Annotated in this window: 107 protein-coding genes and 2 pseudogenes (1 of these 109 running past the window's edge); 57 read left to right on the top strand and 52 right to left on the bottom strand. The window is 66.0% G+C overall.

The features are described 5' to 3' along the window. From ABZW16_RS01845 to ABZW16_RS01825, 5 genes are all read right to left on the bottom strand, one after another. Positions 1-358, bottom strand: the 5' end (the start) of a protein-coding gene (locus ABZW16_RS01845; protein WP_354951124.1) for an NTF2-like N-terminal transpeptidase domain-containing protein. The gene continues 1,313 nt to the left of window position 1, outside the view; 358 of the gene's 1,671 nt are visible here — the first part of the coding sequence; it begins with the start codon at positions 356-358; the stop codon falls past the left edge of the window. Between the two features lie 242 nt (positions 359-600). Then, the gene (locus ABZW16_RS01840) at positions 601-978 is read right to left on the bottom strand and encodes a VOC family protein (RefSeq protein ID WP_354951122.1); all 378 of its coding nucleotides are present in this window, start codon (positions 976-978) and stop codon (positions 601-603) included. A 92-nt stretch (positions 979-1,070) separates the two neighbouring features. After that, positions 1,071-1,775 (bottom strand): WYL domain-containing protein, encoded by a 705-nt coding sequence (locus ABZW16_RS01835; protein ID WP_354951121.1) that lies wholly within the window; start codon positions 1,773-1,775, stop codon positions 1,071-1,073. 247 nt (positions 1,776-2,022) lie between these two features. Further along, positions 2,023-2,628 carry a hypothetical protein gene (locus tag ABZW16_RS01830; protein WP_354951120.1) on the bottom strand — a complete coding sequence of 202 codons (606 nt, stop codon included), beginning with the start codon at positions 2,626-2,628 and terminating at the stop codon, positions 2,023-2,025. Between the two features lie 177 nt (positions 2,629-2,805). Next, a complete protein-coding gene (locus ABZW16_RS01825) occupies positions 2,806-4,311 on the bottom strand; it encodes a PucR family transcriptional regulator ligand-binding domain-containing protein (RefSeq protein ID WP_354951118.1) in 1,506 nt (501 codons plus the stop codon). A 169-nt stretch (positions 4,312-4,480) separates the two neighbouring features. Between ABZW16_RS01825 and uraD the strand changes: the two genes are divergently transcribed. The 19 genes from uraD (at position 4,481) to ABZW16_RS01730 (ending at position 25,390) form a co-directional block, all read left to right on the top strand. Beyond that, positions 4,481-4,993: a 2-oxo-4-hydroxy-4-carboxy-5-ureidoimidazoline decarboxylase gene (gene uraD, locus ABZW16_RS01820; RefSeq protein WP_354951116.1), complete on the top strand. Its 513-nt coding sequence runs from the start codon at positions 4,481-4,483 to the stop codon at positions 4,991-4,993. Beyond that, the gene (uraH, locus tag ABZW16_RS01815) at positions 4,990-5,289 is read left to right on the top strand and encodes a hydroxyisourate hydrolase (RefSeq protein WP_354951114.1); all 300 of its coding nucleotides are present in this window, start codon (positions 4,990-4,992) and stop codon (positions 5,287-5,289) included. The genes uraD and uraH overlap by 4 nt, the downstream gene beginning before the upstream one ends. A 3-nt stretch (positions 5,290-5,292) precedes the next feature. Continuing rightward, positions 5,293-6,168, top strand: coding sequence for a factor-independent urate hydroxylase (pucL, locus tag ABZW16_RS01810; RefSeq protein ID WP_354951112.1), 876 nt, complete (start codon positions 5,293-5,295; stop codon positions 6,166-6,168). 2 nt (positions 6,169-6,170) lie between these two features. Then, a complete protein-coding gene (locus ABZW16_RS01805; protein ID WP_354951110.1) occupies positions 6,171-7,046 on the top strand; it encodes an FAD binding domain-containing protein in 876 nt (291 codons plus the stop codon). Beyond that, positions 7,046-7,516 carry a (2Fe-2S)-binding protein gene (locus ABZW16_RS01800; RefSeq protein WP_354951108.1) on the top strand — a complete coding sequence of 157 codons (471 nt, stop codon included), beginning with the start codon at positions 7,046-7,048 and terminating at the stop codon, positions 7,514-7,516. The genes ABZW16_RS01805 and ABZW16_RS01800 overlap by 1 nt, the downstream gene beginning before the upstream one ends. Then, positions 7,513-8,856 (top strand): 8-oxoguanine deaminase, encoded by a 1,344-nt coding sequence (locus ABZW16_RS01795; RefSeq protein ID WP_354951106.1) that lies wholly within the window; start codon positions 7,513-7,515, stop codon positions 8,854-8,856. Before ABZW16_RS01800 ends, ABZW16_RS01795 begins: the two co-directional genes overlap by 4 nt. Next, positions 8,856-11,189 carry a molybdopterin cofactor-binding domain-containing protein gene (locus tag ABZW16_RS01790; protein WP_354951104.1) on the top strand — a complete coding sequence of 778 codons (2,334 nt, stop codon included), beginning with the start codon at positions 8,856-8,858 and terminating at the stop codon, positions 11,187-11,189. The genes ABZW16_RS01795 and ABZW16_RS01790 overlap by 1 nt, the downstream gene beginning before the upstream one ends. A gap of 128 nt (positions 11,190-11,317) precedes the next feature. Further along, positions 11,318-12,760: an NCS2 family permease gene (locus ABZW16_RS01785; RefSeq protein ID WP_354951102.1), complete on the top strand. Its 1,443-nt coding sequence runs from the start codon at positions 11,318-11,320 to the stop codon at positions 12,758-12,760. 4 nt (positions 12,761-12,764) lie between these two features. After that, entirely contained in the window at positions 12,765-13,832 is a 1,068-nt protein-coding gene (locus ABZW16_RS01780) for an XdhC family protein (RefSeq protein ID WP_354951100.1), read from the top strand. Between the two features lie 188 nt (positions 13,833-14,020). Next, positions 14,021-14,401, top strand: a complete 381-nt coding sequence (locus tag ABZW16_RS01775) for a gamma-glutamylcyclotransferase (RefSeq protein ID WP_354951098.1) — start codon at positions 14,021-14,023, stop codon at positions 14,399-14,401. After that, entirely contained in the window at positions 14,398-15,201 is an 804-nt protein-coding gene (locus ABZW16_RS01770) for a TIM barrel protein (RefSeq protein ID WP_354951096.1), read from the top strand. The genes ABZW16_RS01775 and ABZW16_RS01770 overlap by 4 nt, the downstream gene beginning before the upstream one ends. Then, positions 15,198-16,121, top strand: a complete 924-nt coding sequence (locus ABZW16_RS01765) for an NAD(P)-binding domain-containing protein (RefSeq protein ID WP_354951095.1) — start codon at positions 15,198-15,200, stop codon at positions 16,119-16,121. The genes ABZW16_RS01770 and ABZW16_RS01765 overlap by 4 nt, the downstream gene beginning before the upstream one ends. Before the next feature lie 2 nt (positions 16,122-16,123). Continuing rightward, positions 16,124-17,899 carry a glyoxylate carboligase gene (gene gcl / locus ABZW16_RS01760; RefSeq protein WP_354951093.1) on the top strand — a complete coding sequence of 592 codons (1,776 nt, stop codon included), beginning with the start codon at positions 16,124-16,126 and terminating at the stop codon, positions 17,897-17,899. Positions 17,900-17,904: 5 nt separating this feature from the next. Beyond that, positions 17,905-19,203, top strand: coding sequence for a glycerate kinase (locus tag ABZW16_RS01755; RefSeq protein ID WP_354951091.1), 1,299 nt, complete (start codon positions 17,905-17,907; stop codon positions 19,201-19,203). Between the two features lie 19 nt (positions 19,204-19,222). Continuing rightward, positions 19,223-20,602, top strand: coding sequence for an allantoinase AllB (allB, locus tag ABZW16_RS01750; RefSeq protein WP_354951089.1), 1,380 nt, complete (start codon positions 19,223-19,225; stop codon positions 20,600-20,602). After that, positions 20,599-21,771: an allantoicase gene (gene alc / locus ABZW16_RS01745; RefSeq protein WP_354951087.1), complete on the top strand. Its 1,173-nt coding sequence runs from the start codon at positions 20,599-20,601 to the stop codon at positions 21,769-21,771. The genes allB and alc overlap by 4 nt, the downstream gene beginning before the upstream one ends. Before the next feature lie 189 nt (positions 21,772-21,960). After that, the gene (locus tag ABZW16_RS01740; protein WP_354951085.1) at positions 21,961-22,884 is read left to right on the top strand and encodes a DMT family transporter; all 924 of its coding nucleotides are present in this window, start codon (positions 21,961-21,963) and stop codon (positions 22,882-22,884) included. Positions 22,885-22,974: 90 nt separating this feature from the next. After that, complete coding sequence (locus ABZW16_RS01735) at positions 22,975-23,577, top strand: TIGR03086 family metal-binding protein (protein ID WP_354951083.1); 603 nt, start codon at positions 22,975-22,977, stop codon at positions 23,575-23,577. Positions 23,578-23,854: 277 nt separating this feature from the next. After that, entirely contained in the window at positions 23,855-25,390 is a 1,536-nt protein-coding gene (locus ABZW16_RS01730; RefSeq protein WP_354951081.1) for a DHA2 family efflux MFS transporter permease subunit, read from the top strand. A 42-nt stretch (positions 25,391-25,432) separates the two neighbouring features. Here ABZW16_RS01730 and ABZW16_RS01725 read toward each other — a convergent pair whose 3' ends face one another. Further along, positions 25,433-26,218 carry an alpha/beta fold hydrolase gene (locus tag ABZW16_RS01725; protein ID WP_354951079.1) on the bottom strand — a complete coding sequence of 262 codons (786 nt, stop codon included), beginning with the start codon at positions 26,216-26,218 and terminating at the stop codon, positions 25,433-25,435. A 14-nt stretch (positions 26,219-26,232) separates the two neighbouring features. After that, a complete protein-coding gene (locus ABZW16_RS01720) occupies positions 26,233-26,664 on the bottom strand; it encodes an SRPBCC family protein (protein WP_354951077.1) in 432 nt (143 codons plus the stop codon). 465 nt (positions 26,665-27,129) lie between these two features. Here ABZW16_RS01720 and ABZW16_RS01715 point away from each other — a divergent pair, with 465 nt between their 5' ends. From ABZW16_RS01715 to ABZW16_RS01690, 6 genes are all read left to right on the top strand, one after another. Next, entirely contained in the window at positions 27,130-28,557 is a 1,428-nt protein-coding gene (locus ABZW16_RS01715; protein ID WP_354951075.1) for a sensor histidine kinase, read from the top strand. Next, positions 28,557-28,985, top strand: coding sequence for a roadblock/LC7 domain-containing protein (locus ABZW16_RS01710; protein ID WP_354951073.1), 429 nt, complete (start codon positions 28,557-28,559; stop codon positions 28,983-28,985). The genes ABZW16_RS01715 and ABZW16_RS01710 overlap by 1 nt, the downstream gene beginning before the upstream one ends. Next, complete coding sequence (locus ABZW16_RS01705; RefSeq protein WP_354951071.1) at positions 28,982-29,332, top strand: DUF742 domain-containing protein; 351 nt, start codon at positions 28,982-28,984, stop codon at positions 29,330-29,332. Before ABZW16_RS01710 ends, ABZW16_RS01705 begins: the two co-directional genes overlap by 4 nt. Beyond that, positions 29,307-29,912: an ATP/GTP-binding protein gene (locus ABZW16_RS01700; RefSeq protein WP_354951069.1), complete on the top strand. Its 606-nt coding sequence runs from the start codon at positions 29,307-29,309 to the stop codon at positions 29,910-29,912. Before ABZW16_RS01705 ends, ABZW16_RS01700 begins: the two co-directional genes overlap by 26 nt. A gap of 77 nt (positions 29,913-29,989) precedes the next feature. After that, a complete protein-coding gene (locus ABZW16_RS01695) occupies positions 29,990-31,165 on the top strand; it encodes a cytochrome P450 (RefSeq protein WP_354951067.1) in 1,176 nt (391 codons plus the stop codon). Between the two features lie 11 nt (positions 31,166-31,176). Continuing rightward, positions 31,177-32,397, top strand: coding sequence for a cytochrome P450 (locus tag ABZW16_RS01690; RefSeq protein ID WP_354951065.1), 1,221 nt, complete (start codon positions 31,177-31,179; stop codon positions 32,395-32,397). A 13-nt stretch (positions 32,398-32,410) separates the two neighbouring features. On the opposite strand, the gene ABZW16_RS01685 is transcribed toward ABZW16_RS01690, so the two are convergent. From ABZW16_RS01685 to ABZW16_RS01675, 3 genes are all read right to left on the bottom strand, one after another. Continuing rightward, positions 32,411-33,355, bottom strand: a complete 945-nt coding sequence (locus ABZW16_RS01685; RefSeq protein WP_354951063.1) for a hypothetical protein — start codon at positions 33,353-33,355, stop codon at positions 32,411-32,413. Positions 33,356-33,410: 55 nt separating this feature from the next. Further along, positions 33,411-34,037, bottom strand: coding sequence for a LysE family translocator (locus ABZW16_RS01680; protein WP_354951062.1), 627 nt, complete (start codon positions 34,035-34,037; stop codon positions 33,411-33,413). Positions 34,038-34,124: 87 nt separating this feature from the next. Next, complete coding sequence (locus ABZW16_RS01675) at positions 34,125-34,868, bottom strand: TetR family transcriptional regulator (protein ID WP_354951060.1); 744 nt, start codon at positions 34,866-34,868, stop codon at positions 34,125-34,127. A 90-nt stretch (positions 34,869-34,958) separates the two neighbouring features. Between ABZW16_RS01675 and ABZW16_RS01670 the strand changes: the two genes are divergently transcribed. Then, positions 34,959-36,185: an FAD-dependent monooxygenase gene (locus ABZW16_RS01670; protein ID WP_354951058.1), complete on the top strand. Its 1,227-nt coding sequence runs from the start codon at positions 34,959-34,961 to the stop codon at positions 36,183-36,185. Positions 36,186-36,208: 23 nt separating this feature from the next. Next, positions 36,209-36,619 (top strand): VOC family protein, encoded by a 411-nt coding sequence (locus ABZW16_RS01665; protein WP_354951056.1) that lies wholly within the window; start codon positions 36,209-36,211, stop codon positions 36,617-36,619. A 9-nt stretch (positions 36,620-36,628) separates the two neighbouring features. Here ABZW16_RS01665 and ABZW16_RS01660 read toward each other — a convergent pair whose 3' ends face one another. Further along, on the bottom strand, positions 36,629-37,480 hold the full coding sequence (locus ABZW16_RS01660) for an alpha/beta hydrolase (RefSeq protein ID WP_354951054.1): 852 nt from the start codon (positions 37,478-37,480) through the stop codon (positions 36,629-36,631). 216 nt (positions 37,481-37,696) lie between these two features. On the opposite strand from ABZW16_RS01660, the gene ABZW16_RS01655 reads away from it, so the two are divergent. After that, complete coding sequence (locus ABZW16_RS01655; RefSeq protein WP_354951052.1) at positions 37,697-38,089, top strand: hypothetical protein; 393 nt, start codon at positions 37,697-37,699, stop codon at positions 38,087-38,089. Positions 38,090-38,091: 2 nt separating this feature from the next. On the opposite strand, the gene ABZW16_RS01650 is transcribed toward ABZW16_RS01655, so the two are convergent. From ABZW16_RS01650 to ABZW16_RS01640, 3 genes are read right to left on the bottom strand one after another with little or no spacing between them, the layout of a single operon-like run. Further along, entirely contained in the window at positions 38,092-39,291 is a 1,200-nt protein-coding gene (locus ABZW16_RS01650; RefSeq protein WP_354951051.1) for a sugar ABC transporter permease, read from the bottom strand. A 14-nt stretch (positions 39,292-39,305) separates the two neighbouring features. Further along, positions 39,306-40,040 carry an ATP-binding cassette domain-containing protein gene (locus ABZW16_RS01645; RefSeq protein WP_354951049.1) on the bottom strand — a complete coding sequence of 245 codons (735 nt, stop codon included), beginning with the start codon at positions 40,038-40,040 and terminating at the stop codon, positions 39,306-39,308. Beyond that, positions 40,037-41,113 (bottom strand): sugar ABC transporter substrate-binding protein, encoded by a 1,077-nt coding sequence (locus ABZW16_RS01640; protein WP_354951047.1) that lies wholly within the window; start codon positions 41,111-41,113, stop codon positions 40,037-40,039. The genes ABZW16_RS01645 and ABZW16_RS01640 overlap by 4 nt, the downstream gene beginning before the upstream one ends. A 108-nt stretch (positions 41,114-41,221) precedes the next feature. On the opposite strand from ABZW16_RS01640, the gene ABZW16_RS01635 reads away from it, so the two are divergent. Then, on the top strand, positions 41,222-42,397 hold the full coding sequence (locus ABZW16_RS01635; RefSeq protein ID WP_354951045.1) for an ROK family transcriptional regulator: 1,176 nt from the start codon (positions 41,222-41,224) through the stop codon (positions 42,395-42,397). Between the two features lie 24 nt (positions 42,398-42,421). On the opposite strand, the gene ABZW16_RS01630 is transcribed toward ABZW16_RS01635, so the two are convergent. Together ABZW16_RS01630 and ABZW16_RS01625 are read right to left on the bottom strand one after the other, a co-directional pair. Continuing rightward, the gene (locus ABZW16_RS01630; protein WP_354951043.1) at positions 42,422-42,613 is read right to left on the bottom strand and encodes a hypothetical protein; all 192 of its coding nucleotides are present in this window, start codon (positions 42,611-42,613) and stop codon (positions 42,422-42,424) included. An 80-nt stretch (positions 42,614-42,693) separates the two neighbouring features. After that, positions 42,694-43,518 (bottom strand): class I SAM-dependent methyltransferase, encoded by an 825-nt coding sequence (locus ABZW16_RS01625; protein WP_354951041.1) that lies wholly within the window; start codon positions 43,516-43,518, stop codon positions 42,694-42,696. A gap of 209 nt (positions 43,519-43,727) precedes the next feature. On the opposite strand from ABZW16_RS01625, the gene ABZW16_RS01620 reads away from it, so the two are divergent. Next, positions 43,728-44,396, top strand: coding sequence for a protein phosphatase 2C domain-containing protein (locus ABZW16_RS01620; protein WP_354951039.1), 669 nt, complete (start codon positions 43,728-43,730; stop codon positions 44,394-44,396). Positions 44,397-44,449: 53 nt separating this feature from the next. After that, positions 44,450-45,427 carry a zinc-binding dehydrogenase gene (locus ABZW16_RS01615; protein WP_354951037.1) on the top strand — a complete coding sequence of 326 codons (978 nt, stop codon included), beginning with the start codon at positions 44,450-44,452 and terminating at the stop codon, positions 45,425-45,427. Between the two features lie 277 nt (positions 45,428-45,704). On the opposite strand, the gene ABZW16_RS01610 is transcribed toward ABZW16_RS01615, so the two are convergent. Together ABZW16_RS01610 and ABZW16_RS01605 are read right to left on the bottom strand one after the other, a co-directional pair. Beyond that, entirely contained in the window at positions 45,705-46,670 is a 966-nt protein-coding gene (locus ABZW16_RS01610) for an alpha/beta hydrolase (RefSeq protein WP_354951296.1), read from the bottom strand. Positions 46,671-46,771: 101 nt separating this feature from the next. Then, a complete protein-coding gene (locus tag ABZW16_RS01605; protein ID WP_354951035.1) occupies positions 46,772-47,782 on the bottom strand; it encodes a GlxA family transcriptional regulator in 1,011 nt (336 codons plus the stop codon). A 79-nt stretch (positions 47,783-47,861) separates the two neighbouring features. Here ABZW16_RS01605 and ABZW16_RS01600 point away from each other — a divergent pair, with 79 nt between their 5' ends. Then, positions 47,862-48,512, top strand: a complete 651-nt coding sequence (locus ABZW16_RS01600) for a TetR/AcrR family transcriptional regulator (protein WP_354951033.1) — start codon at positions 47,862-47,864, stop codon at positions 48,510-48,512. Here ABZW16_RS01600 and ABZW16_RS01595 read toward each other — a convergent pair. Then, positions 48,459-49,760 carry a carotenoid oxygenase family protein gene (locus tag ABZW16_RS01595; protein ID WP_354951031.1) on the bottom strand — a complete coding sequence of 434 codons (1,302 nt, stop codon included), beginning with the start codon at positions 49,758-49,760 and terminating at the stop codon, positions 48,459-48,461. The genes ABZW16_RS01600 and ABZW16_RS01595 overlap by 54 nt on opposite strands. A 26-nt stretch (positions 49,761-49,786) precedes the next feature. Continuing rightward, positions 49,787-50,347 (bottom strand): hypothetical protein, encoded by a 561-nt coding sequence (locus tag ABZW16_RS01590; protein ID WP_354951029.1) that lies wholly within the window; start codon positions 50,345-50,347, stop codon positions 49,787-49,789. A 97-nt stretch (positions 50,348-50,444) separates the two neighbouring features. On the opposite strand from ABZW16_RS01590, the gene ABZW16_RS01585 reads away from it, so the two are divergent. After that, positions 50,445-50,963 carry a PadR family transcriptional regulator gene (locus tag ABZW16_RS01585; protein ID WP_354951027.1) on the top strand — a complete coding sequence of 173 codons (519 nt, stop codon included), beginning with the start codon at positions 50,445-50,447 and terminating at the stop codon, positions 50,961-50,963. Between the two features lie 114 nt (positions 50,964-51,077). On the opposite strand, the gene ABZW16_RS01580 is transcribed toward ABZW16_RS01585, so the two are convergent. Then, positions 51,078-51,674: a TetR/AcrR family transcriptional regulator gene (locus tag ABZW16_RS01580; RefSeq protein ID WP_354951025.1), complete on the bottom strand. Its 597-nt coding sequence runs from the start codon at positions 51,672-51,674 to the stop codon at positions 51,078-51,080. A gap of 91 nt (positions 51,675-51,765) precedes the next feature. Between ABZW16_RS01580 and ABZW16_RS01575 the strand changes: the two genes are divergently transcribed. Together ABZW16_RS01575 and ald are read left to right on the top strand one after the other, a co-directional pair. After that, complete coding sequence (locus ABZW16_RS01575) at positions 51,766-52,782, top strand: hypothetical protein (RefSeq protein WP_354951023.1); 1,017 nt, start codon at positions 51,766-51,768, stop codon at positions 52,780-52,782. A 306-nt stretch (positions 52,783-53,088) separates the two neighbouring features. Then, complete coding sequence (gene ald, locus ABZW16_RS01570; protein ID WP_354951021.1) at positions 53,089-54,195, top strand: alanine dehydrogenase; 1,107 nt, start codon at positions 53,089-53,091, stop codon at positions 54,193-54,195. On the opposite strand, the gene ABZW16_RS01565 is transcribed toward ald, so the two are convergent. Further along, positions 54,192-54,704: an Lrp/AsnC family transcriptional regulator gene (locus ABZW16_RS01565; RefSeq protein ID WP_354951294.1), complete on the bottom strand. Its 513-nt coding sequence runs from the start codon at positions 54,702-54,704 to the stop codon at positions 54,192-54,194. The genes ald and ABZW16_RS01565 overlap by 4 nt on opposite strands. A 356-nt stretch (positions 54,705-55,060) precedes the next feature. On the opposite strand from ABZW16_RS01565, the gene ABZW16_RS01560 reads away from it, so the two are divergent. Continuing rightward, positions 55,061-55,918 (top strand): EamA family transporter, encoded by an 858-nt coding sequence (locus ABZW16_RS01560; RefSeq protein ID WP_354951019.1) that lies wholly within the window; start codon positions 55,061-55,063, stop codon positions 55,916-55,918. A 240-nt stretch (positions 55,919-56,158) separates the two neighbouring features. Here the strand turns inward: ABZW16_RS01560 and ABZW16_RS01555 are convergent, their stop codons facing one another. From ABZW16_RS01555 to ABZW16_RS01525, 7 genes are all read right to left on the bottom strand, one after another. Next, on the bottom strand, positions 56,159-56,728 hold the full coding sequence (locus ABZW16_RS01555) for a DJ-1/PfpI family protein (protein ID WP_354951017.1): 570 nt from the start codon (positions 56,726-56,728) through the stop codon (positions 56,159-56,161). Between the two features lie 61 nt (positions 56,729-56,789). After that, the gene (locus tag ABZW16_RS01550; RefSeq protein ID WP_354951015.1) at positions 56,790-58,184 is read right to left on the bottom strand and encodes an amidase; all 1,395 of its coding nucleotides are present in this window, start codon (positions 58,182-58,184) and stop codon (positions 56,790-56,792) included. A gap of 207 nt (positions 58,185-58,391) precedes the next feature. Beyond that, positions 58,392-58,781, bottom strand: a complete 390-nt coding sequence (rbsD, locus tag ABZW16_RS01545; RefSeq protein WP_354951014.1) for a D-ribose pyranase — start codon at positions 58,779-58,781, stop codon at positions 58,392-58,394. A 32-nt stretch (positions 58,782-58,813) separates the two neighbouring features. Continuing rightward, the gene (locus tag ABZW16_RS01540; RefSeq protein ID WP_354951012.1) at positions 58,814-59,758 is read right to left on the bottom strand and encodes a ribokinase; all 945 of its coding nucleotides are present in this window, start codon (positions 59,756-59,758) and stop codon (positions 58,814-58,816) included. Continuing rightward, complete coding sequence (locus ABZW16_RS01535) at positions 59,755-60,525, bottom strand: ATP-binding cassette domain-containing protein (protein ID WP_354951010.1); 771 nt, start codon at positions 60,523-60,525, stop codon at positions 59,755-59,757. The genes ABZW16_RS01540 and ABZW16_RS01535 overlap by 4 nt, the downstream gene beginning before the upstream one ends. Before the next feature lie 9 nt (positions 60,526-60,534). Continuing rightward, on the bottom strand, positions 60,535-61,503 hold the full coding sequence (locus tag ABZW16_RS01530) for an ABC transporter permease (protein WP_354951008.1): 969 nt from the start codon (positions 61,501-61,503) through the stop codon (positions 60,535-60,537). Then, positions 61,500-62,495, bottom strand: a complete 996-nt coding sequence (locus ABZW16_RS01525; protein WP_354951006.1) for a substrate-binding domain-containing protein — start codon at positions 62,493-62,495, stop codon at positions 61,500-61,502. The genes ABZW16_RS01530 and ABZW16_RS01525 overlap by 4 nt, the downstream gene beginning before the upstream one ends. Positions 62,496-62,660: 165 nt before the next feature. Between ABZW16_RS01525 and ABZW16_RS01520 the strand changes: the two genes are divergently transcribed. Then, entirely contained in the window at positions 62,661-63,665 is a 1,005-nt protein-coding gene (locus tag ABZW16_RS01520; protein WP_354951004.1) for a LacI family DNA-binding transcriptional regulator, read from the top strand. A 709-nt stretch (positions 63,666-64,374) separates the two neighbouring features. On the opposite strand, the pseudogene ABZW16_RS01515 reads toward ABZW16_RS01520, so the two are convergent. The 11 genes and pseudogenes from ABZW16_RS01515 to pruA all read right to left on the bottom strand — a co-directional run. Continuing rightward, positions 64,375-64,482, bottom strand: a pseudogene (locus tag ABZW16_RS01515) (dienelactone hydrolase); the annotation flags it as partial. 110 nt (positions 64,483-64,592) lie between these two features. Then, positions 64,593-65,870, bottom strand: a complete 1,278-nt coding sequence (locus ABZW16_RS01510; RefSeq protein ID WP_354951002.1) for an enolase C-terminal domain-like protein — start codon at positions 65,868-65,870, stop codon at positions 64,593-64,595. Between the two features lies 1 nt (position 65,871). Beyond that, a complete protein-coding gene (locus ABZW16_RS01505) occupies positions 65,872-67,314 on the bottom strand; it encodes an aldehyde dehydrogenase (NADP(+)) (RefSeq protein ID WP_354951001.1) in 1,443 nt (480 codons plus the stop codon). A 137-nt stretch (positions 67,315-67,451) separates the two neighbouring features. Beyond that, a complete protein-coding gene (gene kdgD / locus ABZW16_RS01500) occupies positions 67,452-68,366 on the bottom strand; it encodes a 5-dehydro-4-deoxyglucarate dehydratase (RefSeq protein ID WP_354950999.1) in 915 nt (304 codons plus the stop codon). A gap of 10 nt (positions 68,367-68,376) precedes the next feature. After that, the gene (locus ABZW16_RS01495) at positions 68,377-69,267 is read right to left on the bottom strand and encodes a LysR family transcriptional regulator (protein WP_354950997.1); all 891 of its coding nucleotides are present in this window, start codon (positions 69,265-69,267) and stop codon (positions 68,377-68,379) included. A 124-nt stretch (positions 69,268-69,391) separates the two neighbouring features. Further along, entirely contained in the window at positions 69,392-70,396 is a 1,005-nt protein-coding gene (locus ABZW16_RS01490; RefSeq protein WP_354950995.1) for a beta-propeller fold lactonase family protein, read from the bottom strand. A gap of 2 nt (positions 70,397-70,398) precedes the next feature. Next, entirely contained in the window at positions 70,399-71,799 is a 1,401-nt protein-coding gene (locus tag ABZW16_RS01485; protein ID WP_354950993.1) for a sugar porter family MFS transporter, read from the bottom strand. 117 nt (positions 71,800-71,916) lie between these two features. After that, entirely contained in the window at positions 71,917-72,717 is an 801-nt protein-coding gene (locus ABZW16_RS01480; protein WP_354950991.1) for an NAD(P)-dependent oxidoreductase, read from the bottom strand. A gap of 256 nt (positions 72,718-72,973) precedes the next feature. Beyond that, positions 72,974-74,407, bottom strand: coding sequence for an amino acid permease (locus ABZW16_RS01475; protein WP_354950989.1), 1,434 nt, complete (start codon positions 74,405-74,407; stop codon positions 72,974-72,976). Positions 74,408-74,572: 165 nt separating this feature from the next. Further along, a complete protein-coding gene (locus ABZW16_RS01470; protein ID WP_354950987.1) occupies positions 74,573-75,529 on the bottom strand; it encodes a proline dehydrogenase family protein in 957 nt (318 codons plus the stop codon). Then, positions 75,529-77,175, bottom strand: a complete 1,647-nt coding sequence (gene pruA / locus ABZW16_RS01465; RefSeq protein WP_354950985.1) for an L-glutamate gamma-semialdehyde dehydrogenase — start codon at positions 77,173-77,175, stop codon at positions 75,529-75,531. Before pruA ends, ABZW16_RS01470 begins: the two co-directional genes overlap by 1 nt. A 140-nt stretch (positions 77,176-77,315) precedes the next feature. Here pruA and ABZW16_RS01460 point away from each other — a divergent pair. Both ABZW16_RS01460 and ABZW16_RS01455 read left to right on the top strand, forming a co-directional pair. Then, positions 77,316-78,551: pseudogene (locus ABZW16_RS01460) on the top strand (helix-turn-helix domain-containing protein); the annotation flags it as partial. Between the two features lie 60 nt (positions 78,552-78,611). Then, complete coding sequence (locus tag ABZW16_RS01455) at positions 78,612-79,235, top strand: dihydrofolate reductase family protein (protein ID WP_354950983.1); 624 nt, start codon at positions 78,612-78,614, stop codon at positions 79,233-79,235. Between the two features lie 182 nt (positions 79,236-79,417). Here ABZW16_RS01455 and ABZW16_RS01450 read toward each other — a convergent pair whose 3' ends face one another. Continuing rightward, positions 79,418-81,463 carry an alkyl sulfatase dimerization domain-containing protein gene (locus tag ABZW16_RS01450; protein WP_354950981.1) on the bottom strand — a complete coding sequence of 682 codons (2,046 nt, stop codon included), beginning with the start codon at positions 81,461-81,463 and terminating at the stop codon, positions 79,418-79,420. Between the two features lie 124 nt (positions 81,464-81,587). On the opposite strand from ABZW16_RS01450, the gene ABZW16_RS01445 reads away from it, so the two are divergent. Further along, positions 81,588-82,175 (top strand): TetR/AcrR family transcriptional regulator, encoded by a 588-nt coding sequence (locus ABZW16_RS01445; RefSeq protein ID WP_354950979.1) that lies wholly within the window; start codon positions 81,588-81,590, stop codon positions 82,173-82,175. Here the strand turns inward: ABZW16_RS01445 and ABZW16_RS01440 are convergent. Further along, positions 82,172-83,728 carry an amino acid permease gene (locus tag ABZW16_RS01440; RefSeq protein WP_354950977.1) on the bottom strand — a complete coding sequence of 519 codons (1,557 nt, stop codon included), beginning with the start codon at positions 83,726-83,728 and terminating at the stop codon, positions 82,172-82,174. The two genes, ABZW16_RS01445 and ABZW16_RS01440, sit on opposite strands and share 4 nt — an antisense overlap. Positions 83,729-83,890: 162 nt before the next feature. On the opposite strand from ABZW16_RS01440, the gene ABZW16_RS01435 reads away from it, so the two are divergent. From ABZW16_RS01435 to ABZW16_RS01410, 6 genes are all read left to right on the top strand, one after another. Further along, the gene (locus ABZW16_RS01435; protein WP_354950975.1) at positions 83,891-85,429 is read left to right on the top strand and encodes an NAD(P)/FAD-dependent oxidoreductase; all 1,539 of its coding nucleotides are present in this window, start codon (positions 83,891-83,893) and stop codon (positions 85,427-85,429) included. Between the two features lie 360 nt (positions 85,430-85,789). After that, positions 85,790-86,491: a hypothetical protein gene (locus ABZW16_RS01430; protein WP_354950973.1), complete on the top strand. Its 702-nt coding sequence runs from the start codon at positions 85,790-85,792 to the stop codon at positions 86,489-86,491. Positions 86,492-86,733: 242 nt separating this feature from the next. Then, the gene (locus ABZW16_RS01425) at positions 86,734-87,120 is read left to right on the top strand and encodes a hypothetical protein (protein ID WP_354950971.1); all 387 of its coding nucleotides are present in this window, start codon (positions 86,734-86,736) and stop codon (positions 87,118-87,120) included. A gap of 175 nt (positions 87,121-87,295) precedes the next feature. Continuing rightward, positions 87,296-88,201 (top strand): LysR substrate-binding domain-containing protein, encoded by a 906-nt coding sequence (locus ABZW16_RS01420; RefSeq protein ID WP_354950969.1) that lies wholly within the window; start codon positions 87,296-87,298, stop codon positions 88,199-88,201. Positions 88,202-88,351: 150 nt separating this feature from the next. Next, the gene (gene dmpI, locus ABZW16_RS01415) at positions 88,352-88,537 is read left to right on the top strand and encodes a 4-oxalocrotonate tautomerase DmpI (protein ID WP_354950967.1); all 186 of its coding nucleotides are present in this window, start codon (positions 88,352-88,354) and stop codon (positions 88,535-88,537) included. A gap of 42 nt (positions 88,538-88,579) precedes the next feature. After that, on the top strand, positions 88,580-89,281 hold the full coding sequence (locus ABZW16_RS01410; protein ID WP_354950965.1) for a YoaK family protein: 702 nt from the start codon (positions 88,580-88,582) through the stop codon (positions 89,279-89,281). Between the two features lie 42 nt (positions 89,282-89,323). Here the strand turns inward: ABZW16_RS01410 and ABZW16_RS01405 are convergent, their stop codons facing one another. From ABZW16_RS01405 to ABZW16_RS01395, 3 genes are all read right to left on the bottom strand, one after another. Next, the gene (locus tag ABZW16_RS01405) at positions 89,324-90,055 is read right to left on the bottom strand and encodes a tetratricopeptide repeat protein (protein ID WP_354950964.1); all 732 of its coding nucleotides are present in this window, start codon (positions 90,053-90,055) and stop codon (positions 89,324-89,326) included. A 47-nt stretch (positions 90,056-90,102) separates the two neighbouring features. After that, positions 90,103-91,425, bottom strand: coding sequence for a family 1 glycosylhydrolase (locus tag ABZW16_RS01400; RefSeq protein ID WP_354950962.1), 1,323 nt, complete (start codon positions 91,423-91,425; stop codon positions 90,103-90,105). Between the two features lie 210 nt (positions 91,426-91,635). Next, a complete protein-coding gene (locus ABZW16_RS01395; RefSeq protein ID WP_354950960.1) occupies positions 91,636-92,418 on the bottom strand; it encodes an IclR family transcriptional regulator in 783 nt (260 codons plus the stop codon). An 86-nt stretch (positions 92,419-92,504) separates the two neighbouring features. Between ABZW16_RS01395 and hutH the strand changes: the two genes are divergently transcribed. The 5 genes from hutH to hutI all read left to right on the top strand — a co-directional run bounded on the left by hutH (position 92,505) and on the right by hutI (position 99,529). Then, positions 92,505-94,052, top strand: a complete 1,548-nt coding sequence (gene hutH, locus ABZW16_RS01390; protein ID WP_354950958.1) for a histidine ammonia-lyase — start codon at positions 92,505-92,507, stop codon at positions 94,050-94,052. A 30-nt stretch (positions 94,053-94,082) separates the two neighbouring features. Continuing rightward, positions 94,083-95,735, top strand: a complete 1,653-nt coding sequence (hutU, locus tag ABZW16_RS01385; protein ID WP_354950956.1) for a urocanate hydratase — start codon at positions 94,083-94,085, stop codon at positions 95,733-95,735. Beyond that, positions 95,732-96,946: an allantoate amidohydrolase gene (locus ABZW16_RS01380; RefSeq protein WP_354950954.1), complete on the top strand. Its 1,215-nt coding sequence runs from the start codon at positions 95,732-95,734 to the stop codon at positions 96,944-96,946. Before hutU ends, ABZW16_RS01380 begins: the two co-directional genes overlap by 4 nt. Positions 96,947-97,019: 73 nt before the next feature. Continuing rightward, positions 97,020-98,324 carry a formimidoylglutamate deiminase gene (locus tag ABZW16_RS01375; protein ID WP_354950953.1) on the top strand — a complete coding sequence of 435 codons (1,305 nt, stop codon included), beginning with the start codon at positions 97,020-97,022 and terminating at the stop codon, positions 98,322-98,324. 29 nt (positions 98,325-98,353) lie between these two features. Next, complete coding sequence (gene hutI, locus ABZW16_RS01370) at positions 98,354-99,529, top strand: imidazolonepropionase (protein WP_354950951.1); 1,176 nt, start codon at positions 98,354-98,356, stop codon at positions 99,527-99,529. A gap of 25 nt (positions 99,530-99,554) precedes the next feature. Here hutI and ABZW16_RS01365 read toward each other — a convergent pair whose 3' ends face one another. Continuing rightward, a complete protein-coding gene (locus tag ABZW16_RS01365) occupies positions 99,555-100,271 on the bottom strand; it encodes a TetR/AcrR family transcriptional regulator (RefSeq protein WP_354950949.1) in 717 nt (238 codons plus the stop codon). A 205-nt stretch (positions 100,272-100,476) separates the two neighbouring features. Here ABZW16_RS01365 and ABZW16_RS01360 point away from each other — a divergent pair, with 205 nt between their 5' ends. After that, entirely contained in the window at positions 100,477-101,166 is a 690-nt protein-coding gene (locus tag ABZW16_RS01360; RefSeq protein ID WP_354950947.1) for a hemerythrin domain-containing protein, read from the top strand. A 6-nt stretch (positions 101,167-101,172) separates the two neighbouring features. On the opposite strand, the gene ABZW16_RS01355 is transcribed toward ABZW16_RS01360, so the two are convergent. After that, positions 101,173-102,285 (bottom strand): PQQ-dependent sugar dehydrogenase, encoded by a 1,113-nt coding sequence (locus ABZW16_RS01355; RefSeq protein ID WP_354950945.1) that lies wholly within the window; start codon positions 102,283-102,285, stop codon positions 101,173-101,175. A gap of 150 nt (positions 102,286-102,435) precedes the next feature. On the opposite strand from ABZW16_RS01355, the gene ABZW16_RS01350 reads away from it, so the two are divergent. Beyond that, positions 102,436-103,191, top strand: coding sequence for a DJ-1/PfpI family protein (locus ABZW16_RS01350; protein WP_354950943.1), 756 nt, complete (start codon positions 102,436-102,438; stop codon positions 103,189-103,191). Here ABZW16_RS01350 and ABZW16_RS01345 read toward each other — a convergent pair. From ABZW16_RS01345 to ABZW16_RS01330, 4 genes are all read right to left on the bottom strand, one after another. Further along, positions 103,188-103,556 carry a DUF1304 domain-containing protein gene (locus tag ABZW16_RS01345; protein ID WP_354950941.1) on the bottom strand — a complete coding sequence of 123 codons (369 nt, stop codon included), beginning with the start codon at positions 103,554-103,556 and terminating at the stop codon, positions 103,188-103,190. The two genes, ABZW16_RS01350 and ABZW16_RS01345, sit on opposite strands and share 4 nt — an antisense overlap. A gap of 90 nt (positions 103,557-103,646) precedes the next feature. After that, positions 103,647-105,407 carry a protein kinase gene (locus ABZW16_RS01340; RefSeq protein WP_354950939.1) on the bottom strand — a complete coding sequence of 587 codons (1,761 nt, stop codon included), beginning with the start codon at positions 105,405-105,407 and terminating at the stop codon, positions 103,647-103,649. Between the two features lie 131 nt (positions 105,408-105,538). Continuing rightward, the gene (locus tag ABZW16_RS01335) at positions 105,539-106,429 is read right to left on the bottom strand and encodes a bile acid:sodium symporter family protein (RefSeq protein WP_354950937.1); all 891 of its coding nucleotides are present in this window, start codon (positions 106,427-106,429) and stop codon (positions 105,539-105,541) included. Between the two features lie 177 nt (positions 106,430-106,606). Next, positions 106,607-106,855, bottom strand: coding sequence for a hypothetical protein (locus tag ABZW16_RS01330; RefSeq protein WP_354950935.1), 249 nt, complete (start codon positions 106,853-106,855; stop codon positions 106,607-106,609). 28 nt (positions 106,856-106,883) lie between these two features. Here ABZW16_RS01330 and ABZW16_RS01325 point away from each other — a divergent pair, with 28 nt between their 5' ends. Further along, positions 106,884-107,144, top strand: coding sequence for an LppP/LprE family lipoprotein (locus tag ABZW16_RS01325; RefSeq protein ID WP_354950933.1), 261 nt, complete (start codon positions 106,884-106,886; stop codon positions 107,142-107,144). A gap of 16 nt (positions 107,145-107,160) precedes the next feature. Here ABZW16_RS01325 and ABZW16_RS01320 read toward each other — a convergent pair whose 3' ends face one another. Beyond that, on the bottom strand, positions 107,161-108,681 hold the full coding sequence (locus tag ABZW16_RS01320) for an FAD-dependent monooxygenase (RefSeq protein ID WP_354950931.1): 1,521 nt from the start codon (positions 108,679-108,681) through the stop codon (positions 107,161-107,163). Positions 108,682-108,727: 46 nt separating this feature from the next. Between ABZW16_RS01320 and ABZW16_RS01315 the strand changes: the two genes are divergently transcribed. The 3 genes from ABZW16_RS01315 to ABZW16_RS01305 all read left to right on the top strand — a co-directional run. Continuing rightward, positions 108,728-109,486, top strand: coding sequence for a TetR/AcrR family transcriptional regulator (locus ABZW16_RS01315; RefSeq protein ID WP_354950929.1), 759 nt, complete (start codon positions 108,728-108,730; stop codon positions 109,484-109,486). 158 nt (positions 109,487-109,644) lie between these two features. Beyond that, a complete protein-coding gene (locus ABZW16_RS01310; RefSeq protein WP_354950927.1) occupies positions 109,645-111,684 on the top strand; it encodes a CocE/NonD family hydrolase in 2,040 nt (679 codons plus the stop codon). A gap of 427 nt (positions 111,685-112,111) precedes the next feature. Continuing rightward, positions 112,112-115,343: DNA-directed RNA polymerase subunit beta (locus ABZW16_RS01305; protein ID WP_354950925.1), on the top strand; the 3,232-nt coding region annotated here is incomplete at its 3' end.

Below are 115,343 nucleotides of genomic sequence, written 5' to 3'. Positions count from 1 at the left end.
GAGTGAAGATCGCCTCCGTGCTGTCCAAGACGATGAATTGGACCACCCGGAACTCCGGCGTCCCGGGGCCCAGTCCGTCGAATATCTGCCGTAAGGACACGATGGCATTGTTGGGCTGGGAGGTCAGGTTCGCGGCATTGTCCGCTTTCCGTTTATTGAGCAGTTCGGTGAACTCGTCGACCGTAACCCTGGCGTCGTCGGGGTACTTGGCGAACGAATATGCGCACCCGCCGATCCCCACCGCGAGCACCACCGCGGCCAGCGCACTGAGCAGACGACCGCACCTCATCGGCGGCGGTCCGGTGTTGTGCCTGCCATCGGCCAACTCTCCATCGCGAACCTCGATTCTCGAGATCAAGCGTGCGATTTCAACGGCCAGATGATGGCCACCCGGATCCGGTAACTCCCTGGAAGTCAAGTGATTCGAGGATAACGGGGGGCCGTGGACGTTTCAGCGCCTCGATCCGATAGCTGCCAAAAAGCTATGGAGTCGAAACGCATCGCCATGGCGATGCGACGGACCGTGTCGCGGACGCGGGTGATATGGGTGTGCGCCGAAGGGGCGGAGGATGACAGCTCCGCCCCCTGTCTAGCGCCGGATCACGGCTGCGGCGCCGGGCTGAAAATGCCGAAGTCGTTTCCGGAGGTGTCCTGGATGTGGGCGAAGATCAGCCCGTCCTTGCCGGTAACCGGTGGTACCGACACCTTTCCGCCGAGTCGTTCGGCGGCGGCGACGGTGGCCGCCACATCCTGCACGAGCACAAAGAAGGTGGCGTGATTGCCCGTGGCGTCGGGGGTGTGCGCGATGCCGCCGCTCGGTCCCTCGCCGGCGGGGTAGCTGACGAGGTCGTAGGCATCGGCATTGGGGTCTGCGTCGAAGGTCCACCCGAACAGGTCGCCGTAGAACTTCTTCACCTCGTCGGGCTTATCGCTGCCGACCTGGAACCAGGCCACCGTGTTGAAGGGGGGAGTGCTCACTTATCGTCTCCTCGGGATCGGTGATCGTTGTCTTGCCCGACCACGATCACCCGGCTGCGCGACAACCCCCTGTCGGTGTTTCCCGCGATATTTCACAGCGCGACGGTGCGCAGCTGGAGATCGTCAGGGATATCGGATCCGGTGCCATCGAGGGGGCGCTGCGCTATCGGCAGATCGGTCATTGTCACCGCGCCGATGCGGTCCAGCCGGAAACAGCGGGACTCCTCGCGCAGCCGACACCAGGCAACGAGGTACCAGCCATTGGAGCCGCTGAGGAATGCGGTCGGCTCGACCTCGCGTTCACTGTCGGCGCCGAAGCGATCCGAATAACTGATCCGCAGCACCCGTCCGGCTTCGATCGATTGCGCGATGACCGACGGGATCGCTTGGGCGGGTGGCGCGTCCACCGGTTCCATCAGCCGAATCCGCGCGGCCAGCGCGCGAGCGGCGGCGGCATTCTGATCCGACATCACCGCGAGAATCTTGCGCAGCGCGCTCTGCCCGGCCTGGTCGAACGGCGTCGCCGCACTGCGCGCCAATGCGACGGCGAGTGCGACGGCCTCGGCCGGGGTGAAGTTGAGCGGCGGCAGCGACATGCTCTTCTCCAATGCGTACCCGCCGCGTCTGCCGACATCCGCGTAGATCGGAATGCTCGCCTGCTGCAGGGCCGCGATATCACGTTCGATCGTGCGAACGCTCACCTCGTACCGTTGCGCCAATTCACGTGCGGTCCGCACGCGCGGCGCCACCGCCCGCAACTCCTCGACGATCGCATAGAGCCGATCCGTACGGTTCACGCCGCCACCGTAGCGCCTGCCACCGACAGCAAGATGTCCCGTTGGTGCGCGATCGGTCGTCTATCGGGTGGTGGCCGGGTAGCAGCTGCTGAACTGTTGTCCCCACGACTCGAGTTTGTGCCCGGGGCAACACATTTGGGTATCGGTCAGGGTGATCACGGCGGCTGTCGCATATCCGGTGGCAGCCTCGAACAGTGCGGCGTCTGCGAGGGTGCCACCAGATATGCGACAGCGGCTGATGGATCGGCTATCGCCGGGAGACGAGCATGGGCTCGTGTAGGTCGAAGAATTCGACCTCGCCCATGAGTTCGCTCTCCTCTTCGAACAGCGACCGCAGATCGTCGGGGATCTCCAGCTTTTCGTGCTCGCGGGCTTCGGCTTCGGAGGTGAAGTACACGGCCTCGACATATCCGTCGTCGCCGTAGGTCGCCAGGGTGCCGCCGATGATCTCCGGGCGCAATTGCTGGATGCGATCGGTGCCCTGCGAGAGCAGTTCGCGCATGCGGCGCTGATCGGAGGTATGGCCCTCCATGATCTGTACGAAACCGGCCTGGTCGGAGCCGCCGCCCAGCCACTGTGTCACTTCGGGGCAGTCCATGAAGGTAACCGGACCGTCGAAGCACTGTTCGGTTTCGGCCCACCACGCACCCTGCTCCGGACGGTCGCTATTGCGCCGCGCCGCTTCCTCGGATTCGAATCGTGCCATCGCGATGAACGTCCCGTCGTTGCACAACCCGCTGGTCGTGCCGAGGTAGCCGGTGGCGCCCGGTTGCAATTGCTCGTTCCACCGATCCATACATAGGCGCAGTCGATCGGCATCCGCGACCTTGCCTTGAATGACTTGGATGAACATCGAGTCCTCCTCGTGCGGAGGGATCACTCCGCTGTATCGCGGGGGCGATGCGTCGTGGTCCACCGAGGGCATGGGGACCGCACGGCCCGCGAACGCGGCCACCGCACAGCTAATGCTTCGCCGCCGCGTAGCCGAACGCAAGAGCGGAGCCGCGGCGGCAAGCGGACCGGTGGCGGGTCAGCGCAGGGCGAGGGCCAGGAAGAAGTCGACGCGATCTTCGAGGCGGGATAGGTCTCGGCCGGTCAGCTCCTCGATGCGCTGGATCCGATAGCGCAGGGTGTTCACGTGGACGTGCAGTAGCTCAGCGCATTTGGTCCAGGAGCCGGAGACCTGGAGGAAGGTTTCCAGGGTGTGCACCAGGTCGGCGCGGTTCTCCTGGTCGTAGCTGCTGAGGGGGTCCAGCAAACGCAGGCGGAACATGCGGCGGACCTCGTCGGGGACGCTGGCCAGCAGCAGCATATGGGTGGCCAGTTCATCATGGCCGACGACGCTGGTGGGTTGGTGACGGCCCTCGGCGAGGCGGCGGGCATAGCGGGCTTCTTCGACCGCGCCCCGCAGGCCTTCGCCGTCGACGATGCCGCTGACGCCGATCGATAGGCGGGCGCCGCGTAGGCCGGGTTCCAAAGCGGTTACCGCACGGTGGATTTCGGCGATGATGCCGCCATTGGGATCGGCGGGGATCAGGGCAATGGCTTCGCCGTCCACGACACCCGCGGCTGGCCTTTTGCCGTAGAGGATTTCGCGGAGCAGGACGCGTAATTCGCCGGGGCGCAAGGCTTCTGCTTCGGCGCCGGCGGCCACGGCGATATAGGTCTCGGCGGGGCCGAGGCCGGTCAGCTCGAGGCGGGAAATGATTTCGGCCGGTTTGGCATCGGAGACGATGAGTTCGATGAGTTCCTGGGCCAGGCGGCCTTCGGCGCTCTGCCGGTCGTCGATGCGCGCGCGTTCGAGCGAGACGACCGCGGCGAGTTCGCCGGTCAGCGTGCGGCGTTCTTCCGGCCAGTCCCTGCAGTCGCCCTCGAAGACCATGAACCAGTCGGCCGCGCGGGAGGTGCTGTGCTCGTCGACCGCGAACAGTGAGTAGCGGGCCTTATCGTGAACCAGCACGTGGGGCAGGCGGCGCGCATTCAAGAAAGCGGCCGTGACCTCGACCGGCGGCGGTGACACCGGCCCGGCCACCACGCGTCCGGTCGAGGAGACCACCCAGCATCGCATTCCCAGATCGCGTTCGATCAGCTCCAGCACCGATCCGAGGCCGGTACCCGAGACGAGTTGGCGGTGGCGGTCGAGGATGGCGGTCAGATCGGCGGCCCGGCCGGTGGACAGATTGCGCGTCAGCGTCTCGGTGACCTGGGCGAACGCGACGTCTTCGCGCACACGGAACAGCGGGATCCGGTGCCGCTGACAGGCCTCGACGACATCAGGCGGCGCACCGCCGTAGCGGGCGTCGCCCGCGGCGAGTCCGGCGACTCCGGCCCGGGCCAGCGCGCGCACGAAGATCTCGCTGTCCTCGGGCTCGAGCCGCCATTGCAGGCCGGTCAGCACCAGTTCACCACCGGAGAGATAGCGGCTCGGATCGAGCATGTCGGTGGTCACGACCCAGCGCACGAAGCGGTCGAGCTCGTCCTCGCCGGTGACGAGCTCGAGACCGAGATCCATGGTGAGAAGTGATCTAAGTCGCACAGCGCCGAGGCTAACAGCCGATTCTGAGCCCGCCCGAAGACGCTTTGGATATTCGCACAAAACGGCCCGTGTGAACTGGCGCACACTTCAGATTTCTGGGTCCTAGCAGCGCTGATGAACGGCGGGTGTACTTACTCCCATCGCAAAACAACCTCGAAATGGAGATCGGATGTCAGGTGAGATCGGATGGCTCAACTCGCTGCCACCGGATCAGGCCGAGGCGGAATTGCTGACCTGCTGTGCCTCGCATGTCTGGGCACAGAAGGTGGCGGCGCACCGGCCCTACGTGGACAGCACGAGCCTGATGGCCGCCGCCGTCGCCGGGGTGCAGGAGCTGAGTTGGCCGGATATCGAGCAGGCGCTGTCCGCGCATCCGCGCATCGGCGACCGCGCGAAGGCGGGCACGCACGAGCGCGAGGCGAAGTGGTCCGCCGGTGAGCAGTCGGGGACCGCGAATGCCGACCGGCAGGTCCTCGCCGATATCGCCGCGGGCAACCTGGCCTATGAGCAGCGGTTCGGACATGTCTTCCTGATCCGCGCCGCCGGCCGCTCGGCCGAGCAGATCCGCGCCGAACTGCGCAGGCGCCTGGCGAATACCGCCGAGGGTGAACGCATCGCAACCCAACGCGAACTCGCCGATATCACCCGGCTGCGGATCCGAAAGCTGTTGGAGGACAAGTGAGTCTGTCCACCCATGTGCTGGACGCGGGGTCCGGCCGCCCGGCCGCGGGGCTGGCGGTGCGGCTGGAAAGGGCCGACGGCACCGTGCTCGCCGAGCGTCGCACCGACGACGACGGGCGCGTCAAGGATCTGCCCGCTCCCGAAATCGGTGCGCACCGGCTGATTTTCGACACCGGTGACCTCAGCCCGTTCTACCCGTCGGTGACCATCGACTTCCGCGTCGCCGACCCAGCCGAGCACTACCACGTGCCGCTGCTGCTCAGTCCCTACTCCTACTCGACCTACCGAGGTAGCTGAACAATGTCGATCAAGCTCGGGCCGAATAGATACGGCAAAGCGGAAAACCGGGTCGTCCGGGTGACGAAAACCGGTGGCATCCACGAGATCCGGGATCTGAACGTCGGTGTGGCGTTATCCGGTGACATGGACGAGGTCCACCTGACCGGTGACAATGCGACGGTCCTGCCGACCGACACCCAGAAGAACACCGTCTTCGCCTTCGCCAAGGAGCACGGCATCACCTCGCCGGAGGCGTTCGGTCTGCTGCTGGCACGGCATTTCGTCGACTCGCAGCCGCCCATCCACCACGCGCGGGTCTCCCTGGAGGAGTACGCGTGGGAACGCATTGTGGTGGGCCCCAGCGACAAGCAGCATTCGTTCGTGCGCTCCGGCCAGGAGACCCGCACCGCACGCGTGCACTACGACGGCGAAAACGCCTGGGTGGTATCGGGTTTGACGGGTTTGGTGGTGCTCAATTCCACCGGCTCGGAATTCCACGGCTACCTCAAGGACAAGTACACCACCCTGCAGGAGGCCTACGACCGGGTGCTGGCCACCGAGGTCAACGCGGAGTGGCGTTTCGCGAGCGAACCGGGTGATTGGGACGAGGCCTACCGCGAGGTCCGCGGCGCGCTGTTGGAGGCATTCGCCGACACCTACAGCTACTCGCTGCAGCAGACCCTCTACGCCATGGGCGACCGGGTGATCAGCGCGGTCCCCGAGGTCTGTGAGGTGCGGCTGTCGCTGCCCAATAGGCACCACTTCGTGGTGGACCTGTCGGGCTTCGGACTGGCGAACGACAACGAGGTGTTCTTCGCCGCCGATCGGCCCTATGGCCTGATCGAAGGCACCGTGCTCAGCGAGGAGGCCCCCGCGCCCGGACCGGCCTGGGAGTGACGATGGATTTCCTACGACCCGATACCTGGGCCGAGGCGCTTGCGCTGAAGGCCGCGAATCCGGAGGCCAAGCCCATCCAGGGCGGCACCGACGTCATGGTCGAACTCAACTTCGACCACGGCCGCCCGGCGGCACTGCTCGACCTGAACCGCTGTCGCGATCTGTTCGACTATTCGACTGAGGCCAACGGTCGAATCCGGATCGGCGCTGGCGTCCCGTACGTGCGCATCATCAACCGGCTGGGCCAGCAGCTGCCCGGCCTGGCACAGGCCTCGCGCACGGTCGGTTCGCCGCAGATCCGCAACCGCGGCACGGTCGGCGGCAATCTCGGCGGCGCGTCTCCGGCCGGGGACGCCCATCCCGCGCTACTGGCGGCCAATGCGGTGATCGAAGTGGAGTCCGCCGCGCGTGGTACCCGCCTGATCCCGATCGACGACTTCTACGTGTGGGTGAAGAAGAACGCACTGGAGCCCGACGAGCTGATCCGCGCCATCTGGATAGAGCCCGCCACGGGACCGCAGTACTTCTCCAAGGTCGGCACCCGCAATGCCATGGTGATCGCGGTCTGCGCGTTCTCGATCGCGCTGCACCCCGATACCCGCACGGTCGGCACCGGCATCGGTTCCGCCGGACCGACCCCGCTGCGGGCGGGCCCGGCCGAGGAGTTCCTGGCCACCACCCTCGACTGGGATGACCCGTCCCCGTTGCCTTTCGAGGTCATCCGCGACTTCGGCGAACTGGCCTCCGCCGCCGCCAAGCCGATCGATGACGTGCGCGGCACCGCGGAATACCGCAAACATGCCCTGACGGTGCTGGCCCGCCGCACCCTGTCCTGGGCGTGGACGGACTACCTGGCAGAAAGAAGGAGGGCAGCCTGATGCGTGTGACCTTCGACGTCAACGGCTCGCAAGAGACCGTCGACAATGTGTGGGAGGGCGAGAGCCTCCTCTATATGCTCCGCGAGCGGATGGGCCTGCCCGGCTCCAAGAACGCCTGCGAGCAAGGCGAATGTGGTTCGTGCACAGTCTATTTGGACGGCACCCCCGTGTGTTCCTGTCTGGTGGCCGCGGGGCAGGTGCAGGATCGCTCGGTGCGTACGGTCGAGGGGCTGGCCAAGGGGGCGAAGCTCGATCCGATGCAGGAGGCGTTCGTCGAGGCCGGTGCGGTCCAGTGTGGTTTCTGCACACCGGGTCTCATCGTGCAGGCGCACGACCTCATCCAACGCAATCCGAATCCCTCCGATGTGGAGATCCGCGAGGCGCTCGCCGGAAACCTCTGCCGTTGTACGGGATACGAGAAGATCCTCGACGCGGTGCGACTGGCCGCGGCACGTAAGGCGGGCAAATGAACGTTGTCATTGAGAACGCGTATATTGCGCCGGTCGTCGGTGACGAGATTGCGTCCGGATATGTCGTAATCGCCAATGGCCGTATCGAATCCCTCGGGGCTGGGCCCGCGCCGATCGTGACCGATGCCGAAAGGATCGACGGCACAGGCTGTTTGGTCACGCCCGGCCTGGTCAACACCCACCACCATCTCTACCAGTGGGCGAGCCAGGGTCTGTTCCAAGATTCGACCCTGTTCGAATGGCTGACCGGCCTCTACCGCACCTGGGCGCGCATGGACGCGGACGTCGTCTACGGCGCGGCCTCCGCTGGCCTGGGCTGGCTGGCGCTGACCGGCTGCACCACCAGCAGCGATCATCACTACATCTTCCCGAAGGGCCGCGGCGATCTGTTCGAGGCCGAGGTGCGCGCGGCCGGCGAGATCGGCCTGCGCTTCCACCCGTGCCGCGGTTCCATGGACCGCGGGCAGAAGGACGGCGGTCTGCCGCCGGACGAGGTGGTCGAGAGCCGCGACGAAATCCTCACCCACACCGCCGAAGTCATCGATAAGTATCACGATCCGTCGTTCGACTCGATGCTGCGGGTCGCGGTGGCACCCTGCTCGCCATTCTCGGTCAGCGAGGGCCTGATGGTCGATTCCGCCACCCTCGCACGCGCCAAAGGCGTTCGGCTGCATACCCATCTCGCCGAGACACTAGACGAGGAAGAACACTGCATCGAGCAGATGGGCTGCACCCCGGTCGAATATATGGAAAAGCTCGGCTGGCTCGGTGAGGACGTCTGGTTCGCCCACGCCGTCCATCTGCACGACGCCGATATCCGTCGCTTCGCCGAAACCGGCAGCGGTTCCGCACACTGCCCGAGCTCGAATGCCCGGCTCGGTGCCGGTATCGCCCGGGTCAGTGATCTGGTGGCCGCCGGTGCGCCGGTGGGCCTCGGAGTCGACGGCGCGGCCTCGAGCGAACTCACCTCGCTGGCCGGAGAAATGCGTCAGGCCATGCTGTTCCAGCGCGCGGTCAATGGGCCGACCGCCTTCACCGCGCGCCAGGCACTCGAGATCGGCACGCTCGGCGGCGCCCGTAATCTCGGCCGCCACCACGAGATCGGCAGTATCGAACCCGGCAAACTCGCCGATCTGGCCATCTGGCGGGTCGACGGCTTCCGCTCGGCGATCGAAGATCCGGTCTGCTCCTTGGTTTTCGGACCGACACCGCCGCTGGCCCGACTGCTGGTGGGCGGACGCACCGTCGTGGAGAACGACGAATTGCGCACCGTCGCACAGGATGTCGTCGGTCGAGCCGGTGTCGCGGCCCGGAAACGGCTGATGCGACAGGAGGCATGATGACCATCCCACGGACCACCCGCTTCCCGGGTGAGGTCGCCGCGCCGGGCAAAGGCGGCATCGGCGAGAGTCCGCTGCGTCCCGATGGCACCTTGAAGGTCAAGGGCGAGTTCGCCTATTCCTCCGACCTGTGGATCGACGGCATGCTGTGGGGCGCGACCCTGCGCAGCCCGCATCCGCGGGCGATTATCCGCAATATCGACATCGCGCCCGCACTGGCCATGACCGGTGTGCACGCCGTGCTCACCCATGAGGATGTGCCCGGTCGCAAGGTATACGGTCTCGACCACACCTGGGATCAGCCGGTCCTGGCCGTCGGTGAGGTGCGCCACCACGGTGAACCCATCGCCCTGGTCGCCGCCGACCACCCCGAGATCGCCCGGCGCGCCCTGGCCGCCATCGACATCGATTGGGAGGTACTGGAACCCATTACCGATCCGATGGCGGTGATCTCGGCTCCGAATCGGCTGAAGGTGCAGGAACGCGGCGGTATCGCCCGCCACCAGCCGGTGCGCGTCGGCGATATCACCGTGGGCCGGGCACTGGCGACCGTGGTGGTCGCCGAGGAATTCGAGGTCGGCATTCAGGACCAGGCATTCCTCGGCCCCGAATCCGGCTTGGTGATTCCGGCCGAGGACGGCGGGCTCGACTTCTACGTCGCCACCCAGTGGATGCACAATGATCTGTCCCAGATCGGCCCGTGCCTCGGCTTGGCCGACGACCAGATCCGCATGACCATGGCCGGTGTCGGCGGAGCCTTCGGCGGCCGTGAGGACCTGTCCATGCAGATCCACGCGGGCATGCTGGCCATGCACACCGGCAAGCCCGTCAAGATGGTGTACAACCGCGAGGAGTCGTTCTTCGGGCACGTGCACCGACACCCGGCGAAGATGCTCTACGAATATGGTGCCAATGCCATCGGAAAGCTCACCTACGCAAAGGTTGTCATCGTCCTCGACGGTGGCGCGTACACCTCGGCGACGCTGAATGTCACCGGTAACGCGTCCTCGCTGGCGGTCGGCCCGTACGAGATCCCGCATATCGAGATCGACGCCTACGGTGTCTACACCAACAACCCGCCGTGTGGCGCGATGCGTGGATTCGGTGCTGTCCAAGCATGTTTCGCACACGAGTCGATGATGGACAAGGTCGCCGAGGCACTGGATCTCGATCCGGTGCACGTGCGCCAGATCAACGCGGTATCACAGGGTTCCAAGCTGGCGACCGGTCAGGTGCTGCACGCGCCGACGCCGATGGCCGAGATGCTGGGGCAGTTGCGCGATATGCCGATGCCCCCCGAGTTGGACGCCTCGGATATCCGCAATCTGCCCGGTGGCGCATCGCAGACCACGCACGGCGAGGGGGTGGTGCGTGGTGTCGGCTACGGCGTCGGCATCAAGAACATCTGCTTCTCCGAGGCCTTCGACGACTACTCGACCGCGCGGGTGCGGCTGGAAGTCATCGCGGGAGAACCGGTTGCGCTGGTGCACACCGCGGCCGCCGAGGTCGGCCAGGGGCTGGTGACGGTCGAGGCGCAGATCGCACGCACCGAACTCGGCATCGAACGGGTCACCATTGCCCCGGCCGATAACCAGATCGGCGACTCCGGTTCGTCATCCGCCTCCCGGCAGACCTATATGACCGGTGGCGCGGTGAAGGCGGCGTGTGAAGCCGTCCGGCAACGCGTACTCGCGCTGGCGCAGGCCAAGTTCGGGCCGTCGCTGGGGCTGCGTCTGGTCGGCGGCAAAGTGGTCTCGAGCCGGGGGGAGGTGCTCGCGGCGATCGTCGATGTCCTGGATGAGGGGGTGATCGAAGAGACCCGCGAGTACCACCACCGGCCGACCACCGGTATGGATCCCGTTACGGGACAGGGAAATAGCCACACCCAACTGGCTCTCTGCGTACACCGCGCCGTGGTGGACGTGGACACAGACCTCGGCCTGGTCAAGGTCGTCTCCCTGGACGCGGTCCAGGACGTGGGCAAGATCATGAACCGCCTGTCCCTGGAGGGCCAGATCCACGGCGGCTCCGTTCAGGGGCTCGGCCTGGCGGTCATGGAGGAAATTCAGGTCAAAGACGGCAAGGTGCGCAACCCGTCCTTCACCGACTACCTGATCCCGACGATTCTCGATACGCCGTCACAGCGGCTGGAGATTCTCGAAAATGCCGATCCGCACGCCCCCTACGGGCTGCGTGGCGCCGGAGAGCCGCCCACGCTCTCCTCCACCCCCGCGATTGCCGCCGCGATCCGTGACGCGTGCCGATCACGGGGTGGAAACGTGCACATCAACCGAGTGCCGGTGCGACCGGAAGACATCATCCGGAGCAGTTGATCAACAGGGGCAACCAGGACTGACCAACTGTTGGACTGGACAGACCCCACAACAGCAGTACCCGAACCGAGCGGTCTGGATGAGAAGTCCCGACCGTAGGTCGGCTACGCCCCGAGGAGGGCACGCCAATGACCCAGATACAGACCAAGCCCAGCACGCCAGAGCCGGTAGCAGGAAGGTCTGCGCTCGACCGGTTCTTCCGGCTGAGCGAACGCAGAACCACCGTTTCCCGCGAAATCCGTGGCGGCATCACCACTTTCGTCGCCATGGCCTATGTCATCCTACTGGTGCCGCTGATTCTCGGCGGCGTCGCGGATGTCAACGGTGACAAGCTGAGCATTGCTCAACTCACCACGGCCACCGCATTTTCCGCGGGACTCAGCACCATCCTGATGGGCGTTGCGGGCAATGTGCCCCTGGCGCTCGCCGCGGGTCTCGGTGTGGTTCCGGTGGTCGCCTTCCAGGCCGCACCACATATGACCTGGCCGCAGACCATGGGTTTGGTCGTACTGATGGGCGTGATCATCGTGATCCTGGCCGCGACCGGGTTGCGGACGATGATCATCAACGCCATTCCGCTCGGTCTCAAGAATGCCATCGGCGTCGGGATCGGCATGTTCATCGCCATGATCGGGCTGGTCTCGGCCGGGGTGGTGGGACACGGCGCGCAGACCGGTCCGCCGGTCACCCTCGGGGCCGGTGGTCATCTATCCGGTTGGCCCGTGGTGGTTTTCGCGGTCGGCCTGCTGGTCATGCTGGCGCTGTTCATCCGCAAGGTGCCCGGTGCGATTCTGATCAGCATCGCCATCGCGACGGTGCTCGCCATCATTGTCAACGCAGCGGCCACGATCGATCCACAGACCTGGGGGCCGGTGGTGCCGGAGAAGCCGAAGGGTTTCTTCGCCGCACCCGATTTCGGACTGGCACTGCATATCGACCTGTTCGGCGGATTCGCCGAGGCGGGCGGGCTGGTCGCGGGGGTCGTGCTGTTCACCCTGGTGCTGACCGGGTTCTTCGACGCCATGGGAACGGTTTTCGGCGTCTGTGACGAGGCCGGTCTGCTCGATGAGAAGGGCACCATGCCCAGCCTCGGCAAGGTCCTGACCATCGACGGTGTCGCGCAGATCATCGGCGGTGTCAGCGGCGGTGCGGGCAATACCGTGTACGTCGAGTCCGCGACGGGTGTCGGTGAGGGCGCCCGTACCGGTCTGACCAGCCTGGTCACCGGTGGACTGTTCTGCCTCGCAGTATTCTTCACCCCGCTCGCCGCGGTGGTGCCGATCCAGGCCGCCGCTCCGGCGCTGGTGATCGTCGGTGCGCTGATGATGACCCAGGCCCGCAAGATCGACTGGAACGATCTGGAGGTGGCGGTACCCGCCTTCCTGACGATCGTGCTCATGCCGTTCACCTACTCGATCACCAACGGTGTCGGCGCTGGCCTCATCGCCTTTGTGGTGATCAAGGTGGCGCGCGGCAAATTCCGTGAAATCCATTGGCTGATCGGGGTGGTGAGCCTCGTCTTCGCCGGTTACTTCGGCATCTCGGTCATCGAACTACTCCTGGGCGGATAGCACCATGCGCGACCTCACGGCAGAACTTCGGAAATGGCATGCGGCGGACAAGGATTACGCCGTCGCCACCGTCATCGGCGTCACCGGCAGTGCCCCGCGGCCGCCGGGTGCGGCGCTGGCGGTCGACGCCGACGGCATTGTCATCGGAAGTATCTCCGGTGGCTGTGTCGAGGGCGCGGTATACGAACTCTGCCGTGAGGTCCTGCGCACCGGGCAGCCGATGCGCGAAACCTTCGGATACAGCGATGATGACGCCTTCGCGGTCGGATTGACCTGCGGCGGCGAACTCGAGGTCTTCGTCCAGCCGATCACCGCGGTCGAACGGGTCGCCATCGAGGCGATCCTGCGCACCGATGAGCCGGTCGCGCTGGTACGGGATCTGAAAACCGGTGCGGCCATGGCGATCGGCTCCTGGTGGACCGTCGGCGCGGCGTTCGACGGGCCGGTCGTGGTCGAGGCCAGGGCAATGCTCGAGATGGGCGCCACCGGTATGCGCGAGATCGGCTGTGGTGCGGGCGAAGTCACGGTTTTCGTGGAATCCTACGTACCTCCGCCGCGCATGATCGTCTTCGGCGCCATAGATTTCGCGGCCGCCGTCACTCGGATCGGGCGCTTCCTCGGATATCACGTCACGGTATGCGACGCTCGCCCGGTCTTCGCCACCCGTGCGCGCTTCCCGGATGCCGACGAGATCGTCGTGCAGTGGCCGGACCGCTATCTGGCACGCACACAGGTCGACTCGCGCACCGTGCTGTGTGTGCTCACCCATGATGCCAAATTCGATATTCCACTGCTCGAGGTGGCGCTGCGACTGCCGGTGGCCTATGTGGGCGCGATGGGTTCCCGTCGCACCCACGAGGACCGCATGGCCCGCCTGCGTGCCGCAGGTGTGACGGAATCCGAACTGGCCCAATTGCATTCACCCATAGGCCTGGATCTGGGCGCGCGCACCGCGGAGGAGACCGCGGTATCCATCGCTGCCGAGATCGTCGCGATCCGCCGTGGCGGTTCGGCCCAACCGCTCACCACCACCGGCGGACCGATCCACCGGGACCTGCTCCCGGTCCGGTGAGCCGCGCACCCCGCCGTGCATCTGTACACCCGGTACGCGGGGTGCGTGGCTTCGGCGTCGAGTCCGGGGCTGGAGCATCCTACGAAATCGACTTCGGGATATTCGATCGGCTTCGTGCTCATTACCGCTGTTCCGACAGTGCGGTCGGCCAACATAATTGATGAAATTGCGAACAAAGGAACCGCTGAATGCCGCTGATATTTCTGAATGGTTCCGCCATGCGCGGCGGACCGCTCAATCATCTGCTGGACGGTGCGCCTTTCGCGGGGGAAGCGAAAACCGCACCGCGTTATCGTTTCTATTCGGTCGGCAACCGGTTCCCGGGTCTGGATCCCGCCGCGGACGGCGGCGACTCGATCTCCGGCGAACTCTTCGACGTGCCGATGGAGGTGCTGCGGCAGCGGCTGCTACCAGCCGAACCGCCCGAACTCGAACTCGGCGCAATCGAACTCGATGACGGCCGTTCGGTCCTGTCGATGCTGCTGCGCCGACCGCCCACCTCATATCCGGAGCTGATCGACATCACCGCCATCGGCAGCTGGCGGAAATACCGTGAAGGAGCTGAATGACCAAGCAGGCCGAGGGCGTCGCATTCCCGAAATTCGACGTCAATTGCTCGATTCTGTTCACCGATCTCCCGCTGCTCGAACGGCCCGCCGCAGCAAAGCGAGCCGGATTCGACGCGGTCGAACTCTGGTGGCCGTTCGGGGAGGATCCGACGCCGGGCGATAAGGAGATCGACGGATTCGTCCGCGCGATCCGTGATGCCGGTGTGGAATTGGTCGGGCTGAACTTCATCGATCTGATTCCGGCGGGCGGCCGCGGGCTGGTCTCGATTCCGAGCGAGGTCACCCGGTTGCGCGACAATATCGATGTCGCCGTCGGCATCGCCGAGGAGACCGGCTGCCGCGCGCTGAACGCCCTGTACGGCAACCGGGTCGAGGGCGAGAGTCCGGAGAAGCAGGACGAACTCGCGCTGGAGAACCTGCGCCTGGCCGCACAGGCGGCAGGCGTCATCGGTGCCACGGTCCTGCTGGAAGCGCTGAATTCCTTTGAGTCGCCGAACTATCCGATCGTGAGCGCGGCGCACGCAGTACAGATCATTGAGCAGACCGGCGCGCCCAATGTGCGCTTCCTCTGCGACCTCTACCACCTTGCGCGGATGGGCGAGGAGCTGCACTCGGTAATCCGCACGCACGCACCGCATATCGGCCATGTACAGATCGCCGACAATCCGGGGCGCGGCCGTCCCGGCACCGGTGAACTCGACTTCGCCGCGCTGTTCCAAACCCTCGCCGAGAGCGGCTACGACGGCTGGATCGGCCTCGAATACAAAGACCCCGAGCTGAATTGGAAGTGGATCAAATGAGTACAGTATCGCGAAGCGATTCCGCGGGGGGCGCGACGGGTGGGCGCAAGATCGGCTTTATCGGCCTGGGGATCATGGGCAGCCCGATGGCGGGCCACTTGGTCAAGGCCGGACATGAGGTGACCGGCTACGATATCGGCCCAACCGGTCTGGAGAAGCTGAAGGCCGCGGGTGGCTCGACCGCCTCCGGTGTCGCGGAAGCGGTGCGGGACAAGGACATCGTCATCACGATGCTGCCCCAGGACGAGCACGTCGAGGCGGTCTTCGCCGATATCCTGGTACACACCGCCCCCGGCACGCTCTACATCGACTTCTCCACCATTACGCCGAAGACCGCACGCTGGACCGCTGAGCAGGGCGCCAAGAAGAGCCTGCGCGTGCTCGATGCCCCGGTCTCCGGCGGTGAGCCCGGCGCAATCAATGCCGCACTGTCGATCATGGTCGGCGGTGCCGAGGCCGACTTCGCCGCGGCCACCCCAATTTTCGAGGCGGTCGGCAAAACCTTCGCACTGGTCGGCCCGAACGGCGCCGGTCAGGTGGTCAAGGCCGCCAACCAACTCGTCGTCGGCGGCACCTACGCGCTGGTGGCCGAGGCGATTCTGCTGATGGAGAACCTGGGCGCCGATGCCGAGAAGGGCCTGGATGTGCTGGCGGGCGGACTCGCGGGCAGCAAGATCCTCGAACTCAAGCGCGCGTCCATGCTGAAGCGCGACTTCAAGCCCGGCTTCCGTATCGACCTGCACCACAAGGATATGGGCATCATCCTGCAGGCCGCCCGCGACGCCGAGGTGTCGATCCCGATGGGCGCGCTCACCGCGCAGCTGATCGCCGCCGCCCGCGCCATGGGACACGGTTCGCTGGACCACTCCGGTCTGCTGAAGGTCGCCGAGGCGCTGTCGGGTCGGGGCGGGGCGAACTGACCATGGCACGCATGCGCACCGTGGACGCCGCGGTTCTGATTCTCGAAAAGGAAGGTGCGACACAGGCATTCGGTTTGCCCGGTGCCGCGATCAACCCCTTCTACAGCGCCATGCGCGCGCACGGCGGCATCAGGCATGTGCTGGCCCGCCACGTCGAAGCGGCCTCGCATATGGCCGAGGGCTACACCCGTGCCACGCCCGGCAATATCGGTGTCTGCATCGGGACCTCGGGTCCGGCGGGCACCGATATGATCACCGGTCTGTATTCGGCCAGTGCGGATTCCATTCCGATTCTGTGCATCACCGGTCAGGCGCCGGTGGCCAAATTGCACAAGGAGGACTTCCAGGCCGTCGATATCGCCTCGATCGCCGCGCCGGTCAGCAAGTGGGCCGTCACGGTGCTCGAGCCCGCGCAGGTGCCGGGCACCTTCCAGAAGGCGTTCCGGTTGATGCGGGAAGGGCGTCCCGGTCCGGTGCTGATCGATCTGCCGGTCGATGTGCAGCTCGCCGAAATCGAATTCGATATCGAGACGTACGAGCCGCTAGAGGTGCTTCGTCCGTCCGCGACGCGGGCGCAGGCGGTCAAGGCCATCGAGATGTTGAGCGCGGCGCAACGCCCGCTCATTGTCGCGGGCGGCGGCATCGTGAATGCCGATTCCGCGGCATTGCTGGTCGAATTCGCCGAACTGACCGGCGTTCCGGTGGTGCCGACCCTGATGGGCTGGGGCACGATTCCCGATGACCACGCACTGCACGCCGGCATGGTCGGTCTGCAGACCTCGCACCGGTACGGCAATGCCACCCTGCTGGAGTCCGATTTCGTCCTCGGCATCGGAAACCGTTGGGCCAATCGGCATACCGGCGGTGTGGACACCTACACCAAGGACCGCACCTTCGTACACGTCGATATCGAGCCGACCCAGATCGGCCGCGTCTTCGCACCGGATTTCGGTATCACCTCCGATGCGGGTGCCGCGCTTCGGATCTTTATCGAGGTCGCGCGGGAACGCGCCGCTGCTGGGCGGCTGTCGGATCGCAGCGTGTGGGCCGAGCAGTGCCGCAACCGGAAACAGGTGGGGCTGCGCAAGACGCACTTCGACGATATGCCGATCAAACCGCAGCGGGTCTACGAGGAGATGAACAAGGCGTTCGGACCCGATGTGCGCTACGTCAGCACCATCGGCCTCTCACAGATCCAGGCGGCGCAGCTGCTGCACGTCTACCGGCCGCGGCACTGGATCAACGCGGGTCAGGCCGGACCGCTGGGCTGGACCGTGCCAGCGGCCATCGGTGTCGCCACCGCCGATCCCGAATCCACCGTGGTGGCGCTGTCGGGTGACTACGACTTCCAGTTCCTGATCGAAGAATTGGCGGTCGGCGCGCAGTTCAATATCCCATACATCCATGTCGTGGTGAACAACTCGTATCTGGGCCTGATCCGTCAGGCACAGCGGGCCTTCGATATGGACTACTACGTGCAGTTGGCCTTCGACAATATCAACAGCCCGGAGCTGGCCGGCTACGGTGTCGATCATGTCAAGGTCGCGGAAGGCCTGGGCTGCAAGGCGATTCGGGTATTCGATCCGGCCTGGATCGGTCCCGCACTGGATGAGGCGAAGAAGCTCGTCGCCGAATTCCGGGTGCCGGTGGTCGTCGAGGTCATTCTCGAACGCGTCACGAATGTGTCGATGGGACTCGAGATCGACAATATCGTCGAATTCGAGGAACTGGCTCAGTCCGCCGCCGACGTGCCCACCGCGACCGCACAGCTGGACTGAGCGTCATGCCTCGAGTCCTGATCGCGTCCGACAAGTTCAAGGGGTCATTGACCGCCGCTCAGGTCGGTGCCGCGGTCCGCACCGGTATCCACCGCATTCGGCCCGATGCCGAGGTGTCGGTGGTGCCGATCGCGGACGGTGGGGACGGCACCGTCGCCGCCGCCTTGGCCGCCGGGTACGAGGCGGTGCTGCTGACCGCGCCCGGACCCACCGGCGAACCGGTGTGCACGGCGTATGCCCGCCGCGAGGATATCGCCGTGGTGGAGTTGGCGGATGTATCCGGACTCGTGCGACTGCCGGGCGGTGAGTTCGCGCCGATGACCGCGACCAGCCGGGGCACCGGCGAGGTCATCGCCGCGGCGATCGAGGCCGGATGCCGCCGGGTGCTGCTCGGCATCGGCGGTAGCGCTGGCACCGATGGCGGCGCCGGACTGCTGCGAGCGCTCGGTGCACGGCTGATCGATGCCGACGGGGCCGAAATCGGTGACGGCGGTGCGGCCTTGGCGCGGCTGCACACGATCGACCTTGCGAAGGTGCGGGAACGGCTGGCCGGGGTCGAAATCACCGTCGCCTGCGATGTCGACAATCCGCTCACCGGTCCGCGCGGTGCGGCGGCTGTCTACGGTCCGCAAAAGGGCGCCGATGGTGACCAAGTGGCGACGCTGGATGCGGCGCTCACGCATTGGGCCGACTGTGTCGCGGCCGCAACCGGCACCGATCTGCGTGATCGTGCGGGTGCCGGTGCGGCGGGCGGGGTCGGATTCGCCGCCGTCACGGTGCTCGGTGCTCGGCTGCGTCCCGGGATCGAATTGGTGCAGGAGCTGGTCGGTTTCGGCGAGCGGGTGGCCGGTGCGGATCTGGTGGTGACCGGGGAGGGCATGCTCGACGAGCAGACCCTGTACGGCAAGGCACCGGCTGGTGTCGCCACCGCCGCGCGGTTTTCCGGTGTGCCGGTAGTCGCCGTCTGTGGCCGGAATGTGTTGCCCACCGAGCGATTGCGTGCAGCGGGGTTCGCCGCCGCATACGCCCTTGCCGATATCGAACCGGATATCGCGCGCTGCTTCGCGGAGGGTGAACTGCTGCTCGAGCGGCTGGGTATGCGGATTGCCGCCGAACATCTGGCGCCGGATCCGACGACCGAGCGGCCATCTGCCGGGCGCTGGTCGCCGGACCAAGTGTCGACAGACCATGCCGCCGAGCCGTCCACTCCGCAGCGCAGGATAGCGGACCCGGCCGATGACATTATCGCGACCGCCTCCCACAACGGCGATGGCGCGAGGACCTTCGACGGGAGATTTCGATGAACAACGACAGAGTCGCGTGATGCGGAAAAACTCTGAGATCAAGACGATTTCACCGGTCCCCGCCCACCTGGACCTGGTGATCCGTGCGCAGCGGATCATCGGGACGGCGGGGGAGACCAGCGGCTCGGTCGGCGTGCGCGACGGTCGGATCGTGGCGGTCGAGCCGCTGGACTCCGCCTTGGCCGCCAAATCGGTTGTCGAACTGGCCGCGGACGAGGTGCTGCTGCCCGGTGTCGTGGATGCGCATGTGCACGTCAACGATCCGGGGCGCACCGCATGGGAGGGCTTCCCGAGTGCGACCAAGGCGGCCGCCGCCGGTGGTGTCACCACGATTATCGATATGCCGCTCAACAGCATTCCGCCGACCTGCGATCTCGCGGCACTCGAGGTGAAGCGCAAGACCGCGCGGGATCGGGTGTACGTCGATGTCGGGTTCTGGGGCGGGGCGATCCCGGGGAATGTGGCAGATCTGCGCCCGCTGCAGGATGCCGGTGTATTCGGCTTCAAATGCTTTCTGCTGCACTCCGGCGTCGACGAATTCCCGGCACTGGACGCCACCGGGCTGGAGCTGGCGATGCGCGAGATCCGATCGTTCGACGGACTGCTCATCGTGCACGCCGAAGACGCGCATGCGATCGAGCGCGCACCGATTCCACAGGGGGACAAGTACTCCGGATTCCTGCGTTCGCGTCCGCGCGGTGCGGAGAATCTGGCCGTCGCCCAGGTGATCGAACTGGCTCGCTGGACCGGCTGCCGCGTACACATTCTGCACGTATCGAGTTCGGATGTGCTGCCGATGATCGCCTCGGCCCGCCGCGATGGCGTCCGGATCACCGCCGAAACCTGTCCGCACTACCTGTCGTTCGCGGCCGAGGAAATTCCGGACGGGGCAACACAATTCAAATGCTGCCCGCCGATCCGCGAGAGCGGCAATCGCGAGCTGCTCTGGGCCGGGTTGCGCGATGGCACCATCGACATGGTGGTCTCGGACCACTCGCCATCGACCGCGGACCTGAAGTGTTTCGACACCGGTGACTTCGCCCGCGCGTGGGGCGGGATCTCCTCACTGCAGCTCGGCCTTTCGGCCGTATGGACCGAGGCGCGCCTGCGCGGGTTCACCCTGGTCGACCTCGCCCGCTGGATGAGCCGAGCACCGGCCCGATACGCCGGTCTGCGCCACAAGGGTGCCATCGAGGTCGGCTACGACGCGGATTTCTGCGTCTTCGCACCCGATGACGCCTTCGTTGTCGACGCACACCGCCTGCACCACAAGAACGCCGTCACGCCGTACGCGGCCCGCCCGCTGGCGGGTGCGGTGCGCGGTACCTGGTTGCGCGGCAACCGAATCGATATCGACGACGAGCCGCAGGGGCGGCTCCTGGCCCGAGGAGAAGTATGACCGATCGAACCGCCCCCGCCTTCACCCGACTGCCCGATCTCGCCTCCCGCGCGCTCGCGGGCAGTGTGGTCTACGCCAATGACGAACTGTTCGCCGAACGGGAGAACCTGATCCGGCCCGGCCGTGCGGTATTCAGCACCGAGGACTTCGGCCACAAGGGCAAGACCTACGACGGCTGGGAGACCCGCCGTCGTCGCGAGACCGGCAACGACTATGCGCTGATCCGGCTCGGTGTGCCCGGTCGGGTGCACGGTGTCGTCATCGATACCGCCTGGTTCATCGGCAACTATCCGCCCTTCGCCTCGGTCGAGGCGACCAGTGTGGAGGGGCAGCCGTCCCCGGCCGAACTGCAGCAGGCCGATTGGGTGACCTTGGTCGCGAAGTCCGAAATCGAGGGCAATACCGATAACTTCTTCGAGGTCACCGACGCGCGTCGCTTCACCCACGTGCGGCTCTCGATCTACCCGGACGGCGGCGTCGCCCGCTTCCGGGTGCACGGCACCGCACTACCGGATCCCCGTTTCCTCAGTGGCACAGTCGATCTCGCCGCAGTGGAGCACGGCGGCCGGGTCGTCGACTGCTCGAATATGTTCTTCTCCGCGCCGACCAATATCCTGTTGCCGGGCCGGTCACGGCAGATGGACGAGGGCTGGGAGGGCGCGCGCCGCCGCGACTCCGGCAACGATTACGTCACCGTGCGGCTCGGCGCGCGCGGTGCGGTGCGGCGCGTGGAGATCGACACTTCGAATTACGTTGGCAATGCGCCGGGTTGGGCGGTGCTGCGCGGTGCGGACGCCGCGTCCGGCGCGGATCTCGATCTCGACGATCCGTCGAGCTGGACCGAATTGCTGCCGCGGACCCGGTTGCAGCCCGACGCCCGCCACTTCTTCCGGATCGGTGCGGGCGAGCCGGTCACCCATGTGCGACTCGATGTCTACCCCGACGGCGGCGTGGCCCGACTCCGGGTCCACGGTGAGATCGATCCGGCCACCTTGGTCGCCGATGCCGTCGCCTGGCTCGACGCCCTCCCGGAACCGCACGCACTTCAGGTGCTCGCCACCGATGGCGGGTTGGCGCACGACGATGCGAGGAAGCTGCTCGCGCAACGCCCCTTTGCGAGTCCCGATGCAGTTCCGTCGGCCGTGATCGACGCGCTCCTCGCACGGTAGTCGCGGCGGGGAATGGCCGCAGCGCCCATTTCCGAGTCGAATCGACAGGGTGACATCGGCACGGGAATGGGCGCTGAGCCCGAAGCGCTCCGGACCGGCCCGACCATCTGGACAACCCCGAGCAGCCGGACCAGGGCGTGGTCCGAAATCCGCTGGCGATCGGGGCCGAGTTGATCTAGCGTTCGCCGCATGGTGCGCGATGATGGGTCGGCTGATCGGCAAGCCATTGTCGCGGCGGCCGTGGCGGTGGTGTTGTGGGCTTCGGCCTTCGTCTTCATTCGCGCAGCGGGACACGATTTTTCGCCGGGCGCGCTGGCGTTGGGGCGATTGCTCGCGGCCTCGGTCACGCTCGTCGCGGTGCTGGTCATCAGGGGGGAGGGCCTGCCGGTTCGAGCCGCATGGCCGGGCATCATCGTCTCCGGGGTGCTGTGGTTCGGCGTCTATATGGTGGCGTTGAACTGGGGGGAGCGCAATGTCGACGCCGGAACCGCGGCGATGGTCGTCGGCATCGGACCGGTATTGATCGCGGTACTGGGCGGTTTGGTGCTGCGGGAGGGCTTTCCGGCCCGGCTGATGGCAGGTATGGCGGTCTCGTTCGCGGGCACGATCGTGGTCGGATTCTCGACCACCGACGGCGGTGGCGCCGCGGTGCTCGGTGTCGTGCTGTGTCTGATCGCCGCGATCGTCTGGGCCGCATCGACCATCGCGCAGAAGCCCGCGCTCGCGAGTGCATCCGCCTTGCAGGTGACCACCTTCGGTTCCGTCATCGGAACGATCGCCTGTCTGCCGTTCTTCTGGCAACTGATCACCGAGGCCGCCGCGGCACCACTGTCGTCGACGCTCAGTCTGGTATACCTGGGCGTCTTCCCGACGGCATTGGCGTTTACCACCTGGGCCTACGCCCTGGCGCGCACCACCGCAGGAAAGATGGGCGCGACCACCTATGTCGTTCCCGCACTCGTTGTTGTGATGTCGTGGATCGCGCTCGACGAGGTACCTGGCCCGCTGACCATCTTCGGTGGTGTCCTGTGTCTGGCCGGTGTGGCGATTACCCGGTCCCGCCCACGCGTCGCCGCGCCCGTCGATCCTGAGGCGGCCGAAACTGCTGCGTGAATCGCAGCTGCCGCGCACCGGAAAGTCCGATCGGAGCTCGGCGTGTGTTCCCGCCACGTCGCCGGTCGTCGCGGGGCAGAATCGGCAGTCGTGGACACTTCTGATCTCACCGTTGACCTGATGGACCGCGCACTGACGCAGATGGGCGAGGTCATCGCGGCGATTCGCCCGGAGCAGGCGACACTGCCGACGCCCTGTACGGACTGGGATGTGCAGGCGCTCGTGCGCCACGTCATCGGGCAGGACCTGCGGAATTTCCTGGTCTCCGTGCGCGGCGAGATGGCCGACTGGGCGGCCCCGCCCGAGGAACTCGGACCGGACTGGGCGGCGCAGTTCCGCGCCGCGGCCGCACCGGTGCTCGATACCTGGCGCTCCGCCGATCTGGACCGCCCGGTCTCGGGGCCCGGCGGCCGGGAAGCCCCGCTGCGCAGTCGAGCCGACCAGCAGCTGACCGAATTGGCCATGCATGCCTGGGATCTGGCCCGCGCGACCGGCCAGGACCGGGAACTGGATCCGCACATCGCCGAACACGGCCTGGCCTGGTCGCATACCATGCTGCGCCCCGAATTCCGCGGTCCCGATAAGGCCTTCGGCCTCGAGGTGCCCGTCCCCGCCGACGCGCCCACGTACGAACGGCTCGCCGGTTGGTTCGGCCGCGATCCCGAGTGGAAGTCGCCCGGCGCGGCGGGCTGAGCGCCGCGCCCGGTGCGCAGCCGTGCTGGTCTATCGGGCGAGCACAACAGGTAGCTCGAACGGGCCACTGTGCCGAAATCCGGAGCGCCACCGGATATTCCGCGCATCGCATGCGGGGGTCGCGGTGGCGCCGGCGATGAACAGCCGATCGAGCACACGCTTCCTGCGATAGTGCGGTGTCGCGCAGACACGCCGGTCCAGCGGTGCCGAACACAGGGTGTGGTGAAGATCTCGAAATGTGCTGGTCATTTGGCCGAGGAGGTGCAAGGCTTAAGCGGTGACACATCCTCCGGATACAGCGTCGGTGGGGGCGGATCCCGCGACCGACAAGCTCGACCTCGCGGTCTTCAAGGTGGCAGGGGTGGTCGTGCTCGGCGCGATCATGTCCATCCTCGACATCACCGTGGTGACCGTCGCGATCCCGAAGTTCCAGAACGAATTCCACACCACCACCGCGATTGCGGCCTGGTCGATGACCGGTTACACGCTGGCCCTGGCCAGCGTCATTCCGCTCACTGGATGGGCGGCGGACCGATTCGGCACCAAGCGGCTGTACATGCTCGCGCTGACGCTGTTCGTGCTCGGCTCGGTGCTGTGCAGCCAGGCCTGGAGTATGGAATCGCTCATCGGCTTCCGCGTGGTCCAGGGCCTGGGCGGTGGCATGCTGATGCCGCTCGGTATGACGATCATGACCCATGCGGCGGGTCCGCAGCGGATCGGCCGGGTGATGGCGGTGCTCGGCGTGCCGATGCTGCTCGGCCCGATCTGCGGCCCGATCCTGGGCGGCTGGCTGATCGATAGCCACGGCTGGAAGTGGATCTTCCTGATCAACCTCCCGGTCGGCGTCATCGCCCTGATCCTGGCCTTCGTCGTATTCCCCGCGGATCGGCCGGAACCGTCGGAATCCTTCGATTTCCTCGGCATGTTGCTGGCCTCGCCCGGTTTGGCACTGTTCCTTTTCGGTGTCTCGTCGATTCCGGGTGAGGGCACGGTCATCGCGGCCAAGGTACTCATACCCGCCGTCATCGGCCTGGTGCTCATGGTGCTATTCGTGCTGCACGCGCTGCGTATCGAACATCCGCTGATCGATCTGCATCTGTTCCGCAACCGGTCGCTGACCTTCGCGGTGCTCACCATGGTGCTGTTCGCGACCGCGTTCTTCGGCGCCGGTCTGCTACTGCCGACCTACCTGCAGCAGGTGCGCGGTGAGACGGCCATGGCGGCCGGTCTGCTGATGGCGCCGCAGGGCCTCGGCGCGATGTTGACCATGCCGATCGCGGGCCGACTCGTCGACAAGATCGGTCCCGGCAAGATCGTCATGACCGGCATCTCGCTGCTCTCGCTCGGCACGGTGTTCTTCGTGCAATTGAAGGCGGATACGCCGTATTCGTTCATGCTCGGCGCATTGTTCGTCATGGGACTCGGCATGGGCTGCACCATGATGCCGATCATGACCGCGGCGATCCAGACGCTGACCCATCAGCAGGTCGCCCGTGGTTCGACACTGATGAACATCATCAACCAGTCCGCCGGATCGATCGGCACCGCAACGATGTCGGTGGTCCTCAGCAGCCTGCTGAACCGGCAAACATTCGCCAAACCCGCGATCGCGTCGAATTACGATCCATCGATCACGGCCCAGCTGCCGCCGGGTGCGGTCGATACGGGATTGAGCCAGGCCGCGTCGGCATTCAGCCACACCTACATCGTGGCGCTGGTACTCATCGTGCTGACCTTGATTCCCGCGGCGTTCCTGCCGCGTACCAAGCCGAAGGCGGATGCGGTGGCGGAGGCACCGGCACTGGTCCATTAGCCGCGGGTTCCGAGTTCGCCTGAGTGTCAGGCGAACTCGGAGCTACCGCTGCGCCGCGTGCAGAAATTCCAGGACGAGGGGGCTCGCGGTGTCGCGGAATTCGTCGAAATAGGCGTGCTGCGCGCCCGGGATCAATGCGAGCCGGGCGCCCGGGATGCGCTCCACCAACAGCGGCGCGTTCGCCGCGGGGTTGAACCGGTCGTCGGTCCCGTGTACGACCAGCGTGGGAACCGCGATATCCGGCAGCACATCCCATGCGTCGTGCTTATTACTCGCGTAGAGATGCCTGCGTTTGGCGTAGGCGGGCATCTCCGGATCGCCGAGGGTATTGAACGGGCCGGATGTGCTCGCCAGATACCCGGGCGTGTACATCAATTCCAGCAGCGCCTGCCGTACCGCCGCCGGATCGGCCTCGGACAGCGACTTTCGGACCTCGGCGCCACGTTCCACCGCGTGCCGACCACCCGGCGAGGTGCAGCCGAGTATCAGCGTATGGACCCGATCCGGAAATCGCGCGGCCAGCCACTGCGCAACCCGCCCGCCCATCGACGTGCCGTACACGGCGACCCGGTCGATGCCGAGATCGTCGAGCACCGCGATGGCATCCTCGGCGAATCCCATGGTGCTGTACCGGATATCCGGCTTATCGCTGTCGCCGGTGCCGCGATAGTCCAGCGAGACGGTGCGATACGCGGTCTCGAAGTCCGTGCGGATCCCGTCCCACCAGTGGTGGTTGTTCGCCTGTCCGCCGAGCAAGAGCAGTGGCGAGCCGACACCGGCGGTCTGATACGCGATCCGCGCGCCATCCGCGGCCTTGGCATACGGCATGGTCCGAACTCCCTTCAGCCGTAGAGTGCGACGAAGCGCTCCAGCGAGCGCTCGATATCACCCTTGAGCGCACGGGCGACGCCGGAACCGATCGGACCGAACAGCGGCGCGCCGCCCAGGTCGATATCGACGGTGACCTCCGAGCCCGCCCCCTTCGGGGCGACGAGCAGTTCGAGCTTGAATTTGGTGCCGCCCTTGCCCGTACCGCTCAATGCCAGTCGCCGCGGCGGTTCGGCGGCCTTGACGGTCCAGGTCACCCGATTGCGCAACCCCTTGACCGAGGCGACGCCGATGAGTTGGGTGCCGACGGTGAGTTCGGCGGGCACCTCGTTGCGCCACGCCTCGTGCATGGTGAGCCATTTGTCGAGCTCGCTCAGATCGGAGGTGTGCGACCAGGCCTCCTGCGGGGTGATCGGCACATCGACGGACACCTTCAGCTTTGCCATTCGCGCATGGTATCCGGTACCTGCGGTTCGCTATACATGGGCACGTGCGGCATCGGCGATAGCGATCGGCTACTGTGCCGCTCGTGCGATGGCCCCGCACGGGTGAAATTCGTGCAGGCCAAGGGATCCGGAAGGCGGCATGCGAAATGCCCGGGGGCGCTGGCAGTTCGAGGAATCGGAATGTGGTTTTCGGATCGAGAGAGACTTCGCTGCGATGCTGCTACTGTGGGCGGGTCGTCGGGTGCTGGGCAGTCGGCTCGGCTCGATCCGTTCGGTCGGTGGTTCCCCGGAATCACTTGCCCTGTGGGCACTCTGGGGCGGTACTGGTGTGCGTGCGGTCGTGGCCGCAAAGGTGCTCCGGTACGCCGACGTGGCCGCATTCGACGAGTGTTATTCCTGGTCGGCGTCGCGAGAAAGGCGAAACAAACCGCTGCGACACCGGCTGTCGCAACGACGAGAGAGCTGATGAATCAAGATATCGCCGTGGTGCTTTCATGGATCCTCGCCCCCGCTCTCATTATTGCCGTGGCGGCGGCGGTGTATATAGCGCAATACGCGAAACAACAACGGGCCAGAGCCGAGACTCTCAGTAGGGAGAGCCGCGCGCACGAGGAGATCCTCGAGCACTTCGCCGGAAAGACCCTTCCGGCGATGTCGGAGGCGGTGCGCCGCTTCGAGGCGCCGGTGTCGGCGATCGAGGTGCCGACGGGGCTGGAGAATTCCCGCTTCGCCCAGTGCCTGCAGTGGGTCTCCGAGCGCTTCGCCGATGACCTACGGGGCGTGCAGTCCGAGACGCACGAGCAGGTCGTCCGCGAGGCCGACGACAAGGCCCAGCAGGTGGTCCAGACGACCCAGGACGCCACCCGCGCCGAGGTGGAGTCCACCTCGCGGGCGGCGACCAGTGCGGCAGTGCGCTCCTTCGGCACCTCCGTGGTCAGCCTCGGCGCCGACGTCAGTCAAGTGGTGAGCGCCGCGCTGCGCGAGCACCGCGACGACGAGGTCTACGCCACCCTCACTCGCATCGACCACACCGTCCAGCAGATGCTGCGGCAGGCCCAGTCGTATGTGATCGTCTGTGGTGGTCTGCCGGGTCGGCGCTGGCCCGCGCAGTCGCTCACCGATGTTGTCGGTGGTGCGATCGGACGTGTTCGCGACTACCTGCGGGTGCGCCCTGCGCAACTCGACCGCATTGTGATCAGCCGTGCGGTGGAGCCGCTGGTGCACACCCTGGCCACCCTGCTCGACAACGCGCTGCGCTACTCCCCGCCAACGTCTTTCGTCGACGTGAGCTTCCAGGAGGGCCACCACGGCGTCACCGTGATCATCGACGACGCCGGTGTGCGGATGAATGCCGAGCAGATGGAAGAGGCCAGGCAGGTGCTCGCCAACGAGCGCCCGATCGACATCCACCAGCTCGGCCCGTCGCCGCGCGTCGGCTTCCCCGGTATCGCGGCACTGGCGCGGCGTTACGGGTTCACCGTCTACATCGATGGCCCGAACATCTACGGCGGCATGCGGGCGATGGTCTACATCCCCGAGGCGCTGCTCGTCACCGCGCCCAGGACCGTCGCCGAGCCGGCCGCGCCCGTCGCCGCCGCACCCGCCCCGGCCGCGGGTGCCGACCAGAAGCCCTTCGAACTGTCCCCGGTTCCGGTCTTGGCCGGGGTGAGCGAACAACCCGCCGAGAACGAGGAATTCGCTGTGCACGAGATCACGAGTGGTGGCCTACCCAAACGACGCCGCAGAGCGGTGGCACCGGTACCGGCCGCGAATGCGGGCACCGAATCCGACGCGGGCCAGGCTCGCCCGGAGATCGCGTCCGCATGGCAGACGGGTTCCAAGAGCGGCCGTGAGGCTGCTGCCTCCGACAACAGCGAAGGGATGTCATCCTGATGAGCACACCGGTGACCGACAGCAGCAATAGGCTGGGTTGGCTACTCGAGGATCTCAGCAATGTGCCCGGTGTTCGGTTCGCGGTGCTGCTGTCCGACGACGGACTGCGGATCGCGCACTCCGACGGTGTTACCAAGGACGACGCCGAGCGTTTCGCCGCGGCCGCTTCGGGTCTGCGCTCGCTGGGTAAGGCGCTCGGCGAGTTCTGCGGCGGTGTCGATAACGGCGTGCGGCAGAACATGACCGAGTACGACCAGGGCATGATCCTCATTACCGCCGCGGGGGATGGTGCGCTGCTCGGTGTTTCGACGACGCCGGAAACCGATATCGGCCTGGTCGCGCACCGCATGAACGAACTCGCCGGGCGGGTCGGGCACGAGTTAGGCGCCCAGCCGCGTGGGAGAGTTGAGGGCGGCCTGTCCTCATGACCAGGTCCCGGCGAGACCCCGACCTGGTCCGGGCCTATGTGCGCACCGGGGGACGAATCCGTCCCAGTCGTGAGCTGGACCTGGTCACCCTCGTCGTCGCCGCCAAGGACCCGGCACCTGGCGCGACACCCGACGCGCGCCAGGTCCTGAACCTCTGCAGCCGTCGCAGCGCGCTGTCCATTGCGGAAATCGCCGCATATCTAGACCTGCCGCCGTCCGTGGTGAAGATCGTCGTTGCCGATCTGCTGGACAGCGAACATCTGGCCACTCCTACCCCGGCCGAAACCATGCCGGAGATCACCCTGCTCGAGGAGGTACTCAATGGGCTCCGTGCTCTCCCGGCCTGAGCGTAATGTCGACTATGTGCCGGAGACCGTGACGCGGTCGGTAAAGCTCCTGGTAGCAGGCAATTTCGGCGTTGGCAAAACGACGTTCGTGAACAGCATCTCCGAGATCCGGCCGCTGCGCACCGAGGAGACGATCACCGAGGCCAGTGTCGGCGTCGACGATATGGCCGGACTGCCCGGCAAAACCGAGACCACCGTGGCCATGGATTTCGGGCGCATCACGCTGAATCCCACACTCGCGCTGTACCTGTTCGGCACGCCGGGACAGCGGCGCTTCGTCCCGCTCTGGGAGGAGTTGGCCCGCGGTGCGCTCGGGGCGCTGGTCCTGGTGGACACCCGGCGCATCGAGAAGGCCGATGAGGTGCTCTCGGTCCTGGAGGAGCGCGGTGTGGCGTATTCGGTGGCGGTCAACCAGTTCGAGGGCGCCAAGCGCTACCCACTCGAGGAGATCCGCGATGCGCTGGACCTCGCGCCGGGTACCCCGCTGACCTCACTCGACGCTCGGGACCGCAGCACCTGTCTGCGCTCGTTGATCACTCTTGTCGAATTCCTATTCCATCGGCAGGAATCCCGGAGATAGCCATCGCATCGCAGCCCGATCGAACCCACTCCCGCCCGGTCGCGCTCGGGTCGCCGATCGATACCGATGGCCCGCGGGTGGCGCTCTACACCGAGGAGTTCGCCGCCGATCCGCACCGGGCATACCGCGAAATGCGGCGCCAGTATGGATCATTGGTGCCGGTGGACCTATCGCCCGGTCTACCGGCCACTTTGGTGATCGGCTATCACACCGCCGTGCGAATACTCAATGATCCGGACCACTTTCCGGCCGATCCGCGCACCTGGCAGCAGCATATTCCCGGCGAATGCCCGGTGCTGCCGATGCTGGAGTGGCGCCCAAATGCGTTGCGCAGTGCCGGATTGGAGCATTTGCGATATCGACAGGCGAATGTCGCGAGCCTCGCCGAGGTCGATCTGCACGCCATGCACGCCATCGTCGAAGAGGCCGCCGTCCCGCTGATCAATGCCTTCTGCGGCGACGGCGCTGCGGATCTGATCAGCCAGTACGCATTTCCGCTCACCTTCCAGGTGCTCAATGTGATGCTCGGCTGCCCGGCAGAGATCGGCCAGCAGGTCGCCAGTGGGATGGCGGCGATCTTCGAGGGCGTGAACGCCGATAAGGGCAATGCGATGCTCTCCGACGCGCTGTTCGATCTCGTCACCCTCAAGCGCAATAGCCCGGGCGACGATGTCACCTCGCATCTGCTCGCACATTCCGCCGAGCTCACGGATGTGGAGATGATCCACCAGCTCGTCACCCTCTACGGCGCGGGCATCGAGCCGCAGCAGAATCTGATCATCAATACGCTGCTGCTGATGATGACCGACGACCGGTTCGCGGGCAATGTGCACGGCGGCAGCATGTCGACCCGCGATGCACTCGACGAAGTGCTGTTCACCGACCCACCGCTGGCGAACTACTGCGTCTCCTACCCCAGACAGCCGATCCTGATCGACGATGTCTGGCTACCCGCGCATCAACCGGTCGTCATCAGCATGTCCGGGTGCAATAACGACCCAGCCATCGGGGTGAGCGAATTCGGGCCCAACCGTTCGCATCTGGCTTGGAGTGTGGGACCGCATGCCTGCCCGGCGCGGTCGGTCGCCTATCTGGTCGTCCAAGACGCCATCGATCAGCTGCTCGACGCACTTCCCGAAATGCGTTTGGCGGCAAAGCCCGAAGAACTTACTTGGCGGCCGGGGCCCTTCCATCGGGCCCTGGTATCGCTACCTGTCACCTTTCCCAAATCCCCTCCGCTAGCCATGCTTTAAAGGAGATTTCTGTGGATCAACACCCTATTACCCTGGATCCGACGGGAACCGATATCCAGGGCGAATCGGCGCGCCTGCGCGAGTGCGGGCCAGTGGCGCTGGTGGAACTGCCCGGCGGTGTGCGGGCCTGGTCGGTAACGGATGCGGGGCTGCTGAAGAAGCTGCTGGTCGACCCGCGGGTGTCGAAGGACGCGAGCCAGCATTGGCCAGCATTCATCAATGGCGAGATTCCGCACGACTGGCCGCTTTTCCTGTGGGTCGCGGCCAACAATATGTTCACCGCGTACGGTGCGGACCACAAGCGGCTGCGCAAGCTGGTCGCGCCCGCGTTCACCCACCGACGCACCGAGGCGATGCGCGAGCAGATCGAGCGGATCACCGAGGAACTGCTCGCCGGACTCGCGACGACGCCTGCGGGCGAATCGGTCGATCTGCGTGAGGCTTTCGCGTATCCGCTGCCGATTCAGGTCATCTCCGAATTGATGGGCGTGCCCGAAGAACTCAATCCGGGCCTGCGCAAATGCGTCGACGGTATTTTCGACACCTCGCTCGGTCCGGAGCAGTCGCAGGCCAACTACATGGAGATGTATCGCATTCTCGGTGAATTGGTGGCGTATCGGCGCGACAATCCCGGCGACGATATGACCAGTCTGCTGATCTCACATCGCGACGAGGACGATGGATCGCAGCTCACCGAGCAGGAATTGATCGATACGCTGCTGCTGGTCATCAGTGCTGGGCATGAGACCACGGTCAACCTGCTCGACCAGGCGATCTTCGCGCTGTTGACCAATCCGGAGCAGCGCGCCGCGCTGGGTGAGGAGCGGGCGACCTGGGCCGATCTGGTCGAGGAGGCATTGCGGGTGGAGGCGCCCGTGGCACATCTGCCGCTGCGGTTCGCGGTCGACGATATCGAGGTCGACGGGGTGCATATCGCCAAGGGGGAGCCGATTCTCCCCTCGTACGCGGCCGCCAACCGTGATCCGAAGGTCCACGGTGACACCGCCGATCAGTTCGATGTGGCCCGAGACAGTAAGGAGCACTTGGCTTTCGGGTACGGTGCGCACCATTGTCTCGGTGCGCCGCTGGCTCGGCTCGAAGCGCTGGTGTCGTTGCCCGCGATCTTTTCACGGTTTCCGAATATGCGGCTGGCAGCGGATCCGTCCGAGTTGGGGAGTGTGGTGAGCTTCATCTCCAATGGGCATGCCAGGCTGCCGGTGACGTTGGTGTAGTCGCCGGTACGAGTCAGCGCAAGGCGTCGAGGCGGCCCTGCTTTCGGGCCTGGGCCAGCCCGCGCCGGGCCATGAAGCCGTTGGCCAGCAACAGGAGTGTCTTGTTCGGAGGTGCGATGAATCCGGATCGGGTGTGCGGGGCGTAGGTCGCCTCGGTGCTGTCGACTTCGATCCAGCCGGTGTGCTGGCGGCATTCGAGTCCGACGAGTTGCGGACGATAGGTATGCGTGAGCAGACCCGCGCGGCGACCGCCCTGGGCGACTCCCGCTGGGACCGTGAGGCTTATGCCCGCCGAACTCGAATCGCCGACCCGCACCGGGACCACGGCCGGATAGCCGTCGGACTGTCGATAGGCGAGCAGCCGATGCGGCAGTTTCGCGGCGCTCGCCGCGGCCTTGGCGCTGTCCATCCGCGGGCCGGTGCCTTTCGCGGGTGGCTTCTGGGCATCCGCGGTATCGGGTAGCGGTTCGCCGTATACCTCAGGTTCGCCGGTCGCGTCCAGGTTCGGCCACGCGATGATCCGGGTGACCGTGATCGTCACCAGTACTCGGTCGGCGTAGTACGCACTGAGCCAGCGATCCCAGAATCGTCCGCGTCGCGGTGCGCCGAGATACGGCGTGGCCTGCTCACCGATTCGGTCCAGGACGGTCTGGTCGGGCTCGGCATCGAAGGTCGCCAGGCCCTGCACCACGACGAAGCGCTGATTGGCCGGATCGCCCAACCCGTGCTCACGCGCATGGTATGCCAGCGCGACCTTCGGCTCCCGTTTCATCCGATCCAGCTTGCGGCCGAAGCCGAGTGAGGTCGTGAACCCGACCGTCCCCAACTCCCGATCCCGCAACCCGATCGGTGACACCGCGGTCACCACCGCCCCACCCGCCGGAGTGATGTAGGCCAATCCAGCGGTGAGGTCACCGCGCAGGACATCGTCGATATCATCCGGCCACGTAACTGCCATGGCCGCACATTACCCGATCCGTGGCTCATGTGGCCTATGTGAAACTAGCCCGGCTTCAGTTGCTCTGCACCGCGATTCGGATGCCGAGGGCGACCATGAACGTGCCCATGGTGGCATCGATCGCGCGGCGGACGGACCGGCGATCGAGTACGTGGCGCAGAGCGCCGACACCGACTGCGAGCAGCGAGAACCAGGCCAAGCAGACGGTTGCGGTGACGATGCCCGATTCAAGAGTGTCCAGGGTGCTGGGCTCAGCGGGCAGGAACTGCGGCAGCAAGGCGATGAAGAAGACCGCCACCTTGGGGTTCAGCAGATTGCACAGCAGTCCCTGGCGGAATGCGTGAACCGTGCCATGCGATTTCAACTCCGGCATCTCGACCGGATAGTCACCCCGCCGCGCGGCCAACAGCGCCCGCAGCCCGAGCACGGCCAGATACCCAGCACCGATGAGCTTCAGCACGGTGAACGTCACCGCCGATGCCGCCAATACCCCCGCCACCCCGACCGCGGTCACCATCGACCACACGAACACCCCCAACGCAATCCCAACCGCACTGGCAACCCCCACCCGCCGTCCCGAAACCGCGGCATTGCGCGTCACGATCACAAAATCCGGCCCCGGCGACATGCTCCCCACCAGCATCACCCCACCGAGCGCCAGCACCTGCGCAGTCGACATCATCCCGCCAGTCTAGGAACGAGGACCGGGTCGTGCACCCGTGGGGCGACGGGGGTGGGACAACGGCTTGTCTCGAAATTATTCTCATAATTAGTACTGTTTGCCGAGGTGTCGGTAGAGGGTGGCGCGGGAGATGGCGAATTCGGCGGCGATTTCGTCGATGGGGCGGCCGGAATCGCGCATGTGGCGGGCGGATTCGACCATTGCGGCGGTCATTGCGCCTGGGCGGCCGCGGCGGATCGGGTGGGCGGGGGAGTCCGGGATCGGTTGTGGTCGGTGGGCGGGGGCGTGGTGGGCGACCGGGGCGCCGAGTAGGCGTCGGGCGCCGTCGAGGACGGCTGCGCGGAGTTCATCGGTCGGACGGTCGGCGAAGATGACCACCGGGTCGCTGAGTGCCGCGTAGACCTGCGCCGCACGGACTCTGGTGGTGAAATCGGCGTCGGGTCCGGCGATCAGGTCCTGCGCGGACAGTGCGATGGTCCGCAATCGCGCGAAGGTCGCCTCGTCATTGGATAGCGCCTGGTCCTGCATCTGCATTCGCAACAGTTGACCGTGTGCGAGCCATACGTCGAGCAGTCCTGCCACCACCGCCCAGCATTGCGACCGCGCATCGCGCTGGTGGCCCGCTGCTTCGAGCACCGCCTCGCTGTCGGCCAACAAGGGCTCCACGAGCGCGGCGACGATATCGCTCTTGCTCGGGAAGTGATACAGCACAGCGGTTTTCGTCAGCCCGACCCGCTCGGCGATTTCACGCACGGAGACCGCGTGGTATCCGCGCTCGGCGAACAGGTCGAGCGCGGATACCAGGATGCGGGCACGTGAATCGTCGGCCATGGCGACCGATCCTACCCCTTGACTGACCAACGGTCAGCGCCGTACAGTCACTGACCAACGGTCAGTAAATTTCGAGACAGAGAGTGGGCCATGCAGAACGAGCGGGTTTTGATCTCAGGTGCGAGCATCGCCGGGCAGACATTGGCGTATTGGCTTGTGCGACACGGTTTTCGGCCGACGGTTGTCGAGCGGGCAGCCAGCCTGCGGGTCGGCGGCCAAGGGGTGGATGTGCGCGATCAGGCGATCGAGGTCGCCGAGCGCATGGGCGTCATGTCGCAGATCCGCTCGGCCGCCGCCGACATCACCGGCATGCAGTTCGTGAACGTCACCGGCGATCCCATCGCCCGTGTGGACATGCAGAAGATCAAGGGCAAATACGACAGCGCCGAGGTGGAGATCATGCGCGGCGATCTCGTCCGGATCCTGCACGATAGCAATACCGGTGTGGAATACCTTTTCGGCGATTCGATCCAAGCCCTCGACCAGGACGACGACGGTGTCACCGTCACCTTCGAGCACGGTCCGCGACGGCGGTTCGACCTGGTGATCGGTGCGGACGGCCTGCATTCGACCGTCCGGCGGCTGGCCTTCGGCCCGGAGCGGGACTTCGTCCGCCACCTGGACCACTACTTCGCCTTCGGCAATGCCGATGCGGCGCTCGGACCCGACCGCTGGGTCACCGTCTACAACACACCGGGTGCGATGTCCGGAATCTATCGGTCCGGCAACCACGCACAGGCCAAGGCCTACTTCATGTTCCGCAGCCCACTGCTCGACCTCGACCCGCGTGATGCGGCGGCGGCCCGCGCGGTGCTGGCCGACCGGTTCGGCAACGAATCCGCCTGGAACGTGCCAGCACTGCTCGACGGTGCACTGGCCGATCCGGAGTTGTATTTCGACTCGCTCGGCCAGGTCCATATGACGTCCTGGTCTGCCGGACGCATCGCCCTGGTCGGTGACGCCGCCTACTGCGCTTCACCCGCCTCCGGAGCCGGTGCCGAACTGGCGCTCGTCGGCGCGTACCGGCTCGCCGGTGCCCTCGCCGCCGCGAACGGCGAGCACCGCCAAGGCTTTCACGATTACGAGCAGAGCCACCGCGCACTGGTCGACCGCAAACAGCAGATCGGACCGAACCTTCGACTCATGGTGCCCAAGACCCGCCCGGGCATGGCGATTCGAAACGCCCTCACCCGCCTGTCCGTGCTGGAATCCATGGCGGGCATGGAACGCATCATGGCACCGAAGACGAGCGACCCGCTGCCGGATTACCCACGGACACAGCCCCTTTCGCCCAGCACGACAGGCTGCTCGCGCTGAGAACCGGCGTAGGGTGCCCGAGTATGGCGTTCTCAGTCGAGCGGTTCGACCACATTGTCATCAACTGTGCCGATGTCGAGGCAACCGCGGCGTGGTACGCGAAAGTCCTCGGCATGCGGGTGGCGACGTTCGGCCCGACCGGCCGGACCGCGCTGTACTTCGGCAATCAGAAGATCAACCTGCGACCGGTCGGCGCGCTCGCGCGCGACCCGAATTGGGTGACGGCTCGCACGGAAGCGGCAGGGTCGGAGGATCTGTGCTTCATCACCCGGGCCTCGCCGCGGCAGGTGCGAGATCATTTGGTGGACTGCGGAGTTGAGATCACCAGCGGTCCGGTCGCCAAATCCGGTGCGCTCGGTGACATGATCTCGCACTACTGCCGCGACCTGGATGGCAACCTCGTCGAGATCGCGGTCTACCCGGCAGGCGACTGAGGTCGCGAGTCAGCGGCGCAGGAATTCCAGGGTGGCGCGTTCGAAGGCCGCCTTGGCCTCGATCATGACCCAGTGTCCGCTGTTCGGAAAGACGTGCAGTTCCGCATTGGGGATCAGCCGCATCGGCACGAGCGCCATATCCGGCGGGCTGACGCGGTCGTCGAGACCCCAGGTCAGCAGTGTCGGGCACTGCACCTTGTGCAGCATCGACCAGTACGGCGGAGTTTTCGAGTTCGCCAGGAACTTCTGCTGCATCGCCCAGGCCGCCGAACCGTACATCATCGCGGCGGTCTTCTGGGTGTCCGGATGCTGTGCGGCCTCCCAGCGTTCCTCGATGATCTCGTCGGTGATCACCGCGGGGTCGTAGACCATGCTCCGCAACCAGCGCAGCAGCTTGTCCCGATCGGGTTTGTCGGCGAATTCCTGCAGCAGCCGAATTCCTTCGCTCGGGCTCGAGCTGAAGATATTCGGGCCGATACCCCCGATGGTGACCAGTTTGCTGACCCGCTGCGGATGCTGGATCGCGAGGTTGGCCGCGACCACACCACCCATCGAGTTGCCGACCATGGCCGCCGATTCGATGCCGAGTCCGTCCATGAACCGCAGCACCGCCGCGCCCGCGGTGAGCACGGGGTGCCCGTCCACCGCGTCGCTCACGCCGAAGCCGGGAAATTCGAGTATGTAGCAGTGGAAGTGCTCGGCGAAGACCGCGAGGTTGCCACGATAATTGCGCCACCCGTTCACACCGATCCCGGACCCGTGCAGCAGCAAGAGCGGCGGTCCATCGCCCGCCTCGTGATAGCGCAGCACCCCCTGATCGGTGCTGAGTTCCCGCTTCGTGCCTTCGTATGTCACGTCCATGAGATCACGTTAGAACACGTTCTAGATTGTGCAAAGCATGGGAACAGGCGGGTGAGCGTGAAAATCGGTGCGGTGGCACCGCGGCAGAAAACCGACCGCCTGGTACATAATTGCGAAACGCTGGGCGATTCGCGTATATCGACGGCCGCTATGGGGTAACGATCAATGCAACCCACTGGCAACTCGCATCCGGCGCCGCACCAGGAGGACCGAATCATGAGCTACCGAAAGATCACGATCGCCACGCTGTTCGCCGCCGTCACGCTGACCGGCGTCGCGCCGAACGCGAGTGCCGTTGTGACCCGGATGGGCGTCATGCCGGATTCGAATTACGGCCTGGCGACCAACTACGGCACCGACTGTGCGGCCACCGCCGAGGCCTATGTCGATAATGCGGCCGAGCCCGTTTCGTTCTACGACAACGGTGTACTGCTCGGCGTGGTCCGTCCGCTCGGCGGCATCGCGCTGTTCACCTGGTTTCCGGCGACCACCGGCCCGCATACGCTGAGCGCCGTCCAGGCCCCGGACGTCACGCCCATTGCGACGGTGGACGTCCGGGTCGGCACCGGTGTGCACGTCGGCTTCGCCTGTCTGGTCTTCGGCAGCTGAACTCAGCGGGTCCCTTCGGCTCCGCGCCGGGCCACCGAATCGATGGCGACCGATACGGCCAGCACCGTGCCGGTGACCATGAAACGCACCGACGAGTCGACGTTCAGCAGCAGCATGCCGTTCGTAATCGATTGGATGACCAGGATTCCCAGTATTGCGGCATAGGCGCGTCCGCGGCCGCCGAAGAGGCTGGTGCCGCCGATGACCGCCGCCGCGATGGCATTGAGCAGTATGTCGCTGCCACCGGAACTCTGGTTGACCGCCACCAGGCGGGACGCCGCGAGGATGCCGCCGATCGTCGCGAGCGCGGAGCATCCGATGAAGGCGGCGATGCGCACCCACGTCACATTGATTCCGGCGCGCCGTGCGGCCTCCGCATTGCCGCCAACAGCGTAGATGCGCCGCCCGAAGACGGTGCGCCGCAGCACCAGATCGACGGCCAGTACCAGTCCGCCGAAGATCACCAGGGTCAGCGGCACCCCGCGATCGGAATTCAGCACCACCACGGTGGCGGCCAGCAGCAATGCCAGCGCACCCGAACGCAGCGCGATCCACCCGGGAGCCGACACCGTCAGCTCGGCCATCGCCCGCTGCCGCCTGGTGCGCACACTCGCGACCAAGTGCCCACCCGCGAGCAGCACCACGAACAGCCACGCCAGCCACGGCGGCAGCCAGGTATCGCTGATCGTCGCGATCCCGCGATCGAACGGCAGATTGACGGTCCCTTCCTTGCCGAGCAGATACAGCATCAGTCCCTGCCAGCCGATCAACCCGGCCAGCGTCACCACGAACGACGGCATGTTCAGCTGGGTCCGCATCACCCCGTGCAGCAGTCCGATCGCCGCGCCCACCGCGACCGCGGCGAGCACCGCGACCACCGGATGCCAGCCGTGGTGCACATACAGTTGGGTCATCACCACGGCCGTCAGCCCGCTGACCGATCCGGCGGACAGGTCGATCTCACCGAGCAGCAGGACCAGCACGATGCCGAGTGCGATAGTGCCGGTCGCGGCCATCTGCAAGGCGAGGTTGGTGAGATTCTCCGCGGACAGGAAGTGCGCATTGAGACGGTTGAACACCACCGCGATGACGACGAGTCCGACCGCGACCGGCATGGATCCGACATCACCGCGGCGTAGCCGGTCCGCCGCCGCATCGGCCCACCCGCGCAATGGACTTCTGTGCAGTGCAGGTTGTTTCATGGTGAGCTCACTCATCACACGGCCCCCGTGATCGCGGCGACAATGGCCTCCTGACTGGCCTGCGCGGTCTCGAACTCACCGGCATTGCGGCCGAGACGCAAGACGACGACGCGATCGCTGACGGTCCGGACATCGACCAGATTGTGCGAAATCAGCAGCACCGCCAGGCCGTGCTCGCGCAGTCGGCCGATCAGCGCGAGCACCTGCGCGGTCTGTTCGACGCCGAGCGCCGCGGTCGGTTCGTCGAGGATCACCATCTTGGGCTGCCCGAGCAGTGCCCTGGCGATCGCGACGGACTGCCGCTGCCCGCCCGAGAGCGCGGACACCGGCGCCCGCACATCCTTGATCTTCACATCCAGCGACCGCAGTAGATCCCGCGCGCTGCGCTCCATCGCGATTTCGGAGAGCACGCTGAACGTTCTTGTCTCCGTGCCGAGATGCAGATTGGCGACCACATCGAGGTTGTCGCACAATGCGAGATCCTGGAAAACCGTGGTGATCCCGAGCGCCTGCGCATCCTGGGGCCGGGTGATCCGAACCGGGGCCCCGGCGAAGGTGATCTCCCCCTCATCGGCGATGATTGCCCCGGAGATCACCTTCACCAGCGTCGATTTGCCCGCGCCGTTATCGCCGACGAGGGCGACCACTTCACCGGCCCGCACCTCGAGATCGGCACCGGCCAGTGCCTGTACCGCACCATAGCGCTTGACGATGCCGCGTGCGGCGAGAATCGTTGTCGCCGCACTCATTTGAGTCCCGCGGCCTGGCATGCCGCCGCGACGTCGGGCGTGCAGATCTCGGCGACGGAGTAGAGGCCGTCCTTGACGATGGTGTCCTTCAGGTTGTCCTTGCTCACCGCGATCGCGTCCAGCAGGAACGAGGGGATCTTCGCGGAGCCGTTATCGGTTGCCGCTGGGGCCGCAGGCTTTTCGCCCTTGCCCAGCGCGACCGCGAGTTCGGCCGCCTGTTCGGCCTGAGCGCGATAGTTGAGATAGATGGTCATCGTCTGCTCACCGGTGAGGATCCGCTGTACCGCGGTGAGTTCGCCGTCCTGACCGGTCAGCGGGGGCAGCGTCGCATAACCCGCCCGCTTCAGGGCCGCGATCACACCGCTGGCCATGCCGTCATTGGCCGAGTAGACACCGACGATGGAATCCTTGCCGAGTGCGGTGATCGCCTGTTCCATCTCCTGCTGCGCCTTATCCGGCGACCAGTCGGGAGTATCGAATTCCCTGGCGACCTTCACCTTTCCATCCAGCGCCTGGTGTGCGCCCTGCTTGTAATCGCCCGCGCTCGGATCGGTCGGCGCGCCGTTGATCATCACCACCTGCCCCTTGTCGGCGGTGCCGCGTTTGGTCAGCTCGGCCAGCAGGGCCTCGCCCTGCACCCTGCCGACCTTTACATTGTCGAAGGAGACGTAGTACTCGTAGCCGATGCCGGAGATCAGCCGGTCATAGGCGATCACCGGGATCTTCTTCTGCTTGGCCTGATTGACCTGTGGCGCAACGGCATCGGCGTTCACCGCGTCGAGCACGATGACATCGGCACCCTGGGTGAGCGCGGATTCGAACTGGCCCTGCTGCTTGGCCGCATCCTGATCGGCATTGAAGTAGAGCACCCGGCAACTCGCGCACAGCTGCCTAGTCTTGGCTTCGAACAGCGGCCGGTCGAAGGCCTCGTATCGGGTGGTCTTGGATTCCGGGAGCAGAAGCGCGATCGTCGGGTTGTCGCCGCCCGACTTCGCGTCGCCGGTGCCGGAGCTACAGCCCGCAGCCAGGACGAATGCGGCTGCCGCCGCGGTGATGAGCAGAATTCGACGCATGAGAATCACCGTGCCGAGAGGGAATTGAAAGGTGCGCCCGGTTGAGCGTTGATAAGAAAGGTAGTTTACTAACCACGGGGTGTCCAGTGGTTACGCGGAGGAGGATCAGTGAGTAAGGTCGGCAATCCCCAACTGCTGCGCACAATGAACGAGCGGCTGCTGCTCGACCACCTCCGGCTGCACGGACCGTCCTCGCGCGGCGAGCTGGCCAAGGCGAGCGGACTGTCCAAACCCACCGTCTCGGCGGCGCTTTCGGGCCTGGAGGAGGCCGGATTGGTGCAACTCGTCGGCTCGCTGAGCGGTCGGCCGGGTCCGACAACGGCGATCTACGACGTGAATGTGCGCGCCGGTGTGGTGGCCGGGGTCGATATCGGTCGCCACTGGGTCCGGCTCGCGATCGCCGATCTGCGCGGTGAATTCATCGCCCGCCGCGATATCCGCAATTCGGCCCGCTCGGCCGTCGACCTGGTGCGCCGGGTTCGCACGCTGGCGCACAAGGTCGCCAATGACGCCGGAATGGATTGGGCAGCTGTGGATTACGCGGTGATCGGCAGTCCGGGTGTGCTCAACGCCGCCACCGGTCGGCTCGACTACGCCCCGAATCTGCCCGGTTGGGGCCGGTCCGGACTGGTCGGACAGTTGCGCGATGCGCTGGAAGTCGATTCGGCGATCGAGAACGACATCAATCTCGCGGCCGTCGGGGAACTCACCTACGGCGCGGGTGTCGGCGTGCGCAACTTCGTGCTGGTCTCGATCGGCACCGGCGTCGGTATGGGCATCGTGATCAATGGCGAACTCTATGTCGGCAGTACCGGCGCGGCTGGCGAGGTCTCGTTCCTGCCCGCCACCGAGGTCGACGCGGCACCCGATGACGCCCGGCACCGCGGGATGACCGAAACGGTGGCCGCCGCGGGCGGCGTCACCCGCACCGCGCGGCAGGCCGGGCTGAGTCCGGCGTCGGCGAAGGACATTTTCGCGGCGGCCGTGGCGGGTGAGGCGCGGGCGCGCTCGGTGGTCGAGGCCGAGGGGCGCCGCATCGGTGCGCTCATCACCGCGGTCGCGGCGATTCTGGACCCGGAACTCGTCGTACTCGGCGGCGGCATCGGCCACAATGTCGACCTGCTCGGCGACTCTATCGCCCGGCGCATGGCCGAACTCGGGCCGCTGCGTCCGCGCATTGTCGCCAGCACGCTCGGCGATGACGGCGTGCTCAGCGGTGCGGTCTCCCGCGCGCTCGATATCGCGCGGGACCGCCTCTTCGATCGGCGCGCACCGGGCGGGTGATGTGGGAGGTGGCCTCGGGGGCGATCAGAGCAACCCGATGGCCTTGAGTAGTAGCACGGTCAAGCCCGCGGTACCGGCGAAGGCGACGCCGCCGTCGCGGATCACGATGCCTGTCGGCGAGCCGCTGACTTTGGACAGGATTGCGGATATCACCGCGACGATGATGCCGACGAGCACGGCGACGACAACGAACAAAACCTGAACGGTAGTGGACACTCGACGCTCCCTCGATGTGGATCGTCGCAGTGTAATGGTGCAATGGCTATCTTGTAGCAAAGTGGCGGGATGCGGTGCGGCTAGGCCGGTTTGGTGGCCGCTAATCCGTACAACAACGGCAGGATCGGGTCCGTTGGCGGGAGTCGGAACCAGTCGTTGTCGGTCCGGATCATGCGGGACCAGCGAGGCCACGGCAACATCTCGGTTTCGGTGAGATCGGTGATCCGCAGACCGGCGGCGATCAGGGCGTTGACCACCTCGCCGAGACCGTGGCGCCACTCGTAGGCCGTGGTGTCGGTGGTCAGTGCCGGGCCGTCGGTGTAGGTGTGGTCGCTGTCGCGGCGTTGTGCGCCCCGGCCCGCGAGGTAATCATCGTGCAGGACAAGCAAATTCGGATCGACTTCGGGCGGTGGGGTGGGGCCGAGTGCGTGCAGCAGCGGGTGGAATTCGACGATATAGACCAGGCCGCCCGGGCGAAGTAGTTCGGCGAGTACGCTCGCCCACCCGGCCAGATCGGGCAGGTAGCAGAGCGCGCCCTTGCCGGTGTAGACGATATCGAATTGCCGGTGCCCCACCGCATTCGGCGCGTCGTACACGTCCGCGCAGACGTACTCGACGGCATTCGCTGCCAGTTCGCGGGCGTGCCGGATGGATGCGGGGGAGAAGTCGAGACCGACCGCGCGCGCCCCGCGTTTGGCGAATTCGACCGTTTCGGTGCCGAGATGGCACTGTAGATGCAGTATGTCGCGGTCGCGCACGTCGCCGAGGATGTCCCATTCGAAGGGTGCGAACCAATACGACGAGTCGTGATCGCGATAGAACCCGCTGGCCGCGTGGATCGGTGCGCGCGCGTCCCAGTTCCCCCGATTCACCAGCAGCGGATCGAGGCCTTCATCGATACTCACCGCGCCATCGTATTGCGATTCACAGGAATCCCTTGGGAAATTTTGGCACGCTATTTGGGGTATCGCGGTTCACTGAATTAACGACAGATGTGCGGATCGGCAGGATGGGGCAGGTCCAGCCCGAGGGAGGACAGACCGTGCACACAACCGCTTCGATCGCAATCGTCCGGCCCGATGGCCGAGGGCGCGGTGGCATCACCCCTGGTGGAGTGAGCAGGAGGGGGCGGCGTTCCCTCAATGCCGACGCCTTCGCCACCTTTACCGACCCGACCGTCGGCCGCACCGCCTTCGTCGTGGCCGACGGTATCGGTGACAATCTGCTCGCGGCCAGGGCCGCGCGCACGGCCGCCTCGTTCGCCGCCCGGATGGCCGCGCGCGGTGGTTCGGTCGCCGGTGTGCTCGCGGCCCAGCAGGAACTGCTGCGCCAGTTCCCGGAGCAGCAGGCCGACTGTGTGCTCGTGGTCGCGGTGCTGCCCGCCGCCGGACAACCCGACGGACCGTGCGATATCGCATGGGTCGGCGACTGTCGCGCCTACCGCTGGAACGGCCGGGTGCTGCATCAGATCACCACCGACCACACCGTCGCCGAGTACATGCGTGCAAAGGGGATCGCGCCATCCGGGCGGATGGACCATCTCGTGACCACCTCGACGCGTACCGTACGTCCGGCCGCCATCGGGCGCGCTGCCACCGGATCCAGCCGTGGCCGACTGCTCTTGAGCACCGATGGCGTGCACAAGCGACTCGATATGGTCGAGATCAAGGCGATGCTCGCCGCCGACGAGACCGCGGGCAGCATCGCGGAAGCGTTGGTGGACGGCGCACTACAGGCCGGGAGCACCGACAATACGACCGCACTCGTCGTGGACTGCCGGTAGCCGCCTTTCCTGCTAGAACTGACTCGACACAGTGTGCCGAGTGGAGTGGGGATATGCGGGCGATTCAGATCAGTGAACTGGGCGGACCTGAGGTACTGCGTGCGGTGGAGCTCGATGCTCCGGATCCCGGTCCCGGTGAGGTCGCGATCGATATCGCGTACGTCGGGGTGAACTTCGCCGACCTGCAGGCGCGGTCGGTGGGATATCGGGTGACGGAGCTGCCGTTCGTGCCGGGACTGGAGCTCTCGGGTCGGGTGCGCGCGCTCGGCGCGGGCGTGGACGGGTTGGCCGTGGGCCAATCGGTGGCGGCGATCACCGAGGGCGGCGCATACGCCGAGGTCGCCGTGGTGCCCGCCGCGACGGTCTTCCCGGTGCCCGGCGGCGTCGACTTGCGCACGGCCGCAACGCTTCCCACAGTTCTGCCGACCGCCTACGCCCTGGTGAACACCGTCGGGAAGCTGCAGCCCGGTGAGACCGTCCTGGTGCAGGCCGCGGCGGGTGGGGTGGGCACCGTGGTCGGCCAGGTGGCCAAGCTCGCGGGCGCGGGCGCGGTGTACGGCGTGGTCTCCAGCGAGGCCAAGGCCGAGTATGCGCGCAAGCTCGGCTATGACGAGGCCTTCCTGGCCGATACCTTCACCGCGGACGTGCAGGAGGTGACCAATGGCCGCGGTGTCGATATCGTGCTCGATCCGGTCGGCGGCCAGACCTTGCGGCGCGGTCTGGAATCCCTGGCCATGTTCGGTCGGCTCATCTCCTACGGCAATGCCAGTGGTGAGCCGGGCTGGCAGATCGGCCAGCCCGAGCTCTACCCACGGGGACTGTCGATCTCCGGCTTCTCGATTCTCGGACTCACCACCGATGCGCCGAAGGTGTTGCGTGAGATCGCCGACCGCGCCTTCCGTCTGGTCACGACCGGCCAGGTGGAGCTGCCGATCACCGCGGAGTTCCCGCTTGCCGAGGCCGCCGAGGCGCACCGCCTGATGGGCGGGCGCACCTCGACCGGCAAGCTGGTCCTCGCGGTGAACGGCTGACGGTCAGCTCCGCACCGCCGCCATGATCAGTGTGCTCACCGCCTCGGGCACTGATATGGCGACCGTGTGCGAGGCCGCGACCTCGACCGTGCGCGCACCCACCCGTTCGGCCATGAACCGCTGGGCCTCGATCGGGATGTCCTTGTCCGCGGTGGTCAGCAGTGCGAACGACGGAACCGACCGCCACGGTGTCGTGGTTGCCGGTTCCTCGAGTGCGGTGCGGGCCGCTGTATCACGGCCATCAGGCGCGCGGTCGGCACGGGTTCGACGGGTGCGATCACGCGTTGTACAGCGCGGCCTTCAATACGGAGACCGCTTGTGCCACAGCGGCTTTGGCGGCATGAGTGTCGTGCATGGCGTTGACCATCACGAAATCGTGGATGATCGCCCCGTACCGCACCTGCGTGACGGGCACGCCCGCCGCGCGCAGCTTGCCCGCGAACGCTTCGCCCTCGTCCCGGAGCACATCGACCCCGGCGGTGATGACCAACGCCGGGGGCAGCCCGGCCAACTGCTCGGTGCTGGCCCGCAACGGCGAGGCGGTGATCTGCGCGCGGTCCGCCTCGCTGGTGGTGTACTGATCCCAGAACCAGCGCATACCCTCGCGCGTGAGGAAATAGCCCTCGGCGAACTCCTGGTAGGAGCTGGTATCGAAGTTGGCGTCGGTCACCGGGTAGAACAGCACCTGCTGGCGGAACGAGACATCGCCGCGCTCCTTCGCCATGAGGGTCAGCGCGATGGCCATATTGCCGCCGACCGAATCGCCCGCGATGGCGATCCGCGAGGAGTCCAGGCCGTGCGTTGCGCCGGAGGTGGTGACCCATTGCGCGACTCGGTAGGACTGTTCGTTGGCGACCGGGTAGCGCACCTCCGGTGAGCGGTCGTATTCGGGGAAGACGACGGCCGCGTCCACCCCGACGGCCAGGTCACGCACCAGACGGTCGTGGGTGTGCGCATCGCCGAATACCCACCCCGCGCCGTGGGTGTAGATGATCACCGGCAGCACACCGGTCGCACCCTTCGGCTTGACGATGCGCACCCGCACCGAACCGGTGGGGCCGCCCTCGACGGTGATCCACTCCTCATCGATCTCCGGCTTCGCGATGGGGCTGTCCTGCACGCCGTCGACGGCCTTGCGGCCCTCTTCCGGGCTGAGCTGGTAGAGAAACGGCGGCTCGGAGGTCGCGTCGACGAACTCCTGTGCCGCCTGTTCGAGCGAGATACCGAGGGGGTTTCCTGCCATCATCCTGCCTTCCTGTGTGGGTGCGTTGCTGTGTGGGCGCGTTCAGTCTTGGGCAGTGGCCGACCGGTCCGCCCCGCTGTGCGGGCCACAAATCCCCCTGATCAGGACGCGGCCGTGACGTCCTCCAACAGCGCGGTCGTACCCGTCGATCGGAAGCGCTGCTGATACTTGCTCGGCGAAATACCAAGGCGCGCAACGAATGCACGGCGCAGGGCTTCGCTGCTGCCGTACCCGGCGGCCATCGCCGCCTCGGTCACACTGTACCCGGCGTGCAGCTTGTCCCGGGCCAGACCGAACCGAATGAAGGCGACGTATTCGGCGGGCGAGCTCTCCAATTCGGTGCGGAACAATCGCGTCAAATGCCGTGGGCTGACCCGGGCGTGCGTGGCGAGGGTCTGGACGGTATGCGGATGGCTGGGATCGGCACAGATCAGATCCGCGACCGTGCGTACCAGCGGGCTGCGCGGCACCGGAGCGCGTAGCGCCGCCGAGAACTGCGATTGACCGCCCGCCCGTTGCATGTAGATGACCAGCAACTGGGCGACCGACCGGGCGATATCGGCGCCGTGGTCGGCTTCGACCAGCGCCAGCGCGAGATCCATCCCGGCCGCCACACCTGCGGAGCTGTAGAGGTTGCCGTCACGCACGAAGATGGCATCCGGCTCGACCTGGGCGTCCGGGACTTGGCGCGCCAGATCCTTCGCGAATTTCCAGTGCGTCGTCGCGCGCCTGCCATCGAGAAGTCCGAGATTCGCCAACACGAACGCGCCGCTGCAGATGGATGCCAGGCGGCGGGTGTTGGCGGCCAATTGACGGGCGGCGGTCAATACCTCGGGGGTCACGAACTTCGCCGGTGGCAGTTCGCTACCGGGGATCACCACGGTGTCGAAGCGCCCGGCGTCCGCGGCGGCGCACGCCACGGTGACGCGGGCGCCGATGGAGGTCTGCACATCCCGGCCGTCGGCCGAGACCAGCACCACCTCATAGTCGCACCCAGCCTGATTCGCCTCCACGAAAACCTCTGCGGGCCCTACGAAGTCGAGCATCTTCACACCGTCGAAGAGCAGAATGCCCACCCGTCGGCGGGATGAAATCGTTGATTTGGAGGACATGTCCACCATTATTATGGAGTCGTGCCTCCAGAATCAAGCAGTGTGCGCGATCCCTCGTCCGCGTTGGTAGCGTGAGCGAATGGGACGTTCGCGACGGTTCGATGAATCGGACCTGCTCGATGCCGCGACGGAGCTGTTCTGGGCGAATGGGTTCGACAGCACCTCGGTCGAGGATGTGTCGGTGGTGACCGGCGTCGGAAACGGCAGTATCTACGCCGCCTACGGCAGCAAGAAGGGGCTGTTCCTGGCCGCGTTCGAGCGCTATTGCGAGCGCCGCGCGCAGTTCGTCCGCGAGGTGATCCGGTCCGCGCCCGGATCCGCCCGCAGCGCGGTCCGGGCGCTGCTGCGGGCGGTCATCGATGACTGCGCCGCCCAACCGAACCGGCGCGGGTGCCTGATGCTCAACAGCATCGCGCAGCTCGGGATGCGGATGCCCGAGGTGATCGCGATCAGTACGCGCTGCACCGACGCGATGGAGGACGGTATCGCCGCGCGCCTGCGCCCGGCTGTGCTGCTCGGCGGCAATGAGCGCGATCTCTCCGCGCTCAGCGCGAATATCGTGGTGGTGGCCCAGGGGTTGATCCAACTCAGTCGGCTGGATATTCCAGCCGCCCGGATGCGCGATATCGCCGATGTCTCGTGTGACGCGCTGCCGTCCGCCTGGGCCGATGCGCCGTTAGCGGTCGGCGAGCCAGTTTCCGTGGAAGCCGTAGGGCACTCGGCTCGGTAGGTGGACGGTGGCGACCGGTGTGGCGGCCAGATCGGCCGCGTCCAGGATGACGAGGTCGCTGCGGTCGGTGTCGGCGTCGTAGACGTAGGTCATGAGATAGCCGTCGCCGCCGGGGTGTTCGTTCGCGGCCGCGAAGGCGGCCTCGGCGGGGATGCGGCCGGGGCCGAATTCGTGGGCGGTGTTCGCGCCGGTGTGCAGGTCGTAGCGGATCAGCGCGCCGCTGTCGCGGGAGACGGTGGCGTGGCCGAATCGGGCGTCCAGACCCGCGAGCCGATCGTCGATGCGGGGGAACTCGGCGGCGCGGTCGTCGAGTTGTTCCTCGATGACGGTGCCGGAGGTCAGATCGATGGTCCAGCGCCAGAGGCTCGCTTGTTCGCGGGTGGGCGAATCCCGCCGCCACATACTGGGATAGCGCATCACGTGCAGCACGATCCGGCCCGGTTCGTCATGGGCATTGAGCGCGTGGAAGACATAGCAGGGATCGATCGGGAACCACCGCACCGCGCCGTGCGGATCGTCGCGGCGCAGCACGCCGAGCCGCGCTTGGTAGTCGTCACTCCACCGATAGGGCATGCCGCCACCGGATAGTGCAGTCTCGAGGTCGAAAACCACTGGCAGGTCCATGAATACGATATGCCCGCCGGTCAGGTTGAAGTCGTGGTGCATGGTCGGCCCTGGCACGTCGATGGGGCGGCTGAGCAGCAGATTGCCCGCGGCGTCGGCGCGGTGGTAGGTCAGGTAGGGCTCAGCGGTGGCATAGCCGAAGAAGTGCAATTCGCCGGTGGTCGGGCAGGTCTTCGGATGTGCGGTCATGGCGGTGTGCAGTTTGCCATCGAAATCGTAGGGACCGACGGTATCCAGCTCACGGGTCAATTCGTGGGGGTAGGACCCTTCTTCCAGGGCCAGGGTGCGTCCGGCGTGCCGGATGACGTGGGTGTTGGCGAATCCGCCCGTGAGGTCGTAATTGCCATCGGCGTCGCGGACCTGTGCACCGTTGGTGAAGGTGGAGGTGCGGACCCACCGGTTGCGATAGGAGACCGCGCGGCCCCGCTCGAGTCGCACGCCGTGCACCATGCCGTCGCCGAGGAACCAGTGCGCCGAGGCGGCGGCGTGCGGGTTCGGGCCGTTGCGCAGATACCAGCCGGTCAATTCGGCGGGAATCGTTCCGGTGACCGGTAATTCGTAGGCGGTGAGTTCTTCGGTGACGGGGGCGTAGTTGCCGGTGAGGTGTGGCAGCGAGGTAGTCATGATGGGCGCCGATCTGGTGTGGGATTTCAGGATGCGGACTCGTTGAGCAAGTTCGCCTTCGACTGGATGTGGGCGACGTAGCGGATGGTGAAGATCACCGGGAGGGTGAAGGCGAGCACCTGCGCAATGGTGCGCACGCCCGAGGAGGAGTGCGCGAGCGCGGCCATCGCGATGCAGCCGATGACGAAACTCGCGGTCCATACCGAGGTGATGACGTAGCTGGTGCGGATGAAGACGGGGTGATCCCAAACCTCCTGCGGCGTGGTCCGTTTGGCGATCGGCAGGGTGAACGGCATGCGCACGGCCAGTGATGCGCCCGCGACCAGGGCGAGCACGCCCGAGGACAGTGCCGGGGTGTAGGGGTGCAGTGCGGTGTCCGGATCGGCGAAGGCGAGCACGGCCACCGCCGCGAAGAAGACGACGGAACCGATGTCGATGATCATGGCTGCCATGCGTTGACCCGCCCGGATCTGCTGGGCGATACCGAGGGCCGAAACGCCGAAGGCCGCCAGTGCGGCCCACTGCCAGTACTGCGGCGGGACCACCGCGAAGACGATCCAGGGGGCGAAGGTGCGCAGGTACGACATTTTCGGAGGCTCCTAGTGGGGCGATATTCCAGTTTTGACATGTCTAAATTAGAGTCTGCTCTATCGACATGTCAATAGTGGAAGGTAAGGTGATGGCATGAGTCTTCGGTATGTGCTGCTCGGACTGTTATCCGATCGCCCGGCCAGCGGCTATGACCTGGTGCAGCGCTTCAAGGTGTCGCTGGCCACTGTCTGGCCCGCCACCCAGAGCCAGATCTATACCGAACTCACCAAGCTCGCCGACGCGGGCTCGATCGCGGTGTCGGATGAGGGTCCGCGTGGCCGCAAGGAGTACACGATCACCGACGTGGGCCTGGCGGATCTGCGCGAATGGCTCACCACGACCAAGCCGAAACGGCCGGCGCGCAATGAAGTGCTGCTGCGCGTCTTCTTTCTCGGTGTGGTTCCGCCCGCGTATGCCCGCGACTATCTGTCCGATATCGAAACCGCGAGCACGAAGGACCTAGCCGAACTGGCCGCACTCGAGGCGTCGATCGACTGGGACGACGACGACCTGTCCGTCTACGGCCGCATCGTGATGGAGTGGGGTAAGCGCTTCCATGTGATGAAGCGGGAGTGGGCCGAGTGGGCACTGACCCAGATCCCGGAGCGCTAGTGCGTTGATCACGAATGTTCGCCGGTCGGGCTGCTGTTCGGAGTCGGCCTCGGCGCTGTCGGCGTTCGCTGCGGAACGGTCCCGTCTCTCGATTCGGTTGCGGCGGAACAGCTTTCAGGATCCGTAGCCACGCATGAGCGGTAGGAACACCGTGTCCACGATGTCTACCAGGACCTCGTCGGGCACGGTGGGCACGCCGCGCGTGACGAATTCATTGCGCAGCAGGTCGATCGGGACCGCGGCGACGCGCGGATGACGTGCGGCCGCGGGCGCCTGCCCGCGTGCGATGGCCCGGTCGAGAACGGTGAGCCACGGCCCCGCTCCGGCGTCCCCGGATTGATCGCGCAACTGGGCGAGTCGCCCCGGTTCGTGCGCGAACTCGGCGAGCAGGCTGCGCAGGATCTCGCCGAGCGGGGAGGCGAGGTGAGAGTTGGCGCGCCGCAATAACTCCAGCGCGTCCGTGCGCAGGTCGCCGGTGTCGGGAAGGTCGAGGGTGGTGGCGGTCAGCTGTTTGTACGCGGCGACACCGAGGGCCGCCCGGTTGGGCCAGCGGCGGTAGATGGCGTTCTTGTTGGTGCCCGCGCGTTTGGCGACGGTGTCCATGGTCATGCTCGGGTAGCCGGATTCCAGGAGTTCGTCCACGGCCGCGCGCAGGATGGCCTGTTCGAGTTCGATGCCGCGGCGGCGGGTCGGTCGCGTGGTGTCGGTCATAACGGTACTGAGCGTACCTTGCGGTCGTGCGAGGGCTTCGCTATGGTCGAAATTACGGTACTCGACGTACCTTAATCATCTAGGAGGATATATGCGCGCCATCGGCGTCTGCTACGACACCGGCTTCATCAATCGCGGCAACAGCACGCACGAACCGTTCGATCCGGACGCGGTGTTGCGGGATATGCGAGCCGTCCGTGACGACCTGCACTGTGACGCCGTGCGGATCACCGGCGGTTACCTGGAGCGTCTGAAGCAGGCGGCCGCACTGGCCGCGGACGTCGGCCTGGAGGTGTGGATCTGCCCGTTCGTCAACGGCGTCACCCAGGACGAACTGCTCGAACTGGTCGCGGATATCGCGGAATTCGCCGAGCGCCTGCGGATTCAGGGCGCGAACGTGGTGCTGGCCGTCGGCTCCGAGCTGAGTCTATTCGTGGACGGCTTCTTCCCCGGCGACGATTTCGAGCAGCGGGCCACCGCTCTGGCCACCCCCGCAGGTCAGGCGGCCATGGCGGAAATGCCGACCCGATTCAACGAATTCCTCAGCCGCGCGGCCGAAATCGCGCGAGCCCGCTTCCGCGGCAGGCTCACCTACTGCTGCCTGCCCTTCGAACGGGTGAACTGGGAACTGTTCGATATCATCGCCACCGATGCCGGATACCGCTCGGCCGCGCTGGCCGAGCGGTATCCGGACCTCATGCGCAGTTACGTCGGCGAGGGCGCAAAACTCGGAAAACCGGTGGCTGTCACCGAATTCGGCTGCGTCACCTACCGCGGCGCGGCCGACAAGGCCGATCGCGGCGCGGATATCCTGCAATGGGACCCCCGTACCGCCACCCCGCTGCGCCTCGACGGCGTATACGAGCGCGACGAGCAGGCCCAAGCCGCCCACCTGCTCGAAGTGTTGAACATCCTGGACGAAGTCGGCATCGACACCGCCTTCTGGTACTGCTTCTCCCGCCCCGACCTCATCCACCGCGACGACCCGACCCTGGATCTCGACCTGGCCAGCGGCGGCCTGGTGAGGATCTTCGACAGCGTCGACGGCGCGGCCAAGACCTGGGAACCGAAGCTGGCCTTCGCAGCGTTGGCGAACCGGGTCCGCTGACCGGCCTCGGCCTGTCTCATCCGGTCTCCGGCGGGCGTTCGATCAACTCGCACCACCCCCACGTCACGACTTCCATAGTCGCGTCACCGAACCGGGTGAACGTTCGTGGTCGACGCGCCAGCCGAATATGGTTCGGATCAGCCGGTCGAGGAGTTCGGAAATCTGAATATCAAGATGCTCGCTCAACTGATTTGAGAACTATCTTCACTAATATGGATCTGATCTTGCAGGATCTTCATACTCACACTGAGGTGATCGAACAGGTCACATGTCGCCAATCCACCGGATCGACGTACAGGAGTGTTGATGAAGATCGGAATCCCCCGCGAGGTCAAAAACCACGAGTACCGGGTCGCGTGTACCCCAGCCGGTGCGCACGAGTTGGTTGCGCGCGGACATGAGGTATACATCGAGGCCGGAGCGGGGCAGGGGTCGGCGTTCGAGGATATGGCGTACGCGGCCGTCGGGGCGCGGGTGCTGGACAGCGCCGATGCGGTCTGGGACACCGCGGATATGGTGCTCAAGGTGAAAGAGCCGGTGGCCGAGGAATATTCGCGGATGCGCGAGGGGCAGCTGCTGTTCACCTACCTGCATCTGGCCGCGTCCAAGGAGTGCACCGATGCGCTGCTGAACTCCGGTATCACCTCGATCGCCTACGAGACCGTGACCGCCGCGGACGGATCGCTGCCGCTGCTCGCTCCGATGAGCGAGGTCGCCGGACGGCTGGCGCCGCAGGCCGGTGCGTATCACCTGATGCGCAGCGGCGGTGGTCGCGGTGTGCTGATGGGCGGCGTGCCGGGTGCGCGTCCGGCCAAGGTGGTCGTGCTCGGCGGCGGCGTTTCGGGCAGTAATGCGATCGCCGTCGCGGTCGGCATGCACGCAGACGTGACCGTGCTCGACCTGAATATCGCGCGCCTGCGCGCCCTGGACGAGCAGTACCGGGGGCAGGTGCGCACCATCATCTCCAATAGCTTCGAGGTGGAGAGCCTGGTCCGCGAGGCCGATCTGGTGATCGGCGCGGTGCTGGTGCCCGGCGCGAAGGCGCCCACCCTGGTCTCCAATGACCTTGTCGCACAGATGAAGCCGGGTTCGGTACTGGTCGATATCGCCATCGATCAGGGCGGCTGCTTCGAGGACTCGCGCCCGACCACGCATGCCGAGCCGACCTACCAGGTGCACAATTCGGTCTTCTACTGCGTCGCCAATATGCCCGGCGCGGTGCCGTACACCTCGACCGTTGCGCTCACCAATGCCACACTGCCGTATGTGATTTCGCTGGCCGACCGCGGCTGGCGCGATGCGGTCGCCGCGGATCGGGGGCTGGCCGCCGGTCTGAGCACGCACCGCGGCCAGCTGCTGTCCGAATCCGTCGCGGCCGCACACAACTACGCGGCCGAGACGCTCGCCGCCTAGGGCATCGGACGGGTTCTGGGTCGCACATGCTCGAAGATGAGGATCGTCTCGGTCGAGGCGACGGCGGGATGTGCGCTCAGATGTTCCAGTACGAAGACCCGTAGTCCCTCGGAGTCGGCGGTGGCGACATGGATCAGATAGTCGTCGGCGCCCGCGATGAAGTAGACGTTGAGCACCTCGTCGAGATCGGCCAATTGTTCGCCGAACTCGGCGAGGTGCTGACGTGCGGTGGCGTGTACCCGGACCGCGATCATGGCCTGCAGATTCCGGCCCAGTGCGGCCGGGTCGATATCGGCGTGGAATCCGCGGATCACGCCGCGTTCCACCAGTGCCCGCACCCGTCCCAGACATGTCGACGGTGCGATACCCGCGACATCGGCGAGCGCGCTGTTGGTCATCCGGCCGTCGCGCGCGAGCTGATCGAGCAGAATCCGGTCGATATCGTCGAGCGCAACGGCGGGTCGAGGTGGATTCCGGACAGCGGCGGCCGGACCTATCGGTGAATCGATCTTCCTCACAGACCCAACCCTATCGAAGATCCTTCGACGTAGGGCAAGCCCGGAAACTTATGTTCGGCGGTCATTCGCCGGTGTGAACTCGATCCGGCCGTGGCGATAGGATCGGCGCGTGGACATCTACTGGCACGCTGTTACGCCGCCGCCGTGCGCCTGATCGGGCGCACCTGCTGAATCTCTGATTTCGCGTTCCCGGCTGACTTCTGTAGGCAGCCTCGGGGCGATGCCGTGTGCCCGTTTCGAATCCCTGTTGAATTCGATGACGGAAGTGCATGGCCTTGTCCGATTCCAAATCTGTTGTTGTAGTTGAGCGTTCGGGTGTCCGGGCGCGCTCACCGTTGAGTGGGCCGGTGCCCATCCTGGTCGCGGCGATGTTGTGGGGGACCACCGGGACCACCAGTTCGCTGGCGCCCGCGGGTGCGCCCGCGGCGGCGATCGGGTCGGCCGGGTTGGTGCTCGGCGGGCTGTTGTTGTATTTGTCCACTGGCGCTGCGCGTCTGGTGTGTACGCGCGGCGAATGGTGGCTGGTCGTCGCCGGTGCGCTCGCGGTGGCGGGGTATCCGGTCACCTTCTATCCGGCCGTGGCGCGGACGGGGGTGGCCGTTGCGACGGTGATCGCGCTCGGCAGTGCGCCGGTTTTCGCGGGACTATTGGCCTGGGTTGCCGGGCAGGGCAGGCCGACCGGACGTTGGGTCGGTGCCACCGCGGCGGCGGTGCTCGGCTGTGTGGTGCTCGTCCTCGGTCCCCAATTGACGGGTGGGACCGCGCCCGTCGACCTGCTCGGCATCGTGCTCGCGGCCTTCGGGGGACTCACCTACGCCGTCTACTCGCTTATCGGCGGCAGACTCATCGCGCATGGGCATTCGTCGAATGCGGTACTCGGCACGATGTTCGGCATTGCCGGGTTGTTGGTGCTGCCGGTTGTGTTGTGCGCCGACACAACTTGGTTGCATTCCGGGCGCGGCATTGCGGTGGCGGCGCATCTCGCGGTGTTCACCACGTTCGTCGCCTACCGCCTGTTCGGCTACGGGCTGCGGCATACGACGGCGCAGGTCGCGACGACATTGACGCTGGCCGAGCCCGCCGTTGCGGCGGTGCTCGGTGTGGTCGTCGTGGGTGAGCGATTGCCGATCGTCTCGTGGTGCGGGCTGGTCGTGCTGGCACTCGGGCTCGCATTCCTGACACTCGGCGGGCGCGACCGGCGCTGACGGGTGCGCGACGCCGCCGATTCGCTTGGGCCAGCACGGATTCGGCGGCGGCGAGCACATTGCCGAAGGCATAGCGGATCACCGGTTTCGCGAGTGCGCGAGTGAACTGAGCGGCGGCGAAGGGCAGACGCGCTTCGGCGGTCGTGGTCCAGGTGACCCGCGTCCCACCCTCGATCTCGGCAGAGGTCAGTTGGCCGCACTCGTGGCTCGGCGCCAGGTCTTGGCGAACCGGCTCTGGCGCTAGGGAACCGGCGCGGGTGCTTTGGTGCGCAGCACCTCCATGAAGGCCCGCATCCACAGCGGGTGGTCCGGCCAGGCCCGGCCGGTCACGATATTGCCGTCGACGTGGGCGGGGCTGTCTTCCCATTGCGCGCCAACGGCATTCAGATCGGGCGCCAGGGCCGGGTAGGCACTCGACGAGCGGCCGCTGAGTGCACCGACGGCGATGAGAATCAAGGGGCCGTGGCACAGCGCCGCGATCGGCTTGTTCTCGTCGACGAAATGTTTGACGACTCTGCGGCATTCCGCATTGCCGCGCAGATATTCCGGAGCGCGCCCACCCGGCAGCACCAATGCCGCGTACCGGCTCGGGTCCACATCGGCCAGCGCGATATCGGCGGGCCAGGTGTGCCCGGCCTTCTCGGTATAGGTATCGAAACCGTCGACGAAATCGTGCACGACGAACTGCAACTTCTTGACGGTGGGGGCGGCCACGTGGACCTCGTACCCCTCCTCGAGCAGCCGCTGGTACGGGTACATGACTTCCAGGTCTTCGGCCGCGTCTCCGGTGATCAGCAATACGCTTGTCACGGCACATCACCTCCGGGGCGAATTTTATCGGCAATCGCCGTGCGCCCAGGGGCTTTCGCGACTAAAACGGGCGTGGATGCGGCCGGACCTGCTCGAGTTGCGCGGCCACCGACAGGATCGTCGGCTCACCATTGGCCGGTCCGACCAACTGCACCGCCAGTGGGAGGCCGTCGGTGGCGACGCCCGCTGGCAGGGAGGCGGCCGGATGTCCGGTCGCATTCCACAGTCCGGTGTAGGCGACCATGGGAACCGAGGCGAGCTGTGCCCGGATGGAATTCGCGCCGTCGAGGACACCGAGCGGCGGCGGGCGGTGCGCGATGGTCGGGGTCAGCAGCAGATCGCACTGTTCGAAGATGCGATCGACCTTGCGGGCCGCGACCTCGCCGCGGCGCATGGCCCACTCGACCACCGGCCGCCGCGCCCACGCACCGAGTGCGGTGGTCTGGCGGGTGCGGCGTTCGAGCCGCTCCGGATGATCGACGAACGGGATCTCGGCACGCACACCGCCGTAGAACTGCGGGTAGAAGGCAAAGGTGAAGTCGGGGTAGCGCGGGTTGATCTCGAAGACCGTATGGCCGAGTTGGGCGAGGAGTTGTGCGGTGTCGTGTACCGCGCGCACATGTTCCGGATCCGGTCCGGCCAGCACCGTCGGCGATTTCGTGCTGTAGCCGATGCGCAGGCCGGTGAGGGTGCGCCGCGCCGCCTCCTCGAACGACAGCACTGGATCGGGGGCGCGGAACCGGTCGACCGGCGTGCTGCCGCGGATCACGTCGTAGACGATCGCGGAATCCTGGACGCCGCGGGTCAGCGGGCCGAGCACGCCGAGCGCCCACCACAGGTGTGGGTACGGCGCGGTCGGTACCCGTCCGCGCTGGGTTTTGAGGCCGAAGAGCCCGCAGCAGGCCGACGGAATCCGGATCGAGCCGCCGCCGTCGCCACCGAGTGCGACCGGCACCAGTCCCGCCGCCACCGCGGCGGCGGAACCGCCGCTGGAGCCGCCCGCCGAGCGGGTCCGATCCCAAGGATTGCGGGTAAGTCCGTAGGTGCTGGATTCGGTGTAGGGCCATTGACCGAATTCCGGCATGGTGGTCTTGCCGACAATGACCGCGCCCGCCGCCCGCAAGCGCCGCACCACTTCGGCATCGACGGCCGCCGGGGTGGTGTTGGCGCGAGTGCCGAAGGTGGTCACGACCCCCGCGACGTCGATCTCGTCCTTCACCGCGATCGGGATGCCGTGCAGCGGTCCGAGGTCTGTGCCCGCGGCGCGCGCCCGATCCCGTTCGATGGCTTCGGCGATGGCCTGTTCGTGCAGCACCGTGGTGAAGGCGTTGAGGTCGCCCGCCTGTTCGATCCCGTCGAGGGTCGTTTCGATCAGTTCGCGGGCCGATAGCGCCCCTTGTTCGAGCAGTTCTCGCTGTTCCCGCACACCCGAGGCGACGACCTCGCGAAGGTCCATCTCTACCGCTCCTCCCGACCCATATGCCGTGGTGTTCCGAGCGAGCTGCGAGCAGCCGCCCGACAGGCGTGACCTGTGGAATCAGTCATTGATTCGAGCACCCGACAGTAGCTAGTCGACTGACCATTCCGCAATCGATACGCGGGTCGCGGCCGCCGGGTTCAATATCGCCGATATCAATTTTCCGCCCATGCGCAAGCGGTAGCGCTACAGCCAGGGCACCCCGGCCCGGAGCAGCACATTGGCGTAGGGCCGGGCCTCGCCGGTGCGCACCACGAACCGGCAGGCCCCGATCCGCTGTTTGAAGTCGTCGTGGTCGATCAACTCCGCGTTCAGGCGGTGGCTGAGCAGTGTCGCGGCCTCCGGATTCTGCTCGGCGACCTCGCGGCTGCCCCAGGCGGCCTCGACGGTGACTTCGTCGAGGATCAGGTCGAGGATGGGCTCGAACCGGGGGAATCCATAGCTGATGCCCAGGTCGATCACCGGCACGCCGACAGGTGTCGGCAGACCGGAGTCGCTGACGGCGAAGAGGTCGGTGTGGCGCAATGCCGTGAGCGCCGAGAGCAATTCGGCGTGAATGAGTCCGCTGGTGCGCAAGGTTCGGTTCCTTCTCGAAGGGGGATGCCCGGTCAGACGAGTGGCCGGGCCGCGGGGATGGCCGCGAGCGCGGTGCCGATCTGGTCCGCGGTGGGGTAGGAGGCATGGGTTCCAGGTGCCTGCACGGCGAGCGCACCGGCCGCGGTGGCATAGGCCACGGCGGCGCCCAACTGCCTGCCATCGGCGAGTGCGGTGGCCAGCGCACCGACGAAGGCATCGCCCGCGCCGGTGGAGTCCACCGAATTCACCTGTGGCGCAGCCTGATATCCGCCAGCGACCGGTGCTGGCACATCGCAGCGGTGCGCCCAGACCGAGCCAGCGGCGCCCAGGGTGGCGACGACGGACGCCACCCCGCGCAGGCAGAGCGAGCGGGCCAGGTGGAATGCCTGCTCGGGTGTCTGTGCGGTGGTCCCGGTCAATGCCGACAGCTCGGATTCGTTGACGACCAGCGGATGGCAGCGCAGCAGCAGTTCATCCGGCAGCGCCGCCGCCGGTGCGGCGTTGAGGACGAACCGGCGGGCGTGCCGCGCCGCCCAGGCCACCACGCGCGGCGGCACCTCCAACTGTGCGACAACGACTTCCGCCGACCGCAGCAGCTCAGCCTCGTCCATGGTGTCGAGTTCGGCGTCGGGTTCCCAGCGGAAGTTGGCACCGGAGTCGACCACGATCTGATTCTCGCCGTCGGCGACGGTGATGTAGGCCGTGCCGGTCCGCGCGTCTTCGACCTCGCGCAGGGTGGTGAGCCCAACACCATAGTCGCGCAATGATTTCCGCAGCTCGGGATCGGCATCGCGGCCGATCCTGGCAATGAATTCGACGCTGCCACCGGCTCGGGCCGCCGCGACGGCCTGATTGGAACCCTTGCCGCCCAGGTTGGTGCGTGCGCGCAGTGCCAGCACGGTTTCACCCGGGCGCGGCAGCCGTTCCACCTCACACACGATGTCCTGGTTGACCGATCCGAGGACGACTACCGTCACGACTCGGCCCCGGCGTCGGCTACCTCCAGATTGCCGGGTGCGGCACCGGTGATCAGCGCGACCAGCCGGTCGCCGTCCACCTCGTCGATCCGGTGTGCGGCAACGGATCTGCCGCGCCGCAGCACCACGACGTTATCGCAGATCCGCATGACCTGTGCCAGGTCGTGGCTGATGATCAAGACGGTGATCCCGCGCTCGCGCAGGCCGCGCACCAGCTTCTCGACCGCCGCGGTCTCGCGTACCCCGAGCGCGGCGGTCGGCTCGTCCATGATCACCATGGATTTGCCCCAGGCCACCGCACGAGCGATGGCGATGCTCTGGCGTTGGCCGCCGCTCATCCTGCGCACGGTGGTGCGCACCGAGGGCACATCGACATCCAGGTCGCGCAGGATCTCGCCGCTGCGGGCGATCATCGCCCTGCGGTTGACGATGCCGAGCGGATAGACCAACTCCCGGTTGAGAAATAAGTTCTGCCACACCGCGAGATCGTCGATCAGGGCGAGATCCTGATACACGGTCTCGATGCCCATCTTGCGCGCGTCCTCTGGCGAACGCAGGCGCACCGGCTCGCCCTTGAACAGGATGTGCCCGGTATCCGGTGCCTGCACGCCGGTGAGGCAGCGTACCAAGGTCGATTTGCCCGCGCCGTTATCGCCGACCAGGGCGGTGACCTCACCCTCCGGAATCGTCAGCGAGACTCCGGCCAGCGCGCGGACCGAATCGAACGATTTGGTGAGTTCGCGCGCCTCGAGTAGTGGAATCGTCATGGCCTGGACCTACTTTCGGAAGCGGGCGATCCCGGCGGCCAGCAGCAGCACCGCGCCGACGGCGACCGGCTGGTAATACTGCGAGATGCCGAGAATGGTGAACCCGTTGATCAGCGAGGTGAACAGCACCGCACCGCAGACGGTGCCGAGCACCGACGCCTTGCCGCCCGACAGCGACGAACCGCCGAGCACCACCGCGGCGATCGAGCTCAGCAGATAGGTGGTCTGCAGTGACGGATCCGCGCCGCCATTGCGGGCGACCAGCATGACACCGGCTATGCCGCACAGCAATCCGGACATGGCATAGGCGAACAGCCGGATCCGGTTCACCGAGATACCGGTGTCGCGCGCGGCCTCGAGTCGCCCGCCGGTGGCGAGCAGGTGGGTGCCGATTCGGGTCCGGAAGATGATCCCGGCCACCACCAGCGCCGCCACCAGCGCCAGCAGCCAGAACCAGCGCACCGGTCCGATGCCGTCGAGTGCGAGCCGTTGCAGGAACCGGGAACTCACGGCCTCGGTATTGCCGTGCGTCAGCAGCAGCGTGATGCCATTGAGCACGCTCAGCATGCCGAGCGTGACGACGAAGTCGGTCATATGCAGTCGGCCGATGAGCACACCGTTGACAACGCCGACCGCCAGTCCGCTGAGGATCGCCGCCGCGATGGCGACCGCCATCGGATAGCCGTGGCTGGCGAGGTAGCCGAGAACGGCTGCCGCCCAGGGGAGATTGGCGCCGACCGACAGATCGATGCCGCCCACCGTGATCGCGAACTGCTGGCCGAGCGCCAGCACCGTCAGGATCGTCGAGGCGACCAGCAGATCGCCGATATTGTCCGTCGTCAGGAAGTCCGGGGTGGCGATGAAGAACGCCACCCACAGCACGACCAGGGCCAGCGGTGCCGCGAATTCGGCGACCTTGGCGAGGATTTCCGTGCGCCCCTCACGCGCACGGAGCTCGGCGGGTGCCTCGGCTGTCACTTGTTCAGCAGTCCTTCCACTGGGTTGTCGAATGTGACGATCGGACGCGGGAACGCGGAGATCTGCTGATCGACATTGTCCTTGCCGATGAAGGCGATGGGGGAGACCACGCGCTCGGGCAGCGCCTTGCCCTGGTGCTTGGCCAGGCAGCTCTGCACCGCGAGTTGTCCTTCCGCATACGGGTATTGGGTCACCGTGCCGGTCAGCGTGCCCGCCTTGACGGCGTCGAGCGCGGCCTGGATGCCGTCGACGGAGATCACCTTGATCTGGCCGGTCTTGCCCGCGTTCTTGATCGCCTGTGCCGCGCCGAGGCCCATGGTGTCGTTGGCGGCGAAGATGCCGGTGATCTCCGGATGTGCCTTCAGGATCGCCTCGGTGACCTGCAGGCCCTTGTCCTGTTCGTAGTCGGCGGGCGCCTTCTGGACGATGTCCAGCTTGCCAGCGACGGTGTCGGTGAAGCCCTTATCGCGATTGATGCCGTTCTGCTCGCCAGCGATGCCCTGCAGGATGACGACCTTTCCGGTGCCGCCGAGTGCGTCGAGCATCTTCTGTCCGGCAATCCGGCCCGCGTCGAGATTGTCCGAACCGATGAAGCTCGCATAGGACACCCCGGCCTGCTCGGAGGCCTTCGCGTCGATCTGGGTGTCCAAGTTGAGGATCGGAATATTCTTGCGCGCCACCGGCGTCAGCGGCGTGATCACATTCGTGGCGTTGACCGGTACCACCCCGAAGCAGTCATAGCCACGCGCGGCCAGGGTGGAGATCTGGGCGTTCTCGCCGTCGGCGTCCGTCTCGGACTGCCCGGCCTGCACTGTGACCTTCACCCCGAGCCGCTGCCCCTCCGCGAGGGCGCCGTCGCGCAGCGCCGCCCAGTAGGGGTTGGTGAAGTTCCTGGTGACGATCGCGATCTTGAAATCGCCGTCACCTGCGTCCTGCCCACCGCGACCGCAGGCAGCGGCGGCGAGCGCGCCGATGAGGACAAGCGGCGCCATTGCACGCCTGAATCGAGCATTCATCGTGAGTTCGACCTATCCGTCTCAGATATCAACTCGTGTTGATTTACGCGAGTTGATGAGTAGTGTGTGACCCGAGTCACCGGCTGTCAAGTGGTGGTGCGGAGTGCTTGGATGGACGGTCGGAGCGAGGAGAGGTTTCGGATGGCAGTCACACGAGCCGACGTGGCGCGGCTCGCCGGTACATCGCCGGCGCTGGTGAGCTATGTGCTCAATGGGGGGCCGCGGCAGGTCGCGCCCGCGACGAGGGCCCGCATCGAGGCCGCCATCGCCGAACTCGGCTACCGGCCCAATATGTCCGCGCGCAGTCTGCGCATGAACCGCGGGCACGCGCTCGGCATGGTGATCCCCGACGGGGCCAACCCGTTCTTCGCCGAACTGTCCGCGGTCATCGAGGCGGCCGCCTTCGCGCGGGGGTATCCGCTGTTCGTCGGCAATGCCGCCGGGGACCAGGAACGCGAACGCGCCTACGTGCGCACCTTTATCGATCGCAGAGTCGAAGGGCTGCTTGCGATTTCGTCATCCTGGGAGACCGGTGTCGCCGACGCCTGCGAGGAGGCCGGAATGGTGCTCGTCGCGCTGGACCGCGTCATCGATCCGGTGCGTTGCGCGCATGTGATGTGCGATTCGGTCGCGGGCGCAGAGCAGGCCGTGGCGCATCTCATCGGGCATGGGCACCGCGATATCGCCTGCCTCAGCGGCCCGCATGTGTCCACCGCCGAGGACCGCGTACAGGGCTACCGCAATGCGCTGGCGGCCGCCGGACTGGCCGAAGGACGCATTGTGCGAACGGATTTCGGCGGTGCCGCCGGCTACCGCGCACTGGCCGAACTCATGGCCGACCCGCGCCGCCCCACCGCGGTATTCGTGACCAGCGACCTACAGGCGATGGGTATGCTGCGCGCGGCCTATGACGCCGGACTGCGGGTACCCGACGACCTCGCGGTGGTTGCCTTCGACGGCATCGAATACTCCCGCTACACCCGGCCCGGCCTGACCACCATGGTGCAGCCCACCCGGCGCATGGGCGAGACCGCGGTCGATCTGCTGCTCCAACAGATCGAGGACCACACCGTCCGGCCGGGGGTGGTGAATCTGGAGGCGGTGCTGCACACCAGGGGCTCGTGCGGTTGTTCGGACGAGTTCTGAAGGCCTCGCAGCGGCGTGATGCGTTTCGCCGCAAGGATTTGTCTCGGCACTGGTAGGTGGCCCACTTGCGGCCACGCCATCCGTGCGTGCTGGCCCGCCAATATGTCGCGACCTCGCGCCGCACGATGCCTCCGCTGTCGCTCTCAGGTCCCCGACAGCCACCCATACGACACCCCCGGATATTGGACAAGCGATCACCATGCGCTGATGCAGGTAAACGTCGAGAGCACCCCTGCATCAGCGCATTCTCGACCGATCAGGTTTGTGGGTTTGTTGGTTCGGTGGAGTTGGTGCGGGTGGTGGGGCGGGTGGTTCTGGGATCGGCTCGAGGTTTTGCGGATGCCGCGGTGGTGTCCTCGATGTGGCGCTCGCATATTCGAGCGTCGTTCGCGGTTGGCGGCAGTCCACTCACACAGCTCGACCGGGGTACTTCTTCCGCAGCCATTACAGTCCGGGGGCTCGGGCAGACTCGGGCCGCCGTGTTCGGGTAGCCACATCACTGCGACCATCAATGCTGACGCCGCTATGAAGATCGAGCGCCCGGTCCCGAGGGGCGCGGCGCCATCGCCATCACTGAATGGCTTGCACTCACCATGCACCCACCTAGATGACCGCACCTACGTCACTCACGGGCGCCGGATCTTGTCATCTGCCTCGGCAGATACGGCCTTGATGATGGTCTGCTCATCGCTCGGCGTGCACAGCCGACTCAGGACGTGAGGAGCGTGCTGCGCAGGTACGCCAGGATCTCGTCCCTAGCCTGCGTCGTCGGGTGCCCTTCCTCGTCCACGAAGTGGGCGGTCACCACGCTGTGCGGGGATTGGAGTAGCGAAAACCGAGAATCCGAGTTTGTGGATTTCTCGGGTATCGCGGACGCCGCCGTCGGTCACGAGCGCGGAGATGCCGCGGGCAGCATATCGCTGTGCCTCAGTATTTGGGCGAACTCGGTGGCTGGTAGGTCGGATCGACCAAGCGCATGCCCGCGATGTCATCGCGATTGTGCCACTGCGGCAAGGCTTTCCATCGGTGATGGAGGCGTTCGAGTGCATCCGGGTCGAGTTCGATACCGAGGCCGGGTGCGTCGGAAACGATGACGGCGCCCTCGTCGAAGACTATGGGTTCGGCGATCAGATCCTCGGGCTGCCATGGGTAGTGGGTATCGCAGGCGTAGGTCAGCTCGGGGATGGTGGCGGCCACGTGGGTCATTGCCGCCAGGCTGATTCCGAGGTGGGTGTTGGAGTGCATGCTGACGCCTCTGGCGTAGGCGTGGCAGACGGCGGCTAGGTCGCGGGTGGCGAACAAGCCGCCCCAGAAGTGATGGTCGGACAGCACGATCTGGACGGCATCGATATCGAATGCCGGCCGCACCTCCTCGATCGATGTGACGATCATATTGGTGGCCAACGGCATTCCGGTGCGGCGATGCACTTCGGCCATATCCTCGCGGCGGGCGGTGGGGTCTTCCAGATATTCGACGACACCCGAAAGTTGTTCGGCGACAGTTGTTGCGCTGGCCAGTGACCATCCGCCATTGGGATCCAGTCGCAGCGGGTGATCCGGAAAAGCCTTGGCCAGTGCCTCGATCGCGGCGACTTCCTCTTCGGGCGGAAATACGCCGCCCTTGAGTTTGAACGAGCGGAATCCGGCATGGACGGCGAACTTTTCGGCTAGGCGGACGACGCCGTCGGGGTCGATGACCTCGCCCCAGTCGTCGGTCGGTGCATCGGGGACCGGATGTTCGGCCCACTTGTAGAACAGGTATCCGGAGTAGTCGATCCGATCGCGGACCTTGCCGCCGAGCAAGGCGTATACCGGTAGCCCGAGTTCGCGGCCGTGGGCGTCGAGTGCGGCGGACTCGAAGGCCGATATCACGCTGAGGCGGACCTTGTCGGTGGTGAGGGTGCCGCGCAGTCCGCCCGCGACCGGATTGTCGATCAGCACTTCCCCGATGGTGTTCGCACCGAGCAAGCGGATGGCGTTGATTGCGGCGACCGGCATGCCGATAAGTTGTGGGGCGAGGTCGGCCGCGCGATCGAGGTAGACGCGGTCGCCATAGGTTTCGCCGAGACCGCAATAGCCGCTGTCGGTTTCGATCTCGACAATGAGGCGTGGCGTATACGGCTGGTGCACGCCACCGACATTGAGCAGAGGAGCGTCGGCGATGAGGATCGGAGTCAGTCGGACATCGGTGATAACGGGGGACATCTCAGTCTCGCATTCCGTCGACGCGGCGCGGCAGCCGCCACGGATTGGCTTCGCGCAGGGCGGGCGGGAGCAGTTCATCCGGGAAGCCCTGCCAGGCGATCGGCCGCAGGAAGCGCGCGATGGCGGCGGTGCCGACCGAGGTGGTGGTCGGTGCGGTGGTGGCCGGATACGGGCCGCCGTGGTGTTGGGCCCAGCTCACGGTGACGCCGGTGGGCCAGTCGTTCCATAGCAGTCGGCCCGCGAGCGCGGTGAGGGCGGGCAGGAGCCGGCGTACATCGTCGATCTCGGAGTTCTCCGCCACAATCGTCGCGGTGAGGCCCGGTTCGAGTTGGCGCAGAACTTGTTCCAGCTCAATGGGATTCGCGTATTCGACCACCAATGCCGCCGGGCCGAAGCATTCCGCCTGCACGGCATCTCCGGCGGCCAGGAAGTCGGTGGCGGACACATTCAGCAAGGTAGGTGCGAGCAGATCGTCATGTGCCGAAATCGTGGTGACGGAGGGGGATTCGCGCAGGGTCGTCACGCGCGATCGGAAGCCATCGGCGATGTGCTCGTTGAGCAAACGCTGTCCTGGCACCACGGCGACCGCGGCGGCCAGCGTTTCGGTGAGCCCATGGCCCGAAGGCAGTAGCAGCACACCGGGTTTGGTGCAGAACTGTCCAGCGCCGAGGGTGAACGATCCGACGAAACCCTCGACGATCCGCGGTCCGCGCGCGCGTACCGCACCGGGCATGACCACCACTGGATTGACGCTGCCGAGTTCACCGTAGAACGGGATCGGGCGCGGCCGTGACGATGCGATATCGAACAGCGCCCGGCCACCCGCCGGTGAACCGGTGAACGACGCGGCGGCGATATCCGGGTGGCGCAGTGCCGTGATGCCCGCCTCGACACCGTGGATGACGGCGAAGGCGCCCGCTGGGGCACCGGCCGCGCGCAATGCCCCGCGCACGATCTCGCCGGTCCGCTCGGACAGCCGTGGGTGGCCAGGATGTGCCTTCAGGACCACGGGACATCCCGCGGCCAGGGCCGAGGCGGTGTCACCGCCCGCGACGCTGAATGCGAACGGGAAATTGCTCGCGGCGAAGATGAGCGTCGGTCCGATCGGGATCAGGCTGCGCCGAATATCGGGTCGCGGTCCCATCGGCCAGCTCGGATCGGCGTGATCCACGGTGGCGGCGAGGAATTCGCCATCGGCCAGCACCTCGGCGAAAAGGCGCAATTGAAAGGTGGTTCGGGTTAATTCGCCACGCAGGCGCGGTGTTTCGGGCAGATGTGTTTCCGCTGCGGCGAGTGGGACGAGTTCGTCGGCCGCGGCATCCAGGGCATCCGCGATCCGGGTGAGCCACGCCGCCCGTTCGGTGGGTGTGGTGTCGGCGAGGCGACTCGCGGCCTGCGCCGCTGCGGCGATGATCGGCTGTAGCTCGTCAGGGGTGGTATCCACAAAGGCTCCTGAAGGTAGTGGGTTACGCCCGCACCGTGTGTTCGGCGGTCTGGGTGCGCATTCGATCGCTGATGGTCACGCCGAGACCGGGGTCGAAACGGTGGCCTCGGTGATCCGGTCGAGGGTGGCCGCGCCGTTCATGCGATCGTGGCGACCAGTGCGGTCAGTTCGGCGAGTTCGGGCTCGGTGAGGTCGGTCAGCGGTGGCCGGACCGGTCCGGGCGGGCGTCCGATGGCCGTCAGTCCGGCCTTGACGATCGACACCGCATATCCGGGCACACGGTCGCGGATACCCAGGTAGGGGATGACGAATTCGCGCAGCCGCCGGTAGACTTCGTCGCGGTCGCGGGCCCGCACCGCTCGATAGAAGTCGAGTGCGAACTGCGGCACGAAGTTGAAGATCGCGGAAGAGTAAGTGGTGACACCCATTTCGGTGTAGGGCAGGGCGAAGGTCTCCGCTGTCGGCAGCCCGCCGATATAGGTGAGCCGGTCGCCGAGCCGGGCGTAGATCCGGGTCATCGTCTCGATATTGCCGACACCGTCCTTGAACCCCACCAGATTCGGGCAGCGCTCGGCCATCCGCGCCAAGGTCACGTCATTGCAGGTGGCATTGGCGCGACTGTAGAAGATGATGCCCAGTGAAGTGGCCGCGCAGACGGCGGCGACATGTTCGACCAGCCCGTCCGGCCCCGCCTCGGTCAGATACGGCGGCATCAGCAAAATGCCCTCGGCCCCGGCGGCTTCGGCCGAGCGGGCCTGCTCGATCGCCGCCGCGGTGCCCGCGGTGGCCGGTGCGACCACCGGGATCCGGCCGCCGGTCTCTGCGACCGCGGCCCGTACCACCTGATCGATCTCGGGTGGTGTCAGGGAGAAGCCCTCACCCGTACCGCCCGCCGCGAATAGACCTGCCACCTCGTATTGGGCCAGCCAGGCAATGTGTTTGCGGTAGGCGGCCTCGTCGAAGGCCAGATCGGCGTCGAAATGCGTGACGGGGAAGGACAATAGCCCGCGGCCCAGCGCGGGACCCAACTCGTTGGCGGACAGATGTGACATATGGTTCCTCTCAGTGAGCCGGCGGCAGCGAATCGAGCAGTTCGATCACTCGGTGCAGTGCCGGATTGGCGCAGTCGCGTCGCCAGACCGCGTGCAGGACAACGGATTCCTCGACGCCGTCCAGCGGCCGGAACCGCACGCCGTCGGGATGCAGGTGGGTGGACGTTTCGGGGACCAGGGCCAGGCCGCGTCCGGCGGCCACCAGCGCGAGCATGGTGTGTACCTGGGTCAATTCATGGGTGGCGGTGTAGGGCACGGCGGCGAGGATGCCGGAGACCAGATCGGCGAAATAGCGGGCCGGACCGGGTGCGTACACCAGCAGCGTCTCGCCGCCCAGTTCCTCGATCGCGATCGGACCGTCTGCGGCGAGCTTGTGCTGTTCCGGCACGGCCAGCATCAACCCTTCGGAATGCACCAGCCGCGAATCGAATTCGGTGCGGTCGAAGGGTGGACGGGCGAGTGCGAGATCGAGGCTGCCGCCGCGCAGGTTCTCGAATTGATCCGAACTCACCATCTCGCGCAAAACCACCTCGACGCGGTCCAGCCCGGCCTCGATGTGGTTGAGGAACCGTCCGAGGAAGCCGAAGCCCGAGGCCGCCGTGAAACCGATGCGCACCGTGCCAGCCCCGCCCGCGGCGACGAGGCGGGCGGTACCGGGCGCGGCGCTGGCCAGGGCCAGCAGACGGCGCGCCTCGGTCAGGAAGACCTCCCCGGCCGGGGTCAGCTGGACCTGCCGCTGGGTGCGATCGAAGAGTTCGACACCGATATCGCGTTCCAGTTTCTGGATCTGGCGGCTCAGCGGCGGCTGCGTCATCCGCAGCCGCTCGGCCGCCCGGCGGAAATTGCCCTCCTCGGCCACCGTGACGAAGCCGCGGACCTGCTCCAGCGACAGTATCGACATCGTTCTCCTCCTGCGTTGCGGCGTGCACTCCGCCTCGCCCGCAGATTGCCGTATCCGCAGGTTATGGCCCGCCAGTGATACTCGTCCAACGCTAATTCAGCATCAACCGATACTCGAAAGGTATTCATCGGAGGTCGACGATTTCGACCCAGTTGGGATCGCGGCCGACGCCGAGTCGATGCCGTGGGGTGAGCGAACCGGTCTCGGGATCGATGGCGTAGCTGGTGACGGCATGAGACTGCTGACCGGCGGCCACCAGAAAACGCCCACTCGGATCGATGGCGAATCCGCGTGGTCGGGCCTCGGTGGGTGTGTGTCCGAGCGGGTCGAGCAGTCCGGTTGCCGGGGCGATACGGAATCCGGCGAGCGTGCTCGAAGTCCGTTCGGCCACATAGAGATAGCGGCCGTCCGGGGTGAGCCGCAGTTCCGATGTCCACGGCGGGCCAGCCGTGGCCGGCAGCACCGTCGCCGAGGCGACGAGTGTGAGTGTGCCCGTGGCGGATTCGAATCGGTAGGCGTTCACCGTGCCGTCCAGCTCGTTGCTGCCGTAGGCGGTCGATCCGTCGGGATGGAATACCAGATGTCGCGGACCGGCTCCGGGGGCCGTCTCGACGAGTGGCGGCTGATTCGGTGTGAGCCGTCCGGATTCGGCGTCGAAGCGGTACTGCAGGATCACATCGCCGCCGAGCGCCGCCGCGAACAGGTACCGGCCGGACGGATCGGCCACAATCGAATGGGCGTGCGGTGGTGTTGATTTCACCTCTATGGGCGGTGCGACACCGCCGTCGGATGTGATCGGATTGATGGCGATCTTATTGCCCGAATACGAGGCGCTGAGCAGAAACCGCCCGCCTCGGTCCGTCGAAAGATAGGCCATATTGTTCGGCAGCGGGGCGGTCGACAGCGGTGTCAGCCGCCCCGTTGCCGGATCTGTGGCGAATACCGCCACCGCGAAGGGGGCCGAGCGCAGCGATGCGTAGAGGTACCGGTGGTCCGGGCTCATCGCCAAGGGCATCACCGCGCCGGGCACCGGCTGCGACTCGACGGGTGTCAGTGCACCGTCGTCGTCGAGTCGCAGTACGGAGATCTCGCGACTTTCGGCATTCGAAACATAAACGGCGTAGGCCATATTCACGCCGTCTCGGCGGACTTGCCGCTGACTCGCGCCCGCAGCTCCAATTCGATCTGTTCCAGGCTGCGTCCATTGGTCTCCGGCACGAATCGCTGCACCAGCATGAACATCACCACGCTGACCCCGGCGAAGATCCAGGCCGAATAGCCGAGTCCGAGATGGTCGTTCATCACCGGGAACAGGAAGGTGATGGCGAAGGTCGAACTCCACAGCACCACACTGCCGACACCCATGCCGACCCCGCGCACCCGCAGCGGGAAGATTTCCGCCATCATCACCCACACCACCGCGCCCCAACCCAATTCGTAGCCCGCGAGGTAGACATTGAGCAGGATCAGTGTCGTGATGCCGGTAATGGTGTGGTTGTGCACGCCGAGCACGATGGCGCCGAGCAGGAACAATGACGAGGCCATACAAACATTGCCGAGCAATAGCAATGGCTTTCGGCCCCAGCGGTCGACAACGAAGATCACCCAGGCCGTGAATGCCACCTTGATCGCGCCGAGCACAATGGAAGCCAGCAGGGATGTGGAATTTCCGAAGCCGAGATCCTTGAACATGGTCGGTGCGTAGACATTCACGGCATTGACACCCGAGAACTGTTGTCCGACAGCGAGAATAAGTGCCACTACCAGGGCCGGTCGTGCCCATGGCGCCAGCAGATCGCGCAGCCGCCCCTTCTGCTGCTCATCCAATTGGATGACCGAGCGGATACTGCTCATCTCGGATTCGATCTCGTCGGCGCGGTGCGTGCCGGCCAGTACGGCGCGCGCCTCCATCTCCCGCCCGGCGTGCACCAGCCAGCGCGGCGTCTCCGGCAAGACCGACATGCCTGCCAGCAGCGCCACTGCCGGAATCGTGGCGATCGCGAACATCATCCGCCAGTTGCCGGATCCGGACAGCGCCCAGTCCACGATGTAGGCGATCAGGATGCCGGAGACGATCATCAGCTGGTTCAATGTCGACAATGCGCCGCGCGCCCTGGTCGGGGCGAGTTCGGACAGATAAGTCGGCACGGTCGCCGACGAACATCCCACCGCGATGCCGGTAATGAATCTGGCAACTACCAGCACGGCGACATTGGGCGCCAGCGCACAGCCCAGCGCGCCGACCGCGAAGACCGCGGCGGCGATCATAATGGTGCGCCGCCGCCCGAGCCGATCGGTGATCCGTCCGGCAATGGCCGCGCCGATCACCGCACCGGCGGCCAAGCAGCCGCCGATCACGCCCTGTGTCACCGAGGACAGATGCCAGGACTTCTTGATGAACAGCAACACCCCGGAGATGACACCGAGGTCGTAACCGAACAGGATGCCGCCGAGGGCGCCGAAGAAATAGAGAAATTTGACATTGGACGCGAGCGCCGATTTCGGTGTGGTCGTCGTTGACTTGAATTGCATTGTGCTGCGCTTCTTTCGAGGTGGAGCAAAGTGCCATCAGCGTTACATGCCGCTGATGCGAAATTCCTCAGAAATGTGATTCCGTCTGGGTATCGCGTGCTGCGTTCTCCGCGGCATTCATAGCGGATTCGGTTTTCCCAGCGGAGTTTCCACGAAAGGTCCGCCGATCAGCCAAGGACTCGGATCGGCGACGGCGGAAATGTCGGAGGCGAACTGTTCGGCATCGTCTTCGCTGCGGTAACCGAGCTCCTCGGCCTCGTGCAGGGAGACGACCGCGCGGGTATTGGCTGATACGCCCCAGACCACCCGGTACCCGGGCCTTTCGGCGGCCAGGCAGGCCTCGAATAGTCGCGCACAGTCGTTGGGGGACAGCCACATCGACAGTCCGCGGGCATCATGCGGGCGTTCGAAACACGAACCGATCCGAATGCAGATCACGTCCATGCCGAAGCGGGAGTGATAGAGACTGCCCAGCGCCTCCACCGCCACCTTGCTGACGCCGTAATAGGTATCGGGCCGGGGCGCGGCGTCACCGGGAATGGGATCGGCGCCGACGGCGTGGAAGCCGACGGCATGATTGCTCGACGCGAGGACGACCCGCTGCACCCCGGCCTGCCGCGCCGCCTCCAGTACGGTGTGCGTGCCGTCGATATTGGCGGCCAGTACGTTGTCCCAGCTGTCTTCTCGGCTGATCCCGCCCAGATGGATGATCGCGTCCACCTCCCGGCACGCCGCGGCCATGGTGGCGGGATCGGTGAGTGATCCGGTGACGATCTCGACCCGTTCGCCGGATGTCGGCGCGGGGAGTTCGGTCAGATCCAGTAGCCGCAGTACGCGATCGGGGCGTCGCAGGCGCGGGCGCATCAGCGTGCCGATGCCGCCGGCCGCGCCGGTTATCAGAATTCGGTGATCATTCATGCGGCATCGGTCTCGCTCGCGTAAGCGAAAATGTCCGCAGAGCCGTAGTTTTCGCACATGGTGTCCTCCTGTGGTGCGAGCGGAGTGTGGGATGGGTCACTCGCCGCTCGAACGTGTCAGAAGGTTATGGCGCAGAAATGATGCCTGTCCAACACCGTTTCTGTATCGACCGATGCCGTCAGGGCATCGGTTGTGGGCCGCATAAACGCGAATTGGGCGAGTGGCCAATTGTCCACTCGCCCAATCCGATTCGCGCTTACTTCGCCAGCTCGACGTCCGTCGTGCCGCGCTCCAGCTTGGAGTTCATCCGCGAGTATCCGAAGTACACCGCGAGTCCGATCACCAGCCACACCACGAACCGCAGCCAGGTCTCCCACGGCAGCGACCAGATCAGATAGACCGAGAAGCCGATGCCGATCAGCGGCACCACCGGCATCAGCGGCAGTTTGAACGTGCGCGGTTCGTCGGGCCGGGTGCGGCGCAGCACCATCACCGCGACCGAGACCACGATGAAGGCCATCAGAATGCCGATATTGGTCAGCTCGGCCACCACGGTGATATCGAGCAGACCGGCCATCGCGGCGGATCCGATGCCGACGATCCAGGTCACCCGGGTCGGCACCTTGCGGACCGGATGGGTCTTGGCGAACCACTCGGGCAGCAGTCCATCGCGGCTCATGGCGAACCAGACGCGGGTCACACCGAGCATGAAGGTGAGCACCACGGTGACGATGCCGACAATGGCGCCGATCGCGATGATATTCGCGACGCCGGGCATGCCGACCGATTCGAAGGCGGTGGAGAAGCCGCTCGTCGGGCTGATCTCGGTGTACTTCTGCATACCGGTCAGTACCAGCGTGGCCAGCACGTACAGCACCATCGCGATGGCCAGCGAGTAGATGATCGCCTTGGGCAGATGCTTCTTGCCGTCGGTCGATTCCTCGGCGGCGGTGCTCATTGCGTCATAGCCGAACACGGCGAAGAAGACGGTGGCCGCACCGGTCCAGACCGCGCCAGTGCCGAAGGGGAAGTACGGGGTGTAGTTGGAGCTGTCGATATGGAAGACGCCGAGCACGATGATCAGCACGACCAGTGCGACCTTGATGCCCACCGCGACGGTTTCGAAGCGGCCGACGCTCTTGATACCGCGCGATAGCAGCCAGGCCGTGCCCAGACAGAACAGCACCGCGAATAGGTCGATGACGTGGCCGTTACCGGTGCCGTGCGCACCCATCATCCAATCGGGCAGTGTGACGTCGATCTGTCCGAGCAGGAATTTGAAGTATCCGGAGACACCGATCGCGACGACCGCCGCCACCGCGACGTATTCGAGCAGCAGATCCCAGCCGATGAACCAGCCCGCGATCTCGCCGAGGGAAACATAGCCGTAGGTGTAGGCGGATCCGGCCTTCGGGACCATCCCCGCGAATTCGGCGTAGCACAGCGCCGCGCAGGCACTGGCGACACCGGCGATCAGGAATGAGATGAGTACCGAGGGACCCGTGACGGAGTGCGCAACCGAACCGGCGAGGGCGAATATGCCCGCGCCGATGATGCCGCCGACGCCGATCGCCGTGAGCTGCCACAGGCCGAGCGACCGCTTCAGCTGCTCGTCGGCGGGTGTCTCCTCCTCGACTTGCCCGAGGGGTTTGCGGCGCAACATCTGGATGCGCAACTCCGCGAGGGACATGGGTCTTCCTTTCATCCTCTGCGATACGCGACGGTGCAGTAGCGCAGATCACATTTTGAGCAGCACTCAGCTAATCCGACCACGAAAGCGCTGTGATCGGCGAATTGGATAAATAAAGTTCGGCGGCCTTGTCCGACTGAACAGACAAGACCGCCGAGCGGAGTGTCAGCGCTGGCTGCCGGGGCGCAGCGAGCGCAGGAAGAACGCCATATTGGCGGGGCGTTCGGCGAGGCGGCGCATGAAGTAGCCGTACCACTGATCGCCATAGGGCACGTAGACCCGGACATGATGCTCCGCCTCGACCAGACGGCGCTGTTCGGCGTCGCGGATGCCGTAGAGCATCTGGAACTCGAAATCGTCGGACTTGCGCGCGGTGGCCGTGGCGAATACGCCGGCGGCCTCGATGAGCGCCGGATCGTGGGTGGCGACCATCGGATAGCCGTCACCCTTCATCAGGATCCGCAGACAATCCAGATAGGACTGGTCGACCTCGGCCTTGCTCTGGTAGGCCACCGACGCGGGTTCGCGATATGCGCCCTTGCACAGGCGAATGCGCGAGCCCGGACCGGAGAACTCCCGGCAGTCGGCCTCGGTGCGCCGCAGATAGGCCTGTAGCACGGTGCCGAGCGAGGGGAAGTCGGCGCGCAGTTCACGCACGATCGACAGCGTCGAATCGGTGGTGGTGTGGTCCTCGGCGTCGATGGTCACCAGTACGCCCGCATCGGCGGCGGCCGTGCAGATCTGATGGGCGTGCGCGCGGGCGATCGCGTGACCGTCCTTGGACAGGGATTGCCCGAGCGCCGAGAGCTTGAGCGAAACCTCCAGCGGCCCGACAGATCCGGTGTCCGAACTGCGCAGCAGCGATAGCAGCGCCAGATAGTGCGACACAGTATTGCGCGCCTGCTCGATATCGGTGGTGTCCTCGCCGAGATAGTCGACGGTGATATAGCGACCGGAATTCAGCAGAGTTTCGACGGCCGCCACCGCATTCGGCTCGGCTGCTCCCGCGACGAAGCGGTCCACCAGCTTCTTGGTGGTCGACATCCGCGTGACGGTGCGCTCGAGCCGCGGCGACCGCGAGGCCGCGAGCATGGCGGGGCGTAGCAGACCGGAGATTGCCATTAGTTCTCCTCGGGTGCCTGGTGCGGATAGGTGTGCTCGGTCGGCGGGACGAAGGTCTCCTTGATGGTGCGGGCCGAGGTCCAGCGCAGCAGGTTCTGCGGTGAGCCCGCCTTGTCATTGGTGCCCGACGCGCGGGATCCGCCGAAGGGCTGCTGACCGACGACCGCGCCGGTGGGTTTGTCATTGATGTAGAAGTTGCCCGCGGCGAACCGCAGCCGCTCGGTCGCCGCGGCAACGGCGGTGCGGTCATCGGCGATGATCGCCCCGGTCAGGCCGTAAGTCGAACCGCCGTCGACCAGTTCGAGCGCTGATTCGAAGGATCCGGCGACGGCATCATCGTAGACGTGGATCGCCAGGATCGGGCCGAAGTATTCGGTGCTGAACGCCGCATCGGTGGGGTCGTCGCCGAGCAGGATGGTCGGGTCGACGAAGTAGCCGACGGTGTCATCGGTATGTCCGCCGGTCGCGATGGTGAGGCCCGGGGTGGCCTTGGCCCTGGCGATGGCGTCGGCATTGCGGTCGAAGGCCCGCTGATCGATGACCGCGCCGCCGAAATGCGCGAAGTCGGTGACATCGCCGTAGCTCAGCGTGCCGACCTTATCGATGAGGTCGCGGCCCATCTTGCTCCACACCGATTTCGGGATGAACGCGCGCGAGGCGGCCGAGCACTTCTGGCCCTGGTAGTCGAAGGCACCGCGGATCAGCGCCGTGGTCAACACATCCGGATCCGCGGAACTGTGCGCCAGCACGAAGTCCTTCCCGCCGGTCTCACCGACCAGTCGCGGATAGGTGTGGTAGTCGCCGATATTCGCCGCGACCGCACGCCACAGATGCTGGAAGGTCCCCGTGGAACCGGTGAAGTGGATGCCGGCCAGCCGCCGGTCGGCCAGCGCGACATCGGAGATCTTCGGTCCCGCGCCGTGCACCATATTGATGACACCGGGCGGCAGGCCCGCGGCCTCCAGCAGTTTCATCGTCCAATAGGCCGCCACCGCCTGGGTGGGCGACGGCTTCCACAGCACCGTATTGCCCATCAGGGCGGGCGCGGTCGGCAGATTGCCGGCGATCGCGGTGAAATTGAACGGAGTGATCGCGTAGATGAAGCCCTCGAGCGGGCGGTATTCGACCCGGTTCCACACACCTGGGGTGGAGATCGGCTGGTCGGCCAGGATCTGCCGGGCGAAGTGCACATTGAAGCGCCAGAAGTCGATCAGTTCGCACGGCGCGTCGATCTCGGCCTGGTACGCCGTCTTGGACTGTCCCAACATGGTCGCGGCGGCAATGGTTTCGCGCCACGGGCCGGACAGCAGATCCGCGGCCCGCAGGAAGATCGCGGCGCGATCCTCGAACGAGAGCGCTCGCCAGCCGGGCGCCGCGGCGGTAGCGGCGGCGATCGCGTCCTCGACATCGCGGGCCTCGGCCGTGGTGAGGGTGCCGAGTACCGCGCCGTGGTTGTGCGGCTGTACGACATCGATGGTCTTGCCCGAGGTGCGCCGATGTTCACCGCCGATGACATGGTGGATCTCGGTCGGTGTGGCGGCGAGTTCGGTCAGCTTCGCCTGCAGACGGGCGCGTTCGGCGCTGCCCGGGGCGAAGCTGCCGACCGGCTCGTTGACCGGCTGGGGCGTGGACACGATGGCGTCCATGAGTCCTCCTTACTGGTATATGAGGGTGAGCCGAAGTCAACACCGCAAAGCTGCCCGCAGAATCGGACAAGCGGACAAAGATGGAATAACCGTATTGGCGAGTCGTATGAAAGTGGGCGGTGGTCGTGGCTAGGAAAGGGGAGCTGGTGGCCGCAGACCTCGACCTGTTCGGACTGGCGCATATGGTGGCCCAGAATGCGGGCGGGATGGTCTCCATCGAGGACCCACAATCGCATGTGCTGGCGTATTCGGCATCGGATCAGACGGCCGACCAGATGCGAGTGCTTTCGATCCTCGGCCGCGAAGGGCCGCGCGACTATCTGCGGGTGCTGCGCGAGTGGGGTGTATTCGATCGGCTGCGCGGGACCGACGAGGTCATCGATGTCCCGGCGCACGAGGAGCTCAATATCAAGCGCCGCCTGGTGGTGAGCATCCGCGCGCACGCCGAGGGGAGTGCGCCGCGGATGCTCGGCTCCATCTGGCTGCAACAGGGGGACCGGCCGTTCAAACCGGATGCCGCGGAAATCCTGCGCGGCGCGTCGGCCATCGCCGCCCGACTCATATCGCGCAGTCTGGATGTGCCGACCGGCGAGGCACTGCTGATCCAGCGGTTGTTCGGTACCGGCGGCGGCGCTGCCGATGTGCCCACCGTCGCCAATGCGTTGAATCTGCCGCTGACCGGTCCGGCCGCGGTGGTCGGATTCGCGCCGTCGCCCGGTGCGAACGCGCCGTCGCCCGCGACGCTCGGCAATATGCTTCGCTTGCGCGCCAGCTCATTTCGCGGCGATTCGGTCACTACCGTGCTCGACGACCGGGTCTATGTGCTGCTGCCGCAGTACCGATCCGCGGAAGCCGTGACCGCATGGACGCGCCAGCTGGTCGAGCAGCTCGAATCCAAGCGCGCGCTCGAATTGCGCGCCGCCATCGCCTGTCCCGTTCCGGATCTGGCCCACGTCGCCGGTGCGCGCGCCGAGGTGGACCGGGTACTCGACAGCACCGCGGCGACCTACCAGAAAAACCGGGTGACCACGCTGGCCGAATCGCGCACCGCGGTGCTGCTCGGCGAAATCCTCGATCTCGTCGGTGACCGGCCGCATCTGCACGATCCGCGCCTGTACAAGCTGCTGGACTACGACCGGAAGCATTCGGCGAATCTGCGCGAGAGCGTCGAGACCTATCTGCGCGAACACGGCGACGTGCGCAATGCCGCGACGGCACTGCAGGTGCATCCGAATACGCTGCGCTACCGGATCCGCCGCGTCGAAGACATCATCGGGATGGACCTCGCCGACCCCGCCGACCGACTGCTGCTCGAACTCCAACTCGCACTGCACCGCAGTCGATCACCCGGCCCGGTGGTGCGCGGCGAGCGATGATTATCCGAGCTCCGGTTCGTCTGATCTGGTGACGCAGTAGTTACCGACCAAGGAGATCCGATGCGGAAAATCACCGCGGGACTGTTCATCGCACTCGACGGCGTCGTCGAGAACCCGCAGGACTGGCACTTCCCGTACTTCAATGACGAGATGGCCACGGCCGTGGACCGTCAGCTCGGTGCGGCGGACACGCTGCTGTTGGGGCGCAAGACCTATGACGGCTTCGCCGCGGCGTGGCCGGAGCGGGAACTCGCTGGCGATGTGGACGCCGAGATGGCCAAGCGGCTCGGCGACGCGCGCAAGATCGTGGTCTCGCATCAGGATCTCACCTTCACCTGGCGCAATTCCGAGGTACTGAAGGGGGATCTGGTAGAAGCCGTCGCGGCACTGAAGAACGAGCCGGGCGAGGCGCCCATCGGTATCAGTGGATCGGTATCCGTCGTCCGCCAGCTGCTCGAGGTCGGCTTACTCGACGAGTTGCATTTGCTGGTGCACCCGATCGCGGTGCGCAAGGGTCTGCGACTGTTCGAGGAGACCGACTCCGCGCTTCCGCTGCAACTGCTTTCCTCCGACACCTTCAAAACCGGTGTCGTGCATCTGGTCTACGCGAAGGCGGCGGCCGAAGGCACCGAAGGGTACGAGTACGCGAAACAGTTCCTGGGCCACGAGGACAGCCAAGCATAGACCACGGCACTATCGTCTGCGTTCATTCCGCATCGAGGACTTTGCTTGCGCGGCGGTAGTTCTCATTGCGCGCCGCAGTTCCATTGCCTGGTCGAGGAAGGGGAGGTACTTCTCCATGGTGGACTTGGGTGTGCCGGGGAACATCTCCCCAGGGGTGGGCGGCGCACCCACTGCCCGCCGTGTTATGGCGTGACGATCGCGAAGTTCGGATCGGGGCGGTCGAAGAGGCCGTTGAGTTTCTGCAGGGCGGCGATATTGCCGTCGACCTTGATCTGGCCCTTGATGATCGCGTCCGCGACACTGCCGCCCGCGAGCATGGCGCTGGCGAATGTGCCGCGGGTCAGCGTGAGGGTGGCGTCAGGGGCGGGCAGACCGTCGTCGGGGGTGCGGGCGTAGTGGATCAGCACGCCATTGCGCAATTCGACGCGCTGCGTGCGGTTTTCGGCATCGGTAAAGCGCCAGTCGGTGGTGGCCTTGACGTCCCAGGCCTTGGGGCCGTTGACGAACAGTGAGATGGCATCGAAGGCCTGGTCGATGGTCAGTGCCGCCAGCATGCCCTGTGCGTTGGCCTTTGTGGGGGTGCCGAACGGTCCGTTGCGCAGTTCGTGGGCGCCGCTGAGGTAGAAGTTGCGCCAGGTGGCGTTTTCCGCGCCGTACGCGAGTTGTTCGAAGACGCTGGCCTGCAGGTGTTTTGCCGTGGTGTTATCCGGATCGGCGAAGATCACGTAGTTCACCAGTTGCGTGGCCCACCGGTAATCGCCGGCGTCATAAGCCTTTTGCGCCTTCTTCAGCACCTCCTTCGCACCGCCCATGGCATCGACGTGTCGCTTGGCCGATTCGACCGGCGGATGTTCCCACAGATGTGCCGGATTGCCGTCGAACCAGCCCATATAGCGCTGGTAGATGGCCTTGACGTTATGGCTGACCGACCCGTAATAGCCATGGGTCGACCACTCCTTCGTGATCCCGGGCGGCAGCTGCAGCATTTCGGCGATCTCACTGCCGACATAGCCCTGGTTCAACAGGCGCAGCGTCTGATCATTGAGGTAGGCGTACAGATCCCGTTGCACCGCAAGGAATTCCACGATCCGGTCGGTGCCCCAGACCGGCCAGTGGTGCGAGGAGAAGACCAGATCGGCATTGCGGCCGTACAGGTTGATCGACTCGGTGAGGTAGCGCGACCACACATGCGGGTCGCGCACCAGCGCGCCGCGCAGCGTGACGATATTGTGCAGCGTGTGGGTGGCGTTCTCGGCCATGCACAGCATGCGGCGGTCCGGAAAATAGAAGTTCATCTCCGATGGCGCCTCGGTGCCCGGCGTCAGCTGGAACACCATGCGCACACCGTCGACGACCTCCTCCTGGCCGGAGTGCGTGATATCGAGGGTCGGGTCGATGAGTGTCGTGGTGCCGGTCGAGGTGGTCTGGCCCAGGCCCGCACCGACCTGCCCCTTGGGGCCGCGGGGGAGGGCCGCGCCGTACATATAGGCCGCACGCCGGGACATCGCGGTGCCCGCGTAAATATTCTCGGCAACCGCGTGCTCGAGGAAGCCGGACGGCGCGAGCACCGGACAGCGCCCCGCCGCGACGTCCTCCCGGGTGGTGACGCCGAGCGCGCCGCCGAAGTGGTCGACATGCGAATGCGAGTAGATGAGACCGGTGACCGGGCGATTGCCGCGATGGGCGCGGTAGAGCGCGAGTCCGGCGGCCGCGGTCTCGGTCGAGATCAGCGGATCGATGACCACTACGCCGGTATTGCCTTCGATCAGCGTCATATTCGACAGGTCGAGACCGCGGATCTGGTAGCAGCCCGGTGCAATTTCGTACAGGCCCTGCTTGACCGTCAGCTGGGATTGCCGCCACAAGCTCGGATTCACCGACAGTGGACAGGGCTCACGCAGGAAAGCGTAGGAGTCGGTGTCCCACACCACCTTTCCGCTGGCGTCCTTGACCACGCCGGGCTCGAGCGAGGCGATCCAGCCGCGGTCGGCGTCCGCGAAATCGGTGGTGTCGGAGAAGGGCAGCGTTGCGGCGACCCGCTTATTGGCATCGGCGATGCGATCGCTCGGATCGGTGGGTGCGGTGGCGGGGTTCACCTCATCGGAGTCGCCGCACGCGGTGAGACCGACGCCGACACCAGCCACCGCGAGTGCCGCCGCTCCGACCCCGAATACTCCGCGGCGCGACACCCGCGGTGTCCGGTTGTCGTCGTCCTGGTGCTCGACCATCGTCTCTCCTGTCCGTCCTCGGCGAGCCCACCGTAACCGCTATTGCAGTGTGACTGCAATAGCGGTTACGGTGGATGCCATACCAGCGGATGTGCTCATGGAGTCGCTGTGATCGGATGCGGATATGAATGAGAGCACTGCGGGCGCCCGACGCAGGCGCAATCCGGAACAGACGCGCGCCGCGATTATCGCCGCGCTGCTCGCGGCGATTCAGGACGGCGAACTCGATCCGACCGGTAGGCGCATTGCGGCCAGGGCCGGGGTCTCCGAGCGCAGCGTCTTCGTGCACTTTCCCGGACGCGACGATCTGTGGGTAGCGGTTGTCGAGGTGCAATCGGAACGGGTCGAGGCATTGATCGCGACGCCGGATCCGCGACTGCCACTGGCCGAACGCATCGACGCGGTGGTGCGCCAGAGCGAGGCGATCTTCGCGCTACAGCGCAATCCCCGGCTGCTCGGGCTGCTCGAATCGCATACCGTGCCCGGTGTGGATGCGCGAATGCGGTTGGCCGACAGTCGTATTCGCGATGCGCTGGCCAGCACGTTCGCATCGGAACTGACCATCGAAGGCGGTATCGACGAGGAACTGCTCGATCTCGTCGACGCCGCCGTCGGCTGGCCGACCCGGCACCACCTCGTCGAACGCCGCGGCCGCTCGCAGGCCGAGGCGTCCGCGGCTATCCGGCGGACCTTGTTCGCGCTACTGGGTTAGGCGTTGGCAGTGGCCTCGGCCTCCGGTTCGGGCGGAGCCTCGACCGTGCGCTTGGGTCCGGTGAACCAGTGCTTGGCCGATACCGCCCACCAGATACCGATCGCGCCGACCACACCGACCAGGGTGATCGGTGCGTAATTGACGGTGTTCCAGGTGAATTCGCTGTTCCACGGGTAGCCGCGGTCGTCGGTCGGCAATATGAACAGCACACTGATCAATACGATCCAGACCAGGGCGATCACACCAACCGGTCGATACCAGTGACCGAGTTGCCAAGGGCCGGTACGGAATCGGCTGCCGTGCAACTGGCGCAGCAGAATCGGGATGCCATAGGCGATATAGAGGCCGATGGTGGCGACCGAGGTGGCCGCCGCGTAGGCGGTCGGCGCATTCACCGCGGGCACCAGCATCGAGGGAATCAACAGCACGAACGAGAAGAACGAGATGAACAGCACGGCGTGCACCGGTACCTTCCGGGCCGAAAGTCGCGACCAGTACGCCGATCCCGGTACCGCGCCGTCGCGGGAGAACGCGAACAGCATGCGCGAGGCCGAGGTGACCGAGGCATAACCGCAGAACAGCTGCGCGATCGCCGCGATGATCAGCAGCAGACCCGACCAGAACGAATTCAGCGAGTTCTCCAGGATATAGATCACCGGATAGCCGCTGTTCTTGTTCGTATCCAATGCATCGTCGAGATTCGGAATGGCGAAGGTGACCGCCATGATGAGCAGATATCCGGCAACGGCGGAGACGATGATGGTATTGATGATGCCCTTGGCCGCCGTGCGCGCGGCGTCGTGGGTCTCCTCCGACATATGCGCCGAGGCGTCATATCCGGTGAAAGTGTATTGCGCGTGCAGCAATCCGAGCAGGAAGCTGAACGCCACGCCACCGAAGCCGACCGCGCTGTTGTCGACGGTCTCGGTGAAGACGAACCCGACGCTCTGATGGTGGCTCGCGCCGAAACCGAGCACGATGACGAAGATCGCCACGCCGCCGACATGCCACCAGGCCGAGATATTGTTGATCACCGCGGACAGATGCGGGCCGATTGCGTTGAGCACGGCATGCAGGATCAGGATCGCGGTGAAGACGAGAAAGATTGCGGTGCGGTCGGTTCCGATATCGATGCCGATGACGTTCAGCACCGCGGTGGTGAAGATCGCCGCGCCGTAATCGATGGCGGCGGTCACCGCGATCTGGCCGATCAGGTTGAACCACCCGGTGAACCAGCCCCAGACCGGACCGCCCAACTCCGACGCCCACCAGTACAGACCGCCGGAAGTCGGGTAGGCCGAGGCCAATTCGGCCATTGCCAGCCCGACGAACAACACCATCACGGAGACCAGCGGCCAGCCCCATGCCATGGTGATCGGACCGCCGTTGGCCAGACCGATGCCATAGCTGGCCAAACCGCCGGTCAGGATCGAGACGATGGTGAAACTGATGGCGAAGTTGGAGAATCCGGACCAGGACCTGGCCAGTTCCTGTTTGTAGCCGAGTTCGGCGAGGCGACGTTCGTCGTCGGATGGTGCGTTGGCTTCGGTCATGATCGCTCCCGGGTGAAAACGCCGCCCTCATACAGCGTTTGCCAGAAACTAAGTGTGAAGTGAGCGCTGGTCAATCGCAGGGAAATATGGAAACCCGGCCGTAATTTCCCCGCAATCGTCCGCCGTCACCGCAATCCCCGGAATCCGTGATAGGCAGGACAGATGAAACCGATGCGCTCCTCCTATGACGTGGTGGTGGTCGGCGGTGGCCATAACGGGTTGGTGGCCGCCGCGTATCTGGCGCGGGCCGGGCGATCGGTGCTGGTGCTGGAGCGGCAGGATCACACCGGTGGGGCCGCGGTCTCGGAGCGGGTGTTCCCGGGGGTCGATGCGCGATTGTCGCGGTATTCGTATCTGGTGAGCCTGCTGCCGCGCCAGATTGTCGCGGAGTTGGGTTTGCGATTCGCGACGCGGCGCAGGCGGATCTCGTCGTATACGCCGGTCGGGGACGGCGGGTTATTGGTCGACACCGCATCCGAGGCTCGAACCAGGGACAGTTTTGTGCAGCTCACCGGATCCGATCGTGATTTCCGGGCATGGCAGCGGTTCTACAGCGCGACCGGTCGGCTCGCGCAACGGGTGTTCCCGACGCTGACCCAGCCATTGCCGTCGCGGTCGTCGCTCGAGCGGGTGGTCGACGATGCCACCACCTGGGCGGCACTGTTCGAGCGGCCGCTGGGGGAGACGGTCGAGTCGAGCTTCACCGATGACACCGTGCGCGGTGTCGTGCTCACCGATGCGCTCATCGGGACCTTCACCCATGCGCACGACTCGAGCCTGCGGCAGAACCGCTGCTTCCTTTACCACGTGATCGGCGGCGGCACCGGCGACTGGGATGTGCCGATCGGCGGTATGGGCGCGCTCACCGATGCACTCGCCGACGCGGCCCGCGCGGCCGGGGCCGAGCTGATCACCGGCAGCGAGGTGACCGAGGTCGAATCCGACGATGTCACGGCGGAAGTGCGCTATCGGGACGGTGCGGTCGGCGCACGGCATGTACTGGTCAATGCGGCACCACACGAACTCACGCGGTTGCTCGGCGTCCCGGGGGAGCCGAAACCCGAAGGCGCGCAACTGAAGGTGAATATGGTGTTGCGGCGGCTACCCCGGCTGCGCGACATCGCGACCGATCCGCGCGAGGCTTTCGCCGGAACATTCCATATCGCCGAATCGTATTCGCAACTGGAACAGGCCTATCGCGAGGCCGCCGCCGGACGGATCCCGTCCGCCCCGCCGTCGGAGATCTACTGTCACACGCTGACCGATCCCTCGATCCTCGCGCCCGACTCCCGCATGCATACCCTCACTCTGTTCGGATTGCACACTCCGGCAAGGCTTTTCGAGTCCGACCCGGAAGCGGCGAAGGCAATGGCGGTGAAAGCCGCACTCGCCCAACTGGATGCGGTACTCGCTGAACCTCTCGTCGACTGCCTCGCCGCGGACGAGTACGGCGCACCCTGTATCGAAGCGAAATCGCCACTCGACCTGGAGCGCGAGGTCGGCCTGCCCGGCGGCCACATCTTCCACCGAGACCTGGCCTTCCCGTACCGCACCGACGAAGCCGATACCCCTGCGGCTCGCTGGGGCGTGGCGACCGATGTGCCGAATGTCTTCCTCTGCGGTGCCGGCGCGGTACGCGGCGGCGGAGTCAGCGGTATCCCCGGTCACAACGCTGCCATGGCGGTCCTCGAAACGCGCTGACTACGTCGGCCCGGGGAGTGTGCTGTCTGCGTCCACTGTGTGCGGCATGAAGGACACCATCGCCATGGGCGCCACCATCGGCACCCTGGTCGGCGGCGCCGTCGGCTGCGTCCTGCGGCGGGCACTTCGCGACCATTAACCAGCCGTTGACCCCGGTGAAGTAGCGCGGGAAGACCCGGCACGTGGTGCCGGGGAACTCCGCTCCGGCTCGGATGCCGGGCCTGAGCGGGGTTCGAAACTGCAGCTGGAATCCTCTATTTGCAGACATCAAATTCGGGGGTTTCATTTTCATAACATTTGCTGCAAGATTGCGCCAGTGCCGCTGGATCGTGTGAGTGGCCCGATGATGAGGAAAAGCAAATGAAGATGACGAATTTCGCCGTGGTGGCCACTATGTTGACCACGGCGCTCGGAGTTGCCGGCGGTACCGCCGGTGCTGCTCCGAATACCGACGATGTAGTGAACTACACGGCGAATACGACCGCAGAGTCCACCGTGATCCACACCGATGCCGGATCACTGGATGTGGACAACGGCGTATTCAAGATCAAGGCGGCCAACGGTACAACGCTCGCGGGCACCGAATTATCCTTCCGGGTAGACGATTTCGTGTTCCCGATTGCCGCAGACTTGCACGACCGGACCGCAGTGCTGACGCCGCAGTTCGACTTGGCGCGCGCGGTATACCAGCCGGTGGCGCTGCCGTATGAGGACACCGCGCCATGGAAGACACCCTACGACCGGGAACAGGCCGCCTGGAACCGGCTGGCCTCCACCATCAGCGCAGGTGCCACGATCGGCACCCTTGTCGGCGGCATCGCCGGTGGTGCCGTGGGCTGCCTGCTCGGGGGCATCGTCGGCGCGACGGTGGCGGCGGCGACGATTGTGGGTTTGTTCGGTCCGTTCATACCCGCAGCGGCGGTCGGCTGCCTGGGCGGGATCGTGGCCGTCGGCGCGTTGGGCACCTTGGCGGGACAGCTTTTGGTGACCGCCCCGGTTGCGATACTGGCGGCCGTGCAGTACTTCACCACAATCAACCAGCCGTTCAACGCACCGAAGTAGTTTCGGCACAATGGCGGCGCCCGGATAGCCACCGGGCACCTTGCTCCAGAGCGGGCACCCCGTACGCGGGGTGCCCGCTCTGCTGATTGCCCAGCCGAGGGTTCGCAGGAATTCAGGAAACAGTGGTCGAGGAAATAGCGGTCGATCGACTGGCCACGATGCCCACTGATCACTCGTTGGACTCCGACCGGGCTAGCATGCTCAGGCTGTTCCAGAAACTCTGGAAGCAGAAGAGGATAGCGATGAACTTCGAAACCAAGTGTGTTCCGCGGATCGCCCTACTCTCCGCAATGGCCGGTGCCGCAATGCTGATCGGTGCTGGCACCGCCGCCGCCGATGACTGGCCCTCGGGCGGCGGCGCATTCGAGGTGTACGAGACCAAGAATTTCGCGGTCCGATCCGACCCCGACTACTGGAACCCCCTTTCCGACCGAAACCGCCTGACCTCCCCCTACAGCACCAACACCCGCATCGTATGCACCAGCTTCCATGGCGTACAACAGGATTGCTGGCAAGCCGACCCCGACGGCAACCCCCACAAACTCACCATCGCCCCCCTGGACGTCCCCTACGCCGGCTCCAGCGGAACCGGCCACTTCGCCCCCAAACACTACATCTACCCAAACTAAACCCCAGCCCTAGTCGCGAGAATGCGCTGATGCAGGTTGCTCTCGACGTGTACGTGCATCAGCGCATGGTGATCGACCGTCCAACGGGGGATTTGTGCGGGTGAATTGGGTTTGTTGGTAAGGGGTTCGGGGGGTGGTTTTGGGGGGACTGATCGGTAGTTGAGGAGTTCGTGCTGTGGAGTTGCGGCAGTTGCGTTATTTCGTCACTGTGGCTGAGGAATTGCACTTCGGGCGGGCGGCTGAGCGGCTGCATATTGCCCAGCCTGCGGTGAGTCAGCAGGTGCGGCGGCTGGAGCGGGAGTTGAAGGTCCAGTTGCTGGATCGGTCACCGCGGCGGGTGCGGCTGACGGAGGCTGGGGTGCGGTTTCTGCCCGCGGCGAGGAGCGTGCTGAGCGCGGCCGATCAGGCTCGGGCATCGGTGGCCGATCTGGCCGGTGCGCGGGCGGAGGTATTCCGGCTGGGCACGGTGACCGGGCTGGGTGCGCGGCTGGACACCATCCTGGATGCCTTTGCCGAGCGCCTTCCACAGGTGCGGATCGAATTGGTCACCCTGCCGGTGCGTGAGCGATTGGCGCAGGTGGCCGACGGTCGACTCGATGCCGCCTTCGTGCGCTCGCCCGCCATCGAGGACACCGCCGACCTGGAGTATCTGCACGCGTGGGACGACCAGCTCGTCGCGGCTCTGCCCGCCCGGCACCCGCTGGCGGCGCAGGAGACGGTGCGATTGGCCGATTTGGCGTCGGTGCCACTCCGGATGACCGAGCGGCGCAATCATCCGGCGCTGGTGGATCTGGTGCTGATGTCTTGTCAGCGTGCAGGTTTCGAGCCGGTGCCGGCGCCGACCGCGACCACCCTGCAGGACAATTTGGCCGCGATCGGCACCGCCGTGGCCATGTGGACAGTGATCTACGCCGCCAACGCCGACCAGGTGCACAACCCCCGGGTGGTCTTCCGGCCGTTCGCGGACGGTGGCATGAGCCTGCCGATCGCCGTGGCCCTGCGTGCGGGAACCGATGCCCCCGGTTCGGCGCTACTTCGGACGCTCGTACCGGCGGAAAGCGCGCAGTACCTCGAACAATAAGGACTCGTTATCGCTGTGCGAACGAACTGACCCTTGGTCGATGATCTTCGATCGGGTGAACTGATGACAGGCCGCAGAACCGGGCGGGAACCCACAGTGGAAAGCCCGGATGTGGTCTGTCCCAACCCATTTCAGTGAGGAGAGTCAGTCATGCCCATTGTCACCGTGCAGCAGGGCCCGCGCACCGTCGAACTCAAGCGGGATCTGGTCCGCCGGATCACCGATGCCTTCGTCGACGCCTACCGGATTCCCGCCGAGACCGTGCAGGTCTGGATCCACGAGACGCCCGCCGACAGCTGGGGTGCGGCCGGGCAGTTGACCGCCGATAAGAAATAGCCGACCGAGGGACGCCGATGCCCGGCCGATACCGTCGCGGTTATGCAGATGAAGCATGAACGTCGGTGGCGGTTGCCGGTCGGGCCGACGGTGCTGGTCTTGCTGTCGGCCGGAGCGGGTGCGACGGATGGGTTGGTATTCACCGAACTGGGCAACGTGTTCGCCAGCGTGTTGACCGGCAATCTGGTGTTGCTCGGTGCGGCCCTCGGTATATCCGGCATCGAGTTGACGCCGCCGCTGGTGGTTCTCGTCAGCTATTTCGTCGGTGTCGCGGCGGCGGCGCGCTGGTGTCGCGCCATGCCTGCGGGGCCGCTGCGCATCGCACGTCTGCGTCACTGTCTCGCGGGCGAGGCGGTATTGATGGTCGTGCTAGCCGCGGTTGCCGTATTCGCCGGTGCCGTCGGTGTCGTTCGCCTGCTGCTGCTCGGTGCGGCCGCGCTGGCGATGGGTGTCCAGTCGGCCGCTGTCCTCATTATTGATCGCCGATCGCCCACGACCTACATGACCAGCACCTTCACCGGTCTCGTCAGTGATCTTGTCGCCGCCCGCCGCATCGAACCGCTCGCCGTCGCCCGTATTGCCGCCGTGGTACTCGGCGCCGCCGTCGCAGTGGCACTCTATTCCGTAAGTGCCCATTGGGGTTTCGTCATTCCCGCCGCGTTGATCGCAGCCGCGGCCGGTCTCGCCTATACCCACTGGTGGCTCGAGGGCGCGCTATCGGCCATATCGACATCGGACGAATAGTCACGCCGCGTCGATGCCGGAGCTCGGCGACGGCAGGCTGAATCACTGGCTCGGATTCGATTCGGGCGAATCCGGTCCGAGTTGCTTATGCCGGAATCGGATTTGCTGTTGTACGAATAGGACCCGGTCCCTGGTAGTGCGGGTGTCCGGATGATCCGAACCGAGGATGCGCTCTTGGTCGGCGAGTAGTTGCTCGTTCTCGGTGAGGGCCTGCTGCATGTCCCGGCCGCCGCGATTGGCCGCGATATTGCTTCGGGTGGTGAGCGTATCGACGTGGTCGGGCCCCAGAATGCGCTCACGGTCGATGGCTACCTGCTCGAATTCGGCAATGGCACGGTCGAGGTCGCCGGACTTGCCGAGCCAGTATGCGATGCTGTGGCGGGTCTGCAGGGTGCTGGGGTCGTCGGGGCCGACGACGCGTAAATGGTCGGCCAGGAGGCGCTCGAGTTCGGAGATTGCTCTTTCGGGTGCGATGGCCAGCCCCTCGTGCGCGAGCAGGAAGAAGTCCTCATCGGCGGTTGCCACGCCGTGCCCGACGAAGCCGAACAACAGGGTCGCCTGCTGCTCCGAAGCGGCGGCGAAGGCATCGTTCACTGCCTCGGTCAACTCGTCTGCAGTTGGATCCAGTACCGGCCCCAGCTGCGCGGTGGCAGGTTGCCAGCCGCCCGCGGCGCTGAGATTCGCGTAGAGTTCGGTGGCCAGCTCGCCCGGAAAGCCGAGTCGGGGCAGCGCGGCGCACTCGGACCCCACAATCAGCGCCAACCTGCCACCCATAGACGAAAACATAGCGGAGCCGGGCGAAACCGTCGGCGCGTCTGCGGCTAGGGAACGCTGACGGTTTCGTCGCAGCTGTCGGGTGGGTCGACCAGTCCGCATTCGACCGGTGCACGGGTCGGGTGGTAGTCGGCCGGAACGCCGCCGGACCGGATGATGCCGCGGTAGACGTCGACCGCCTCCGTGGGTTGGCGGGTCAGGGTGGGGTCGGTCCGCACATCGACGGTGTAGAGGCCGAAACGCGGTGTGTAGCTTCCCCATTCGTAGTTGTCGGTGAGGCTCCAATAGTTGTAGCCGATGACATTGATGCCGTCGGCCTTGGCGCGCTGCAGCCAGTAGACGGTGTCGCGGAGGTGGTCGGAGCGGGTGTAGCCGTCGGTGCGCGGCTTACCGTCCTCGGTGGGCATGCCGTTCTCCACGACATACAGTGGGCGATCGGGAAATAGCTTCGCGTAGTGACGCAATGCGTAGTAGATGCCCTCGGTGTGAATGGGCAGTTCCCAGATCGGCGGACCCTCGTTCGAACCGCCCTGCACCGCTTTGCTGGTTTCCGGCACCGGCGCGAAATAGTAGTCGACGCCGATGAAGTCGAGCTTATCCGCGATCCGATCCACAATCGGCTGATTCACCTCGGTCTCGGCACCCGCGACATAGCCGAGATTGCTCGTCACCTGCGCGTCGGGCATGCTTTTATGAATGGTGTCATAAATCACGTTGTGCGCCTGGGCAATTCGGTCCAACATCGCGGGCGCCTCATCGGGGGTGATCGCGCCGATGCGCAACTCCGTGCCGATATAGGCGGCCGGCTCGTTGAAGGTGACCCACAGTGGATTGCGAGAGGTATAGCGGTTCACCACTTTTCGCATATTGGCCAGCCAATCCTCGACCATGCCCGGATTGCGCCAGCCGCCGCGATCGGCGGCCCAGCCGGGATACACCCAGTGATCCAGGGTGAGCATCGGCCGCATACCGGCGGCGAGAATGCGCGCGATCACATTGTCGTAGAAGCCGAATGCCGCCTCGTCCCAGGTATCGGGTTGCGGCTGCACGCGCGCCCATTCGATGCCGATCCGGTACACCCGCACCCCGAGGCGGGCGGCCAGGTTGATATCGGAGATATAGCGCCGGTAGAAGTCGACCGAATTCTCGTAGTCGTCCCCGGCCTTGCCGGAATCGATGTAGCGGGTCCAATTGCTGTCCGGCGCGTGGCCCTCGGATTGGAAGCCGGATGATGCTACGCCCCAGAGGAATTCGCGGCTGAACGGTGCGATGGTGGCGTGTGCGCTCGGCATGGCGACACCGGGCAGCAGCAGTGCGGTCGCGATCATGGCGAGTGCGACGAGGGCACGTCGGCGCATCGGTGTTCGCATCGAGCTCCTGTCCCCATCCGGCACTGTTCGGTCGTGCGTCACCGGCGCAGCGCCGCGCCGGCCGATGATCTGCCAGCGTAACCATCGGGTAGCTGAATCTTGGGCTGTGCGCCGGTGTGTCGCGAATGCTGCCGGAAGTGCCTTGAAAAGGCGGACGAGACGTGGCATCACAATGATTGCTCCCTGTTCGCGTACGGACAGGGCTGATCCTCAGCTCACCCGCCCACCGATGCGCCGGGTGAGATCGTCTGCGGTGTTGCGCACCTGGGCGGCGAGATCGGCCCAGTCGGCGGCGCAGGGAATCCGCTCGCAGTGGTGTCGCAATGTCACGCTGATCGCCGCGATCGGCCGATGGTCGTGATCAAAGGCCGGATAGGCGACCGAGGCGAATCCGGCGGTGACATGGCCGTCCTCGCTCGCCCAGCCGCGACGGCGCTCGGCGGCCAGAATGCCGCGCAGCGCGGCGAGGCTGGTCGGCCCGCGGTCGGTGCGGCGCACGAAGGCCGCCGCCGACGGGAACAGCGCCCGTACATGGGCGGCGGGCAGATGCGCCAGGATCGCCCGGCCCGATGCGGTGAGCTGCGCGGGCAACCGCACGCCGACATCGGTGACCAGCGTCTCCGGGCGCGGCGGGCGTTCCTTGATCAGATACAGCAATTCGTTACCGTGCAGGACTCCGAGGTGTGCATTGTGCCCGACCCGCCCAGCCAGCTCGCGCAGCAACGGTCCGGCCACCCGCTCCAGTGGATCGTGGCGCAGATAGGCCGAACCCAGTTCGAAGGCGGCAATGCCGAGGCCGTAGCGCCGCTCGGCGGGCAGCCGGGTGACGAAGCGAGCCTCCTCCAACTCCGTGAGCAGGTGATATGTGGTGGAACGAGGGATGTTGAGCTCGCGCGCGATGGTGGTTGCGGCGATCGGCCCCGCCCTGGTCGCCATCAGCTGCAGCACGGCGAGGCCGCGCCGAAGTGCCGGTATATCGCTGCTCGTTCCCATGTCTCTTCCTGCGATTGTCTCGGATACCAGACAGAACCTGGCCCAGCCTCATTCTCCACCCGCCTTCGTGGTTGTGGAATGGGCCTATGCCGGAAACCACGCAGTTACCGCCCGTGGAGTTGGACGGGCCGCTGACCGTCGAACGCATCGTGGCCGTCGCCCGCCGCGGCGCCGGGGTGCGATTCAGCGCGGCCGCCGAGAAGCGGCTGACCGACGCGCGCGAGCATGTCGACGCGCTGGCGGCGGGGACGGTCCCGACCTACGGCGTGTCCACCGGCTTCGGCGCGCTGGCCACCCGGCATATACCACCGGAGAGCCGGGCCGCGCTACAGCGGTCGCTGATCCGCTCGCATGCCGCTGGCGCGGGTGCGGCGGTCGAGACCGAGGTGGTGCGCGCCATGATGGTGTTGCGGCTGCGCACGCTGGCCACCGGACATACCGGGGTGCGTCCGGAGACGGCACTCACATTGGCCGCGTTGATCAATGCGGGCATTACGCCGGTGGTGCACGAATTCGGCTCGCTCGGCTGCTCCGGTGATCTCGCGCCATTGGCGGCGGTCGCGCTGGCGCTGATGGGGGAGGGGGAGGTCACCGACTCGTCCGGCAACCTGGTATCGGCGGCAGATGCGTTGCGCGCCAAGGGGATCGAACCATTGACACTCGCCGAGAAGGAGGGCCTCGCGCTCACCAATGGCACCGACGGCATGCTCGGCATGCTGGCGCTGGCGATCAACGATCTGGGGGAGCTGTTCGACGTCGCCGATATTACCGCCGCCATGAGCGTGGAGGCACTGCTCGGCACCGACCGGGTCTTCGCCGACGATCTGCAGGCGCTGCGTCCACATCCGGGACAGGCACTCTCGGCGCGGCGCATGGCGGCCGCGCTGGCGGGCTCGGATATCGTTGCCAGCCACCGCGGTCCGGACTGCAACCGGGTGCAGGACGCGTATTCGCTGCGCTGTGCACCGCAGGTGCACGGTGCCGCCCGCGACACCCTCGCCCATGCCCGAACGGTCGCCGATCGGGAAATGGACTCGGCGATCGACAATCCCGTGGTGCTCGCCGATGGCAGGCTCGAGTCCAATGGCAACTTCCATGGTGCGCCGGTGGCGTATGTCCTCGATTTCCTCGCCATTCCGGTCGCCGATGTTGCGAGCATGGCCGAGCGCCGCACCGACCGAATGCTGGATGTCGCGCGCTCACACGGCCTGCCGGCCTTCCTCGCCGCCGATCCGGGTGTCGATTCGGGCCATATGATCGCCCAGTACACGCAGGCAGGCATTGTCAGCGAGCTCAAACGCCTCGCCATGCCCGCCTCGGTGGATTCGATTCCGAGCAGCGCGATGCAGGAAGACCATGTGTCGATGGGCTGGTCGGCCGCCCGCAAACTGCGCCGGGCCGTGCACGGGCTGAGTACCGTGCTCGCCATCGAATACCTCACGGCGGCAAGGGCATTGGATTTGCGGGCCCCGCTGCGGCCCGGTCCGGCCACCGCGGCGGCCCTTGCGCTGCTGCGCACCAGGGTCGACGGTCCGGGACCGGACCGGCACCTGGCACCGGAGATCGCCGCCGCGGCCGAACTCATCCGCTCCGGCGAGCTGCTGGCCGCCGTCGCGCCACACCTCGGCTCCTGACGGGCCATTCGCTGATATGGAGGGAATTTGATGACACGAACGATTCGGGCGGCACGTGGGTCGCGGCTGACGGCCAAGAATTGGCAGGCCGAGGCCGCCATGCGGATGCTGCACAACAACCTCGATCCGGAAGTGGCGGAGCGGCCGCAGGATCTGGTGGTGTACGGCGGTACCGGTAAGGCCGCGCGCGATTGGGCCAGCTTCGACGCGATCACGCGCACGCTCACCACGCTCGATGCCGATGAGACCCTGTTGGTGCAGTCGGGTAAGCCGGTCGGGGTATTCCGGACACACGAGTGGGCGCCGCGCGTACTGATCGCCAATTCGAATCTTGTCGGCGATTGGGCGAATTGGCCGGAGTTCCGCAGGCTGGAATCGCTCGGGCTCACCATGTACGGGCAGATGACCGCCGGGTCGTGGATCTACATCGGCACCCAGGGCATCCTGCAGGGCACCTACGAGACGTTCGCGGCGGTGGCGGATAAGCGCTTCGGCGGCACCCTCGCCGGAACCCTCACCCTGACCGCGGGATTGGGTGGTATGGGCGGTGCGCAGCCGTTGGCCGTCACCATGAACGGCGGGGTGGCGCTGGTCGTCGAATGTGATCCGGCGCGCGCCGAGCGCCGGGTGCACGACCGCTACCTCGATGAGATCGCCACCGATTTCGACGATGCCGTACGTCGGGTCTCGAAGGCGCGCAAGGAACGAAAGGCGCTGTCGGTCGGGCTGATCGGCAATGCGTCCGAGGTCCTTCCGCGACTGCTCGCGGCCGGTGTCGAGGTCGATATCGTCACCGACCAGACCTCCGCGCACGATCCGCTGGCGTATCTTCCGCGCGGGGTCGAGCTCGCGGACTGGGCCGACTACGCGGCCAAGAAGCCCGACGAATTCACCGACCGCGCCCGCGAATCCATGGCCGAGCACGTCGATGCCATGCTCGGCTTCCTCGACCGGGGTGCCGAGGTCTTCGACTACGGCAATTCGCTGCGGGGGGAGGCCGAACTCGGTGGCTGCGAGCGGGCCTTCGACTTCCCCGGATTCGTACCGGCCTACATTCGGCCACTGTTCTGCGAAGGCAAGGGGCCATTCCGCTGGGCGGCGCTGTCCGGCGATCCGGCCGATATCGCCGCAACCGACCGCGCGATGCTGGAACTGTTCCCCGAGAACGAATCTCTGCACCGCTGGATCACCCTGGCCGGGGAACGCGTTGCCTTCCAAGGACTTCCGTCCCGCATCTGCTGGCTCGGCTACGGCGAGCGGCATCTGGCCGGTCTGCGCTTCAACGAGATGGTCGCCAGCGGTGAACTGACGGCGCCGGTGGTCATCGGCCGTGACCACCTCGACTCCGGCAGCGTCGCATCGCCGTATCGCGAAACCGAGGCAATGGCCGATGGCTCCGATGCCATCGCCGACTGGCCGCTGCTCAACGCGATGGTCAATACCGCCTCCGGCGCGAGCTGGGTCTCGATCCACCATGGCGGCGGCGTCGGCATGGGCCGCTCCATCCACGCCGGACAGGTCTGCGTCGCCGACGGAACGGCATTGGCCGGACAGAAGATCGAGCGCGTGCTCACCAACGATCCCGGTATGGGTGTGATTCGGCATGTGGACGCCGGTTACGACCGCGCCAACGCGGTCGCCGAGGAGCGCGGCGTGCGAATCCCCATGCGGGAGAACCGGTGACGGCGGCCGGCGGCGGTGCGAACGGCCTGCTCACCGAAATTGCCGATGTGGGCCGGGATTCGCGACGCGGCGGGTACTCCCGGCACGTCTACGACCGCGCCGAGCTGCAATTGCGGGACTGGTTCACCGAGCAGGCGGCCCGGCGCGGCCTGGATGTGACCACCGACCGCAACGGCAACATCTGGGCATGGTGGGGGGCTCCAGGTGCCGGTGCGGTGGTCACCGGAAGCCATCTGGACTCGGTGCCCGGCGGGGGTGCGTTCGACGGCCCGCTCGGCGTGACGAGCGCTCTCGCCGCCGTGGATATCCTGCGCGCCAAGGGTTTCGCGCCCGCGAAACCGCTCGCGCTATTGGTTTTCGCGGAGGAGGAGGGCGGGCGCTTCGGGGTGCCGTGCCTGGGTTCCAGGCTGCTCACCGGTGCCATCGATGCCGACCGCGCCCGCGGACTGCGCGACGCCGCCGGGATCACCTTCGCCGAGGCCGCGGCCGAGGCGGGGCATGATCCGCGGCGATTCGGCGCGGATCCCGATGCGCTGGCGAATATCGGCTGCTTCGTCGAACTGCATGTCGAACAGGGGCGCGGGCTGATCGACCTGGACAGTCCGGTCGCCACCGGCAGCAGCATCATCGCGCACGGCCGCTACCGGTTCTCCTTCACCGGACAGGGCAATCACGCGGGTGCGACCCGTATGCCCGATCGGCACGATCCGATGTTGCCCGCGGCCGCGGTGATCGCGGCCGCCCGCCGTGTTGCCGCGGCCACCGACGATGCCAGGGCCACCGTCGGCAAACTGATACCGACACCGGGTGGCACGAATGTCATTGCCTCGACGGTGGATCTCTGGCTGGACGCGCGCGTTGCCGGAGAGGGACGCACGGCCGCGCTGGTCGAGGATATTGCCGGATTCGCCCGGGAGGCCGCGGCCGCCGAGGGATGCGAGGTCACGGTGACCGAGGAATCGTATTCCGACGATGTCGTTTTCGACGACGCGCTGCGCGGCCGCATGGACGGCGTGCTCGGCGGTGTCCCCGCACTGCCCACCGGTGCCGGGCACGATGCGGGCATTCTGGCGGCACACGTGCCGTCGGGCATGCTCTACGTGCGCAATCCGACCGGGATCAGCCACGCGCCGCAGGAGCACTCCGAACCCGCGGACGTGGATTTCGGCGCAGTGAGCCTCGCTCGCGTGCTCGAGGACTTGGCGACATGAGCGTGGAGTGCGGGGTGCGCATGCCCGGGGATCTGGATGTTCGCGTGAACCCGATGTGCGGGGATTCGATCCGATGAGCGTGCACTGGGCCGAATTCGCCTGGCTGCCGGATGGATTGGCGGAACGGGTGACGATCGAGGTTGCCGGATCGTCGATCCGCTCGGTGGTACCGGGGACCGAGCCGAGCGGAAAGGTGTTGCGCGGGCTGACCGTTCCCGGCTTTGCGAATGCGCATTCGCATGCCTTCCATCGCGCGCTGCGCGGCCGTACCCACCACGACCGCGGCTCGTTCTGGACCTGGCGGGAACGGATGTACGCCATCGCGGACCGGCTCGATCCGGATTCCTACTACCGCCTCGCGCGCGGGGTATACGCGGAGATGGTGCTCGCCGGATACACCAGCGTCGGTGAATTCCACTACCTGCACCACGCGCCGGGCGGGATGCCGTACCGCGATCCGAATGCCATGAGTACCGCACTGGCCGCGGCCGCCGAGGACGCCGGAATCCGGCTCACCCTGCTCGACACCTGTTATCTCACCGGTGGATTCGGCCGAATGCCGGACGAACACCAGCGCCGCTTCAGTGACGGTGACGCGACAGCATGGGCCGAGCGCGCCGCTGCGTTCAAACCCGAATCGGAACTGGTGCGCACCGGTGTGGCCGCGCATTCGGTGCGTGCGGTGCCGCCGCAGGCGCTGGCGGTGGTCGCCGAACAGGCCGACGGCCGGCCGGTGCACGTCCACCTGTCCGAACAGCCCGCGGAGAACAGCGATTGCCTTGCCGCACATGGGCGGACGCCGACCGCATTGCTCTCCGAGGCCGGGTTGCTCGGGCCGGATACGGTGGCCGTGCACGCCACGCACATGAGCGCCGCCGATATCGGTCTGCTCGCCGCGGCACGGGCGCGGGCCTGCTTCTGCCCGACCACCGAGCGTGATCTCGGCGACGGCATCGGACCGGCCCGCGAACTCCTCGATGCCGGAGTTCGGCTATGTCTCGGCAGTGACAGTCATGCCGTCGTCGACGGCTTCGAGGAATGGCGTGCGCTGGAATTGAACGAGCGCCTTGCCGCCCGCGTGCGCGGACGCTTCGATATGGCGCAGTTGTTCACCGCGGCAACCGATCACGCGTCGATCGGCTGGCCGGAGGTCGGACGCATCGAGGCCGGTGCCGCGGCCGATCTGGTCACCGTCGAGCTCGACTCCATCCGAACCGCGGGCGCCGAACCGGCCGCCGCACTGTTCGCGGCCACGGCAAGCGATATCCGCGAGGTACTGGTTGCCGGGCGAGAGGTGGTCTCGAACGGCCGCCATCTGCTGATGGCGCAACCCGAAATCACGCTGCGCGACGAGATTCGGGCCTTGTATGCACCGTGAGGTCATTGTCCACCGACGGAAGGGAAGCCGTGTCCACCCTCATCACGGGAATCGGTGAGCTCACCACCAACACATCGGACGGGCCGCTGCACAATGCCGCCGTGGTGATCGACGGTGCGCGCTTCGGCTGGATCGGTCCGGCCGCCGCCGCGCCCGCCGCCGATCGCAAGGTCGATATCGGCGGCCGCGCGGCGCTGCCCGGCTGGGTGGACAGTCACACCCATCTGGTCTTCGCCGGTGACCGCACCGCCGAATTCGAGGCGCGAATGGCCGGTCAGCCCTATCGGGCCGGTGGCATCGCGACCACCGTCGCCGCCACCAGAAGTGCCTCGGACGAACAGCTTTCGGCCAATCTGCGGCGGCATATCGCCGAGGCCTACCGGCAGGGCACGACGTGTCTGGAGACCAAGACCGGATACGGCCTGAGTGTGCTCGATGAGGAGCGCGCTGCCCGCATCGCCGCTGCCACCGTCGATGAGGTGACCTATCTCGGTGCGCATCTGGTACCGCCCGATACCGATGCGCGATCCTATGTCGACCTGGTCTGCGGCCCCATGCTGGATGCGGTCGCGCCACATGTGCGCTGGGCCGATGTCTTCTGTGAGACAGGAGCTTTCGACGAGGATCAGTCCGATCGCGTGCTGCGCGCAGCTGCCGCACGCGGTCTCGGACTGCGCGTCCACGGCAACCAGTTGGGCACCGGCCCCGGCGTGCAGTTGGCGGTCCGCCACGGTGCCGCCAGCGTCGACCACTGCACCCACCTCACCGATGCCGATATCGAGGCCCTGGCCGCCTCGGACACCGTCGCCACCGTGCTGCCCGCCTGCGACCTGTCCACCCGCCAGCCGCTCGCCCCGGCCCGCGCACTGCTCGACGCGGGCGCGACCGTCGCCCTTGCCACCAATGCCAATCCGGGCAGCTCCTACACCACCTCGATGGCCTACTGTGTGGCCACCGCTGTACTCCAAATGGGTCTGTCGGTGGCCGAAGCGGTATACGCGGCAACCGCGGCGGGCGCGAAGGCCCTGCGCCGCAATGATGTCGGTGTCATCGAGGTCGGTGCGCGCGCCGATCTCCAGGTGCTCGATGCGCCATCGGCCACACACCTGGCCTACCGGCCCGGCGTCCCGCTGACCATCGCGGTGTGGCGGCTCGGCGCGCGCGTTCCGGTTGCTGTTGCCGAATTATCGAATACCGCAGGGTGATTCGCCTACCGCAGAGTGCTCGGACCTACGGTGTTCCATCCAATGACCGCAGTGCCGAATCCACGAGCGTGCTCGCGGTGTGGGCGCACACATCCACGGCCGCATCGGGCGCGAGTCCGCGCACATCGATCAGCACGATGAACGCCTCCCAGCCGACCACCACGGCAAGGCTCGAAACGAGATCGTCGAACTGCCGCTGGGAGATCCGCTCACGCACTGGTTCGAGCGCCCACTCGATCCAGCGCACCCGGCGCAGTCCGGGGCGCGGTGCGTCCGCTGCTGGCGGGTCGGCGGACAGCTTCACCAGCCGCCGACCCATCGGCAGTAGTTCGGTGATCTCGGCTCCCATCGCCCGCACCAGTTCGGCGATGCGCACGCGCGGGTCCGCGGAGTGGATATGTGCCAGCGCCGCATCGGTATTCGCGCTGAGCAGCCCGATGGTCGCAGCGAGCATCAGCTGGTCGAGGGTGGGGAAGTGCAGGTAGACGGTGCGCCGGGAGACCTCCGCCGCGGCGGCGATGTCATTGACCGACGGTTCGATGCCGCGGTGCAACAGGGTCATGGAGGCGTCGACGATGGCCTTGCGGGTGCGTCGGCGTTGGGCGACGCGGCCCGAGGTGAGTTGGGTGGCTTCGTCGACCTGAACGCTGAGCCGAGTGGTATTGCTGAGCTGAGTGGTGTTGCTGAGTTGGGAATCGCTGAGCTGGGCGGAATCGCTGACACGGGCTCGGTGCTCGGTCATTCGAGGATGGTCCTCCATTGTCATCTCGACAGGGCGCATCGTCATCTTGACGGGGTGCGCGCGGCCAAACCTATACTAGGTTGCACTTATTGCACTGGAGTGCATTTAGGTTCGGGAGGAACTAAATGACTATCGGGGATCTCGGATTTGCGCTGCCCGCATTCGCCGTGGGCACCGGTTCGCTACCGGAGCGGGAGCAGGTGTTATGAGCCGCCGGGCGGCGCGGGAACCGGGCTGCGATACCCACGATATGGTGCTGGTGCACCGGGTCTTCCGTCGCGAATTCCGTTTGCTGGCAGACATTGTCGAGGTCACCTCGCCCAATGATGTCGAGCAGGTGGCGCGGATCAGTGAACACGCTCGCGAGATGCTCACCGCCCTGCAACAGCACCATGGTTCCGAGGATGAGCTGGTATGGCCGAGATTGCTTTCGGCGCAGGTGGATTCGGCGCTGGTCGAATGTATGGCAGCCCAGCACCATGAGATCGACACGGTAATGCGGCGCGTCGATGCCGAACTGGCCGAATGGGAACACCAGGGCGGGACGGAAACGGTGGATCTACTGGTCGACGACCTGCGCCGACTCAATGAGGTGCTGACCGAACATCTTCGCCTGGAAGAGGATTCGGTACTGCCGGTCGTGGCCGAGACATTGACCGAGTCGCAATGGGCCGAACTCGGCAGGCGCGGTCTGGCTTCTCTGCCGCTGCGGCGGGCTCCGATCTTCCTCGGTCATATCGCCGAAGAGGCCGACGAGCGCGAATGGGCGGAATTCCGGAGCCGCGTCCCGGTCCCGATCCGGCTGCTGTACCGCCTGTTCGGCCGTCGCGGCCATGCCAGGGAGACTGCACTGCTGCGCCGCGATCTGGACTCGGTCGGAGAGGTTGTGAAATAGCGCCGCTCACCGTGCGGGGAAGCGGATGATGCGATCATCACCGGCACGGACGTCACCGCGGCCGTCCGTGTTGGAGGTGGTCAACCACAGGGCGCCATCGGGGGCGATCGCCACCGTGCGCAGGCGACCGAGGTCGGGTATGCGGGCCTGTGGCGTGCCGAGTGTGCCGTCGTGCAGGGGGACCGTCCACAGTCGTTCGCCACGCAGCGCCGCGACGTAGAGGGTGTCACCGGCGATGGCGATGCCCGATGGCGATGCTTCGGCGGGCTTCCAAACGATCTGGGGGTCGGTGAATCCGCGATCCGCACCGCCCATACCCTCGACGGCGGGCCAGCCGTAATTGCGGCCCGGTTCGATCAGATTGATTTCATCGAAGGCGTTCTGGCCGAATTCGGCGGCGAAGAGTCGGCCCGCCTGATCCCACGCCAGACCCTGCACATTGCGGTGGCCCAGGCTGTAGACCGGTGAGCCGGGCGTCGGATTGCCCGGTGCCGCAGCGCCATCGGGTGTCAGGCGCAGGATCTTGCCATTCGGACTGGCCGGATCCTGAGCTCGACCGCCGTCCCCCGCATCACCGGTTCCGACGTAGAGCATGCCGTCGGGCCCGAAGGCGATCCGGCCGCCGTCATGAGTATTGGCCTTCGCGATGCCGTCGAAAATGACCTCCGATTGTCCGTCGAGTCGCAACCGCACGATCCGGTTATCGTCAGCGGCGGTGAAATAGGCATAGACATAACGTGTTTCGGCATAGTCCCGGGCAACCGCGAGCCCGAGCAGACCACCCTCGCCGCGCGCGACGACACCTGGAACCTCGTACACCTGCTCCGGCGCGTGCCCGGGACGCACGCGCAGAATCCGCCCGGTATCCCGCTCCGCGACCAGCGCGTCACCATCGGGCAGGAACGCCAGCCCCCACGGCACGTCGATATCGCCGACGATCTCCTCTCCCACATCCAGATCCGGCACACCCGACGGTGTACTCGGCGCGGTGCTGGTGACCACGGCCGTCGTCCGATCGGGCTGTGCTCGAGAACCGCTGGCACAGCCCGCGACGACGCCCACCACGAACAATGCGGCGACGGTGATCCGTCGACGCGCAATCGAACCTGTGATCCCCATGCGTTTGCCTCCGATCTGCGCCTGCGGTCGGTCACCGGCGGGGGTGTACATCGATCCTGCCCGGTCCACGCTCGCTCATGTCGAGATGGGGTTCCGATGCAGCGCGCTAGGCTCGACAGCGGGGCCGGCCGCCGTGGGAGGGAAAGATCAATGCAGATCGCCATCGTCGTCTATCCGGGCATGACCGCGCTCGACGTGATCGGGCCCTATGAGGTGCTTCGACTACTGCCCGGCGCACGGCTGCGATTCGTCTGGCACGAGCCGGGGCCGATCACCACCGACAGCGGCGTCCTGCTGCTCGGCGCGACGCACTCCTTCGACGAGACGCCATCTCCCGATATCGTTCTGATCGGCGGTTCGGGCCCCGCGACGGCGACCACGGCCGCCGACGAACGGCTGTGCGCCTGGCTGCGGCAGGTGCACGAGACCTCGACCTGGACCACATCGGTATGTACCGGATCGGTGGTGCTTGCCGCAGCGGGGATCCTCGAAGACAAGCCAGCGACATCGCACTGGGCGGGGTTGTCGGCGTTGCAGGCGCTCGGCGCGCAGCCACGCGGCAAGGAGCGGATCGTGCGCGACGGCAAGATCGTGACCGCCGCGGGCGTCTCGGCCGGTATCGATCTCGGCCTGTGGCTGGCGGGGGAGATCGCGGGCAAGGAGGCGGCCGAGGCGATCCAGCTGATGATCGAATACGATCCGCAACCGCCCTTCGACAGCGGGCATATCAGCAAGGCGAGTTCGGCCGTGCGGCGCAAGGTCACCGCGATGTTCGGTCGCGAGGGCGCCGATCTGCTCACCGCCGATCCACGCGCCGTCGTCCGGGAGGCGAGCGCCATCGCCAAACTGTCGTGGACGACGGCGATCGATCGCGCCCGCGCCCGTCGTCGACTCGGCAAGCGTTAGTTACTGCCTGCCACCAGCACCGCGACCAGGGCGATCGCGCCGGGCAGGGCCTGTACGAACAGGATTCGACGGCTCGCGGTCGCTGCACCGTAGATCCCGGCGATGACAACGCATGCGGTGAAGAAGATCATCGCGGCGAATCCGACCGGGTCCGATGCGATGATGCCCCAGATCAGCCCGGCCGCCAGGAAACCGTTGTAGAGGCCCTGGTTCGCCGCCAATACCTTGGTCTGCTCGGCGAATTCGGCGGTGCTGCCGAAGGCCGCGCGCACCCGCGGCGTCGTCCACAGGAACATCTCCATGACCAGGATGTAGATGTGCAGCAATGCCACCAGGCCGACGAACACTTCGGCTACCACGCGCATGAACTGATCCCTTCGAGAATGTGTCGTCCACAGGATGATCGATTGCGGACCGGTGCGTCGGCAGGCGCGCCAGGGCGATCCCGCCGGGTACTAACTCTTGTGCAGGGTCCCGGTGATATTTCCGAGGAGCCCGCTGAAACCGCCGCTGAAGCTGTAGCTCACCGAACCGTCCGATTGCAGGACGACCTTCGAGACCGACCCTTCATCCATACAGCCGTTCGCACCGCCGGACAGCCGCGCCACGAAAGCGATCTCGTTATCGGTGACACTGGTCAGACGTTCGGCGCGTTCACAACGACTACCCGAGGCCTGGCCGGTATTCGACGAGGTCGCGATCTCCTCGCCGACATTTCCGTCACGGATGGTCAACTCGATATCGAAGGTGGCCAGCGCATCCCGGGCAGTCCCGGTCCATTTGCCGACGAACGCTTCCGGCACCGATGTGCCCGCGGTCGCGGTGCGCGAGACCTCCGTGGTCGACGGGGGCGCACTGGTGGTCGCATCGGAGGTGGTGCTGACCGTCGCGGAACGATTCGCGGTAGCGGAGTCGGAGGATTTGCCATTGAGCTGCGTGCCGACGACGAAGGCGCCGACCGCGACCACGACACCGACCACAACGGCGGCGATGATCAACGCGGTACGGCGACCGCGCCTCTTCGGTTGCGCAGCGGGGTGATTCGGATGCTGGCCGAGCGGCTGCGGCCCGGCGGCGTAGGCGGGTTGCGGCCCGGACCGGTCGTAGGCCGGAGGGTACGGCGCGTACACATTCGATCCACCCGTCCGACCGGCGCGCCAGGCCACCGTATCGGCCGCGGCCGAGCCCTGCCCCGCCCCCGCGGTCCCCGAATTCGTCGGCGGTGGCGGTGTGTACGGCCCCGAATTCGATTGCGGCACGGGCCGGGACACCGTCGGCGCCGACCGTGACGGATCCTGCGCCGGTTGCGCGAACCCGACCTGCGGCAGCTCGACCGACTCCAGATCCAGCAGCGCCACCGCCCGCCTGCTCACCTCCTCCAGCACCGGCGCGGGCAGCCAGCCGCCACGTTCCGGAACACCGAGTTCGGCGAGCTGATCCAATAGTTGGTGCGGTGTCGGACGCGCCGCGACGTCCTTGTTCAGACATGCCGCGATGAGCGGACGCAGCCGCTCCGGCACCGCCGCCAAGCGCGGCTCCTCGTACACCACGCGATACAACATCTGCACTGTCTCGCCGGAGCCGAACGGCCCCTGCCCGGTCGCGGCGTAGACGAGGACGCCGCCGAGCGCGAATACATCGCCTTCGGGTCCCATGGCCGGGCCGACCACCTGTTCCGGACACATGAATCCCGGTGAGCCGATGACATTCCCGGTGGTCGTGAGCGCGCTGTCCTCGGCGCCCCTGGCGATACCGAAGTCGATCACCTTGGGCCCGTCCACGGCCAGCAGCACATTCGACGGTTTCAGATCGCGGTGCACGATTCCGGCACCGTGTACGGCGATCAATGCCTCGGCAAGTCCGTGCGCGAGCACCAGCAGCGTGTTCTCGCTGAATGTGCCGAACTGCTCGACCGCGTCGGTCAGCGAGAACCCGGCGACATATCCGGTCGCCAGCCACGGCGGCGTCGCGTCCACATCCGCGTCGAGCACCTGTGCGGTGAATTTGCCGCCGACCCGCCGCGCCGCGGTGACCTCGCGCCGGAATCGCTCTCGGTACTCGTCGCCGATCAGATCCGGCCGGATCACCTTCACCGCGACCGTGCGGCCGCCCGCGCTGCGGCCGAGGTATACCCGCCCCATCCCGCCCGCGCCGAGCAGGCCGAGCAGTCGGTAGTCCCCGATCCGCGTTGGATCGTCTGTGCCGAGCGGTCGCATCGCGAAATGGGGTCCTCTCACATGACGTTGAACAGGCAAAGGCTACCCATGGCCGCGCTCGGTGTCCGCATGCACCGAGCCTCGACCGAGTTATCGAGCAGCAGTAGCCCCCGCGTTTCGCGGCATGCGATCTAGCCGTGCGCCGCCGGAACCGGCGCCGGAGCATCTCGTCGTACCTGCCGTGCCAGCAGATACGCGGCGATGACGGCCGGAATGTTCATCAGCACCCCGTACACCGCGGGTGGCACCGCCATCTGCGAATTGTGCAGCACGCTGGAGGCGACCGCGATGGCCAAGGCGCCGTTGTGGATACCGATCTCCATTGCCGAGGCGATCGCCTGATCGGCCTGCACCTGGAATATCCGCGGCACCGTGTAGCCGATGATGAAGCTCAACGTCGAGAGCAGCAGGCTGAGGGTGGCGAGTTTGCCGATGTTCTGGGTCAGCGTGTGGAATTCGCGCCCCACCGCCGCCACCACGACCAGCGCGAGCACCACCGCCGAGACGATCTTGACGTTCTTGCGCATCCGGTCCGCCCATGCGGTGAACCGGCGATGCACCCACATCCCGAGCGCGACCGGGACCAGCACGATCGCGAACACCTGGATGAACTTGTCCGGCCGCAGCCCGATCGTGGCGTCGTCAGCCATGAACAGGGTGAAGGCCAGCGTGACCACCAGCGGCAGGGTGAAGACCGCGAGGATCGAATTGATCGCGGTCAGCGTGATATTCAACGCCACATTGCCACCGGCGATATGACTGAACAGATTCGCCGACGGACCGCCGGGGGATGCGACGAGCAACATCACTCCCACGGCCAGCGCACCCTCGAGTCGGAACAGGTAGACCAGGCCGAGGCAGATGGCGGGCAGTACCACCATCTGACACACCAGCGCGATCACCGCGGCCTTGGGATAGCGCAGCACCCGCGCGAAGTCGTCGACGGTCAAGGTCAGCCCGAGTCCGAACATCACCAGCGCCAGGGCCAGCGGTAGGAACACGGCGAAAATCGTTGAACCCATTCAGATCTCCTCATCAGGACTCGGTCGGGTACCGACGTTATCGACTCACCGGCGGCCCGGCGACTCCAGCCATGGGAGCCCGGCCAGGGCGGGCCGCCGGATTCGCCGATGCGATGATGTGTGCGCTGCGCGATCGAGACACTCGTCGGACCTGAAGGGCTTTCCCGGGATGCAGACCTATCGGCTCGTATTGCTCACCCTCGGTACCGGACTCGCCTGCGTGACCGCCTGCGGATCGGGCGACAGCGGCTCCGCGACCGTCTCCAGCGCGACCACGGGGGTCGCGACCACGTCGAGTGCCGCGCCGATGGCGAAATGCGGGCTCGACCTGGCCGCACCGGTGATCCGCTCCGCAATCGCGACCCTGCCCGCGGAGCCGATCACAAAGGCGGCGTGGTCCACCGATCCGGCGAGTTTCGTTGGCACATTCGATCCGTGCGTCACACTGTCGGCCGTGATCATCACCGTGCCGGGTGCGACGGGCAGCTCACCGGAGCAGGTGCTGCTGTTCCACAAGGGTGACTTCGTCGGGACGGCGACCCGGGACAGTCACGGGTTCACCGCCTTGGACCCGGGCCGGACGACCGATGACACCGTCGGCGTGACTTATAAGACGCCCGGCAGCTGCAATGCCTGTCCGGACGGCACCATTACGCCGGTCCGATTCCACTGGGATGGAAAGCAAGTCCAGACGATCGGGACGCCACCGAAATAGCCCTTCCGGCTGCCGGTTACGTTCGGCGGAAGATCCGGTCCAAGGCGGTATTCAGCTCGGTGGCCGGATCATCGGGCAGGGTCGGCATGCGCCAGGCGATGATCTGATCGGGACGTACGAGTAGCGCGCCGCTCGGGGAGAGGCCAACGGTATCGGCCCAATCCTGGTCCAGCTCATGGACTTCGAGTGGCAGGTGCGCGGCGGCGGCTTTCCAGGTGGTGCCATCGGGTCCGATGAGCAGGACACAGGCCGTATCGACGAGGTCGAGCGTGGAGCGGCCGTCGGACAGCCAGCGATGGGGCACGCGGGTGCCGGGTTGGCCGGTCAGATCGAGGTGCGCCATGGTGTTCGGGCTGCCGTCATCGATGACCGCGCCCGAGTGATAGCGGTTGCCGAGGATCAATGCGATCGGGTCGGCGAGCGGTGTGGCATCCCTGGATTCACGATTCATGGTGCGCAAGTTGGCGGTTCGGATGCTCGACTGGTCGGCGATGTACCAGCCGACCGGGCGGCGTTCCTCGTGATAGGTATCCAGCAAGGCCGGGTCTTCGCCGCGTAGGACGGCCGCCAGCTTCCAGGCGAGGTTGTGTGCGTCCTCGATGCCGGTATTGGCACCGGCGGCGGCGAATGGCGGCATGACGTGGGCGGCGTCACCGGCCAGGAAGATACGGTCCGCACGGTAGCGCTCGGCAACGAACATCCCCGGCTCCCACGGTAATACGCTGAGCACATCGATGGCGATATCGGGAACGCCGATGGCCGTTCGCAATACGCTCGGCCATTCCTCGACGGGGCGGTCGATGCCATCAGTGGTGGTGAAGATCCACCGGTGTGACCCGTCGATCGAGGCGAAAGCCCAGGGTGCGTCGGCGTTCTCGATCTGGCAGAGGTTGAATTCGCGTCCGCGCACCAGATCCGACAGATCAGCGCGGAAGTACACATTGACCGCCCGGCCGAGCGTGCCGCGGCCGTCACGCGGGATGCCGAGCCGTTCGCGGATCGGGCTCGACGCGCCATCGGCCGCGATCAGATAGTCCGCGCGCAGCCGTTCGACCGTGCCGTCGGCGGCGCGGAGCGTGGCAACGATGCCGTCGGATTCGGTCGCGAAGTCGGTGAGTTCGACGCCGAACCGCACGTCGCAGCCGCGGGCGACGGCAATGCGGCGCAGCACCGGCTCCAGTAGATCCTGGGCACATAGGCAGGCGGTGGCCGGAGTGATTGTCGACCAGTCGGGGACACCGCCGGGCAGTGTGAAGGGGATGCGGGTGGCCTGTGCGAGCGTCGGCCCGGCCGCGAAGTGCTGGTACTCCGCGAGGTCGCGGGCGGCGTCCAGGACTTCGTCGGCAATGCCGAGCTGGCCGAATAGCTCCATGGTGCGGATATTGATGCGCCGGGCCTTGGGCTGCGGTGAGGTGGTCGGCCTGCGCTCGACCAGCACCGTCGCCACGCCCTGCTGGCGCAGGAACAGCGCGGCCGAGAGCCCGACCAGCCCGCCACCGACAATCAGAACGCGAGGTGCGTGTACGTTGTACATCATGTGTACTTTGTACACGAATGGTTGAATGCCCGGCAAGGAGGTGGCAATGAACGAGCGTCGGCGAGGCGCAGGCATGAACGAGGAGTCGTCACCGCCCGGACCGCTGATCTGGTCGCTACCGGAACCGCCGGGGCGACCGACCACGACATTGAGCCGGGCGAACATCCTGCGTGCGGCACTGACGGTGGCCGATGCCGAGGGCGCCCGCGCACTGACCATGCGCCGGATCGCCACGGCGGTCGGCGCGTCGACGCCGATGTCGCTGTACCGCTACGTCGGCAGCAAAGACGGCCTGGTCGACCTGATGATCGATGCCGTCTACGGTGAGATTCCGCTGCCCGCAAAGTCTGCGGGGTCGTGGCGCACGGCGCTCGAAGATCTCGCGCTGGCCACCTGGTCGGTGATCCAGCGTCACCTCTGGTTCGGCGAACTCGTGCACACGCGACCGCCGCTCGGGCCGAATGCGCTGCGCTACTTCGACTTCCGCTTCGCTCTACTCGAGCCGCTGCACATCACAGCCGACGATATGACCCTGATCACCGCCGCCGTCGACGGCCACCTCATCGGCGCGGCACTGCAACTCGCCGAAGAAAACCGCATGCGCACCCGCTCCGGCCTGCGCACCGATGATGAACTGGCCGCCGCCGCACAGCCCATCCTGGCGCCGATCCTCGCCGACGGCCGCCACCCCGCCTTCGCCCGCTGGTTCGCCGCCCGCACCACCACCGGCGGCACCGACCCCGTCCAATGGACCCTGACCTGCCTCCTCGACGGCATCGCGGACCGCTTGGGGTTGCCGAAATAGCCGCTGGCGGTCAGTGGCAAATCCGACGAACCGAACGGACCGCACCTAACCGAATATTCGCCAGTTGATTGCTATGGTCTGGGCGCGTCAATCGAAGCGACCCCTGTCCGCATGCTGCGTACCAGTCGAGAAAGGGCCAATAGTTGTCGGGGCATGGAGTGGCATCAGCGCTTATTCGTGCGGCTCGGTTGGCGACCGTCGCTGTCGCAGCAGTAGCGCTTACCTGGAGCGGTGGTGGATCCGCGACCGCCGAGCAAACCAGCGCCGGTGCACTCGCCGAGCATTGGACCGCGATGCACGACGGACCGCAGCAGTACCCCGATGTGCATATCGACTGGGATGTCCCGATTCAGATGAGCGACGGCGTCATACTCAAGGCCAATGTCTATCGGCCCGTCGACGCTACGAATGCGGTGGTGAACACTCCGCTGCCGACGATCGTGAACCTCACGCCATATACGAAACTCGTGACCAATCTGGTCGATACGGCACTGGCCACGCCCGGGTTGCAGTCGTTCACCATGGATCTGGTTCGGCGAATCAATCTGTCCGGCACTCCGATCAGCGGATTCGGCGACCTGGTCCACCTGCTCGACGGCGGCACCATCCAGACCATCCTCGGCATCGACCGGAGTCTGATCCGCAGCGGGTACACGCTGGTGGTCGCCGATGTGCGTGGTACCGGCTTCTCGCAGGGCCAGTGGAACACCCTCGGCATGCGTGAGCAATTGGATACCCGCGAGGTGATCCGCTGGGCGGCGGCTCAGCCGTGGTCCAACGGCGACGTCGCGATGAGCGGCGGCTCGTATGCGGGCATCAACCAGCTGCGTGCGGCCGAAGACCCGCCGCCGGAACTGAAGGCCATCTTCCCGGTGGAGGCGGGCAGCGATCTGATGCGCGATGTTGTCGCGCCGGGTGGCGGCGTCGGCACGACCTTCCTGCCGATGTGGCTCAGCAATGTGAACCAGACCAAGATCATCCCGGACGTGCAGTCGATGCTCAACGGCACCTTCGACTGGAAATGGCTGCAGTCGCGGCTGGCCGATCCGACGACGAATACCGATCTGCTGGCCCAGGCGCTGCTGACCCCATCCCTGGATCGGATGCCGACGGCGCTGGCCGCCGCACTCGACGAGCACAGTGATTTCCGGCAGGGGATTCTGGGGCATCCGGAACGAATTACGGTGCCCACCTTCGTATATGGCGGCTGGCACGATATCTTCGCCAATAGCGCGGCCAAACTCTACAACGTGATCCCGCTGCCCGCGTCGAAGAAGCAGTTGGTGATCGGTGATACCTACCATGCGAATCCGGGTGCGGGCACTGGTGCACCCGGTGCCCCGCCCCGGCTGGATGTGCTGCAGCGGGTGTGGTTCGACAAGTGGCTCAAGGGCATCGATAGCGGTCTCGACGACTTCGGGCCGGTCACGCTGTGGGAGCAGGGTTCGGGCTGGAAGACCATGAGAACGTTCCCGGAAGCCGGTGTCACCCATCGCCGTGTCTATCTGTCCCCGGCGTCGAGCGATACCGCCGACCATGCGGTGCACGACGGATCACTGGTGGGGACGAAGCCGCGCGATCGGCTCGAGTTGCAGGTGGCGCCCGGCCTGTCCACCGTATGCTCGCGCGATGCCGCCCAGGGTTCGGCCGGAATCTTCTCGCCCTTCGATGTCTGCGCCAAGGACTCCCGTGTCGCCGAGAGCAATGCGCTGACCTTCACCAGCAAGGCGATGACCGAACCGACGGTGATCTCCGGTCCGATCAATATGCATCTCAATGCGATTCACGACGCGACCGACGGGTATTGGAGCGTCACCGTGAACGACGTCGCCCCCGATGGCACCTCGACCGTGCTGAGCACCGGACAGCTCACCGCATCGTTGCGCGCGGTGGACGAGGCCAAGAGTGTGCGCTCGGCGAACGGCGATTACACCGCGCCGTTCAATCCGATCACCCTGGATAGTCTGCTGCCCGTCGAGCCCGGAAAGCCGGTCACGCTGGATATCGCGGTCATCCCGACCCAGGCTGTGCTGGAAGCCGAGCACCGGCTGCGCGTGGACATCTTCGCCGCGAACCCGCCGAAGGCTTTGCCTTTCCGGCCGATGCTCAATGCCACCGAATTCAAAACGCAATACCTGCGACTCGATCCGGACGTCCCGAGCTTCATCAACCTGCCGACCGACCGGCCCATCGGCTGACTCCGCGATCCGAACCGCCGTCGGATCGCACCGGGAGGCGCTTGCGCTCGTGTTCCAGCCCGCGGAGCTCGAAACCTGGATCGGCAGTTGGGCTTTCGAATTGGTTCGAAATGTGTGGCGGGACTTGACTAGAACGGGATGACGGAGTTATTGTATAAATGGGAAGTAATTCGGCGGGGTTTTGGCATGGGCCGAGAAGTTTTGATTTCGCACTCGACATTCAGTGGGTACGAGTGTAATTTTGGACGTTGCGCTGGTTGCCTCCCGTCCACCTCATGAACCAATCGTTGTAAACATCATCCGTTGCGGGTGGTGTTTCCTCGTGTGGTGCGCGAGTTTCGTTCGGGTGCGCATCCGGAGCGAAATTCGTCAGTGGACAAGCGGTGATCGCGGGGTGCCGCGATCCGCGTGAGGGGAAGGACGCACCTTGTCAGTATCGAGCCGGACGGTCGCCGACAAAGACCAGGTAGTTGCCGGTGTGCCCGGCGCGCCGAAGCGGATATCCTTCGCCAAGATCCGGGAACCGCTCGAAGTGCCCGGCCTGCTGGATGTGCAAATCGATTCGTTCGCATGGTTGATCGGTACCCCCGAATGGAAGGCCAGCGCCGCCGCTCGCGGCGAGCAGATCCGGACCGGCGGACTGGAGGAAATTCTCGAGGAGCTCTCGCCGATCGAGGACTTCTCCGGGTCGATGTCCCTGTCTTTCTCGGATCCTCGTTTCGAGGAGGTCAAGGCCTCGGTCGACGAGTGCAAAGACAAGGATATGACCTACGCGGCGCCGTTGTTCGTGACCGCTGAGTTCATCAACAACAACACCGGTGAGATCAAGAGCCAGACGGTCTTCATGGGTGATTTCCCGATGATGACCGAAAAGGGCACGTTCATCATCAACGGCACCGAGCGCGTCGTGGTGTCGCAGCTGGTGCGTTCGCCGGGTGTGTACTTCGACCACAGCGTGGACAAGGGCACCGAGAAGGATCTGCACAGTGTGCGGGTGATTCCGTCGCGCGGTGCTTGGCTGGAATTCGATGTCGACAAGCGCGACACCGTCGGTGTGCGCATCGACCGCAAGCGCCGCCAGCCCGTGACGGTCTTCCTCAAGGCACTCGGCTGGAGCACCGAGCAGATCACCCAGCGTTTCGGCTTCTCCGAGATCATGATGTCGACCCTGGAGAAGGACAATACGGCCGGCACCGATGACGCACTGCTCGATATCTTCCGCAAGCTGCGTCCGGGCGAGCCGCCGACCAAGGAGTCCGCGCAGGCGCTCTTGGAGAACCTGTTCTTCAAGGACAAGCGCTACGACCTGGCGCGCGTCGGTCGCTACAAGATGAACAAGAAGCTCGGCATCGACTCCGGCACGGCGCTGGTGTTGTCCGAGGAAGATCTCGTCGCGATCATCGAGTACCTGGTCCGCCTGCACGCGGGCGATAAGACCATGACGGCGCCCGGCGGCGTTGAGGTTCCGGTCGAGGTCGACGATATCGACCATTTCGGCAACCGACGTACGCGAGCCGTCGGCGAGCTGATCCAGAACCAGATCCGGGTCGGCTTCTCGCGCATGGAGCGGGTGGTTCGCGAGCGGATGACCACCCAGGACGTCGAGGCGATCACGCCGCAGACCCTGATCAATATCCGCCCGGTTACCGCGGCGATCCGGGAGTTCTTCGGAACCTCGCAGCTGTCGCAGTTCATGGACCAGAACAACCCGCTCTCGGGTCTGACCCACAAGCGTCGCCTCTCGGCGCTGGGCCCGGGTGGTCTGTCCCGCGAGCGCGCCAGTCTCGAACTGCGCGATGTGCACCACAGCCACTACGGCCGGATGTGCCCGATCGAGACCCCGGAAGGTCCGAATATCGGATTGATCGGCTATCTGTCGGTGTACGCGCGGGTCAACCCGTTCGGTTTCATCGAGACGCCGTACCGCAAGGTGGTCGACGGCGTGGTCACCGATGACGTCGAGTACCTGACCGCCGATGTGGAGGAACGGTATGTGCGTGCACAGGCCAACTCGCAGCTCGGCGCGGACGGACATTTCATGGAGGACAAGATCCTGGCCCGACGCCACGGCGAAGATATCGAATTCGTCCCCCCGGACGAGGTCGACTACATGGACGTCTCGCCGCGTCAGATGGTTTCGGTCGCGACCGCGATGATTCCGTTCCTCGAGCACGACGACGCCAACCGTGCCCTCATGGGTGCGAACATGCAGCGTCAGGCCGTTCCGCTGATCCGTTCCGAGTCCCCGATCGTGGGTACCGGGATGGAGTTGCGCGCGGCCGTCGATGCGGGTGATGTGGTCGTCAGCGCGAAAGCCGGTGTGGTCGAGGAGGTTTCGGCCGATTACATCACCGTGATGGCCGATGACGGCACCCGCAAGAGCTACCGGTTGCGCAAATTCGCCCGCTCGAACCAGGGCAACTGCGTCAATCAGCGCCCGATCGTCGATGAGGGGCAAGCCGTGGCGGCCGGTCAGGTCCTCGCCGACGGGCCCTGTACCGACAACGGTGAGATGGCGCTCGGCAAGAATCTGCTCGTGGCGATCATGCCGTGGGAAGGCCACAACTACGAGGACGCGATCATCCTCTCACAGCGCCTCGTGGAAGAGGATGTGCTGACCTCGATCCACATCGAGGAGCACGAAACCGATGCCCGCGATACCAAACTCGGTGCGGAGGAGATCACCCGCGACATCCCGAACATCTCCGACGAAGTGCTCGCCGATCTCGACGAGCGCGGCATCGTGCGCGTCGGCGCCGAGGTGCGCGACGGCGACATCCTGGTCGGCAAGGTCACCCCGAAGGGTGAAACCGAGCTGACTCCGGAGGAGCGGCTGTTGCGCGCGATCTTCGGTGAGAAGGCGCGCGAGGTGCGCGATACCTCGCTGAAGGTGCCGCACGGTCAATCGGGCAAGGTCATCGGCATCCGGGTGTTCTCGCGCGAGGACGACGACGATCTGCCTCCCGGCGTCAATGAGCTGGTGCGCGTGTACATGGCGCGGAGCCGCAAGATCCAGGACGGCGATAAGCTCGCCGGTCGCCACGGCAACAAGGGTGTTATCGGCAAGATCCTCGCGACCGAGGACATGCCGTTCATGCCCGATGGCACCCCGGTGGACATCATCCTGAACACCCACGGTGTGCCGCGTCGTATGAACATCGGCCAGATCTTGGAGACCCACCTCGGGTGGATCGGCAAGGCGGGCTGGGATGTCGGCGTCGGTACGGACGGCGCCCGTCCGGACTGGGCCACGGCGCTGCCGGAGGAGATGCTGGCGGCTCCGGCCGACTCCAACATCGCCACCCCGGTGTTCGACGGTGCCCGCGAAGAGGAACTGACCGGTCTGCTGTCCTCGACCCTGCCGAACCGCGATGGTGAGCGCATGGTCGACGACAACGGCAAGTCGACGCTGTTCGACGGCCGTTCCGGTGAGCCGTTCCCGTACCCGGTCGCGGTGGGCTACATGTACATCCTGAAGCTGCACCACCTGGTCGACGACAAGATCCACGCCCGTTCGACCGGTCCGTACTCGATGATCACCCAGCAACCGCTCGGTGGTAAGGCGCAGTTCGGTGGTCAGCGCTTCGGTGAAATGGAGTGCTGGGCCATGCAGGCCTACGGCGCGGCCTACACGCTGCAGGAACTGCTCACCATCAAGT

Origin of the sequence: Nocardia sp. NPDC004604 (assembly GCF_040609795.1) — a bacterium.
Lineage (GTDB): Bacteria > Actinomycetota > Actinomycetes > Mycobacteriales > Mycobacteriaceae > Nocardia.
This window is presented reverse-complemented; position numbering and strand designations above follow the sequence as displayed.

Bases quoted from the DNA above. Each gene is read 5' to 3' on its own strand.
- ABZW16_RS01350 (WP_354950943.1), top strand. From the start codon at position 102,436: ATGCAGATCGCCATCGTCGTCTATCCGGGCATGACCGCGCTCGACGTG.
- ABZW16_RS01595 (WP_354951031.1), bottom strand. From the start codon at position 49,760: ATGACTACCTCGCTGCCACACCTCACCGGCAACTACGCCCCCGTCACC.
- ABZW16_RS01725 (WP_354951079.1), bottom strand. From the start codon at position 26,218: ATGCCGTATGCCAAGGCCGCGGATGGCGCGCGGATCGCGTATCAGACC.
- ABZW16_RS01680 (WP_354951062.1), bottom strand. From the start codon at position 34,037: ATGATGTCGACTGCGCAGGTGCTGGCGCTCGGTGGGGTGATGCTGGTG.
- ABZW16_RS01720 (WP_354951077.1), bottom strand. From the start codon at position 26,664: ATGGCAAAGCTGAAGGTGTCCGTCGATGTGCCGATCACCCCGCAGGAG.
- gcl (WP_354951093.1), top strand. From the start codon at position 16,124: ATGGCACGCATGCGCACCGTGGACGCCGCGGTTCTGATTCTCGAAAAG.
- ABZW16_RS01685 (WP_354951063.1), bottom strand. From the start codon at position 33,355: ATGGCAGTTACGTGGCCGGATGATATCGACGATGTCCTGCGCGGTGAC.
- ABZW16_RS01705 (WP_354951071.1), top strand. From the start codon at position 28,982: ATGACCAGGTCCCGGCGAGACCCCGACCTGGTCCGGGCCTATGTGCGC.
- alc (WP_354951087.1), top strand. From the start codon at position 20,599: ATGACCGATCGAACCGCCCCCGCCTTCACCCGACTGCCCGATCTCGCC.
- ABZW16_RS01535 (WP_354951010.1), bottom strand. From the start codon at position 60,525: ATGACGATTCCACTACTCGAGGCGCGCGAACTCACCAAATCGTTCGAT.
- ABZW16_RS01520 (WP_354951004.1), top strand. From the start codon at position 62,661: ATGGCAGTCACACGAGCCGACGTGGCGCGGCTCGCCGGTACATCGCCG.
- ABZW16_RS01550 (WP_354951015.1), bottom strand. From the start codon at position 58,184: ATGGACCTTCGCGAGGTCGTCGCCTCGGGTGTGCGGGAACAGCGAGAA.
- ABZW16_RS01600 (WP_354951033.1), top strand. From the start codon at position 47,862: ATGGGACGTTCGCGACGGTTCGATGAATCGGACCTGCTCGATGCCGCG.
- ABZW16_RS01675 (WP_354951060.1), bottom strand. From the start codon at position 34,868: ATGGCCGACGATTCACGTGCCCGCATCCTGGTATCCGCGCTCGACCTG.
- ABZW16_RS01650 (WP_354951051.1), bottom strand. From the start codon at position 39,291: ATGAAACAACCTGCACTGCACAGAAGTCCATTGCGCGGGTGGGCCGAT.
- ABZW16_RS01395 (WP_354950960.1), bottom strand. From the start codon at position 92,418: ATGGGAACGAGCAGCGATATACCGGCACTTCGGCGCGGCCTCGCCGTG.
- ABZW16_RS01335 (WP_354950937.1), bottom strand. From the start codon at position 106,429: ATGGGTTCAACGATTTTCGCCGTGTTCCTACCGCTGGCCCTGGCGCTG.
- hutU (WP_354950956.1), top strand. From the start codon at position 94,083: ATGACACGAACGATTCGGGCGGCACGTGGGTCGCGGCTGACGGCCAAG.
- ABZW16_RS01445 (WP_354950979.1), top strand. From the start codon at position 81,588: ATGAATGAGAGCACTGCGGGCGCCCGACGCAGGCGCAATCCGGAACAG.
- ABZW16_RS01475 (WP_354950989.1), bottom strand. From the start codon at position 74,407: ATGTCCCTCGCGGAGTTGCGCATCCAGATGTTGCGCCGCAAACCCCTC.
- ABZW16_RS01365 (WP_354950949.1), bottom strand. From the start codon at position 100,271: ATGACCGAGCACCGAGCCCGTGTCAGCGATTCCGCCCAGCTCAGCGAT.
- ABZW16_RS01375 (WP_354950953.1), top strand. From the start codon at position 97,020: ATGAGCGTGCACTGGGCCGAATTCGCCTGGCTGCCGGATGGATTGGCG.
- ABZW16_RS01770 (WP_354951096.1), top strand. From the start codon at position 14,398: ATGACCAAGCAGGCCGAGGGCGTCGCATTCCCGAAATTCGACGTCAAT.
- ABZW16_RS01700 (WP_354951069.1), top strand. From the start codon at position 29,307: ATGGGCTCCGTGCTCTCCCGGCCTGAGCGTAATGTCGACTATGTGCCG.
- ABZW16_RS01440 (WP_354950977.1), bottom strand. From the start codon at position 83,728: ATGACCGAAGCCAACGCACCATCCGACGACGAACGTCGCCTCGCCGAA.
- ABZW16_RS01580 (WP_354951025.1), bottom strand. From the start codon at position 51,674: ATGACCGACACCACGCGACCGACCCGCCGCCGCGGCATCGAACTCGAA.
- ABZW16_RS01340 (WP_354950939.1), bottom strand. From the start codon at position 105,407: ATGCGACCGCTCGGCACAGACGATCCAACGCGGATCGGGGACTACCGA.
- ABZW16_RS01355 (WP_354950945.1), bottom strand. From the start codon at position 102,285: ATGGGGATCACAGGTTCGATTGCGCGTCGACGGATCACCGTCGCCGCA.
- uraD (WP_354951116.1), top strand. From the start codon at position 4,481: ATGTCAGGTGAGATCGGATGGCTCAACTCGCTGCCACCGGATCAGGCC.
- ABZW16_RS01710 (WP_354951073.1), top strand. From the start codon at position 28,557: ATGAGCACACCGGTGACCGACAGCAGCAATAGGCTGGGTTGGCTACTC.
- ABZW16_RS01665 (WP_354951056.1), top strand. From the start codon at position 36,209: ATGGCGTTCTCAGTCGAGCGGTTCGACCACATTGTCATCAACTGTGCC.
- pucL (WP_354951112.1), top strand. From the start codon at position 5,293: ATGTCGATCAAGCTCGGGCCGAATAGATACGGCAAAGCGGAAAACCGG.
- ABZW16_RS01775 (WP_354951098.1), top strand. From the start codon at position 14,021: ATGCCGCTGATATTTCTGAATGGTTCCGCCATGCGCGGCGGACCGCTC.
- ABZW16_RS01480 (WP_354950991.1), bottom strand. From the start codon at position 72,717: ATGAATGATCACCGAATTCTGATAACCGGCGCGGCCGGCGGCATCGGC.
- ABZW16_RS01450 (WP_354950981.1), bottom strand. From the start codon at position 81,463: ATGGTCGAGCACCAGGACGACGACAACCGGACACCGCGGGTGTCGCGC.
- ABZW16_RS01755 (WP_354951091.1), top strand. From the start codon at position 17,905: ATGCCTCGAGTCCTGATCGCGTCCGACAAGTTCAAGGGGTCATTGACC.
- ABZW16_RS01655 (WP_354951052.1), top strand. From the start codon at position 37,697: ATGAGCTACCGAAAGATCACGATCGCCACGCTGTTCGCCGCCGTCACG.
- ABZW16_RS01435 (WP_354950975.1), top strand. From the start codon at position 83,891: ATGAAACCGATGCGCTCCTCCTATGACGTGGTGGTGGTCGGCGGTGGC.
- ABZW16_RS01795 (WP_354951106.1), top strand. From the start codon at position 7,513: ATGAACGTTGTCATTGAGAACGCGTATATTGCGCCGGTCGTCGGTGAC.
- ABZW16_RS01610 (WP_354951296.1), bottom strand. From the start codon at position 46,670: ATGGCAGGAAACCCCCTCGGTATCTCGCTCGAACAGGCGGCACAGGAG.
- ABZW16_RS01715 (WP_354951075.1), top strand. From the start codon at position 27,130: ATGAATCAAGATATCGCCGTGGTGCTTTCATGGATCCTCGCCCCCGCT.
- ABZW16_RS01525 (WP_354951006.1), bottom strand. From the start codon at position 62,495: ATGGCGCCGCTTGTCCTCATCGGCGCGCTCGCCGCCGCTGCCTGCGGT.
- ABZW16_RS01740 (WP_354951085.1), top strand. From the start codon at position 21,961: ATGGTGCGCGATGATGGGTCGGCTGATCGGCAAGCCATTGTCGCGGCG.
- ABZW16_RS01615 (WP_354951037.1), top strand. From the start codon at position 44,450: ATGCGGGCGATTCAGATCAGTGAACTGGGCGGACCTGAGGTACTGCGT.
- ABZW16_RS01590 (WP_354951029.1), bottom strand. From the start codon at position 50,347: ATGTCGTACCTGCGCACCTTCGCCCCCTGGATCGTCTTCGCGGTGGTC.
- ABZW16_RS01575 (WP_354951023.1), top strand. From the start codon at position 51,766: ATGCGCGCCATCGGCGTCTGCTACGACACCGGCTTCATCAATCGCGGC.
- dmpI (WP_354950967.1), top strand. From the start codon at position 88,352: ATGCCCATTGTCACCGTGCAGCAGGGCCCGCGCACCGTCGAACTCAAG.
- ABZW16_RS01765 (WP_354951095.1), top strand. From the start codon at position 15,198: ATGAGTACAGTATCGCGAAGCGATTCCGCGGGGGGCGCGACGGGTGGG.
- ABZW16_RS01605 (WP_354951035.1), bottom strand. From the start codon at position 47,782: ATGTCCTCCAAATCAACGATTTCATCCCGCCGACGGGTGGGCATTCTG.
- allB (WP_354951089.1), top strand. From the start codon at position 19,223: ATGCGGAAAAACTCTGAGATCAAGACGATTTCACCGGTCCCCGCCCAC.
- ABZW16_RS01645 (WP_354951049.1), bottom strand. From the start codon at position 40,040: ATGAGTGCGGCGACAACGATTCTCGCCGCACGCGGCATCGTCAAGCGC.
- ABZW16_RS01470 (WP_354950987.1), bottom strand. From the start codon at position 75,529: ATGGCAATCTCCGGTCTGCTACGCCCCGCCATGCTCGCGGCCTCGCGG.
- ABZW16_RS01585 (WP_354951027.1), top strand. From the start codon at position 50,445: ATGAGTCTTCGGTATGTGCTGCTCGGACTGTTATCCGATCGCCCGGCC.
- ABZW16_RS01455 (WP_354950983.1), top strand. From the start codon at position 78,612: ATGCGGAAAATCACCGCGGGACTGTTCATCGCACTCGACGGCGTCGTC.
- ABZW16_RS01495 (WP_354950997.1), bottom strand. From the start codon at position 69,267: ATGTCGATACTGTCGCTGGAGCAGGTCCGCGGCTTCGTCACGGTGGCC.
- ABZW16_RS01790 (WP_354951104.1), top strand. From the start codon at position 8,856: ATGACCATCCCACGGACCACCCGCTTCCCGGGTGAGGTCGCCGCGCCG.
- ABZW16_RS01405 (WP_354950964.1), bottom strand. From the start codon at position 90,055: ATGGGTGGCAGGTTGGCGCTGATTGTGGGGTCCGAGTGCGCCGCGCTG.
- ABZW16_RS01660 (WP_354951054.1), bottom strand. From the start codon at position 37,480: ATGGACGTGACATACGAAGGCACGAAGCGGGAACTCAGCACCGATCAG.
- ABZW16_RS01360 (WP_354950947.1), top strand. From the start codon at position 100,477: ATGAGCCGCCGGGCGGCGCGGGAACCGGGCTGCGATACCCACGATATG.
- ABZW16_RS01785 (WP_354951102.1), top strand. From the start codon at position 11,318: ATGACCCAGATACAGACCAAGCCCAGCACGCCAGAGCCGGTAGCAGGA.
- ABZW16_RS01345 (WP_354950941.1), bottom strand. From the start codon at position 103,556: ATGCGCGTGGTAGCCGAAGTGTTCGTCGGCCTGGTGGCATTGCTGCAC.
- ABZW16_RS01780 (WP_354951100.1), top strand. From the start codon at position 12,765: ATGCGCGACCTCACGGCAGAACTTCGGAAATGGCATGCGGCGGACAAG.
- ABZW16_RS01640 (WP_354951047.1), bottom strand. From the start codon at position 41,113: ATGCGTCGAATTCTGCTCATCACCGCGGCGGCAGCCGCATTCGTCCTG.
- ABZW16_RS01315 (WP_354950929.1), top strand. From the start codon at position 108,728: ATGAACGAGCGTCGGCGAGGCGCAGGCATGAACGAGGAGTCGTCACCG.
- ABZW16_RS01400 (WP_354950962.1), bottom strand. From the start codon at position 91,425: ATGCGAACACCGATGCGCCGACGTGCCCTCGTCGCACTCGCCATGATC.
- ABZW16_RS01320 (WP_354950931.1), bottom strand. From the start codon at position 108,681: ATGATGTACAACGTACACGCACCTCGCGTTCTGATTGTCGGTGGCGGG.
- ABZW16_RS01410 (WP_354950965.1), top strand. From the start codon at position 88,580: ATGCAGATGAAGCATGAACGTCGGTGGCGGTTGCCGGTCGGGCCGACG.
- ABZW16_RS01490 (WP_354950995.1), bottom strand. From the start codon at position 70,396: ATGGCCTACGCCGTTTATGTTTCGAATGCCGAAAGTCGCGAGATCTCC.
- ABZW16_RS01800 (WP_354951108.1), top strand. From the start codon at position 7,046: ATGCGTGTGACCTTCGACGTCAACGGCTCGCAAGAGACCGTCGACAAT.
- pruA (WP_354950985.1), bottom strand. From the start codon at position 77,175: ATGGACGCCATCGTGTCCACGCCCCAGCCGGTCAACGAGCCGGTCGGC.
- ABZW16_RS01485 (WP_354950993.1), bottom strand. From the start codon at position 71,799: ATGCAATTCAAGTCAACGACGACCACACCGAAATCGGCGCTCGCGTCC.
- ABZW16_RS01805 (WP_354951110.1), top strand. From the start codon at position 6,171: ATGGATTTCCTACGACCCGATACCTGGGCCGAGGCGCTTGCGCTGAAG.
- ald (WP_354951021.1), top strand. From the start codon at position 53,089: ATGAAGATCGGAATCCCCCGCGAGGTCAAAAACCACGAGTACCGGGTC.
- kdgD (WP_354950999.1), bottom strand. From the start codon at position 68,366: ATGTCACATCTGTCCGCCAACGAGTTGGGTCCCGCGCTGGGCCGCGGG.
- hutH (WP_354950958.1), top strand. From the start codon at position 92,505: ATGCCGGAAACCACGCAGTTACCGCCCGTGGAGTTGGACGGGCCGCTG.
- ABZW16_RS01510 (WP_354951002.1), bottom strand. From the start codon at position 65,870: ATGTCCCCCGTTATCACCGATGTCCGACTGACTCCGATCCTCATCGCC.
- ABZW16_RS01670 (WP_354951058.1), top strand. From the start codon at position 34,959: ATGCAGAACGAGCGGGTTTTGATCTCAGGTGCGAGCATCGCCGGGCAG.
- ABZW16_RS01425 (WP_354950971.1), top strand. From the start codon at position 86,734: ATGAACTTCGAAACCAAGTGTGTTCCGCGGATCGCCCTACTCTCCGCA.
- ABZW16_RS01830 (WP_354951120.1), bottom strand. From the start codon at position 2,628: ATGTTCATCCAAGTCATTCAAGGCAAGGTCGCGGATGCCGATCGACTG.
- ABZW16_RS01430 (WP_354950973.1), top strand. From the start codon at position 85,790: ATGAAGATGACGAATTTCGCCGTGGTGGCCACTATGTTGACCACGGCG.